General features: G+C 72.2%; 89 protein-coding genes, 1 tRNA gene and 2 pseudogenes. 23 read left to right on the top strand and 69 right to left on the bottom strand.

The window, feature by feature from the left end:
- Nucleotides 1-193: 193 nt before the first annotated feature.
- From polA to AB0I71_RS25220, 8 genes are all read right to left on the bottom strand, one after another.
- Nucleotides 194-2,893, bottom strand: coding sequence for a DNA polymerase I (polA, locus tag AB0I71_RS25255; RefSeq protein WP_357588616.1), 2,700 nt, complete (start codon nucleotides 2,891-2,893; stop codon nucleotides 194-196).
- A gap of 107 nt (nucleotides 2,894-3,000) precedes the next feature.
- Nucleotides 3,001-3,711: an ABC transporter ATP-binding protein gene (locus AB0I71_RS25250; RefSeq protein WP_099844786.1), complete on the bottom strand. Its 711-nt coding sequence runs from the start codon at nucleotides 3,709-3,711 to the stop codon at nucleotides 3,001-3,003.
- Nucleotides 3,701-4,642 (bottom strand): ABC transporter ATP-binding protein, encoded by a 942-nt coding sequence (locus AB0I71_RS25245; RefSeq protein WP_357588614.1) that lies wholly within the window; start codon nucleotides 4,640-4,642, stop codon nucleotides 3,701-3,703. Before AB0I71_RS25245 ends, AB0I71_RS25250 begins: the two co-directional genes overlap by 11 nt.
- Nucleotides 4,635-5,780, bottom strand: coding sequence for a branched-chain amino acid ABC transporter permease (locus tag AB0I71_RS25240; RefSeq protein WP_357588612.1), 1,146 nt, complete (start codon nucleotides 5,778-5,780; stop codon nucleotides 4,635-4,637). The genes AB0I71_RS25245 and AB0I71_RS25240 overlap by 8 nt, the downstream gene beginning before the upstream one ends.
- Before the next feature lie 8 nt (nucleotides 5,781-5,788).
- Nucleotides 5,789-6,772, bottom strand: a complete 984-nt coding sequence (locus AB0I71_RS25235; protein WP_204013929.1) for a branched-chain amino acid ABC transporter permease — start codon at nucleotides 6,770-6,772, stop codon at nucleotides 5,789-5,791.
- Nucleotides 6,773-6,837: 65 nt separating this feature from the next.
- On the bottom strand, nucleotides 6,838-7,992 hold the full coding sequence (locus AB0I71_RS25230; protein ID WP_357588610.1) for a branched-chain amino acid ABC transporter substrate-binding protein: 1,155 nt from the start codon (nucleotides 7,990-7,992) through the stop codon (nucleotides 6,838-6,840).
- 363 nt (nucleotides 7,993-8,355) lie between these two features.
- On the bottom strand, nucleotides 8,356-9,558 hold the full coding sequence (locus tag AB0I71_RS25225) for a hypothetical protein (RefSeq protein ID WP_357588608.1): 1,203 nt from the start codon (nucleotides 9,556-9,558) through the stop codon (nucleotides 8,356-8,358).
- Between the two features lie 163 nt (nucleotides 9,559-9,721).
- Nucleotides 9,722-10,342 (bottom strand): response regulator, encoded by a 621-nt coding sequence (locus AB0I71_RS25220; protein ID WP_099844779.1) that lies wholly within the window; start codon nucleotides 10,340-10,342, stop codon nucleotides 9,722-9,724.
- A gap of 81 nt (nucleotides 10,343-10,423) precedes the next feature.
- Here AB0I71_RS25220 and AB0I71_RS25215 point away from each other — a divergent pair.
- A tRNA-Leu gene (locus AB0I71_RS25215) sits at nucleotides 10,424-10,506 on the top strand.
- Between the two features lie 383 nt (nucleotides 10,507-10,889).
- Nucleotides 10,890-11,177 carry a hypothetical protein gene (locus AB0I71_RS25210; protein ID WP_357588605.1) on the top strand — a complete coding sequence of 96 codons (288 nt, stop codon included), beginning with the start codon at nucleotides 10,890-10,892 and terminating at the stop codon, nucleotides 11,175-11,177.
- A gap of 159 nt (nucleotides 11,178-11,336) precedes the next feature.
- Here the strand turns inward: AB0I71_RS25210 and AB0I71_RS25205 are convergent, their stop codons facing one another.
- Entirely contained in the window at nucleotides 11,337-12,512 is a 1,176-nt protein-coding gene (locus AB0I71_RS25205) for a PLP-dependent aspartate aminotransferase family protein (protein ID WP_357588603.1), read from the bottom strand.
- 83 nt (nucleotides 12,513-12,595) lie between these two features.
- On the opposite strand from AB0I71_RS25205, the gene AB0I71_RS25200 reads away from it, so the two are divergent.
- Both AB0I71_RS25200 and AB0I71_RS25195 read left to right on the top strand, forming a co-directional pair.
- Nucleotides 12,596-13,075: an Lrp/AsnC family transcriptional regulator gene (locus AB0I71_RS25200; RefSeq protein WP_357588601.1), complete on the top strand. Its 480-nt coding sequence runs from the start codon at nucleotides 12,596-12,598 to the stop codon at nucleotides 13,073-13,075.
- 43 nt (nucleotides 13,076-13,118) lie between these two features.
- Nucleotides 13,119-14,135, top strand: coding sequence for an LLM class flavin-dependent oxidoreductase (locus tag AB0I71_RS25195; protein WP_357588599.1), 1,017 nt, complete (start codon nucleotides 13,119-13,121; stop codon nucleotides 14,133-14,135).
- A 273-nt stretch (nucleotides 14,136-14,408) separates the two neighbouring features.
- Here AB0I71_RS25195 and AB0I71_RS25190 read toward each other — a convergent pair whose 3' ends face one another.
- On the bottom strand, nucleotides 14,409-16,655 hold the full coding sequence (locus tag AB0I71_RS25190; protein ID WP_357588597.1) for a cellulose binding domain-containing protein: 2,247 nt from the start codon (nucleotides 16,653-16,655) through the stop codon (nucleotides 14,409-14,411).
- A 235-nt stretch (nucleotides 16,656-16,890) separates the two neighbouring features.
- Between AB0I71_RS25190 and AB0I71_RS25185 the strand changes: the two genes are divergently transcribed.
- Nucleotides 16,891-18,321 (top strand): pyridoxal-dependent decarboxylase, encoded by a 1,431-nt coding sequence (locus AB0I71_RS25185; protein ID WP_357588594.1) that lies wholly within the window; start codon nucleotides 16,891-16,893, stop codon nucleotides 18,319-18,321.
- Between the two features lie 99 nt (nucleotides 18,322-18,420).
- Here the strand turns inward: AB0I71_RS25185 and AB0I71_RS25180 are convergent, their stop codons facing one another.
- From AB0I71_RS25180 to AB0I71_RS25160, 5 genes are all read right to left on the bottom strand, one after another.
- Complete coding sequence (locus tag AB0I71_RS25180; RefSeq protein WP_357588592.1) at nucleotides 18,421-19,419, bottom strand: sulfite exporter TauE/SafE family protein; 999 nt, start codon at nucleotides 19,417-19,419, stop codon at nucleotides 18,421-18,423.
- 179 nt (nucleotides 19,420-19,598) lie between these two features.
- On the bottom strand, nucleotides 19,599-20,060 hold the full coding sequence (locus AB0I71_RS25175; protein WP_357588590.1) for an Rrf2 family transcriptional regulator: 462 nt from the start codon (nucleotides 20,058-20,060) through the stop codon (nucleotides 19,599-19,601).
- 196 nt (nucleotides 20,061-20,256) lie between these two features.
- Nucleotides 20,257-21,138 (bottom strand): acyl-CoA thioesterase II, encoded by an 882-nt coding sequence (locus AB0I71_RS25170; protein ID WP_357588588.1) that lies wholly within the window; start codon nucleotides 21,136-21,138, stop codon nucleotides 20,257-20,259.
- Complete coding sequence (gene pyk / locus AB0I71_RS25165; protein ID WP_357588586.1) at nucleotides 21,135-22,583, bottom strand: pyruvate kinase; 1,449 nt, start codon at nucleotides 22,581-22,583, stop codon at nucleotides 21,135-21,137. The genes AB0I71_RS25170 and pyk overlap by 4 nt, the downstream gene beginning before the upstream one ends.
- A gap of 243 nt (nucleotides 22,584-22,826) precedes the next feature.
- Complete coding sequence (locus tag AB0I71_RS25160) at nucleotides 22,827-23,192, bottom strand: YciI family protein (protein ID WP_357588584.1); 366 nt, start codon at nucleotides 23,190-23,192, stop codon at nucleotides 22,827-22,829.
- 238 nt (nucleotides 23,193-23,430) lie between these two features.
- Between AB0I71_RS25160 and AB0I71_RS25155 the strand changes: the two genes are divergently transcribed.
- Together AB0I71_RS25155 and AB0I71_RS25150 are read left to right on the top strand one after the other, a co-directional pair.
- Nucleotides 23,431-23,751, top strand: a complete 321-nt coding sequence (locus AB0I71_RS25155; RefSeq protein ID WP_357588582.1) for a hypothetical protein — start codon at nucleotides 23,431-23,433, stop codon at nucleotides 23,749-23,751.
- Entirely contained in the window at nucleotides 23,748-24,209 is a 462-nt protein-coding gene (locus AB0I71_RS25150; protein WP_357588580.1) for a hypothetical protein, read from the top strand. Before AB0I71_RS25155 ends, AB0I71_RS25150 begins: the two co-directional genes overlap by 4 nt.
- A 10-nt stretch (nucleotides 24,210-24,219) precedes the next feature.
- Here the strand turns inward: AB0I71_RS25150 and AB0I71_RS25145 are convergent, their stop codons facing one another.
- Nucleotides 24,220-28,302, bottom strand: a complete 4,083-nt coding sequence (locus AB0I71_RS25145; RefSeq protein ID WP_357588578.1) for a CHAT domain-containing protein — start codon at nucleotides 28,300-28,302, stop codon at nucleotides 24,220-24,222.
- A 123-nt stretch (nucleotides 28,303-28,425) separates the two neighbouring features.
- Between AB0I71_RS25145 and AB0I71_RS25140 the strand changes: the two genes are divergently transcribed.
- Nucleotides 28,426-29,301, top strand: coding sequence for an aldo/keto reductase (locus AB0I71_RS25140; protein WP_357588576.1), 876 nt, complete (start codon nucleotides 28,426-28,428; stop codon nucleotides 29,299-29,301).
- Nucleotides 29,302-29,367: 66 nt separating this feature from the next.
- On the opposite strand, the gene AB0I71_RS25135 is transcribed toward AB0I71_RS25140, so the two are convergent.
- On the bottom strand, nucleotides 29,368-30,285 hold the full coding sequence (locus AB0I71_RS25135; RefSeq protein ID WP_357588574.1) for an alpha/beta fold hydrolase: 918 nt from the start codon (nucleotides 30,283-30,285) through the stop codon (nucleotides 29,368-29,370).
- 228 nt (nucleotides 30,286-30,513) lie between these two features.
- Nucleotides 30,514-31,317 (bottom strand): TerC family protein, encoded by an 804-nt coding sequence (locus AB0I71_RS25130; RefSeq protein WP_357588572.1) that lies wholly within the window; start codon nucleotides 31,315-31,317, stop codon nucleotides 30,514-30,516.
- A gap of 270 nt (nucleotides 31,318-31,587) precedes the next feature.
- On the opposite strand from AB0I71_RS25130, the gene AB0I71_RS25125 reads away from it, so the two are divergent.
- Nucleotides 31,588-32,952: a pentapeptide repeat-containing protein gene (locus AB0I71_RS25125; RefSeq protein WP_357588570.1), complete on the top strand. Its 1,365-nt coding sequence runs from the start codon at nucleotides 31,588-31,590 to the stop codon at nucleotides 32,950-32,952.
- Nucleotides 32,953-33,067: 115 nt separating this feature from the next.
- The gene (locus tag AB0I71_RS25120) at nucleotides 33,068-33,541 is read left to right on the top strand and encodes a hypothetical protein (RefSeq protein ID WP_357588568.1); all 474 of its coding nucleotides are present in this window, start codon (nucleotides 33,068-33,070) and stop codon (nucleotides 33,539-33,541) included.
- A gap of 95 nt (nucleotides 33,542-33,636) precedes the next feature.
- Here AB0I71_RS25120 and AB0I71_RS25115 read toward each other — a convergent pair.
- Both AB0I71_RS25115 and AB0I71_RS25110 read right to left on the bottom strand, forming a co-directional pair.
- Nucleotides 33,637-33,872, bottom strand: a pseudogene (locus AB0I71_RS25115) (DUF397 domain-containing protein).
- Nucleotides 33,860-34,255 carry a Scr1 family TA system antitoxin-like transcriptional regulator gene (locus AB0I71_RS25110; protein ID WP_357588566.1) on the bottom strand — a complete coding sequence of 132 codons (396 nt, stop codon included), beginning with the start codon at nucleotides 34,253-34,255 and terminating at the stop codon, nucleotides 33,860-33,862. Before AB0I71_RS25110 ends, AB0I71_RS25115 begins: the two are co-directional and overlap by 13 nt.
- Nucleotides 34,256-34,286: 31 nt before the next feature.
- On the opposite strand from AB0I71_RS25110, the gene AB0I71_RS25105 reads away from it, so the two are divergent.
- A complete protein-coding gene (locus AB0I71_RS25105) occupies nucleotides 34,287-34,541 on the top strand; it encodes a hypothetical protein (protein ID WP_357588564.1) in 255 nt (84 codons plus the stop codon).
- Between the two features lie 215 nt (nucleotides 34,542-34,756).
- Complete coding sequence (locus AB0I71_RS25100) at nucleotides 34,757-35,857, top strand: J domain-containing protein (protein WP_357588562.1); 1,101 nt, start codon at nucleotides 34,757-34,759, stop codon at nucleotides 35,855-35,857.
- A 28-nt stretch (nucleotides 35,858-35,885) separates the two neighbouring features.
- Here AB0I71_RS25100 and AB0I71_RS25095 read toward each other — a convergent pair whose 3' ends face one another.
- From AB0I71_RS25095 to gltB, 7 genes are all read right to left on the bottom strand, one after another.
- Nucleotides 35,886-36,323 carry a hypothetical protein gene (locus AB0I71_RS25095; protein WP_357588560.1) on the bottom strand — a complete coding sequence of 146 codons (438 nt, stop codon included), beginning with the start codon at nucleotides 36,321-36,323 and terminating at the stop codon, nucleotides 35,886-35,888.
- A gap of 34 nt (nucleotides 36,324-36,357) precedes the next feature.
- Nucleotides 36,358-36,621: a DUF6244 family protein gene (locus AB0I71_RS25090; RefSeq protein WP_204014823.1), complete on the bottom strand. Its 264-nt coding sequence runs from the start codon at nucleotides 36,619-36,621 to the stop codon at nucleotides 36,358-36,360.
- Nucleotides 36,622-36,844: 223 nt separating this feature from the next.
- A complete protein-coding gene (locus AB0I71_RS25085) occupies nucleotides 36,845-37,993 on the bottom strand; it encodes a hypothetical protein (RefSeq protein ID WP_357588557.1) in 1,149 nt (382 codons plus the stop codon).
- Nucleotides 37,994-37,996: 3 nt separating this feature from the next.
- Complete coding sequence (locus tag AB0I71_RS25080; protein ID WP_357588555.1) at nucleotides 37,997-40,642, bottom strand: FtsK/SpoIIIE domain-containing protein; 2,646 nt, start codon at nucleotides 40,640-40,642, stop codon at nucleotides 37,997-37,999.
- A gap of 240 nt (nucleotides 40,643-40,882) precedes the next feature.
- Nucleotides 40,883-41,683, bottom strand: coding sequence for an SGNH/GDSL hydrolase family protein (locus AB0I71_RS25075; RefSeq protein WP_357588553.1), 801 nt, complete (start codon nucleotides 41,681-41,683; stop codon nucleotides 40,883-40,885).
- 193 nt (nucleotides 41,684-41,876) lie between these two features.
- Nucleotides 41,877-43,379, bottom strand: a complete 1,503-nt coding sequence (locus AB0I71_RS25070) for a glutamate synthase subunit beta (RefSeq protein WP_357588551.1) — start codon at nucleotides 43,377-43,379, stop codon at nucleotides 41,877-41,879.
- Entirely contained in the window at nucleotides 43,372-48,093 is a 4,722-nt protein-coding gene (gltB, locus tag AB0I71_RS25065) for a glutamate synthase large subunit (protein ID WP_357588549.1), read from the bottom strand. Before gltB ends, AB0I71_RS25070 begins: the two co-directional genes overlap by 8 nt.
- Nucleotides 48,094-48,241: 148 nt before the next feature.
- Here gltB and AB0I71_RS25060 point away from each other — a divergent pair, with 148 nt between their 5' ends.
- Nucleotides 48,242-49,084, top strand: a complete 843-nt coding sequence (locus AB0I71_RS25060) for a GNAT family N-acetyltransferase (RefSeq protein ID WP_357588547.1) — start codon at nucleotides 48,242-48,244, stop codon at nucleotides 49,082-49,084.
- Between the two features lie 109 nt (nucleotides 49,085-49,193).
- On the opposite strand, the gene AB0I71_RS25055 is transcribed toward AB0I71_RS25060, so the two are convergent.
- The 5 genes from AB0I71_RS25055 to trpC all read right to left on the bottom strand — a co-directional run bounded on the left by AB0I71_RS25055 (nucleotide 49,194) and on the right by trpC (nucleotide 54,721).
- Nucleotides 49,194-50,375, bottom strand: a complete 1,182-nt coding sequence (locus AB0I71_RS25055) for an NAD(P)/FAD-dependent oxidoreductase (protein WP_357588545.1) — start codon at nucleotides 50,373-50,375, stop codon at nucleotides 49,194-49,196.
- A 14-nt stretch (nucleotides 50,376-50,389) separates the two neighbouring features.
- Complete coding sequence (gene lgt / locus AB0I71_RS25050) at nucleotides 50,390-51,658, bottom strand: prolipoprotein diacylglyceryl transferase (RefSeq protein ID WP_357588543.1); 1,269 nt, start codon at nucleotides 51,656-51,658, stop codon at nucleotides 50,390-50,392.
- 162 nt (nucleotides 51,659-51,820) lie between these two features.
- Nucleotides 51,821-52,636 carry a tryptophan synthase subunit alpha gene (gene trpA, locus AB0I71_RS25045; protein ID WP_357588541.1) on the bottom strand — a complete coding sequence of 272 codons (816 nt, stop codon included), beginning with the start codon at nucleotides 52,634-52,636 and terminating at the stop codon, nucleotides 51,821-51,823.
- A 4-nt stretch (nucleotides 52,637-52,640) separates the two neighbouring features.
- Nucleotides 52,641-53,879: a tryptophan synthase subunit beta gene (trpB, locus tag AB0I71_RS25040; protein WP_357588539.1), complete on the bottom strand. Its 1,239-nt coding sequence runs from the start codon at nucleotides 53,877-53,879 to the stop codon at nucleotides 52,641-52,643.
- Nucleotides 53,880-53,917: 38 nt separating this feature from the next.
- Nucleotides 53,918-54,721 (bottom strand): indole-3-glycerol phosphate synthase TrpC, encoded by an 804-nt coding sequence (trpC, locus tag AB0I71_RS25035; protein WP_170863280.1) that lies wholly within the window; start codon nucleotides 54,719-54,721, stop codon nucleotides 53,918-53,920.
- Between the two features lie 442 nt (nucleotides 54,722-55,163).
- Here trpC and AB0I71_RS25030 point away from each other — a divergent pair, with 442 nt between their 5' ends.
- Nucleotides 55,164-55,415: a hypothetical protein gene (locus AB0I71_RS25030; RefSeq protein WP_357588537.1), complete on the top strand. Its 252-nt coding sequence runs from the start codon at nucleotides 55,164-55,166 to the stop codon at nucleotides 55,413-55,415.
- 35 nt (nucleotides 55,416-55,450) lie between these two features.
- On the opposite strand, the gene AB0I71_RS25025 is transcribed toward AB0I71_RS25030, so the two are convergent.
- The 5 genes and pseudogenes from AB0I71_RS25025 to AB0I71_RS25005 form a co-directional block, all read right to left on the bottom strand.
- Nucleotides 55,451-56,032 carry a Trp biosynthesis-associated membrane protein gene (locus AB0I71_RS25025; RefSeq protein WP_357588630.1) on the bottom strand — a complete coding sequence of 194 codons (582 nt, stop codon included), beginning with the start codon at nucleotides 56,030-56,032 and terminating at the stop codon, nucleotides 55,451-55,453.
- An 80-nt stretch (nucleotides 56,033-56,112) separates the two neighbouring features.
- Nucleotides 56,113-57,696: an anthranilate synthase component I gene (locus AB0I71_RS25020; RefSeq protein ID WP_357588535.1), complete on the bottom strand. Its 1,584-nt coding sequence runs from the start codon at nucleotides 57,694-57,696 to the stop codon at nucleotides 56,113-56,115.
- Complete coding sequence (hisI, locus tag AB0I71_RS25015) at nucleotides 57,693-58,121, bottom strand: phosphoribosyl-AMP cyclohydrolase (RefSeq protein WP_357588628.1); 429 nt, start codon at nucleotides 58,119-58,121, stop codon at nucleotides 57,693-57,695. The genes AB0I71_RS25020 and hisI overlap by 4 nt, the downstream gene beginning before the upstream one ends.
- Before the next feature lie 180 nt (nucleotides 58,122-58,301).
- A pseudogene (locus tag AB0I71_RS25010) lies at nucleotides 58,302-58,625 on the bottom strand (phosphoribosyl-AMP cyclohydrolase); the annotation flags it as partial.
- 493 nt (nucleotides 58,626-59,118) lie between these two features.
- On the bottom strand, nucleotides 59,119-59,511 hold the full coding sequence (locus AB0I71_RS25005) for a MerR family transcriptional regulator (RefSeq protein ID WP_357588533.1): 393 nt from the start codon (nucleotides 59,509-59,511) through the stop codon (nucleotides 59,119-59,121).
- 116 nt (nucleotides 59,512-59,627) lie between these two features.
- Between AB0I71_RS25005 and AB0I71_RS25000 the strand changes: the two genes are divergently transcribed.
- From AB0I71_RS25000 to AB0I71_RS24990, 3 genes are all read left to right on the top strand, one after another.
- Complete coding sequence (locus tag AB0I71_RS25000; RefSeq protein WP_357588531.1) at nucleotides 59,628-60,359, top strand: ABC transporter ATP-binding protein; 732 nt, start codon at nucleotides 59,628-59,630, stop codon at nucleotides 60,357-60,359.
- Nucleotides 60,359-61,114, top strand: coding sequence for an ABC transporter permease (locus AB0I71_RS24995; protein WP_357588529.1), 756 nt, complete (start codon nucleotides 60,359-60,361; stop codon nucleotides 61,112-61,114). Before AB0I71_RS25000 ends, AB0I71_RS24995 begins: the two co-directional genes overlap by 1 nt.
- A gap of 77 nt (nucleotides 61,115-61,191) precedes the next feature.
- Nucleotides 61,192-61,788, top strand: coding sequence for a TetR family transcriptional regulator (locus AB0I71_RS24990; protein ID WP_357588527.1), 597 nt, complete (start codon nucleotides 61,192-61,194; stop codon nucleotides 61,786-61,788).
- A 27-nt stretch (nucleotides 61,789-61,815) separates the two neighbouring features.
- On the opposite strand, the gene AB0I71_RS24985 is transcribed toward AB0I71_RS24990, so the two are convergent.
- From AB0I71_RS24985 to AB0I71_RS24975, 3 genes are all read right to left on the bottom strand, one after another.
- A complete protein-coding gene (locus AB0I71_RS24985; protein WP_357588525.1) occupies nucleotides 61,816-62,547 on the bottom strand; it encodes a DUF2470 domain-containing protein in 732 nt (243 codons plus the stop codon).
- A gap of 64 nt (nucleotides 62,548-62,611) precedes the next feature.
- Nucleotides 62,612-64,387 (bottom strand): ABC transporter ATP-binding protein, encoded by a 1,776-nt coding sequence (locus AB0I71_RS24980; protein WP_357588626.1) that lies wholly within the window; start codon nucleotides 64,385-64,387, stop codon nucleotides 62,612-62,614.
- Nucleotides 64,388-64,398: 11 nt separating this feature from the next.
- Nucleotides 64,399-66,267 carry an ABC transporter ATP-binding protein gene (locus tag AB0I71_RS24975; protein WP_357588523.1) on the bottom strand — a complete coding sequence of 623 codons (1,869 nt, stop codon included), beginning with the start codon at nucleotides 66,265-66,267 and terminating at the stop codon, nucleotides 64,399-64,401.
- A gap of 162 nt (nucleotides 66,268-66,429) precedes the next feature.
- Between AB0I71_RS24975 and AB0I71_RS24970 the strand changes: the two genes are divergently transcribed.
- The 3 genes from AB0I71_RS24970 to AB0I71_RS24960 all read left to right on the top strand — a co-directional run bounded on the left by AB0I71_RS24970 (nucleotide 66,430) and on the right by AB0I71_RS24960 (nucleotide 70,081).
- Nucleotides 66,430-67,059, top strand: coding sequence for a TIGR03085 family metal-binding protein (locus AB0I71_RS24970; protein ID WP_357588521.1), 630 nt, complete (start codon nucleotides 66,430-66,432; stop codon nucleotides 67,057-67,059).
- A 122-nt stretch (nucleotides 67,060-67,181) separates the two neighbouring features.
- Nucleotides 67,182-68,120 (top strand): terpene synthase, encoded by a 939-nt coding sequence (locus tag AB0I71_RS24965; RefSeq protein WP_357588519.1) that lies wholly within the window; start codon nucleotides 67,182-67,184, stop codon nucleotides 68,118-68,120.
- A gap of 140 nt (nucleotides 68,121-68,260) precedes the next feature.
- Nucleotides 68,261-70,081: a long-chain fatty acid--CoA ligase gene (locus tag AB0I71_RS24960; RefSeq protein WP_357588517.1), complete on the top strand. Its 1,821-nt coding sequence runs from the start codon at nucleotides 68,261-68,263 to the stop codon at nucleotides 70,079-70,081.
- Nucleotides 70,082-70,164: 83 nt separating this feature from the next.
- Here AB0I71_RS24960 and AB0I71_RS24955 read toward each other — a convergent pair whose 3' ends face one another.
- The 3 genes from AB0I71_RS24955 to AB0I71_RS24945 all read right to left on the bottom strand — a co-directional run bounded on the left by AB0I71_RS24955 (nucleotide 70,165) and on the right by AB0I71_RS24945 (nucleotide 74,431).
- Entirely contained in the window at nucleotides 70,165-71,457 is a 1,293-nt protein-coding gene (locus AB0I71_RS24955) for a low temperature requirement protein A (RefSeq protein ID WP_357588515.1), read from the bottom strand.
- A 75-nt stretch (nucleotides 71,458-71,532) separates the two neighbouring features.
- Nucleotides 71,533-72,846, bottom strand: coding sequence for a low temperature requirement protein A (locus AB0I71_RS24950; protein WP_357588624.1), 1,314 nt, complete (start codon nucleotides 72,844-72,846; stop codon nucleotides 71,533-71,535).
- A gap of 127 nt (nucleotides 72,847-72,973) precedes the next feature.
- Nucleotides 72,974-74,431, bottom strand: a complete 1,458-nt coding sequence (locus AB0I71_RS24945) for a PLP-dependent aminotransferase family protein (RefSeq protein WP_357588622.1) — start codon at nucleotides 74,429-74,431, stop codon at nucleotides 72,974-72,976.
- A 58-nt stretch (nucleotides 74,432-74,489) separates the two neighbouring features.
- Here AB0I71_RS24945 and AB0I71_RS24940 point away from each other — a divergent pair, with 58 nt between their 5' ends.
- Both AB0I71_RS24940 and AB0I71_RS24935 read left to right on the top strand, forming a co-directional pair.
- The gene (locus AB0I71_RS24940; protein ID WP_357588513.1) at nucleotides 74,490-75,143 is read left to right on the top strand and encodes a hypothetical protein; all 654 of its coding nucleotides are present in this window, start codon (nucleotides 74,490-74,492) and stop codon (nucleotides 75,141-75,143) included.
- A 143-nt stretch (nucleotides 75,144-75,286) separates the two neighbouring features.
- Nucleotides 75,287-75,748, top strand: coding sequence for a hypothetical protein (locus AB0I71_RS24935; RefSeq protein ID WP_357588511.1), 462 nt, complete (start codon nucleotides 75,287-75,289; stop codon nucleotides 75,746-75,748).
- Between the two features lie 79 nt (nucleotides 75,749-75,827).
- Here AB0I71_RS24935 and hisF read toward each other — a convergent pair whose 3' ends face one another.
- Genes hisF through hisD form a run of 9 tightly spaced genes read right to left on the bottom strand, consistent with a single transcriptional unit; the run spans nucleotide 75,828 to nucleotide 82,775 of the window.
- Complete coding sequence (gene hisF / locus AB0I71_RS24930; protein ID WP_357588509.1) at nucleotides 75,828-76,595, bottom strand: imidazole glycerol phosphate synthase subunit HisF; 768 nt, start codon at nucleotides 76,593-76,595, stop codon at nucleotides 75,828-75,830.
- 58 nt (nucleotides 76,596-76,653) lie between these two features.
- Nucleotides 76,654-77,652 (bottom strand): NADP-dependent oxidoreductase, encoded by a 999-nt coding sequence (locus AB0I71_RS24925; protein WP_357588507.1) that lies wholly within the window; start codon nucleotides 77,650-77,652, stop codon nucleotides 76,654-76,656.
- A gap of 54 nt (nucleotides 77,653-77,706) precedes the next feature.
- Complete coding sequence (gene priA, locus AB0I71_RS24920; RefSeq protein WP_357588505.1) at nucleotides 77,707-78,432, bottom strand: bifunctional 1-(5-phosphoribosyl)-5-((5-phosphoribosylamino)methylideneamino)imidazole-4-carboxamide isomerase/phosphoribosylanthranilate isomerase PriA; 726 nt, start codon at nucleotides 78,430-78,432, stop codon at nucleotides 77,707-77,709.
- Nucleotides 78,433-78,454: 22 nt separating this feature from the next.
- Nucleotides 78,455-78,775, bottom strand: a complete 321-nt coding sequence (locus tag AB0I71_RS24915) for a hypothetical protein (RefSeq protein WP_357588503.1) — start codon at nucleotides 78,773-78,775, stop codon at nucleotides 78,455-78,457.
- Nucleotides 78,776-78,805: 30 nt separating this feature from the next.
- A complete protein-coding gene (gene hisH, locus AB0I71_RS24910; RefSeq protein WP_357588501.1) occupies nucleotides 78,806-79,474 on the bottom strand; it encodes an imidazole glycerol phosphate synthase subunit HisH in 669 nt (222 codons plus the stop codon).
- Nucleotides 79,471-79,653, bottom strand: coding sequence for a hypothetical protein (locus AB0I71_RS24905; RefSeq protein ID WP_357588499.1), 183 nt, complete (start codon nucleotides 79,651-79,653; stop codon nucleotides 79,471-79,473). Before AB0I71_RS24905 ends, hisH begins: the two co-directional genes overlap by 4 nt.
- 25 nt (nucleotides 79,654-79,678) lie before the next feature.
- Complete coding sequence (gene hisB / locus AB0I71_RS24900) at nucleotides 79,679-80,290, bottom strand: imidazoleglycerol-phosphate dehydratase HisB (protein WP_155219117.1); 612 nt, start codon at nucleotides 80,288-80,290, stop codon at nucleotides 79,679-79,681.
- Nucleotides 80,287-81,408 carry a histidinol-phosphate transaminase gene (locus AB0I71_RS24895; protein WP_357588497.1) on the bottom strand — a complete coding sequence of 374 codons (1,122 nt, stop codon included), beginning with the start codon at nucleotides 81,406-81,408 and terminating at the stop codon, nucleotides 80,287-80,289. Before AB0I71_RS24895 ends, hisB begins: the two co-directional genes overlap by 4 nt.
- Nucleotides 81,405-82,775, bottom strand: a complete 1,371-nt coding sequence (hisD, locus tag AB0I71_RS24890; RefSeq protein WP_357588495.1) for a histidinol dehydrogenase — start codon at nucleotides 82,773-82,775, stop codon at nucleotides 81,405-81,407. The genes AB0I71_RS24895 and hisD overlap by 4 nt, the downstream gene beginning before the upstream one ends.
- A gap of 107 nt (nucleotides 82,776-82,882) precedes the next feature.
- On the opposite strand from hisD, the gene AB0I71_RS24885 reads away from it, so the two are divergent.
- Nucleotides 82,883-83,584 carry an LON peptidase substrate-binding domain-containing protein gene (locus tag AB0I71_RS24885; protein WP_357588493.1) on the top strand — a complete coding sequence of 234 codons (702 nt, stop codon included), beginning with the start codon at nucleotides 82,883-82,885 and terminating at the stop codon, nucleotides 83,582-83,584.
- Here AB0I71_RS24885 and AB0I71_RS24880 read toward each other — a convergent pair.
- The 17 genes from AB0I71_RS24880 to AB0I71_RS24800 form a co-directional block, all read right to left on the bottom strand.
- Nucleotides 83,496-84,503: a DUF2567 domain-containing protein gene (locus AB0I71_RS24880; RefSeq protein ID WP_357588491.1), complete on the bottom strand. Its 1,008-nt coding sequence runs from the start codon at nucleotides 84,501-84,503 to the stop codon at nucleotides 83,496-83,498. The two genes, AB0I71_RS24885 and AB0I71_RS24880, sit on opposite strands and share 89 nt — an antisense overlap.
- Before the next feature lie 75 nt (nucleotides 84,504-84,578).
- Nucleotides 84,579-86,015, bottom strand: a complete 1,437-nt coding sequence (locus tag AB0I71_RS24875) for an AAA family ATPase (RefSeq protein ID WP_357588489.1) — start codon at nucleotides 86,013-86,015, stop codon at nucleotides 84,579-84,581.
- Between the two features lie 96 nt (nucleotides 86,016-86,111).
- On the bottom strand, nucleotides 86,112-87,134 hold the full coding sequence (locus tag AB0I71_RS24870) for a hypothetical protein (protein WP_357588487.1): 1,023 nt from the start codon (nucleotides 87,132-87,134) through the stop codon (nucleotides 86,112-86,114).
- Between the two features lie 40 nt (nucleotides 87,135-87,174).
- A complete protein-coding gene (locus AB0I71_RS24865) occupies nucleotides 87,175-88,119 on the bottom strand; it encodes an RluA family pseudouridine synthase (RefSeq protein WP_357588485.1) in 945 nt (314 codons plus the stop codon).
- Nucleotides 88,116-88,802: a signal peptidase II gene (gene lspA, locus AB0I71_RS24860; RefSeq protein WP_357588483.1), complete on the bottom strand. Its 687-nt coding sequence runs from the start codon at nucleotides 88,800-88,802 to the stop codon at nucleotides 88,116-88,118. The genes AB0I71_RS24865 and lspA overlap by 4 nt, the downstream gene beginning before the upstream one ends.
- Before the next feature lie 67 nt (nucleotides 88,803-88,869).
- On the bottom strand, nucleotides 88,870-89,289 hold the full coding sequence (locus AB0I71_RS24855) for a TraR/DksA C4-type zinc finger protein (protein WP_164449180.1): 420 nt from the start codon (nucleotides 89,287-89,289) through the stop codon (nucleotides 88,870-88,872).
- Nucleotides 89,290-89,520: 231 nt separating this feature from the next.
- Nucleotides 89,521-89,826, bottom strand: a complete 306-nt coding sequence (locus AB0I71_RS24850; protein WP_357588480.1) for a DUF167 domain-containing protein — start codon at nucleotides 89,824-89,826, stop codon at nucleotides 89,521-89,523.
- A gap of 10 nt (nucleotides 89,827-89,836) precedes the next feature.
- Nucleotides 89,837-90,412, bottom strand: coding sequence for a hypothetical protein (locus tag AB0I71_RS24845; protein WP_357588478.1), 576 nt, complete (start codon nucleotides 90,410-90,412; stop codon nucleotides 89,837-89,839).
- A gap of 74 nt (nucleotides 90,413-90,486) precedes the next feature.
- Entirely contained in the window at nucleotides 90,487-91,290 is an 804-nt protein-coding gene (locus AB0I71_RS24840; RefSeq protein ID WP_093401139.1) for a DivIVA domain-containing protein, read from the bottom strand.
- A 44-nt stretch (nucleotides 91,291-91,334) separates the two neighbouring features.
- A complete protein-coding gene (locus tag AB0I71_RS24835; protein WP_309223421.1) occupies nucleotides 91,335-91,640 on the bottom strand; it encodes a YggT family protein in 306 nt (101 codons plus the stop codon).
- 29 nt (nucleotides 91,641-91,669) lie between these two features.
- The gene (sepF, locus tag AB0I71_RS24830) at nucleotides 91,670-92,356 is read right to left on the bottom strand and encodes a cell division protein SepF (RefSeq protein ID WP_357588476.1); all 687 of its coding nucleotides are present in this window, start codon (nucleotides 92,354-92,356) and stop codon (nucleotides 91,670-91,672) included.
- Between the two features lie 193 nt (nucleotides 92,357-92,549).
- A complete protein-coding gene (locus AB0I71_RS24825) occupies nucleotides 92,550-93,299 on the bottom strand; it encodes a YggS family pyridoxal phosphate-dependent enzyme (RefSeq protein ID WP_357588474.1) in 750 nt (249 codons plus the stop codon).
- A 9-nt stretch (nucleotides 93,300-93,308) separates the two neighbouring features.
- Nucleotides 93,309-94,424: a cell division protein FtsZ gene (gene ftsZ / locus AB0I71_RS24820; RefSeq protein WP_357588472.1), complete on the bottom strand. Its 1,116-nt coding sequence runs from the start codon at nucleotides 94,422-94,424 to the stop codon at nucleotides 93,309-93,311.
- Between the two features lie 240 nt (nucleotides 94,425-94,664).
- Nucleotides 94,665-95,444 carry an FtsQ-type POTRA domain-containing protein gene (locus AB0I71_RS24815; protein ID WP_357588620.1) on the bottom strand — a complete coding sequence of 260 codons (780 nt, stop codon included), beginning with the start codon at nucleotides 95,442-95,444 and terminating at the stop codon, nucleotides 94,665-94,667.
- A gap of 32 nt (nucleotides 95,445-95,476) precedes the next feature.
- A complete protein-coding gene (gene murC, locus AB0I71_RS24810) occupies nucleotides 95,477-97,009 on the bottom strand; it encodes a UDP-N-acetylmuramate--L-alanine ligase (protein ID WP_357588470.1) in 1,533 nt (510 codons plus the stop codon).
- A complete protein-coding gene (murG, locus tag AB0I71_RS24805) occupies nucleotides 97,006-98,112 on the bottom strand; it encodes an undecaprenyldiphospho-muramoylpentapeptide beta-N-acetylglucosaminyltransferase (protein WP_357588468.1) in 1,107 nt (368 codons plus the stop codon). Before murG ends, murC begins: the two co-directional genes overlap by 4 nt.
- Nucleotides 98,112-99,521 carry a putative peptidoglycan glycosyltransferase FtsW gene (locus tag AB0I71_RS24800; protein WP_357588618.1) on the bottom strand — a complete coding sequence of 470 codons (1,410 nt, stop codon included), beginning with the start codon at nucleotides 99,519-99,521 and terminating at the stop codon, nucleotides 98,112-98,114. Before AB0I71_RS24800 ends, murG begins: the two co-directional genes overlap by 1 nt.
- Nucleotides 99,522-100,005 lie beyond the last annotated feature (484 nt).

Raw genomic sequence — 100,005 nt, 5'->3', positions numbered from 1 at the left:
GGTCAGGGTCGGCGTCCACAGACACATTTATAGGCAAGCGGACACTTGCCTGTCAAGCCGGCCCGCCGACCACGATCCAGCGGGCTGGCGCGCAGGGATCAAGCCTGACCGCCCGGAGCGGGTCGGGCTGCCCCGAAACCCCTCCAGGCCCGGATGTCGGCGCCCCGACACCCTCCAGGCCCCTGGTGAAGGATCAGTGGTCGGCGCTGTTCCAGTCGCGTCCGTCGCCCACCGACACCTCCAGTGGCACCGACAGCGGGTACGCCCCGCCCATCTCACGGCGTACCAGGTCCTCCAGCGCCGCCCGCTCTCCCGGCGCCACCTCGAAGACCAGCTCGTCGTGCACCTGCAACAGCATCCGGGAGCGCAGGCCGGCGTCGCGCAACGCGGTGTCCACGTGCAGCATGGCGACCTTGATGATGTCCGCCGCGGAGCCCTGGATCGGGGCGTTCAGCGCCATCCGCTCGGCCATCTCCCGGCGCTGCCGGTTGTCACTGACCAGGTCGGGCAGGTAACGCCGGCGGCCGAGGATGGTGGAGGTGTAGCCGTCCTGCCGGGCCCGGGCGACCACCTCCTGGAGGTAGTCCCGTACGCCGCCGAATCCGGCGAAGTAGTTCTCCATCAACCCGCGCGCCTCCTCGGCGCTGATGCCGAGCTGCTGGGAAAGGCCGAAGGCACTGAGTCCGTACGCCAGGCCGTAGTTCATCGCCTTGATCTTGCGCCGCTGGTCCGGGGTGACCTCGGCCAGCGGCACCGTGAAGACCGACGAGGCCGTCGCGGCATGGAAGTCGGCGCCGGAGTTGAACGCCTGGATCAACGCGTCGTCGGCCGACAGGTGCGCCATGATCCGCATCTCGATCTGGCTGTAGTCGGCGGTCAGGAGACATTCGAAGCCCTCCCCCACCACGAAGGCGCGGCGGATCCGTCGCCCCTCCTCGGTGCGGATGGGGATGTTCTGCAGGTTGGGCTCGGTGGAGGAGAGCCGGCCGGTGGCGGCCACCGTCTGGTTGAAGGTGGTGTGGATGCGCCCGTCGTCGGAGACCGACTTGAGCAGCCCGTCCACGGTCGACTTGAGCTTGGCCACGTCGCGGTGCCGCAGCAGGTGGGCCAGCACCGGGTGCGGGTTCTGCGCGTAGAGCCACTGCAACGCGTCGGCGTCGGTGGTGTAACCCGTCTTGATCCGCTTGGTCTTGGGCAGGTTCAGCTCGCCGAAGAGGATCTCCTGCAACTGCTTGGGTGAGCCCAGGTTGAACTCCCGCCCGACCGCCTCGTACGCGCCCTGCGCGGCGGCCTTCACCTCGGCGGCGAAGTGCGCCTCCAGTTCCGTCAGGTAGTCGGTGTCCGCGGCGATGCCGGTGCGCTCCAGCTGCGCCAGCACCCGCATCAGCGGCAGCTCCACCCCGGCCATCAGCCGGGCCGACTGCTCCCCGTCGCGGGACAGCTCCGCGTCGATCGCGTCGGCCAGGTCCAGCGTGGCCCGGGCGTGCAGCATGAGGTTCTGCTCGGCCTCACTGTCGCCGCCGAGCCCGTCGAGGGTCAGCTGGCCGGTCTCCGGGGCGTCGACCCGCAACTCCCGGTGCAGGTAGCGCAGCGCGAGGTCGGTCAGGTCGTAGGACCGCTGGTCGGGGCGGGCCAGGTAGGCGGCGATCTGCGTGTCGCGGGCGATGCCGGCGAGGTCCCACCCGTGGGCGGCGAAGGCGAGCACCGCCGGTTTGCTGTCGTGCAGCACCTTCGGTCGGGTCTCGTCGGCCAGCCACGCCGCCAGCGCCGCCTCGTCACCAGGCTCCAGCTGACCCGGGTCGAACCAGGCCGCCGCGCCGTCGGCGGTGGCCACGGCCATCCCGGTGACGCTTGCGGTGTGCCGGCGGTTCGGGCCGGTGTCGAGCTTGACCGCGACGCCGACGCCGGTGCCGGCCGGCGCGTGCGTCTCCAGCCAACCCACGAGCGCCCCGGGCGCGGCCAGCACCTCACCGGCCAGGTCGAAGCCCGACTCCGCCTCCGGCTCGACCGCCTCCAGGTACTGGTAGAGACGGTCCCGCAGGATGCGGAACTGAAGGGTGTCGAAGACCTGGTGCACGGCCTCGCGGTCCCATCCCTGCCAGCGGGCGTCCTCGGGACGCAGCGGCAGCTCCAGGTCGGCGACCAGTTCGTTGATCTCGTAGTTGCGGATCACGTCGGCGAGCCGTTCCCGGAGACTGTCACCCGCCTTGCCCTTGATCTCGTCGGCGCGGGCGATGACGCCCTCCACCCCGCCGTACGCGTTGATCCACTTCGCTGCGGTCTTCGGGCCGACGCCGGGAATGCCGGGCAGGTTGTCGCTGGTCTCGCCGACCAGCGCGGCCAGGTCGCGGTAACGGCCCGGGGTCACGCCGTACTTCGTCTCGACCGCCGCCGGGTCCATCCGGGCCAGGTCGGAGACGCCCTTACGCGGGTAGAGCACGGTGATCTGCTCGTCGACGAGTTGGAAGGCGTCCCGGTCGCCGGTGCAGATCAGCACCGGCATCCCCTGGTCGCGGGCCTGGCAGGCCAGGGTGGCGATGACGTCGTCGGCCTCGTAGCCCTCCTTCTCCACCACCGGCACGCGCAGCGCCGCCAGGACCTCCTTCACCAGGCTCACCTGGCCCTTGAAGTCGGTAGGGGTCTCGCTGCGGCCCGCCTTGTACTCCGCGTACTTCTCGGTGCGGAACGAGCGGCGGGAGACGTCGAAGGCGACGACGATGTGGGTCGGCTGCTCGTCACGCAACACGTTGATCAACATTGAGGTGAAGCCGTAGACCGCGTTTGTCGGCTGCCCGGTCGTGGTGGAGAAATTTTCCACTGGCAGGGCGAAGAACGCCCGGTAGGCCAGGGAGTGTCCGTCGACGAGGAGCAGGCGCGGGGTCGTAGCTGTCACGGCTGCGACTCTAGTCCGTACCGCTGACAAGGCTGGCGCGACAGCGCCGGGAACACCGCCGGCCGCCCACCCCAGCGGGATGGACGGCCGGCGCCGTACGACGCACCTCAGGCCACGCCCAGGTACGCCTCCTTGATCGACGGGTCGTGCAGGAGCTCCTGACCGGTGCCCTCCTTGACGATCCGACCGGTCTCCAGCACGTACGCCCGGTGGGCCCGGGAGAGCGCCTGCTGCGCGTTCTGCTCCACCAGCAGCACCGTGGTGCCCTGCTGGTTGATCTCCACGATGATGTCGAAGATCTGCTGGATGATCATGGGCGCGAGGCCCATCGACGGCTCGTCCAACAGCAGCAGCTTCGGCCGGCTCATCAGCGCCCGACCGACGGCGAGCATCTGCTGCTCACCGCCGGAGAGGGTGCCACCGGCCTGCTTGCGACGCTCCCGCAGCCGGGGGAACATCTCCAGCACCCGCTCCAGGTCGGCGGCGATACCGGCGTGGTCACGCCGGGTGTACGCCCCCATGTCCAGATTCTCCAGCACGGTCATGCCGGGGAAGATCTGCCGACCCTCGGGCGACTGGCACAGGCCCCGGACCACCCGCAGGTCGGCGCGGAGCTTGCTGATGTCCTCGCCGTTGAAGGTGATCCGACCGCCGGACAGCGCCCGGGTACCGGAGATCGCCCGCATGGTGGTGGTCTTGCCGGCGCCGTTGGCGCCGATCAGGGCCACCACCTCCCCCTCGTTGACGGTGAGGCTGATGCCGTGCAAGGCCTCGATCCGACCGTACGAGACGCTGACGTTGTCCAACTCAAGCAGCATCGGCGGGCTCCCCCAGGTATGCCGCGATCACCCGCGGGTCTCGGCTGACCGCCTCCGGCAGGCCATCGGCGATCTTGCTGCCGAACTCCAGCACCACGATCCGATCGGTGACACCCATCACCAGCCGCATGTCGTGCTCGATCAGCAGCACGGTCACGCCCATGTCGCGGATCCGGCGGATCAGCCCCAGCAGATCCTCCTTCTCGGCCGGGTTGAACCCGGCCGCCGGCTCGTCCAGGCAGAGCAGCTTCGGCTCGGTGCCGAGCGCCCGGGCGATCTCCAGCCGCCGCTGGTAGCCGTACGGGAGGTTGCGCGCCGCGTCGTTGGCCCGGTCGGCGATGCCGACGAAGCGCAACAGCTCCATCGCCTTGTCCTCGGCCGCCCGCTCCTCCAGGATGTGCCGGGACAGGCCGAAGGTCTTGGCGAAGGACCGCCGCACCTGCTGCCAGGTACGCACGAGGCCACCGGAAGCGGTGACCTCCGGCAACTCCTCCGGCTTGGGCCGCACCCGCCGCAACCGGAACAGCGCACCGGGCACGCTCGTCTTGTGCCGGGAGTCCGTCCCGACCATGACGTTCTCCAGCGCCGACATCTCCGGGAACAACCTGATGTTCTGGAACGTCCGGGAGATGCCCAGCCGGCTGATCTGGTGCGGCTTGCGACCGGTGACCCGCTCGCCACGGAACCGGACCGAACCCGAGGTCGGCTTGTAGACCCCCGTCATCACGTTGAAGCAGGTGGTCTTGCCGGCCCCGTTGGGCCCGATCAGACCAAGGATCTCGCCTTCCTTGATCTCGAACTTGACCTCGTTGAGCGCGACCACGCCACCGAACCGCAGCGTGACGTTGTCGACCTCCAGCAGGGTCTTGGCCGGTCCCGGCTGGGCCGGGATCTTCGGCGCCGCCGCCGGGGTGTTCGTCTCATCAGACATGAGCGGGCGCCTCCTCTGCCTCCGCCGCGCGGTCCTTCAACTCGCGGGCCCGCCGCCGGCTCGGGATCAGACCCTGCGGCCGCAGGATCATCACCAGCACCATGGCCAGTCCGAACGCCAACCAACGGTAGTCGGCGATCTCCCGGAACCGCTCCGGCAGGTACGCCAACAGCACCGCACCCACCGACACGCCGACCATGTTGCCGGACCCGCCGACCACCACCATCGCCACGAACAGGATGGAGAGGTTCACGTTGAACTGGGTCGGGTCGATGAAGGCGTACCGGCTGGCGAACAGGAAGCCGGCGAAGCCACCCAGCGCCGCGCCGATGGCGAAGGCCCAGAGCTTGAACTTGAACGGGTAGACGCCCATCACCGCGGCGGCGTCCTCGTCCTCCCGGATGGCCAGCCAGGAGCGGCCGACCCGGCTGTGCTCCAGCCGCCGCACCGCGAAGACCATGAGGAGTACCACGGTGATCGCCAGCCAGTACCACGGCTTGATGTCGATCAGGCCGAAGATCTGGTTGTCCGACGATGGCGGGCCCTCCGGCCCGGGAATCGCCGCGATGCCCTGCGGGCCCCGGGTGACACCCTCCATGTTGCGGGCCACGATCCGGATGATCTCGCCGAAGCCGAGCGTCACGATGGCCAGGTAGTCACCGCGCAGCCGCAACGTCGGCCAACCCAGGATCACCCCGGAGATCAGCGCCATCACCAGCGCGATGAAGGCACAGATCGCCCAGGTCACCGCCCAGGTCGGCGGCAGGTCGAACTCCCGCTGGAAGTACTGCACCACAGGCGAGTTCACCGAGCCGAACAACGCCACCGCGTACGCGCCGATGGCGAAGAAGCCGATGTAGCCGAGGTCGAGCAGCCCCGCCAGGCCGATCACCACGTTGAGGCCGATCGCCACCAGCACGTAGACGGCGCAGGTGAACAGCACACCGGCCCAGTTGCTGCCGCCCGAGATCGAGTCGGTACGCAACCAGGTGAGGCCGGGAATGCCGAGCAGCGGCAGGTAGTAGAGGAACACCACGAAGGCGACGAACGCCAGGGACCGCTGCCACTTCGGCAACGCCTTCCACCGGTCGGCGACCGAGTGCAGGGCGTTGACCCGGCTGCGGTCCAGCTCTCGCATCTTGTTGATCATGCTCGGGCCCTCCCCAGCGATTCGCCCAGAATGCCGGTCGGCCGGAACATCAGCACCACGACCAGCACCACGAAGGCGATGACGTCCTCCCAGTTCGACGCGAACAGGGTGGCGCCGTAGACCTCGACGATGCCGAGGAACAACCCGCCCACAAGCGCGCCGCGCAGGTTACCGATGCCACCGAGCACCGCCGCGGTGAACGCCTTGAGACCGAGCACGAAGCCGATACTGCTCTGGGTGAAGCCGAACCGCATGCTCCACAACAGCGCCGCCGCGCCGGCCATGATGCCACCCAGCACGAAGATCAGCATGATCACGCGCTCCTGGTTGACGCCCATCAGCGCCGCCGTCTCCGGGTTCTGCGCCACCGCCCGCACACCCCGGCCGTACCGGGTGCGGTTGATGAACCAGTCCAGCAGCGCCATCATCGCCACGGCCGCCACGAAGACGATCACCTGGATGTTGGTGACCGACGTGCCGAAGACCGTGAACAGCGTCTTCGACTCGATGATCGTCGGCATACCGAGGATGATCCGGGCCCGGCCGAACATCGAGGGCACCGCCTCGCCCAGCAGCTTCGGCAGCACCAGGCCGAAGATCTCCACCAGCACCAGCGACAGGCCGATGGCGGTGATCAGGAAGATCAGAGGCGGCGCGTTCTTGCGCCGCAGCGGGCGGTAGGCGATCCGTTCGATCGCCAGCGCGGTGCCGCCCGACGCCAGCCCCGCGACTATCAGACCGAGCACCAGAAGTAGCACCGCCTGGCCGATAGGCGGGTTGTTCTCCACCCCGAAAGCGGTCCACAGACCCAGCACCGCGAAGGTGCCGACCATGAACACCTCGGAGTGGGCAAAGTTGATCAGACGCAGGACGCCGTACACCAGGGTGTAGCCCAGGGCGATCAGGGCATAGATCGCCCCCTTGGACAACCCATCGACGGTGTGCTGGCCGATGTGGCCGAAGAGATCGTCGAAATTCACCAGGTCTCCTTGCATGGAGCGCGGCCGGGGCAACGAACAACCCCGGCCGCACTCGGTGCCGGTCGTCAGCTGAGCTTGAGCTCCTGCAGCGGCTCGAACGCCGTGCCCTTGATCTCGTACGACCAGATGACAACGCGGCTCGGGTCGACGTCACCGTTCTCGGCGAACTTGATGTACTTCGACACGCCCTGCTTGTCGTAGTTCTTCACGAACTCCAGGATCTCGGCGCGGGTCTTCTTGCCGTCCTTGAAGGCGTCCACGAAGATCTGCGCGGCGTCGAAGCCCTCAGCACCGTAGGAACCCGGCGCCTGGCCGTAGGCGGCCTGGTAGTCGGCGGTGAAGGTGCCGCCGGCCTTGTCGGCCGGGAGGCACGGGCAGGTGATGATGGAGCCCTCGGCACCGCCGGAGGCACCCGCCGGGAACGCCGGGTCGTAGAGACCGTCCGGACCGATGAACTTGGCCTGGACACCGGCGGAACGCATCTGGCGGACCAGCGGCGCGGCCTCACGGGTGTAGCCACCGTAGAAGACGAAGTCGGCGTTCGCCGCCTTGATCTTCGAGATCGTCGCCTCGAACTGCGACTGCCGCTCCTGGATCTTGTCGCTGGCCGCGACCGTGGCACCCAGGTTCTTGGTCAGCTCGGCGGTGATACCGGCACCGTAGGCGCTGGCGTCGTCGATCAGGAAGACCCGCTGCGCGTTCTGCGACTTCAGGTAGGTCGCCACGGCGCCCGCCTGGGTGCCGTCGTTGCCGACCACCCGGAAGAAGGACTTGTTGCCCTTCTGGGTCAGGTCGGTCCGGGTCGCCGACGGGGCGACCATCACCAGACCAGCGGCCTCGTAGACCGGCATGGTGGCGTCCGACTCGCCGGAGAAGTGACCACCGATGACACCGAGGAACGAGGTGTCACCCGCCACCTGGTTCGCGACCGGGGTGGCCTGTGCCGGGTCACCCTGCGTGTCGAACTCGACCATCTCGATCTGGCAGTCGGCGTTCGCGTCGTTGTGCTGCTTGATCGCGAGCTTCGCGCCGTTCAGCGACGGCAGCACCAGACCCGCGTTGTCGCCGGTGAACGCACCGAAGATGGCGATCTTGCCACCGCAGTCCCCGGACGCGGCGTCGTCGCCGTTGCTGCTGCCGGTGTCCTGGCAGCCCGCGGCAGCGACCAGCACCGCGGCGAGCGCGGCAGTACCCAGCGCCCTTGAATAGCTTCGCCTCACGGCTTCCTGACCTCCTCCAGAAGCAGGACAGGCACCTGACCCGGGCGGCGGCGACGGCTGTGGCGCGGCACCACCGGCCCAGCAAGGACACCCCCTGCATTACGGCTCGTGATGGCGGAGCGTACCCACACTCATACGGTCTCGGAAGAGGCTGGGGCGGGGTCTGCGAAACCGTTACGAAGACGGCCCCGAACGCCGCCAACCCCGTAACAGGTCAATCCGCTGACCGGTCGTTGAGCGGCTGGCCGTCCGCCAGTCGGGACGTCATCGATCACCGCAAACACCCCTACCGACAGCCGGAGGCTCCACCCGGACGGCGACCCCCGGCCAGCTGAAGCAACTACGGAAAGTAGCCGATCGGCTTCACTCGGACGTGGCGGAGATCTGTCCGACCCACAACGACGTCTCCGACCCGTCATCCACGGACAGCCACCACCGCTGACCATCCGCCGCCAGACCCACCGCCCGGCCCGCCCCCACCGGTGCCGCCACCGGCAGCTCGACCACCCGCCAGCGGTCACCCCGATCCACCGAGAGCCACCCGCCGTACCGCTCACCGTCCGAGACCACCGCCATGATCCGCCCGGCCGAGACAGCCAACCCGCCGATCGACGCCACCCCACCGGCAACCCCACCGAACCCTCCGGCAGCCGCCCAGCCCGCCGGCTCCTGACGCCACGCGCCGAACCCCCGACCCCGCAGACCCACAGCCACGGGCGTGCCGTCGACAAGCACCACCCGCTGCATCTCCTCGTACGCCTCAGAACCCGGCAACACGGTACGACGCCAGCCACGCCCATCCACCGACGTCCAGACCGCCGGATCCCGGTCGATCCGACCCGGCGCCAGCAACCCACCCACCGCCAGCCACCCCGACGGCCCGGCCACCGCGTCGAACACCCAGGTCACGCCCTGATCGTCGGTGGACAGCTCCGGCGCGCCCTCGATCAACGTGAACTCCGCGGCATCCGGCGACACCCAGGCCGCCGCACCACTGGCCCGGTTACCGACAATCAGCCAGCCAGCCGGACCGGCGGCCAGCCGGGACACGTTCACCGCCTTCGGCCCGCCGTACATCTCGAACGACGCCGCCACCTCGACAAGCGTGCCGTCACCCCGCTGCCACCAGGAACTCACCCGCGGATTGCCGTGCGCGCCACCGACCTTGCCCCCGACAGCGGCCGCCCGCCCGTCCCGGCAGGCGATCGAGAACAACACACTCCGCCGCCCGTAATAGGAATCGGCCACCACCGGCACCGGCGTCCACTCCGCACCGTCCCGACTGGACCACACCGCCGGTCGGGTACCGCCAGCCCCGTCGGCCACCGCACCCGCGGCATACCAGCGCCCGGCGCACACGGCCAGATCCCGCAGCACGACCCGCCCCGGCCCGTCGAGCGACGGCAGCTGAACCCGCTGCCACACCACCGACACCGGATCCGGCTCATCGGTCTCACCGTTCGATGCGGGACAACCGGCCAGCAGCACCGCGAGCACGCCGCCCACCACCGGGACGAGACGAGGACCACCGCCACGGCGGGTACCCACGAGCCACCTCATGCCCATGCGGCCAGATGCTAGGCCCTGACCGCGCTCCCCGGCGACGGCCGCGACGGGCGGGCTGGCATCGGCGGCACTGGTGGCGCACCGCTCGGTGCCGGCCACCGCACTCGCCGCGAGACGCACTCGCCACGCGGCCACCGACGAGCGGCGGCCCGGACGGCGCCGGTCAGGAGGCTGGCTCGGCGACCTCGCCGCCAGCGGTCTCGGCGAGGATCCGGTCGGAGACCTCCTTCATGGTCATCCGATGGTCCATCGCGGTGCGCTGGATCCACTTGAACGCCTGCGGCTCACTCATGTTGTAGGTGGTCATCAGCGCGCCCTTGGCCCGCTCGACGGCCTTGCGGACCTCCAGCCGGTCGGTCAGCCCGGCCACCTCGGCCTCCAGCGCGGCGATCTCCGAGTAGCGGGAGAGGGCGATCTCCACCGCCGGCACCAGGTCACTCTTCTGGAAGGGCTTGACCAGGTACGCCATCGCGCCGGCCGCGCGGGCCCGCTCCACCAGGTCACGTTGGCTGAACGCGGTCAGGATGATCACCGGGGCGATCCGGGCACCGGCGATCCGCTCGGCGGCCGCCAGCCCGTCCATGATCGGCATCTTGATGTCGAGGATCACCAGGTCGGGCTTGAGTTCCTCGGCCAGCCGGATGGCGGCCTCGCCGTCACCGGCCTCGCCGACCACCTCATAGCCTTCCTCGGCCAGCATCTCGGCCAGGTCCAGCCGGATCAGCGCCTCGTCCTCGGCGATCAGTACCCGCCTGCGCGCGGCATCCGTCTGCGTTTCGGCCACGAGCCACTCCCACCATCGTTTCCGGCACGGCTACCACCCATGCTCCCGCACGAGCGTAGTCGGGTACAGTAAGCGCCACCCGCCGGGATGGTGGAACGGCATACACGGAAGTCTCAAACACTTCTGCCCGAAAGGGCTTGCGGGTTCGAATCCCGCTCCCGGCACTCTTGTCATACACGTGTTCGACGATAGTGACGTGCATCCTCCCGAAATGCGGAAGCGCGTCCGTGCTCTACGTGCCCAGGGCCACAACATCCGCTCGGTGGCCCGCGCCCTCGCGCTCCCCTACACCACCGTGTGGCACTGGTGTGTTGACCGGCCGGAACCTGTCATGGTCGGAAGTTCGACCCGCTGCTTCCGTTGCCTCCCGGATGAGGTCGGTCCCTCCGATCCACAGGCATACGCCTATCTCCTTGGTCTCTACCTCGGTGATGGTCACCTTGTCACAAGCGCCCGAGTACCGGTCCTGCGCATCTACTGCTCCGACACCTGGCCGAACTTGATCTCCCTATGTGACAGGGCCATGCGCGCAGTGCTGGCAGCCTCCGTGCAACGCGTGCAGAAGGAGGGCTGCGTTGACGTACAGAGCTACGGCGCACACTGGCCCTGCCTGTTGCCACAACATGGGCCTGGCAAGAAGCACGAGCGGCGGATCGTTCTTGCTGACTGGCAGGAGCGCGTCGTCCGGGCGGTCCCCGGTGACTTTCTGCGCGGCCTGTTCCACTCCGACGGTTGCCGGATCGCGAACCGGGTCACCGTTCGGGGAAAGACGTACGTCTACCCGCGTTACATGTTCGTCAACGAGTCCACCGACATCATGGGGCTCTGCCAGTGAGGGCTGGACCTGCTCGGCATCGCCTGGCGGATGAACCGACCCAACAGCCTCTCGGTCGCCCGCCGCGAAGCGGTCGCCGCGCTGGACCGCCACGTCGGCCCGAAGTCGTGACCCACCCGGACAGCGCCGACGGGCACCGGAGAGCCCGCCGAAGGTCAACTAGATCGTGGCGAGCGCGGCCGCCAGGTCGGCGCGCAGGTCTTCCGGGTCCTCCAGGCCGACCGAGAGGCGCAGCAGGCCGCCGTCGGGCTTGGCTTCTCCCTCGACCGGGCGGTGGGTCAGCGATGCCGGGTGCTGGATGAGCGTGTCGACGCCACCGAGTGAGACGGCGTGGGTGATCAGTCGGCAGGCGCCGGCGACCGCTGCGGCGGCGGGCGCGCCGCCGCGTACCTCGAAGGCGAGGAGGCTGCCGGGGCCGGACATCTGGCGGCCGATGAGGCCGGCCGGGTCGTGCAGGCCGGGGTGGTGGACCCGCAGGACCGCCGGGTGGGTGGCGAGCCAGAGGGCGAGTTTCTCCGCGCCGGCCTGCTGGGCGCGGACCCGCAGCGGCAGCGTCTGGAGGCCACGGTGCAGCAGGTACGCCCCGAGCGGGTGCAGGATGGCGCCGGTGAGGGCGCGGATCTGACGCAGTCGGGTGGCCCATTCGGCGTCGCAGGCGACCACTCCGGCGAGGACGTCGCCGTGGCCGCCGATGCTCTTGGTGGCGCTGTGCAGCACCAGTTGGGCGCCGTGGCGGGTGGGCTGTTGGAGCACCGGGGTGGCGACTGTGTTGTCGATAAGCAGGGGCACCGGGCCGGCGGCGTTGGCGAGGGCGGCGATGTCAATCAGGTCGAGCGTCGGGTTGGCGGGGGTTTCGGCGATCACCAGGGCGGTGTCGGGGCGGATGGCGTTGGCGACCTCGTCGGGGCGGACCCAGGTGACTTCGGTGCCGAGCAGGCCGGTGGCGAGTACGTGGTCGGTGCCGCCGTAGAGGGGGCGGACGGCGACGAGGTGGCGTCGGCCGTCGCGGGTGGCGGCGAGCAGGGTGGCGGTGAGTGCGGCCATGCCGCTGGCGTAGGCGACGGCGTCGGTGGTGCCTTCGAGTTCGGCGAGGGCGGTTTCGAAGCGGGCGACCGTCGGGTTCCAGAGGCGTTGGTAGACGGCGCTGGCGCCGGTGGGGAGGGTGCCTCCGGTGGCGAGGGTTTCGTAGGCGTCGCCGCCGGCGTCCACCGAGGGTAGGGGGTTGGTGGTGGAGAGGTCGATCGGTGGCACGTGGACGCCGAGGGCGGTGAGGTCGTCGCGGCCGGCGTGCACGGCTCGGGTGTCCACGGTCGTCATGTCGTGAGGATCGAACATCCCGCCCATCAGGGGCAATAGTTCCGAATATTATTCGTCATATTCGCTTTCGGAGCTGGCGGTGTTCGGTGGAGGATGCTGGCATGCCCCCCGTATCGAACGATGTTCGGCCGTTCGCGGCTCTCGACGACACCGATCGCGCCATCCTGACCGAACTGGCCGGCGACGGCCGGTTGCCGAACAACGCCCTGGCCGAACGGGTGGGGCTGGCTCCGTCGACATGTCTGGCACGTACCCGGGCGTTGCGGGAGTGCGGGGCGATCCGGGGTTTCCACGCCGAGGTGCATCCGGCGGCGTTGGGGTTGCCGTTGCAGGCGCTGGTGTCGGTACGGCTGACCGAGCACGCGCGGGCGGCGGTGGACGCGTTCCGGGCCCGGTCGGTGCGCCTGCCGGGGGTGGTGTCGGTGTTTCATGTGGCCGGCGCGGAGGATTACGTGCTGCACGTGCGGGCCGCCTCGGCGGAGGCGTTGCGCGATTTCGTGCTGGACCATCTGGCGGTGGATCCGGCGGTGCAGCACACCCAGACCAGCCTGATCTTCGAGCAGGCCCGCGGGTCAGGTTGATCACGTCGACCTGCCGCCGGGAACAGAACGGGCGTACGCCGGGTTGGCCAGGCGTGTGATCGACGTTCCGTTGTCTGTCCTGGACCTCGCCCCTGTCGCCGCCGGCGCCACCGCCGGTGAGGCGTTGCGGCACACCACCGAGTTGGCTCGACGCACCGACGAGCTGGGCTATCACCGGTTCTGGGTGGCTGAGCACCACAACATGCCGGGCATCGCGTCCTCGGCGCCGGCGGTGCTGATCGCGCATCTGGCCGCGCACACCACCGACATCCGGCTCGGTTCTGGTGGGGTGATGCTGCCCAATCACGCGCCGCTTGTGGTGGCCGAGCAGTTCGGCACCCTGGAGGCGTTGCATCCGGGGCGCATCGACCTGGGCGTCGGCCGTGCTCCGGGCACCGATCAGGTCACCGCGTTGGCGCTGCGCCGGACGATGGAGGGCCTGTCGGCCGAGGGTTTTCCCCGCGAGCTGAACGATTTGATGGGCTACTTCGACGAGGCGGCGTCGGGGCGGATCACCGCGACGCCGGGGCGCGGGCAGCGGCCGGCGGTGTGGTTGCTGGGTTCCAGTGGGTTCAGTGCCCAGTTGGCCGGCGCGTTGGGTCTGCCGTTCTCCTTCGCGCATCACTTCAGCGCGCAGAACACGTTGCCGGCGTTGGCGCTGTACCGGCAGAGTTTCCGCCCGTCGCGGTGGCTGGAGCGGCCGTACGCGATGGTGGCGGTGAACGCGGTGTGTGCGGAGTCCGACGAGCGCGCGGAGTGGTTGGCCGGGCCGGCCGGGTTGTCGTTTCTGCGGTTGCGGTCGGGGCGGCCGGAGCCGCTGGCGAGTCCGGATGAGGCGGCGGCGTATCCGTACACCGAGTTCGAGCGGGAGTTCCTGGCGCAGCGCCGGCAGGGTCAGGCGAGCGGTTCTCCGGAGACGGTCCGTCGGCAGTTGGGTGAGCTGTTGGCCAGCACCGGCGCGGATGAGCTGATGCTGACGACGATGGTGTACGACGTCGCCGACCGGGTGCGCTCGTTCGAGTTGATCGCGACCGAGGTGGCCGGCGGTCTGCGGCGCTGACGCGGTCGCCGGCACCGGGGCGGGCTCCGGTGCCGGGACGGCATGGTGGGCCAGGTCACAGCGTTTCGGCGGCTGCGAAACACGATCTTCACGGCAGCGTCACCCTCGCGACGCGGAGCCCGCCTAACTTTGTATCCGGTGGTGGTACGGCACTCCCCGGTCGGGACGGGTCGGGGGTGCCGCGGTGTGGGGCACCGGGCCGCAGTTGTGCGGATTCCGCGATTGCGGCCCGGTGCCTTTTCCTCGTCTTCTACCGCTTCCTGCCTCCGCCGGTCAACGCAGGTGGATGTCGGGCGTGGGTGGTGTGGCCATTCCGTCACCGATGAAGAAGCTCGGGTGCGGGGGCTGGTTGTAGGCGGTGTTCTGCCAGGCGATGGCGACCCGGTACTGCATGTCGTGCATCAGGGTGTGGATCCGGGTGCTGGTCGGCGTCGGGGTGCTGTAGATGCGCAGTGCCCGGCTGTCGGTGGTACGCCAGACGACTTCTTCCCGCCAGTCGCCGAGCAGGTCGGCCGAGAGCGCGGGGGTCGACTTGGTGCCGTTGTTGGACGCGACGTCGCTGCCGGTGAGCAGGCGGGTGTCGCCGCCGGTGCCGTACTTGTCGATCCGGGTGGCGTCGAGCAGTTCGCGGACCGGGTCGCCGTCCCACCAGATGAGGAAGTTGGTCGAGGACGGCTTGCGGCCGATGTTCTGACCACGCGTGTTGGCCAGTCCGTTGACTGCTGCCGACCAGGATTCGGCACCAGGACTGCCGGCCCAGATGTCACCGGAGACGCCTCGGCCGTTGTCGCCGCCGGTCGGGGTGGACCAGAGGATCTGGCCGGTGCGGGCGTCGGCGAACCAGGAGCTGGGCTTGCTGCCGTCCTCGCTGACCTTGAAGTATTCGAGTCCGGGGCGGGACGGGTCGAGGTCGCCGACGTGCCCGGCGTCGCCGTGGCCGTGGCCGGTCGACCAGAGCAGGCGGCCGTTGTCGTCGATGGTGGCCGCGCCGTAGACGATCTCCTGCCGGCCGTCGCCGTCGACGTCGGCGATGGAGAGGCTGTGGTTGCCCTGCCCGGCGGCGGCACCGTTACCGGAGGCGTTGGAGTCGAAGGTCCATCGCTTGGTGAGGGTGCCGTTGCGGAAGTCCCAGGCGGCGATGACCGCGCGGGTGTAGTAGCCACGGGCCATGATCAGCGACGGGCGTTGTCCGTCGAGGTAGGCGGTGCCGGCGAGGAACCGGTCGACCCGGTTGCCGTAGGAGTCGCCCCAGGATGAGACGGTGCCGCGCGGCGGGTCGTAGTTGACGGTGGAGAGGGCGGCACCGGTGCGGCCGTCGAACATGGTCAGGTACTCGGGGCCGGCGAGGACGTAGCCGGCGGAGTTGCGGTGATCGGCGTTGGCGTCGCCGATCACCTGGCCGGTTCCGGAGCGGGTGCCGTCGGCGGTTTTCATGGCCACCTCGGCGCGGCCGTCACCGTCGTAGTCGTACACCTGGAACTGGGTGTAGTGGGCGCCGGCCCGGATGTTGCGGCCGAGGTCGATGCGCCAAAGCCGGGTGCCGGTGAGGGTGTACGCGTCGACGTAGACGTTGCCGGTGTAGCCGGACTGCGAGTTGTCCTTGGCGTTGGACGGGTCCCATTTGAGCACGAACTCGTACCGGCCGTCGCCGTCGAGGTCGCCGACGCTGGCGTCGTTCGCGGAGTAGGTGTACGCCTCGCCGCTGGGGGTGGTGCCGCCCGGCGGGATCTGCAACGGCACGTCCAGGTGCCCGGCCGGGAACTGCAGGGCCGGCGCGGAGGCGGCCTGTTCGGCGCCGCCCACCACGGCCCGCACGGTGTACGCCGTGCCGGCCGGCGCGCCGCTGTCGAGGTAGTTGGTGGCCCCGGTGATCGGGTTGGAGTTCACCCTTGTCGTACCCCGGTAGAGGTTGAATGCGACGCCTGCGGTCTCGGTGCCCAGCAGTCGCCAGGAGACCAGGTTGGCCGAGCCGGAGCGGACGCTGATCAGGCCACGGTCCAGGTTTTCCGCCTGCATCGCTCCGGCCGGTGGCGTCGTCGGTGGGGGTGTGGTGGGTGACGGCGGGGGCGTGGTCGGTGAGGGTGGCGGGGTGGTCGGGGTGGTGGCGCCGGTGCAGGTGGTGCCGTTCAACGCGAAGCTGGTCGGTGCCGGGTTGCTGCCGTTCCACGAGCCGTTGAAGCCGAAGTTGGCGCTGCCGTTGGTGCCGATGGCGGCGTTGTAGTCGACGTTGCGGGCGCTCACCTGAGCGCCGGACTGGGTGACTGTGGCGTTCCAGGCCTGGGTGACCTGTTGTCCGGCGGCATAGGACCAGGTGAGCGTCCAGCCGTTGACCGGGTCGCCGAGGTTGGTGACGGTGACGTCGGCGCCGAAGCCGCCGGTCCACTGGTTGGTGACGCGGTAGTCGACGCGACATCCAGCGGCGGCGGCCGAGGCGGTCAGGGTGGTCAGCACGCCGGCGGCAGCGACCGCGGTGGCGGTAGCCGCAGCGAGCAGCGCCGCCCGGGGGGCGGTGCGAAGCATGGTTCCTCCGGTGGAGGTCGGACGCGCGGCGTGCGGCGGCCGTCGGCCGTGCCCGGAGCCGACGAGCTGGTGGTCCGCTGGCCGTGCCCGGGCCAGCGGGCCGCGCCACGCTAGCGGATTTGATCGACGCCCATGATTGCACTCCCGCGCGTGAGTGATGCTAGGGCAAGCGCTTTCTGCACACAATCGATCCGTTGTCTTGCTCCCGGAGCTGGTCTTTTGATCCACTCGCCGGGTGGCTGCACACATGACGCCCGAGGAGTTCCGCCGGGCCGGGTACGCGGTGGTCGACTGGGTCGCCGACTACTGGGCGACGCTCCCGGACCGCCCGGTGACCTCCCAGGACCCGCCCGGCACGGTGGCCGCTGGGCTGCCGGCCGGGCCACCGGCCCGGGGCGAGCCGGTCGAGGCGGTCCTCGCCGACCTGGACAAGCTCGTCGCACCCGGGCTGACCCACTGGCAGCATCCCGGCTTCTTCGGGTTCTTCCCGGCCAACACCTCAGGCCCCAGCGTGCTGGGTGACCTGGTCAGCGCCGGGTTGGGCGTGCAGGGCATGCTCTGGGCCACCGGCCCGGCCTGCACCGAACTGGAGACGGTGCTGCTCGACTGGCTGGCGGACCTGCTGGACCTGCCGGCGAGGTTCCGCTCCGCCGGCAGCGGCGGCGGCGTCATCCAGGACTCGGCCTCCTCGGCAACCCTGGTGGCCACCCTGATCGCGGTGCACCGGGCCGCCGGTGGCCGGTGGCGCCAGGCCGGCGTCGACCGCCGCTACCGGGTGTACACCTCGACCGAGGCGCACTCGTCGGTGGAGAAGGCCGCCCGGATCGCGGGCCTCGGCGCCGAGGGGGTACGTCTGATCGAGGTGGACCCGGTGACCCGGGCGATGTCGCCGGCGGCGCTGCGCGCCGCGATCGAGGCGGACCGGGCCGCCGGGGTGGTGCCCGCCCTGGTGGTGGCGACCGTGGGCACCACCTCCACCACGGCTGTGGACCCGCTGCCGGAGATCGGGCCGATCTGCGCCGAGCACGGTGTTTTCCTGCACGTCGACGCCGCGTACGCGGGTGCGGCGGCGGTCTGCCCGGAGTTGCGTTCCGGCCACGCCGGTCTGGAGTACGCCGACTCGTACTGCTTCGACCCGCACAAGTGGCTGCTCACCGGCTTCGACTGCGACGCCTTCTGGGTGGCCGACGCCGGTGAGCTGGTGCAGGCGTTGACAGTGCTGCCGGAGTACCTGCGCAACGCGGCCACCGAGTCCGGCACGGTGATCGACTACCGGGACTGGCAGGTGCCGTTGGGCCGGCGGTTCCGGGCCTTGAAGCTGTGGTTCGTGCTGCGCTGGTACGGCGTCGAGGGCCTGCGCGACCACATCCGTCGGAGCGTAGCGCTGGCCGCCGGGTTCGCCGACCGGGTCCGCGCCGACGAACGGTTCGAACTGGTCGCCGACCACCCGTACGCCCTTGTCTGTTTCCGGCTGCGCGGCCCGGACGGGCCGAACGAGCGGCTGCTGGCGGCGGTGAACGCCTCCGGCCGGGTGTATCTGACCCACACCCGGGTCGCCGGTCGGCACACGCTGCGCCTGGCTGTCGGCGCCCCACAGACCACCCAGGCCCACGTCGACGAGGCCTGGAAGTTGATCTCCCACGCAGCGGAGTCCCTCCCGGCCTGACCCCCGGCGACCACCTCGTTGATCATGAGGTTGTTGTCGCGCCACGCCGGGCGGGACGACAACCTCATGATCAACCGGGGTCGGCGGGTGCGGGGTGGGTCAGTGTTCGGTACGAGGGCCGGTGGCCGAGCCGGCGGTGACGGGCTCGGCGGTGGCCTGGCCCGGTGCGGCGGTGGCACCCGCCTCGCCGGCGGTGCGCGGGAGTGCTTCGGTGGGGTGGGTCGCGGCGAGGGCCCGCTCGCGGCGGGTACGCAGCAGCACCCGGACGGCGAGCGTCAGGGCCGTGATCCACCCCGCGGCCAGCAGCAGGTAGACGATCACCGGCACCGGGCCACCCAGGTCGCCGGCGCGCATCAGCACGCGGGCGTTGGTCAGCACGATCACGCCACCGACCGCCGCGCCGAGCAGTTGGGCCGGCACGATGCGCACCAGCCAGGCCGCGATCGGTGCGGCGATCAGGCCACCGGCGAGCAGCGCGAGCACGATCGGCAGCAGGAAGCCCTCGGTGCCCAGGCCGATCAGGAAGCCGAGGCTGGCGGCGGAGGCCACGACGAACTCGGAGGTGTCCACCGAGCCGATCACCTTGCGGGGCTCCATCCGACCGCTGACCAGCAGCGCCGGGGTGGCCACCGGGCCCCATCCGCCGCCGCCGGTGGCGTCGACGAAGCCGGCGACGAGGCCGAGCGGGCCGAGAAAACGTCCGCGGAGCCGGCCGGCGGCCGGGTTGCGGCGCAGCGGCCGGGAAAACCGGACGAGCAGGTACGCGCCGAGAGTGAACAGGATCGCGGCCATCCACGGTGCGGCCGACTCGGTGGACAACGCGCTGAGAAAGGTGGCGCCGGCGAAGGCACCGAGCGCGCCGGGCAGCGCGATGCGGCGCACCACCCGCCAGTCGACGTTGCCGAATCGCCAGTGCGCCGTGCCGGCGGCCAGGGTGGTGCCGATCTCGGCCAGGTGCACCGAGGCGGAGGCGGCGGCCGGTGCGACACCGGCCAGCAGCAGCAACGTCGAGGAGGTCAGCCCGTACGCCATGCCGAGCGAACCATCGACAAGTTGCGCGGCGAGCCCCACCAGCGCGATGACGAGCAGCTTGCGCACGGCGCCTCCCGACTAGACGGCAACTCCTATCAACTTGGTCGACAATGCGGCATGGCCGGTCTCCGGTCAAGCCTTCGATCAGTCAGTGAGACGACACACCGTCGACGGCCGCCGCGCGGCGGCCGTCGACGGCGGCATGAGTGTGCCCGCGAGCTGCGGCCGGGCCGCCGCGCGGGTCGTCAGGTCCAGGCGCCGGGGTCGGCGACCAGTTTGGTGACCGACTCGGGCAGGGTGCCCCGGGCCACGTCGGCGATGGTGACCAGTTCGAGGATCTGCCGCTCGCTGGCCCGCAACGCGATCCAGACCTCCTGCAACGCCCGGGCCGCGCCCTGGTATCCGAGGTGCTCGGGCCGTTGGCCCCGGATGTGGGCCAGCGGCCCGTCGATCACCCGGATCACCTCGGCGAGGGAGATCTCCTCAGCCGGCCGGGCCAACCAGTAGCCGCCCTCGGGCCCGCGCTGGGCCTGCACCACGCCACCGCGGCGCAGTTGCAGCAGGATGCTCTCCAGGAACTTCGGCGGGATCTGCTGGGCCCGCGCGATCTGGTCGGCGGTGACCGGGCGACCGCGTCCAGCCCCGGTCACCGAGGCCAGTTCGGCGACCGCTCGAAGGGCGTAGTCCACCCGGGCTGAGAGACGCATGCCGGACAGGTTAACCGTCAGGTATCCAGGCATTAACCGGCGGCCCACCACCGGCGACGGAGATCCGCGCCAGTGCGGAGTCCAGGGACGGGGGGCGGTGTCGCGGCGAGGGCCAGGCGGCGATCCGGCAAGACTCCGACGCCGCCGGTCGTCTGCTGGACCCGGCGCGGCCCGGTAATCGTTCCTGGACACCGCACTACGCACCGACGCGGCGGAGCAGGCCCTCCTGCACGGCGCTGGCGATCTGGTCGCCCTCGACGGTGAACATGCGGCCGGTGGCGAGTCCGCGCGCCCCGGAGGCCGACGGGCTCCAGCAGTCGTAGAGGAACCATTCGTCGGCCCGGAACGGCCTGTGGAACCACAGGGCGTGGTCCAGGCTCGCGCCCACCACGCCGCCCGGTCCCCACACCTCGCCGTGCACCGACAGCACCGAGTCGAGCAGGGTCAGGTCGGAGGCGTACGTCAGGGCACAGGCGTGCAGCAGCGGGTCGTCGGGCAGCTTGCCGTCGATGCGCATCCACACCCGCTGGTGCGGGTCGGCCGGCCGGTCGCCGGGGCGTACCCAACCGGGTTCGCCGACGTAGCGCACGTCGATGGGTCGGGGGATCTGGCCCCAGATGCCCAGCCGCTCCGGGTACCGGGCGAGCCGGTCGGACATGGTGGGGACCGACTCGGGACCGGGCACGTCCGGCGGAAGGGGGGCGTGGTGATCCAGTCCCTCCTCGTGCCGCTGGAACGAGGCGGACATGAAGAAGATGGTCTTGCCGTGCTGGCGCGCGACCGAGCGGCGCACCGAGAACGAGCGGCCGTCGCGGATGTTCTCCACCTCGTACTCGATCGGCTCGGCCGGGTCGCCGGCGCGCACGAAGTAGCCGTGCAGCGAGTGGACCACCCGCTCCGGGTCGACGGTGCGGCCGGCGGCGACCAGGGCCTGGCCGGCGACCTGGCCGCCGTAGACCCGCTGCGGGCCGACCGGTGGGCTCATCCCCCGGAACGACATGGCGCCCGTCGAGGAGAGGTCGAGCACCTCCAGCAGCTGGTCGACGGCGGCCTGGCCGACGAGCGAGCCGTCGGTCACTGCAACGCCCGCGCGGTGGCGGCGTCAACGAGCGAGCCGAGCTGGTGCACCCGCAGGGTGTTCGTCGAGCCGGGGCTGCCGGGCGGGCTGCCCGCCACGATCACCACGTAGTCACCGGGGTTGCCCCGGTTGAGCCCGAGCAGCGCCTGGTCGACCTGGCGGAACATGTCGTCGGTGTGCTGCACGAACGGCATCAGGAAGGTTTCCACCCCCCAGGAGAGAGCGAGCTGCGCGCGCACCTCGGGCACCGGGGTGAAGGCCAGCAGCGGCAGGTCGCAGTGCAGCCGGCTGAGCCGGCGCACGGTGTCACCGGTCTGCGAGAACGCGACGAGCGCCTTCGCGCCGATGGCCCGGGCGATCGAGGAGGCGGCCACGGTGAGTGCGCCGCCGTGCGTACGCGGGTCGTGCTGGAGGCGGGGCACCAGGATGGACCCGGCCTCGGTGGTGGTGATGATCTTGGACATGGTGCTGACGGTGAGCACCGGATACTTGCCGACGCTTGTCTCGCCGGAGAGCATCACCGCGTCGGCGCCGTCGAGCACCGCGTTGGCGACGTCGGAGGCCTCGGCGCGGGTCGGCCGCGAATTCTCGATCATCGAGTCGAGCATCTGGGTGGCCACGATGACCGGCTTGGCGTTCTCCCGGCACAGCTGCACCGCGCGCTTCTGCACCAGCGGCACCTCGTCGAGCGGCAGTTCCACGCCGAGGTCGCCGCGGGCCACCATGACGCCGTCGAAGGCCAGCACGATCGCTTCGAGGTGGTCGACCGCCTCCGGCTTCTCGACCTTGGCCAGCACCGGGCGGTGCACGCCGACCTCACTCATGATCGAGTGGCAGAGCTTGATGTCGTCGGCGGAGCGGACGAACGACAGGGCGACCAGGTCGACACCGAGGCCGAGCGCGAAGCGCAGGTCGGCGGCGTCCTTCTCCGACAGGGCGGGCACGCTGACCGCCACGTTCGGCAGCGAGACACCCTTGTTGTTACTGACCGGTCCGCCCTCGGTGACCAGTACCCGGATGTCGTTGCCGGTGACGTCGGTGACCTCGACGGCGACCCGGCCGTCGTCGATCAGCAGCCGGTCACCGGGCTTGACCTCCTGGGGAAGCTTCCGGTAAGTGCAGGAGACCCGCTCCTTGCTGCCCACGACGTCGTCGCCGGTGATCACCACGGAATCGCCGGTACGCCACTCGTGCGGCCCGTCGGCGAACCGGCCCAACCGGATCTTGGGTCCCTGGAGGTCAGCCAGGATCGCCACCGGCTGGCCCGCCGCCTCCGCCGCCTCCCGGACGAGCCGGTAGACCGACTCGTGGTCGGCGTGGCTGCCGTGACTGAAGTTGAGCCTCGCCACGTTCATGCCGGCTTCGACGAGCCCGCGGATGCGCTCGGGCGACGAGGTGGCGGGGCCAAGAGTGCAGACGATCTTCGCGCGGCGTGTCACGCCCATCAGGCTAGTCTCTCCTCCGGGTCGGACCACCGGCCGACCCCTTGCGCAATGTGGAACAGTTGTCCAACGGCGCGCGGCTACCCGCACAGCCGGCGAGCGTGAACCGCTCCGGACGTCGATGGCGGGCAACGGCGACCGCGCGCCGGAATGGTACGCCCCTGGTGCCAGTACACGTGGGGGAGCTCCGGGTGGGCGACTGACGGCGAACATCAGACGACGGTGCGTGAGGGCGGTCGGATCGGCTCAGCTCTCCGTCTTGACCAGCGGAAACTCCAGCGAACCGGCCGGGCAGAGGAAGGTCATCACGTCCACCCGGTAGAGGCCCGCCTGCACCGCCGGGTCGGCTTCCATCACGCTGCGGACATCGTCGACCGAGCCGGTCCGGGCCAGACCGAACCCGAGCGGCGGGTCCGGTTCCCGGGCCTGACCGTCCACCGCCCCGGCGACGAGGATGATCCCCCGCCGCTGCATCGCCTGCATGTGACTCGCGTGCTCGGCCTGCAACCGCTGGACGGTCTCGGGCGGCAACGCCCGCCCGGCGGCGCCGGGATACAGCACGATGCACTCGTACGTGTCGAGCGCGAAGTCGACCTGCGGCTCCCCTGACATGGCTTCCCTTTCGCCCGGCCCGCCGACGCCAGGCGGTGCACGCGGCGGTACCGTCCAGCCTCCCACGGACGGTCCCGGTCGCAGGGGCGCTCCGCCGATCCCGTCGCCACGTCGAGGTCGGTCGCCCGCGCGCCGGCTGCGCCGAGAGCCGGGTCCGCCCGCGCGCCGGGTGACCGGCGGGCGGGCGGCCGCTACCGTGTGGGCGAAGGCGTGCGGCCGACGGCGGGAGGGTGCATCGGTGCGGGGTCGTGAGCCGGTGGCGGAGCCACTGCCGTACGCGGAGGTCACCGACGACGGGTACGCCACCCGGGTCGCGGAGACGTTCTCGGTGCGCCGGTACGGTCCGGCGGTGCTGCTCAGCGGGGACTGCCCCCGCTGCCAGCATCCGATCACCTGCCCGATCGTCGGCGAGGTGTACCGGCGGGAGGCCTCACAGGCACCGGTCGACCCCGGCTACCGGACCCTGCTGTGCAGCTGCGCCGCCGACCATCCGACCCGCCCGGACGGGCTGGCCGGCTGCGGCGCGTACTGGACGGTGACGTTGGAGGTCGAGTCGTGATCCGACTGCGGCCGGGGCCCCCGGCGACGCTTGCCGACCTGCGCCGGGCGCAGGAGCTGGCCGCGTTGCTGCGTGGCGAACTGGACCGGGTCCGAGCCGCCGCGCTGGCCTGGCGCAACGGGCTGGGTGGCCTGCTGGTCGCGCTTGTCGGCTTCAGCCTGATCCGGGGACGTTCCGACGTCAGCACGCTCGCCCCTGGCTGGGGTGCGCTGGTCGGCGTCCTGCTGCTGGCCGCGATCGGGGCCGGGGTCGCCGGGGCGCTGGCGTTGCTGCGGGCCGCGCACGGGCCGCTGTCGGTGACGCCGGTCGCCGAGCTGCCCCCGGCCCCGCTCGGCGAGCACCGGGAGGCCCTCGCCGCGGCCCGGGCGCTGCGCCTCGGGGTGCTGCTGGTGCTGCTCTGCACCGCCCTGCTGATCGCCGCCGTGGGCGTCACCTGGTACGCCCCCGGCCAACCCTGACCCCGGCCGGTCAGGGGCCGATGTGGGCGTAGCCGGCCCAGAGTTCCGGCAGGTCGGGCAGGGCGGCACGCACCTGCCCGACAGCGTGGTGCAAAGCGGACGCGGCCCGTTCCGGGTCGAGGCCACCGGGCACCGCCAGCGCGCCGTACAGGTCCTCGCACAGCTGCACGGTCAACGCGTCGGAGATGGCCCAGAGCGCGCCGATGACGTGCCGGAAACCCGCCAACTGGAACGCGGTGCCCAGGGTCAGCGCCTCGTCCGGCAGGGCAGCGCCGCCGCGAGCCGTGTCGCAGGCGGACAGGACCGCGAGCGTGGCTGTGGTCCCGGCCGGCCGCCACAGGTCCCGGACGTGCAGCGGACCGCCGGCCAACGCGAGCCGACCCCGGGCGGGCGCGGCCAGATCCTGGGTGCCGTGACAGCACAGGTGGACCACCGACGTTCCCGGCAGTGCGCCGAGCACCTCCGAGGGGGTGGCCGCCGGTCCGGTCAACGACGTCACGTCGGTCAGGTACCGGCGTACCACGGCCTCCTCCCCCGCCGCGCCGGGCAGGTCCGCCAGCCCCGGCGTCCGCGGCATCCCGACGACCAGGGCCGAGGTGACCGGCGCGGACCCGTCCGCCGGCCGCTGCCGGGCCCGGATGAGCGCGCGCAGTGAGGCCGTGTACGACGAGACGACCCGGTCGAGCAGCCCGGTCCCCCCGCCCAGCGGGGTGGCGGCGTGCAGCGGCAGCAGGGAGAGCACTCCGGTGGGACACCACCACAGCCGCGGCGGGGCGGCACCGGCATGCGGTGACGCGGCGGCCGGGCCCAGCGCGTCCAGCACCGGGGCGGCGACCACCCGCCACAACCAGTCCAGCGTCTCCGGGATGCGGCGTCGGAAGGCCGCCCGGCGGCGCTGCGCCTCCGGTCCCGGGTCACCGGCCGGCGCGGTGACCTCGGCGAGGCCCATCAGGAAGTACGCGGTCCGTAGGTGGAGTTCACCGAGGGTCAGCTCGGGTAGCGGCACCACCGTCACGCGTCCCCCGCTGATCACGAGCGCGTCGCAGCGCCGGGCGGCCACGTTCACCAGCACCACCGGGCCGCTCTCGGCCGCTCGGGCCAGGTCGGCGAAGGGGGGTGGGCGCAGGAAGCTTTCGAAGCCGGGTGTCCGCCGGATCTCCGCCAGCACCTCCCGCCGCTGGACGGCCAGCTCGTGGCGGCGTTCCGAGCCCGCCTCCTGCTGGTCGACGACCGACGGGACCGGCACGGGAGCGACCGGGACCGCCAGCCCGGTGACCGGCGACGGCCCGGCCGCACCGGGCCGGGGATCGAGCCGGTCGAGGGCGGCCTGCGTGGCGGCCAGCCGCTCGGCCAGCCGGGGTGCCCGCGCGCGCAGCGCCGTCAGGTCGGCACCGGCGTCGTGGGCCCGGGTGAGCAGCACCCCACGGCCGTACTCCAGCAGTTCCACCGCGCGTTCCGGCCGGCCGAGCACGATCGCCGCCGCCGCGGCGTCGCCGGCCAGGCCCGGAAACCGCCCGAGCAGCCGACCCTGGTCGTCGAGGTCCATGCCGTGCCAGGCCACCAGGTCGAGCAGCTCGATCGCCATGGTGTAGCCCGCCAGCGCCGCCGGCAGGTCGCCGACCTCGGCGGCCAGACCGGCGTACGTCCGGGCGGCGCCGGCCCGCAGCAGCGACGGCGCCGCCTCGATCGCGGCGGCCTCGCGCAGCGCGGCGATCGCCTCGGACAGGTCGACCGGCGGCAGCTCGCCGGAGACGGCCGACGCGGTGGCGGCCGACGCGATGGCGGCCGGGGACGGGGACGGTGCGTCCCGGGTGACGTGCGCTACCTCCTCGACGGCGGCGGCCAGGTTGGTCAGGCACATCGTCCGCTCCGGGTGGTCGACGGGCAGTGCCGCCACCGCCGACCGGTACACCGTGAGCATCTCGTGGGCGTCGCGGCCGTTGCGGCCGGCCCGGAACCTGATCAGCAGGGCGTTGCCGAGGTTTGTCAGCAGCCGGTACCGGTCACCGGCCGAGACGGGGGGCGCGTCGACGAGTGCCCGCAGCAGGGTGACCGCCTCGTCGAGCGCGGCGGGGTCCTCGGTGAGTTGGTGCCGCAGCAGGTGGCTGAGCGCAAGCGTGCCGACGATCCGGACGCGTTCGTCGGGCTCGGCCTCCCGTTGCGCCAGTTCCGCCGCCTCCCGCAGCAACGCGACCGCCTGATCGGCGTCGGTGAGTGCGGCGGCCCGGACCTGCTCCGGTGCGCTGGTGCCGTCGGCCGGCAGCGCCGCGTTGACGACCAGTTCGGTCCGCCGGTTCAACGCCGATCCCAGGTTGAGCAGGCCCAGCATCCGGTCCGGATTCCCGGCTGGCGCGGCGGCCACCGCCCGCCGTAGCACCGCTATCGCCTCGGTGAGGATTCCCAGATCCTGAGTTCGGCCGAAGAGTTCCTGCAGGACCAGACCCAGATTCGACAGGCGCAGCGGCAGTTTCGCGGGAACGGCCGTGGCGGCGACCGCTTCGCGCAACCTCGCCACGGCCGGTTCCAGCAGGTCCGGCTCGCCCGCCAGGTTGGCCAGTTCCCGCAGTACGTTACCCAGGTTGTTCAGCAGGTCCGGCCGATCCGGATGCTCCGCCGGCAGCAACCGCTCCGCCTCGGTCAGCACCTCGCGGGCCTGCCGCAGGCTCGGCAACCCGTCCAGGTCGGCGTGCCAGCGGCTCAGCGTGTAACCGAGTTCGCCCAGGCACCGGGCCCGCTGCCCCGGGTCGGTCGCCTCGTCGGCCGCCGCCCGCAGCAGCCGCACCGCGTCGGCGAGGTCCTCGGCACGGCGGTGCAGCGCATAGCGCGACTCCAGCAGTTTCCCCTCGGCCTGCCACAGCCCGCCCACGTCCTGCCCGTCGCGTCGCGGTCCGGCCGCCGCCGCCCGGTACGCCTCGATCGCCGCGTCCAGGTCAGCCGGGGTCTTCCGCCGCTCATGACGCTCGCCGACCAGCCCCGCCAGCGTGACCCGGGCCAGGTTCGCCAGGTCGCCGCTGAGCCCGGCGGCGAGCGCGGCACGGGTGGCGTCGATCGCGGTGTCCAGATCCTCGTCGGCGCGGTTGCCGAGGAACCGCTCGGCGACCAGCGACGCGTAGACATAGAGCAGCCTCGGGTCGACTCCGGCCGACAACGCGATCGTCAGCGCGTCGATGGCCCGGTCGAGGTCGGCGTGGTCGCCGCGGAGATTCCAGCGTTCCCGCAGCCGCTGGCCGAGGTTGAGCCGGGCCATCACGCGTATCGGCGAGTCGGTGGCGGCGACCCGGGCCGCGTCACCGAGCAGTTGGATCGACTCGTCCAGCGCCGCGAGGTCACCCGCCTGCTCGAACCGGTCACCGAGGACGTTGCCGAGGTTGAACAGCCGGGCCGGGCGCTCGGGGTCGCCGGCCGGGGTGGACTCCAGGCTCTCCCGGTGCGCGTCGATCGCCGCCGGCAGCGACAGCCGTCGGCCCAGGTGCAGGTACTGATCCCGGCGTACCCGCCCGAGCGCGGACAGGTAGTGCAGGCGCTCGGGCGCGTCGGCCGGCGTTGTGGCCAGCGCCCGTTCCAGCAGCGCCTGCGCCTGGTCGGCCACCCGGTAGTCACCGGAGCGTTCGGCACCACCCATCAGCCTGACCGCCTGACCGAACAGCGCGGCCGGCACGTCGCCGCCGGATCCGCCGGACGCGGAACGGGCTGCGGGAATCCGACCACCGGTCCCCTGGGACATGGGCGGAGCGGAACCGGCGGCGGGCGCGTGGGCGCGAAGCAGGGCCAGCAGCGACGGTGGCACCCGCTGCGGTGCCAGGTGCAGCAGCATTTCGGTTAACCCGACCGCCTGCGTGAGGTCGGCGGCGTCCTGCCCGGCCGGCAGGACCTGGTACCGGTACCAGTGCAGACAGGCCAGCAGGAACAGCGCCTCGCCCTCGTGCTCGGTGGGTGAATCGCCGCCGGCCACCCCGTCGAGCAGTTCGTAGACCGGCCGGGCCTCCTGGAGGGCCTCGGGTTCCAGCACCCACCGGGGCTCCATGGTGGCCCCGAAGCCGTCCAGCCGTTCCCGCAGCCGCCGCACCGGATCGGACCTGAACCGCCGCCACATGCCAGCCCTCCCGTCGCAGGCACCGTCCCGCTCAGGGGTAGCAGCTGCGGTGACCGGCCGCTATCCCAAAGTTGACCGGGTAGCTTGGGGCTCCGACAGGCAGCGATCGGAAAGGTGGTCCACATGGCGCTCGAAGCCGGTACCCGACCCGCGAAGGAGTCCGGCACCTACCGCATCGGCGGCGATCTTCAGGTCGACCGGCTCGGTTACGGCGCGATGCAGATCACCGGCCCGGGAGTCTGGGGTGACCCGAAGGACCCGGCCGAGGCGGTCCGGGTGCTACGCCGCGCCTACGAGCTTGGGGTGACGTTCATCGACACCGCCGACTCGTACGGTCCGTTCGTCTCCGAGCTGCTGATCCGTGAGGCGCTGCACCCGTACGCCGATGACCTGCTCATCGCGACGAAGGCCGGCCTGACCCGGAGCGGCCCGGGCGACTGGCGGCCGGTGGGCCGGCCGGAGTATCTGCGTCAGCAGTGCGAGTTGAGCCTGCGCCATCTCGGACTGGACAGCATCGGGCTCTACCAGCTGCACCGCATCGATCCGGCGGTGCCGCTGGCCGACCAGCTGGGTGAGCTGGCGCTGCTGCGGGACGAGGGAAAGATCCGGCACATCGGGCTCTCCGAGGTGACAGTCGACCAGATCGAGGCGGCCCGCCGCATCGTGCCGATCGTGTCGGTGCAGAACCTGTACAACCTGGCCAACCGCGACGCGGAGGACGTGCTCGACCACTGCGAACGTAACGACCTCGCGTTCATCCCGTGGTTCCCGATCGCGACAGGTGACCTGGCCCGGCCGGGCGGTCCGCTGGACGCCGTCGCCACCGAACACGGCGCGACGCCCGCGCAGCTGGCCCTCGCCTGGCTGTTGCGGCGCTCGCCGGTCATGCTGCCGATTCCCGGTACGTCGTCGGTGGCGCACCTGGAGGAGAACGTGGCCGCCGCCCGGGTGAAGCTGACCGACGCCGAGTACGAGGCACTCTCCGCCGTCACCGCCTGACGGCGGCGGCGGGAGTGTCGAGGGGTGCGACCCGGCGACACGTGGCGTCGCCGGGTCGCGGTGGGGTCACAGGGCGAGGCAGTTGGGTTTGATCGCGGTGTCGCGGAGGGCCTGACGGATGACGGTGTAGGTGGTGCCGTCGAACACCAGACCGAGGTGGCCCACCACGCGCAACGGGCACCGGGACTGGATCAGTACGTTTGTCGCCCCGTCGGCCAGCATCGCGTTGTCGACCGGCCGGACCAGTTCGTCCTGCCAGGTCCGCACGGTCGTCCAGCGCACCGGGTCCGGGGTGTCGTCGCCCGCGTTGAGGGCGGTGAGGAACGACGATCCGATGGTCATCTGCTGGCAGGCGATCACCCCGGCGCAGCTGCCCAGGCCGAGGAAGGCCACGATGTTGGCCACGTACGTGCCGTACTGCGGGGTACCGAGGCTGACGTAGCGTTCGACGGCGTCGCCGCCGCCGAGGTTCTTGATGTAGTAGCGGCTGACCAGACCACCTTGGGAGTGTGCGACCAGGTCGACCTTGGCCCCTCCGGCGGCGGAACGGACCTGCCCGACGTAACCGCGCAGCCCGGCGGCGGACGCGGTGATGTCGCCGAGCCCGAGGTTGGGCAGTTGGTAGATCCACACCCGGTAGCCGTCGGCGCGTAGCCGGGCGGCGAGCGGCTCGTAGACGGCGGCGATGCCACTGAGCCCACCGACCACGATTACCGGATTGGCGCCGGCCAGCGCTCGCAGGCCGTCGTCGGCTGCGGCCTCGCCGCTGGTCGCGGTACTGGCCGGTCCGGTGACACGGGTAGGTGCGTCGGACGCAGTGGGCATGCCGGCGGCAGCGGGCGTGCCGGTGGTTGCGGTGTTGGCCGGTCCGGCGACGCGGGTGGGCGCTGCCGGATCGGGTGGAGCGGCGGTGGCGACGGCGGGAGCCGCGAGGACGGCGGCGACCGTGAGAGCCAGGACGGGGACAGCCTTTCGGAGCAGCATCGCTGCACCTCCCAAGGGGATCCCGGGGTTACCGGGTGGAGGCGGTGGGATGTCCGATCGACCGTGCACTGATGATGCGGGTCACGATCCAGAAACGTCAATGAAAAGTTACGCGCGGGTAGCGATTGGCCGACCAGGCATCCCGCGAACGGAACCGGTACGACCGTCCATGGACGACGAACGCCGCACGCACCGGGTGGGTGCGTGCGGCGTCGAGTTCGGCGTGGGTCAGCCGGCCGGGGTGGCCTCCGGCTCCGGCTCGGGGCGGGCCGGACCGTTCTTCACGTACGTCGGGTGCAACTGCACCGGCTGCCGCTCCTGCTGGCGACGCTGCCGCGCCCGGACCCGCAGGTTGAGGAACTCCACGAAGATCGAGAAGGCGATCGGGCCGTACACGTAACCCTTCGGGATGTGCTGGTCGAAGCTCTCCGCGATCAGGCTCGCACCAATGATCAGCAGGAACGACAGGGCCAGCATCTTGACCGTCGGGTGCTGGTTGACGAACCTGCTGACCGCGCCGGCCGAGACCAGCATGATGATCATCGCGATGACCACGGCGGCGACCATGATGGCGAGTTCGTCGACCATGCCGACCGCGGTGATCACCGAGTCGAGTGAGAAGACCACGTCCAGCACCAGGATCTGCGCGATGACCGCGCCGAACGAGACCACCTTGCCGCGCTCACGGGCGTGGTCGGAACCTTCCAGATGCTCGTGGATCTCGTATGTCGCCTTGCCCACCAGGAATATCCCGCCGAGCAGCAGGATCAGGTCACGCCCGGATATCTCCTGCCCGAGCACGGTGAACAACGGTGCGGTCAGACCGATGATCCAGGACAACGACGCCAGCAGCAGCAGACGGGTGATCAGGGCGAGCGAGATGCCGATCGTCCGGGCCCGGGCCTGCTGATGCTCGGGCAACCGACCGGACAGGATCGAGATGAACACGACATTGTCGATGCCCAGCACGATCTCCAGCAGGAGCAGGGTCGCGAACGCGATCCACAGCTCGGGACTGGTCAAGAACTCCATGCCATCCTCGACTCTCACGACCGGCCGCCGGGTCGGCACCCGGACCATCGGCTGATCTGCATCATGATGACCTACCGGGTCACCCGCCGCTGCCCAGCCCCGGCCGCCCCCTCAACGCCTCAGGCCAGCACCCTGACCACCGCCACGAGTTGCGGCATCACGGCCCTTCCCGGAGATCAGAAGCCGCAACATGCCGCAACCCGCGACAGCGGCTCCGGCAGCCTCCGGACGGCCGAGCCGGCGCCCCCACGCCAGGCACGGATCGATGGCATGCTGTGGGCCGTGCGCGGCACCTCACCCCCCGACGAACGACTGCGGGTCATGCCGTGGTGGCTGGTGCTCGTCGGGCTGCTGCTGGCCGCCCTGCTCGGCTGGTGGGTGCTGCACTGGCTGCTCGGCGAAGCCGACCGCGCCGCCGCGCCGGACACCCGGGCCACGCTGCGCATCGACGCCATCCGCACCGGGCTGACCGTGGTCGCCGGCACCGGTGGCGGGTTGGCGCTGCTGCTCGCCGCCCGGCGACAGTGGATCAACGAGCGGGCGCAGCGGCACCAGGAGGTCGTCGCCGCCGCCGACCAGACACACCGCGACCGGGTGCAGGCGCACGCCGAGGCGGTCGCCGAAGCCGGGCAGCGGCATCAGGAACTCCAGGCCGAGGCCGCCGCGCACGATGCCGCCGAGCGCCGGCTGACCGAGTTGTACACCCGGGCTGTGGAACTGCTCGGCAACGACAACGCGGCGGTACGCCTCGGCGGGCTGCACGCCCTGGAGCGGCTCGGTCAGGACAATCCGGCGCAGCGTACGACGATCGTGGGGGTGCTCTGCGCGTACCTGCGGATGCCGTCGCCGGACGACGACGCGCGAGAGACGGAGGTACGCCGCAGCGCGCAGCGGGTGTTGACCCGGCACCTGCGCGCGGACGACGACGTCTTCTGGCCCGGTATGCGCCTGGACCTGACCGGCGCGGGACTTGACGACTTCGACGCCGCCGGCTGCACCCTCGACGACGCCGACCTGACCGGCGCGACCTGCACCGGAACCACCCGGTTCACCGGTGCCACACTGACCGGGCGGCTTTCCCTCGGGGCGAGTTTCGACACCCTCGTGCTCGACGAGGTCGGCGGTGACGCCACTATCGTCCTGGACGGTGCCCGGGTGACCGGCGGGCTCAGCGCCGACGGGGCCGAGATCGGCGGTCGCCTGTCGTGCCAGCGGGCCACCCTCGGCGAGGCGTCCTGGCGGGGCGCCACCTTCCGCCGGACGGTCACCTTCGACCACACCACAGTCACCGGCAGCGCCAGCTTCCGGGACGCCGTGTTCCATGATGGACTGTCGATGGAGCACACCACGTTCGGCGGCGACGCCGGTTTCCGGCGAGCCCACTTCGCCGACCTGGCCCTGTTCCGCTGGACCGAGTTCGGGGCGGACGCCTCGTTCGCCGACGCCCGCTTCGCCGGGGCGACGAGCTTCGGCCGCGCCCGCTTCCACGGCCCGGTCACCTTCGAGGGCGTCATCCCGGCCCGCCGTCCCCTGTTCGACCAGGCCCGCGCGACCACGTCGGCGACCCACACCTGGCCCGACGGGACGCACGTCGAACCCCTCGACACCGACTGGCTCCTGCTCACCGACCCGTAGATCGGATACCCGGGATGAGGTCGGTCCGGTCCCTTCGATCTCCTCGACCCGACATACGATGCAGCGCTCCTGACATTGATTGAGGGGACGCATGTCCACGGCTAAGCAGAACCCCATGTCGTCGGTGTTCTCGGTAGACATCGGCATGCTCCTGGCCACCCTGCTCGCCCTCGTGGGATACCTGCTGCCCTGGTTCCGTCCACGCCCCCGCGCCCAGTGGTCCTTCTCCGGCTGGGCGTACGCGTCGCTCGACGACGGGAGCGGGGGTGGCTGGACGCTGCTCACCTTCGGGTGGCTGTTGCTGGCCGCCGGGGCCGCGCTGTGGGCACGGCAGGTCATGGCGGCGGCGATGGCCGGCATGGTTGCCGCCGTGGGAACCTTGGTCACCGCCATGGCGGTGGTGGCGGCCAGCTTCGGCATGATCGGTGAAAGAAGTGCGCTGGACTACGTGACGGAGCTGCCGTTCGGAGCCGGAATCCCGATCATGGCCGCCGGCATCGGGCTCCTCCTGGCCACCTCCTGCCGGGCGATCGTGCGGTGCCACCTACTGGAAGCCTCCCTGGAACGACACGACCCACCAACCCCCTGACCCGCCCACGCCCGCGCCCACGCCCACGCCCACGCCCACGCCCACGCCGATCATGCAGTTGTGGCACCCGGAATCAACCGACTTGCCCCACTCTGTCAACGACCATAACTGCATGATCGACGCCGCGCTGAGTGGAGGGTCAGGGCCGGTCGGCGGGTGGGGAGGAACGCCTGCCAGGCGCTCCCGGGGGGGTCAGCACCGGGGCGGCGGGGTCCTTCGAGTCCCGTACGCCGACCACGCCGGGCAGGTTGTCGGCGACCTCGACGCAGACACCACCGTTTGTGGACGAGCGGAGCTAGGCGGGCCACCACGCACCTTTCACGCGGTCCATGTTGTTGCCGCCTCCTTGAGCACGTCGAGGCTCTGCTCCAACGGGAGGGCCTTACCCCGGTCACGCGCGAGCACCGCTTGCCACTCCAGCCGCGCCGCGAACCGCTGGCCCAGCTCGGCGATCGGCGTACGGGCTGCCTGGAACGTCGCGCTGGCATGCGCCTCGGTCTGGAGCAGCCCCGGCACGAAGGAGTGTTCATACCAACGGAAAGCTGTCGCCTCCCGCTCGATCTGGATCCACTCGCGCAGCCAGATCGGGGCGGCATCGCCCCTGACCAGTTCGTCCCAGAGCGTCGCGAAGTAGCCGCCCGTGTCAAGCGCCTTGTGGACGGCGGTCAGGTACGGCAGCGTCGGCGGCTTGGTGCCGGTCTCGATCGCGCTCACTGGAGTCCGAGCAGAAGACCCGCTCGCCGAGTTGAGCCTGGTTCAGCCCGGCGGTCGCCCGGCCTCGCCGCAGTTCGCCAAGCCGATCACGGTCCGGGTGATCCGCGAACGGACCGGCCGGCTCACCTACGACGGTTGGGCGTGGATCGAGGTGTACCAGCTCGACTCTCGTGGCGAGGCGATCGACCGCCGCGAGTTGTACGTACGCCCCGACGGGATGCGCCCCGCGCCGCCGTTCCCACACCGCCCGCCGGTCCGGCGTGCTGCGGCGAGGGCCGCGGGGTGAAGAGGCCATCGAACACCTCGCCGAACGCGATCCCGGTGCTCGCCTGCCGGACCTGCACCGGCGCTTCACCGACTGGGTTCCCGCCCGCGCTGCGGGCTCATGCTCCGATACCGACGATCTCCATCGGCCCGGCGGCGGCTCGAACCACCGCATCGACAAGTGCTGTTAGCATCACCGGCGGACGCGTCCAGCACCCATGAGGATCCGGCGAACAGATGTCCCCGAACGAGCAGGATCCGTACGTGCTCCTCGGCGTCAGCCGGGAGGCTTCGCTGGCGCAGATTCGCGAGCGGTACCTGATCCTCGTGCAGGTCTGGCACCCGGACAAGCATCAAGCAAGTCCGGAGAACGTTCGCGCTGAGGCGACCCGTCAGATGCAGCAGATCAACAACGCGTACAAACTGCTCACCGACGTTCGGGAACGCGAGACGCGTGAACGCCGGGCCCGCCAGGCCGAGGAACAGGAACGCGCGCAGCGCCAGCGGGCGGGCGGTGGGCAGCGGGCCCACGACTGGGCGGCCCAGCAACGCGAGGCACGCGAGCAGGAAGCCCGGGAGCAGGCGGCACGCGAACGGCGAGCCCGGGAGCACGAGGCGCGCGCGGCCCGTGAGCAGGAAGCCCGCGAACGCGTGGTGCGCGAGCGTGCGGAAGCCGAACGTCTGGCCCGGATACGCGAGCGGGAAGCACGCGAGCACCAGCATCCCCGGGCCCGGTGGACACATCCCTGGTACGAGCCGGCGAAGCTGTCCGGGCCGCTGATCATCCATCCGATCTCGATTTCGCTGTCGGATGGCGCGGAGGGTTACACGCTGCTGGCCCAATTCGAAGGCCAGGGAACTGTCGTCTTCTTTCCCGGCGCGGACGGCGAGTTGCTCCTTTTTCGCTCCACGGAGACACTGCACCGGTACCTGACCGAGACCGGCAGCCACGAGCTGGCCGCAATTCCCGGTTGGGACGATTTCATGAACTCGATCCTGAAGAGCGGAATCAGCGCCGACGACGATCGGTCGTTCGATTTCGGTCTGATTCTCTACAACATCAGGCGTCCGGTCACCGACTGGGTTCCTCGGCTCTTCATCACCAACCGCGATCTCATCATGGAGATCGCGGAGGCCTTCGAGATCACCGAGGCGCTCGGCCTGTTGAGCGCAGGCTCAGCAATCGACACAGTCGATGACCTGATGCGGGTCGTCGACCGACCTGTCGCCGGGTGGGGCGCGCGCCGCCGGCTCGAGGCCATGGATACCGGGTCTGCGAGCACCGCGTGGCGCAAGGTGATCCGGCAGGTCGAGAAGCGCGTGCGCTGGCTGCGGTGAACACCCACCCGAGGCCAGGCCAGGCTCGTCACTCCCCCGGGGCGCGATCCTCGGCCTGAACGGACCGTGCCGTCGCCAGCAGCGATCCGCTGAACTCCGGTGTGGTCAACACGTTCACCGCGACGCCGGGCTCGACGAGCCAGAACGCCTGCACGTCGTCGCTCAGGCCGGTGCTGTCACCGTGCTGGAACTCGCTGAGATCCCACTCGGCGGGGTCGCGCTCGTGATACTCGCCGAGGAAGTTCCGGAGCGCGGTCAGGTCGACCAGGCGGTCCCCGCGCAGCACGTGCACCCGTAGATCCACGCGATGGCCGTCGGGCACCTGCCGTTCCCAGACCCGGCTGGCGAAGCGTACGTCGTCCCACTCGGTGGCGAAGTCCGACACCTCGTCGCCGATGCCGGCCGGCACCTGCCCGATGTGGAAGCCGTCGAGCACTCCGCCGTCACGCGTCTCGTCGCTGCTCATCCCACCGCCTCGAACGGATCCTGCTGGTCCCCGGTCAGTTACCCAGCGCGCGTACCTTGGCGATCGTCTCCTGGACGTGCTGCCGGGCGGGCTCGTGCCCCTGAGCCGCCTGCGCGAGCGCCTGCCGGTACGAGTCGATCATGTTGATCAGCGGCCCGGCGGCGACGCCCTGCAAGGCACCGGCGACGAGTTGGCGTGCCTCGGCCGCGTCCTGCGCCGCCGCCGCTGTCTTCGCCTTCGCCTCGTCGAGCTTCTGCGCCGCCGCCGCCAGCCTGGCGATCATTTCCGCTGCGCTCACACGCCCTCCCCACGATCGCACCACACCGGCGTCACCACCTTCGCACGAGCAGCGACCACACAGGAGCGTACGAGATCCACACACCCGCCGCGACCACCCGACCGCGCCGCACCACCGAGAGTGGGTACATCTGTTGCTGCCATGGCGACAACAACTGCACCCACCCACGCCGCCTCAGACCGTCAGCCGCCCCTGCCGACGACTCGGTGGACCGGCTCCGGGGTCAACGCAGCACGCGGAAAAGCAGCAGGTAGCCACAGTAGGCGAGGGGAACCGCGAGGAAGCAGAGCAGGAACCCCAGGACCGGATAGCGCGGCGGGGTGGCGGCACCGACGGCGGGCCGCCCCCAACGGCCGAGCACCAGCCAGCCGCCGATCAGCGCCATGGCGGGCAGGCCGGCGAGCATCCAGGCGAGCAGGGTAGCCAACCCGACCACGCCGAGGCTCCAGCCGAACGTCAGGACCAGCAACAGCAGCATCGCGACGCCGGCGGCACCGGCGTAGACCGCTACCGCTCGGGCCCGCGGCGACCACGTCGGCAGCAGCGCCGGCTGCTGGGCGAGCAGTTCCGCCTGCTGCCCGTGCCGGTCGGCCTCGTCGGCCCAGCGCCGGGCCAGCTCCAGCTCCGTCGCCGGGTCGACCTCGCCGGCGCGCGGGGCCGGCACCCCCGCCGCCGTCGCGCTCACCGCCACCGGCAGCGCCGGGCCCGCCTCCCCCACACCCACCTGGGAGTACGCCCCGACATCCGGCCGCCCCGGGGCGGCGGCTGCGCCGCCGTCCGACCCCGTCCCCGGTCCCCACCCGCCGCCCGGGTACCCAGGCGGACTCAGCGGCCGACCGGGCGGGCCGGACACGGGCGCGGCGGCCGCGGGCGGACTCGACGGCCAACCAGGTCGATTCGACGGCACGCCGGCCGAGATCGGTGGGCCGGGTGGACTCAGCGGCAAGCCAGGCGGGCGGGACACCGGTGCCCCGCTCGGCGGTGGGCCGGGCGGGGCCGGTGCGCCCGACACCGGCGCTCCGGTCGCCGGCGGCCCGGGCGGGGCCGGTGGGCCCGGCACCGGCGCTCCGGTCGGCGGTGGGCCGGGCGGGGTCGGTGGGCCGGATACCGGTGGTGCACCGAAGAGGGGACCGCCGGGGATGAACCCCCCTGGCCCAGCGGCAGTCGGTGCCGGGCCGCCCGGTGCGATGCCGATGGTGCGGCCGAGGTGGTCGAGGCGCTGCCCCTGGGCGACCAGCCGCCGGTCCAGGTACTCCACGGCGGCACCGAGATCCCGCTGCCGTTCTGCCTCGGCGGCGGCGCCCTGTTCCCCGGCGCGCTGCTGCACGGCGAGGTGACGGGCCAGCGCCACGTACTCGTCGAATGTGGACACGCCTCACTCCTGCCCGTCGGAGGGGTGACCGTCGCGGGCGAACGGCACGATCAACCGGACCCGCTGGTCGTGCCGGTCGACAAGCAGCGCCCGATCCGCGCGGGGGGTGTACGCGAGGTCGTGCACGCCGAGGTGCAGGCCGAGATCCGCGCCGGGCACGTTCAGTGCGACCAGGCAGGCGACGTCGTCGCGGTTCTGCGTGCCGCCGAGGTCGTCGGCGAGCCGACGCAGGCCGCGCCACCAGCCGAGCAGGTGCACCCCGTGGCCGGGCCCCTGCCGCAGCAGCACCCGCAGGTCGTCGTGGCCGGAGCGGAACGTGGTGGGGTCGCTCTCGCCGAGCAGGCCGGCGGCGGCGTCCATTCCGAACACCACCAGGTAGGCCCGCCCCGCCGACCCGACGTCCGGGCCCGTAGGCGCGCTGTCCGTGCCGGCCGGCACGGCAGATGGCGTGCTCGGGGCGCTGTCCCCGACAGGTGGCCGCGGTGCGCCGCCGGGCCGGTGTCCGCCGGCCAGGTTGGTGGCGAGGGTGCTGATCCGGTCGCGCAGCGCGGCGGCGTCGAGGCGTGCCACGCGGTGTCCGGCGGCGGCAAGCGTCGCGGCCGTGTCCTCGGCCGCCGGGTCGGCGGCGGCCACCAGCGCGGCGAGCAGGAAGGTGGCCTCGCCCGGGTGGTGCTGACGGGCCAGGCTCAGGGTGGCTGCCCGCAGCACCTCGGCCCCGGCGGGCGAGGTGCCGACCACGGCCAGGTGCCGACCGGGCGCGGTGTCCATGATGAACAGGGCGGTGGTGCCGTCCACGTCGACAGTCCGGCCGACCAGGGCCAGAGGACGCCGGCCGCCGGGGCGCAACCCGGTGAACGTGGCGTCGTCCTCGACGCGGGCGGTGTCGTAGCCACGGAACACCGACGGCGGGCGGGCACCCGCCGGGCGGGCCTGCCACAGCTCGTGGCGCAGCCGGGTCAGCTCGTCGGTCGCGGCGTGCGCGTCGGGGAAGCGGATCACGGTGTTCGCACCGGGTGCACCGGCGGCGGTGTTCACCACCGCCGAGCCGACCGGCAGCGTCACCGCGGCGTCGTTGAGGTGGTCGAGCACTCCCCCGCCACCGGGCAACGCCACCCGCAGGGCGAACTGCCCGAAGACCGCCTCGGCGCGGCCGTAGAGCGCCTCGATCCCCGTCGTGCTCTGGCTGGCCAGCACCAGATGTACGCCGTACGAGCGGCCTTTGCGGGCCAGTTCCTCAAGCAGGTCCACCGACTCGCGGGCGAGCGGATCGTTGCCGGCGAGCAGCACGTGGAACTCGTCGATCACGGCGACGATCCGGGGTACCGAGGTGCCGGCGGGCAGGTCGGCGAGCTTGGTGACGCCGTGCCGCTTGAGCGCGGTGGACCGCCGGTGCAGTTCGCGGCGCAGTTCGCGCAGCACGGCCACGCCGTACTCCCGGTCGCTCTCGATGCCGACGGCGCGGGCGTGCGGCAGCCACGACGGGTCGCGGTCGGTGGGTACGAACTCGGTGAAGCTGACCCCCTCCTTGAAATCCAGGAGGTAGAGCTGCAACTCGGCCGGAGAGTAACGGGCGGCCAGTCCGTACAGCACGTCGAGCAGGAAGACCGTCTTGCCGGCGCCGGTACGCCCACCGACCAGCCAGTGCGGAGTGGCGTCGTCGAAGGCCATGGTGACCGGGTCGCGTCCGGCGCGGCCCACCACGGTACGCAGACCCGCGCGGGCGGAGGCGCTCCACCGCTGTCCGGGCAGCAGGTCGGCGAAGCCGACCGCCTCGCCACGCCGGGCGGCCTCGCCCAGGTGGGCGGCGAGCGCGGCGACGGAGGCCGGTGGCGGGTCGCCGTCGAGGGCCACCGGCGCGGCCAGGCCACTGCCGTCGGCACTGAACGGCGCGCCGGGCGGGTCGCCGACCCGGGCGTACCCGTCGGTCAGCCGCAGCAGCGTGGTGGCCCCCAACGGTGGGGCGGACTCGCCCGGCCCGGCCGGCGGCCAGCCGGCGAGCAGCACACAGACGGCGGCGGCCGGACCGGCGTGGGTGAGCGCGGCCAGCCGGGCTGCCTCGCGGGGAGTGGGGACGGACGCGGCGACGAGCACCAGCAGGTCCTGGTCCGGCCGGTCGGCCTGGCGCGCGGCCCGGGCGTGCCGTTCGGCGGCGTCGAGCAGGGTGGTGACCTCGGCTTCGGTGGTGGCCGGCGGGTCGACCACCCCGGCGTCGAGCAGCGGTCGCAGGGGACCGAAGGTGGCGCCGAGGGCTGCGGTGTCCAGCGCGGCGACCCGGACGCCGCCGGGCACGGCGGTGGCCAACAGCCGCAGCACCAGGGCCCGCAACAGCCCGGCGACCGCCGGCTGGCGGGCGTCGCCGTCGATCGCCAGATGGTGCCCGGCCCCCAGGGGCAGCAGCACCGGGAAGCCGCCGCCGGCGGTGACGGCCTCCCCGACGCGTACCGGGACGGGCTGGCGGGCCAGCGGGGTGCCCGGGGTCGGGGTGGCCAGCGCCGTACCGACCCGGGCCAGCCGGGTCAGCAGGTCGGTGTCGACCACAGGTGCCGATGGTGTGATGGCGGTCAGCGCGGTGCGGGCGGATTCAAGATGCGTGCGGGCGGCCCGGTGGGCGGCGACCGCCTGCTCGTACGCCGACGCGAGCCTGCCCACACCCCTGCCCCTCACCGCCGAGCGCCGCCTGGTCGCAGAAACCCTAACGGACGGCGGCGACACCGGCACAGTCCGAACCGGACGTGTCGGCCGGCGACCTCGACAGGTCATTGACTCGCGGCCCGCGGTACCGCCCGGAAGTGGAGCCCGTCGCGTGGGAGCAGGAGTCGGGCACCGTCCACGGCGACCGGAGGCACGGCGGCCGACGGCCCGAACCGGACCGTCGGCCGCACCGCGCGGTCAGCCGGTGACCGCGTTGAGCGCCGGCAGGTAGCCGTAGCGGTAGCCGTCGGCGTTCGGGTGGTACGCCTCGATGACCCCGGTGACGTCCCGGATCCACGGCTGGGCGCCGCAGACGCCGTGGCCGGCGAAGGTGGGTCGGGTGTCGGCGAAGGTGGCGCCGGCCGCGGCGGCCCGGTCGGCGGTCACGGTGGCGAGGACGTCGGCGGCCTCGTTGAGGATGGTGCGCTTGTAGGTGCTCATGGCCAGCAGTCCGCAGTAGCTGGTCTCGAACAGCCGTGGGTAGCCGAGCACGATCAGGCGGGCGTTGGGGGCCCGCTCCCGGATCGCGGCGTAGGTGCGGTCCAGCCGGGCCGGCAGCGTGCCGGTGGCGAAGGCCTTCGCGGCGTTCACCGCGTTGGTGCAGGTGGAGGTGCTGCCGAACCGGCAGTCGGTCATCACGTCGGCGAACCCGGCGTCGTTGCCACCGATGGTGATGGTGACCATGGTGGTGGTGGCGGAGAGCGAGCCGAGCTGGTTGTTGAGCACGTCGGCGGTGACCGCGCCGCCGCAGGCGGGGAACCGGAAGCTTGCCACGTTGTTGGCGGCGGCCCACAGCGGGGCGTACGACTTCTGGCTGCGCAGGCAGGTGGACAGGTCGTACGGTCCGGCACCGACGCCGGAGGAGTACGAGTCACCGAGGGCGACGTAGTGGATCGGAGCGGCGGCCTGGGCGACGCCGGGGACGGCCAGCGCGCCGACGGCGGCGGTGAAGAGGGCGACCAGCGCGGTCAGGGCGCGGGCCAGCGGACGGTGTGGCATGACGGACCTCCACAGGGGTGGTGGTGGAGCCCGAGAGCCGCGCGCGTGGCCAAGGGTTGTTACTGGTCGGTAATGCTATCGAAACAGTTGGATAAAGTGAATAGCCGTTAAGGCGCTGGACACGGCGAGGCCGCGTCCGCGCGGTCGTCCCGCGTGGACGCGGCCTCGTGCAGACCTCGTCAGCAGCTGGCGGTCAGTGCGCCGCCAGGGGCCGGCTGGCCGGGTGGACCGGGGCCGGCAGGGCGCCGACGCCGTCCAGGTACGTGTGGATCGCCGCGGCGGCGGCCCGACCCTCGGCGATCGCCCAGACGATGAGCGACGCACCCCGGTGCATGTCACCGGCGACGAAGACCCCGTCGGCCTCGGTCTGCCAGTCCGCCCGGGAGTCGACAGCACCGCGCGCGTTCCGGGCCACCCCGAGCTGCGCCAGCAACGGCTGCTCCTCGGTGCCCTCGAAGCCGATCGCCAGCAGCACCAGGTCGGCGGGCAGCTCCCGCTCGGTGCCCGGCACCACCGTGAGGATCCGCCGGCCGTCGCGCTTCTCCACACTCACCTCGGCGATCCGCACCGCCCGCACCGCACCGGTGCCGTCGTCCACGAACTCCTGCACCGCCACCGCGAAGACGCGCTCGCCGCCCTCCTCGTGGGCCGGGTACTCCCGCAGGACCCACGGCCACGTCGGCCACGGGTCGCGGCCCTCGTCCCGGGCCCGGGGCGGCTGCGGGTACAGGTCGAGCTGGTGCACACCGGCCGCGCCCTGCCGGTGAGCCACACCCAGGCAGTCCGCCGCGGTGTCGCCGCCGCCGATGATGACCACGTGCTTGCCGGCCGCGTCGATGGGCGTACCGTCCGGCAGGGTGGCCAGCGCGGGCCGGCCCTCGCCGGCCGCCGCGACCACCCGGTTGGCGGCGACCAGGTGCGCCATCGCCTGGTGTACGCCGCGCAGCTGCCGGCCCGGGGTGTCGGTGTCCCGGCCCTGCAACGCGCCGCAGGCCAACAGCACCGCGTCGTGCTCGGCGCGCAGCTGCTCGGCGGTGACGTCGACCCCGACGTTCACCCCGGCCCGGAAGACGACCCCCTCGGCGCGCAGTTGCGCCAACCGGGCGTCGATGTGCCGCTTCTCCAGCTTGAAGTCGGGGATGCCGTAGCGCAGCAGGCCACCGATCGCGTCGTCGCGCTCGTACACGGTCACCGCGTGACCCGCGCGGGCCAGCTGCTGCGCGGCGGCGAGCCCGGCCGGCCCGGAGCCGACCACGGCGACCGACCGGCCGGAGGGCGCGGACACCGGGCGCGGGGTCAGCCCCCGGGCCGCGGCCGCGTCGGCGATCTCCACCTCGACCTGCTTGATGGTCACCGGATCGCCGCCGGCGATGCCGAGCACACACGCGGCCTCGCAGGGCGCCGGGCAGAGCCGGCCGGTGAACTCGGGGAAGTTGTTCGTGGCGTGCAGCGACTCCACCGCCGCGTCCCAGTTGCCGGTACGGACCAGGTCGTTCCAGTCCGGGATGCGGTTGCCCAGCGGGCAACCGTCGTGGCAGAACGGGATGCCGCAGTCCATGCAGCGGGTGGCCTGCTCGCGGATCAGTCCCTCACCGGCCGGCGGGTAGACCTCCCGCCAGTCGCTGATGCGCACCGGCACGGGCCGGCGGACCGGCAACCGCCGGCCGTAGCGCAGGAAACCGTTCGGGTCAGGCACGAGCCACCTCCTGGGCGACCACCCGCGGCGCGGGCGGGACCGGCGCGGACGAGCCGGCGGCCGGCTGCGCCGGTGTCGCCAGTGCGCTCATCACCGCGTCGTCGACGTCCTGGCCGGCGGCTTCGGCGGCCCGCATGATCTCCATAACCCGGCGGTAGTCCCGGGGAACCACTGCGGTGAACTCCTCCACCGCCTCCGGCCAACGCTTGAGCAGCTGTTCGGCGATCGCCGAGTCGGTCTCGGCGAAGTGCCGCTGCACCAGCTCGTGCAGGCGGGTCCGTTCCGCCTCGCTCGGGGCGGACAGGTCGACCAGCTCGGTGTTGACCCGGCGTCGGTCGAGGTTCCAGACGAACGCCGTCCCGCCGGACATGCCGGCGGCGAAGTTGCGGCCGGTCCGACCGAGCACCACCACGGTGCCGCCGGTCATGTACTCGCAGCCGTGGTCGCCGACACCCTCGACGACAGTCACCGCGCCCGAGTTGCGGACCGCGAACCGTTCCCCCACCCGGCCGCGCAGGAAGACCTCACCCGCGGTGGCCCCGTACAGGATGGTGTTGCCGGCGATGATCTGGTCCTCGGCGCGACCACCCGCGTCGGCGTCGGCGGACACGAACGGTGCCGCCGCGTCCGGCCGGACGATCAGCCGGCCACCGGAGAGCCCCTTGCCGACGTAGTCGTTGGCGTCGCCGTGCAGGCGCAGGGTCACCCCACGCGGCAGGAACGCGCCGAAGGACTGCCCGGCGGTGCCGCGCAGGGTGAACTCAATGGTGTCGGCGGGCAGGCCGGCGCCGCCGTGGCGGCGGGTGACCGCACCGCCGAGCATCGCGCCGACGCTGCGGTGCTCGTTGCGGATCGCCACCTCGGCGCGCACCAGCGGGACCGACCCGTCGCGCCCGGCCGGGCCCAGGGCCGGCGCGGCGAGAGCGATGAGGTCGTTGTCCAGCGCCAGCTCAAGGCCGTGGTCCTGGGCGCGTACGCCCCGACGGGCCGCGCCCTCGGGCAGCTCCGGCAGGTGCAGCACCCGACCGAGGTCGAGCCCGCCGGCCTTCCAGTGCTCGACCGCCGGTGCGACGTCGAGCAGCTCGGTACGCCCGATCGCCTCGTCGATGCTGCGCAGGCCCAACTCGGCCAGGTAGCCGCGGATCTCCTCGGCGAGGAACAGGAAGAAGTTCTCCACGAACTCGGGCTTGCCGGTGTAGCGCTCGCGCAGCACCGGGTTCTGGGTGGCGATGCCCACCGGGCAGGTGTCCAGGTGACAGACGCGCATCATGATGCAGCCGGAGACGATGAGCGGCGCGGTGGCGAAGCCGAACTCCTCGGCACCGAGCAGCGCCGCGACGATCACGTCCCGGCCGGTCTTGAGCTGCCCGTCGACCTGCACGGTCACCCGGTCACGCAGCTTGTTGAGCAGCAGCGTCTGCTGCGCCTCGGCCAGGCCCAGCTCCCAGGGCGTACCGGCGTGCTTGAGCGAGTTCAGCGGGGACGCGCCGGTGCCGCCGTCATGACCGGAGATCAGGATGACGTCGGCCTTGAGCTTGGCCACCCCGGCGGCGACGGTGCCGACACCGACCTCGCTTACCAGCTTCACGTGCACCCGGGCGGCCGGGTTGACGCACTTGAGGTCGTGCACCAGCTGGGCGAGGTCCTCGATGGAGTAGATGTCGTGGTGCGGCGGCGGCGAGATCAGGCCGACACCGGGGGTGGCGTGCCGGGTACGGGCGATCCACGGCCAGACCTTGTTGCCGGGCAGCTGACCACCCTCGCCGGGCTTGGCCCCCTGCGCCATCTTGATCTGAAGGTCGTCGGCGTTGACGAGATATTCGCTCGTGACACCGAACCGGCCGCTGGCGATCTGCTTCACGGCGGACCGGCGGGCGGGGTCGTGCAGCCGCTCGACGTCCTCCCCGCCCTCGCCGGTGTTGGACTTGCCGCCCAGCCGGTTCATCGCGATGGCGAGGGTCTCGTGCGACTCGGCCGAGATCGACCCGTACGACATGGCGCCGGTGGCGAACCGCTTGACGATCTCGCTGGCCGGCTCCACCTCCTCGATCGGCACCGGCGGCAGCACCCCGTCCCGCAGCCGGAACAGCCCGCGCAGCGAACCCGCCCGCGCGGCCAGCTCGTCGACCTTCGCGGTGTACTCGCGGAAGACGTCGTACTGCCGGCTGCGGGTGGCGTGCTGGAGCAGGAAGACCGTCTCCGGGTTGAACAGGTGCAGCTCACCCTCGCGACGCCACTGGTACTCGCCGCCCACCGGCAGCAGCTCGACCGACTCGGCGCCGGGCGCCGGCCAGGCCAACGCGTGCCGGGCGGCCACCTCGGTGTGGATGCCGTCCAGCCCGACGCCACTGATGGTGCTCGGGGTGCCCCGGAAATACCGCTCGACCAGCCGGGTGTGCAGCCCGACCGCTTCGAAGACCTGGGCACCGCAGTACGACGACACGGTCGAGATGCCCATCTTGGACATGATCTTCAGGACGCCCTTGCCGAGCGCCTTGACGTAGTTGCGGATCGCCGCCCGCGGCTCGACCCCGACCAACGCGCCCGTGGAGATCATGTCCTCGACCGACTCGAAGGCGAGGTACGGGTTGACCGCGGCAGCGCCGTAGCCGATCAGCACGGCCGCGTGGTGCACCTCGCGGCAGTCGCCCGACTCGACGATCAGCGCGACCTGGGTCCGGGTCTGCTCCCGGACCAGGTGCTGGTGCACCGCGGCGGTGAGCAGCAGCGACGGGATCGGGGCCAGGTCGGCGTTGGAGTCCCGGTCGGAGAGCACCAGGATCCGTACGCCGTCCTCGATGGCCTCGGAGACGTGCCGGCAGATCTCGGTCAGCCGGGCCTTGATCCCGGCGCCGCCGTCGCGGATGCGGTAGAGCCCGGAGACCCGCACCGCCTTGAACCCGGGCAGGTCACCGTCCTCGTCGATACAGAGGATCTTCGCCAGCTCGTCGTTGTCGATCACCGGGTAGGGCAGCACGATCTGCCGGCAGCTCGCCGGGCCGGGATCGAGCAGGTTGCCCTCTGGGCCGATGGTGGTGGCCAGGCTGGTCACCAGCTCCTCCCGGATGGCGTCCAGCGGAGGGTTGGTGACCTGGGCGAACAGCTGATGGAAGTAGTCGTAGAGCAGCCGTGGCCGGGTGGACAGCGGGGAGATCGGGGTGTCGGTGCCCATCGAGCCGATCGGCTCCGCACCGGTCCGCGCCATCGGCGCGAGCAGGATCTTCAGCTCCTCCTCGGTGTAGCCGAAGGTCTGCTGCCGACGGCGTACCGAGTCGTGGGTGTACACGACGTGCTCGCGGGCCGGCAGGTCGTCCAGCTCGATCAGCCCGGCGTGCAGCCAGTCGGCGTACGGCTCGGCGGCGGCCAGCTCGGTCTTGATCTCGTCGTCGTGCACGATCCGGCCGGCGACGGTGTCGACCAGGAACATCTTGCCCGGCTGGAGCCGACCCTTGGCCACCACGGTGGCCGGGTCGAGGTCGAGGACGCCCGCCTCGCTGCCCAGCACCACCAGCCCGTCCACGGTCTGCCACCAGCGGCCCGGACGCAGGCCGTTTCGGTCGAGCACCGCGCCGACGATCTCGCCGTCGGTGAAGGCGACCGAGGCCGGGCCGTCCCACGGCTCCATCAGGCTGGCGTGGAAGCGGTAGAAGGCGCGCTTGTCGGCGCGCATGTCGGGGTCGTTCTCCCAGGCCTCGGGGATCATCATCAGCACCGCGTGCGGCAGGCTCCGCCCGGCCAGGTGCAGCAGTTCGAGGACCTCGTCGAAGTTGGCCGAGTCGGAGGCGGCCGGGGTGCAGACCGGGAACACCCGCCGAATGTTGCCGGGCAGGTCCGGCGTACGCAGCAGCGCCTCGCGGGCCTGCATCCAGTTCCGGTTGCCCCGGATGGTGTTGATCTCGCCGTTGTGGGCGATGAGGCGGTACGGGTGCGCCAGCGGCCAGGACGGGAAGGTGTTCGTGGAGAACCGGGAGTGCACCAGGGCGATGGCGCTGTCCACCCGCTCGTCGGTGAGGTCCGGGTAGAACGCGGGCAGCTGCTCCGGGGTGAGCATCCCCTTGTAGACCATGGTCCGGGCGGACAGCGACGGGAAGTAGGCCGTCACCCCCCGCTCGGCGGACTCGCGCTCGGCCTGCTTGCGTACGCAGAAGGCGACCCGCTCCAGCTCGAGGCCGCGCAGCGGGGCACCGGCCGGACCGGCGGGAGTGTCGGTCAGCCGCTTCGCGCCGAGGAAGACCTGGCGGACCCGGGGCATCGCCGCCAGGGCCGTCTCACCCAGGTCACTCGGGTCGACCGGGACGTCCCGCCAGCCGAACACCTCGGCACCCTCGACCAGGGCGTACTTCTCGACCACCTGCCGGGCACGGGCCTCGGCGGCGTCGTCGTCGGGCAGGAAGGCCAGGCCGGTGGCGTACTCGCCGGCCGGGGGCAGTGGAAACTCGACAACCGCGCGCAGGAACGCGTCCGGCACCTGGATCATGATGCCGGCACCGTCACCGGTGTTCGGTTCCGCGCCCCGGGCACCACGGTGGTCCAGCCGACACAGCGCACCGAGGCCGTTGGCGACCACTGTGTGCGAGCGTCGGCCGTGCAGGTCCGCCACGAAGGCCACGCCGCACGCGTCATGCTCGTACGCGGGGTCGTGGAGGCCGGCAGGGGACGCTACCTGGCCTTCTCGCGGCGCCGGCTGGGGGCGGTGTGGGTACGCAAGGGCCACCGGGCCTCCTGTCGTCGCTCAGGCATGAACATGGTCGGGACGACGTCGGCCCTTGTATCGGACTATTGAGTCTACGTTAGGGCCCGGCACGCAAGGCCAGTGCAGATTGATCACACCGTCCAGACTCTGGGACATGTAATCTCGCGGCGTGGATTCCGAGCGTACCGACCTCCTCGACCGGTTGGAACGGTTCTACGACGCGGTGCCCCGGGACGCGGCCCGTGTGGAAGATCACGGCAGTCTGGTGCTCTTCGTCCGGGAAGGCCCGGGATGGCCGTTCTACGCCCGGCCACGGCGCGACGGTAACGGATCACCGACCCTCGCCGACGTGGCGGCGGTGCGGACCCGCCAGCGGGAACTCGGCCTGCCCGAGTCCCTCGAATGGGTGCACGACACCACCCCCGCACTGCTGGCGGTGGCCCGCTCGGCAGGCCTGTGCGTCCTCGAAGCGCCGCTGATGGTGCTCGACCCGGCCGCCCTGCCGGATCCGGCGGAGCTGGGCGTACCGGTGCGGTTGCTCGACCCGGCGGATGCGGACTTCGACTCGGCGGTGGCCGCCCGGCGGGCCGTGGCGGCTGTCGGGTTCGCCGCCCCCGGCACCGGACGGGGTGCGGCCGGACCGGCCGAACGCGACACCGCCATGACCGGGCTGGACGCCGCGGCGGTCGAGGAGGAACGATCCCGCATCGCCGACGGCAGCCGGCTGTCCGCGCTGGCCGGCACCGCGACGGAGGGCCCGCTGGCCAGCGGGATGGCGATGCGGGTCGGCGACGTCGCCGAGATCGCCGGGGTGGCCACCCTGCCCACCGCCCGCCGCCGGGGGCTCGGCGCGGCGGTCACCGCCACCCTGGCCCGTACCCTGCTGGACACCGGCACCGACCTGGTGTTCCTCTCCGCCGGCAGCGAGGAGATCGCCCGGGTCTACCTGCGCGTCGGTTTCCGCCGCATCGGCACCGCCTGCATCGCCGAAGCCGCCGCGGTCACCCCCTGAACACCCACCCCCACCCGGTTGATCAAGAAGTTTTGGTCGCGCTCCCCGCTTCTGCTGACCAGAACTTCTTGATCAACGCGGAAAGCGGGCCGAAGTGGGTGGACGAGCGTCACACCGGGGGGCGCCACTGGGCGGCGATGGTGGCGGCGGTGCCGAGCAGGCGGGGGGTGATGGTGCCCAGGGCGGCGTCGCGGGCGCGCAGCGCCAGACGGCCCCGGGTGCGCAACACGGCGGACATCCGGCGGGTCTGCCGGACCACGGCCGCCGCGCGGGGTCGTCGCACCCGGTCGTACGCCACCACCGCGTCGGGCAGGGTCGACTCACGCAGCAGCGCGGCGAGCGTCGCGGCGTCCTCGAAGGCCAGGCAGGCGCCCTGCCCGAGGTGCGGCGGCATGGCGTGAGCGGCGTCGCCGAGCAGCACCACCCCGCCCGGCCCGGCCGGGTAGCCGTACGACCGGGGCAGCGGACGCAGCTCCCGGATCTCCCGCTGCACCAGGTCGGCCGGGTCGGTCGCGGCCAGCAGTTCGTCGACCGGCGCGGGCCAACCGGCGTACCACCGACGCAGCAGCGCCAACTGCGTCTCCGGCGGCTCGGGTCGAGCTGCCCCCGCAGCGGTGGCCATCCAGTAGATGCCGCCACGGCTGGAGGCACCGGAGGAACCACGCTCGCCAAGTGATGCCGCCACGAAGCGGTAACCGGCACCGAGGATCTCGCCGCCGACCGAATCGGGCAGACTGGACGCCCGGTACCAGGGAATCACCGCCCGCCAGGCGGCGCAGCCGGAGCTGACCACCCCCGATTCGGGGGCGAGCTGACGACGGATCACGCTGTCCGTGCCGTCGGCGGCGACGACCAGGTCAGCCTCGTACGTGTGCCGGCCGTCGCCGACGGCGGGCCGTTCACCAGCGGCGGCGCGCACCGTCCGCACCGTCACCCCGGTACGCAGCTCGACCCGCTCGCCCAGGCCCGCGATCAGTGCGTCGTGCAGGTCCTCACGGTGCACCACCACCGGGAGGCGCTCGGCCGGCGTCGGCCGGGGTTGCACCAGCCAGTGCCCGTCAGGCCGGCGGACACCCCCGTCGGGCAGCGCGGTGGCGATGGCGTCCAGCCCGGCGCCGAGCCCCAGGGCACGCAGCGCCCGGACCCCGTTGGGCCAGAGCACCACGGCGGCCGGCTCCGGGCGGATCCGGTCGGCGCGCTCCAGGAGGGTGACCTGCCAGCCCGAGCGGGCGAGCGCGCCGGAGACCGCCAGGCCGCCGAGCCCGCCGCCGACCACCACCGCGGTCCGCATGGCGTCCCCTGGCCTCAGCTGTCGCGGTCGGCGGGCCGCGCAGCCGCGGATTCCGTCGCCGTGCCCTCGGCGGGTGAATCCGACGCCGAGCCGGTCTCCTCGTCGTCGGCGGGCCCACCGGCCGACCCGGGACGCTCACCGGCCGCCCCGACGGGCCCACCAGCCGACCCTTGGGACGGCTCACCCAGGGTCCGGGCGGCGGTCGCCACCTCGTCGTCCGGCCGGTCCGTGCCGGGCTGGGAGCCCGCGTCCACCGGGTCCACAGCTTCGGGTGGCGCCTCGCCGGTCCGGCGCCAGTGCTCAAACTGCTCCTCGCTGACCACCCGGTAGCCCTCGGGCACCGCCGGCTCGGTGGTGGCACCCTTGGCCGACAGGTCCACCTGCGAGACGTCGGAGGTGGCCGGCCCCGTGGTGGCGACGGCCGGCAGGCCGACCGGGATCAGGAACTCCCGTGGCCCGCGTACCCGCAGGAAGTAGATGAGGGCGCCGAGGAACACCAGCGCCGCGGTCCAGACGTTGACCCGTACGCCGAGGATCGTGTTGGCCTCGTCGGTACGCATCATCTCGATCCAGAACCGGCCGGCGGTGTAACCCATCACGTAGAGGGCGAAGGCGCGTCCCCGGCCGAGCCGCAGCTTACGGTCGACGAGGTACACCATCGCGGCGACGCCGACGTTCCACAGCAACTCGTACGCGAAGGTCGGGTGGTAGAGCCCCTCCTCCAGGATCGGCTGGCCGGCCTCGTCGCGCAGCGCCTGCCCACCGTCCATCCGGTGGATCTCCAGCCCCCAGGGCAGGTCGGTCCGACCGCCGTAGAGCTCGTTGTTGAACCAGTTGCCCAGCCGTCCGATCGCCTGCGCCAGCGGCAGGCCCGGGGCCAGCGCGTCGGCGACCACGGTCAGCGGGATGCCCAGCTGCCGGGCGGCGATCCAGGCGCCGATCGCGCCACCGGCGACCGCACCCCAGATGCCCAGCCCACCCTCGTGGATGAAGAACACCCTGATCGGGTCCCCGCCGGTGCCGAAGTACTCCTGCGGCGAGGTGATCACGTGGTAGATCCGGGCGCCGATGATGCCCGCCGGCACCGCCCACACGGCGATGTCGAGCACCGCGCCGGGAGCGACGCCACGCTTGCGCAGTCGCCGCTCGGTGACCCAGCAGGCCACCACGATGCCGGCGATGATGCACAGCGCGTACGCCCGGATGGGAATCGGGCCGAGCTGCCACACGGCGTTGCTCGGGCTGGGAATGGCGGCCAGGGACGTCGGCGAGGCGAGACTCACGGGTGCACACGCTACCGCTGCGGACCCCTCCACCGTCACCCCGGTCCACCGCCCACCCCCCGCGACAACCCCCGCGATCTTGCACTTTCCGTCGCCACATAGGCGGCATTCAGCCCAAAAGGGCGACAGAAACTGCAAGATCGGCGCCGCAGGGGGGTGGGGTTACGGGGTGGGGTGGTGGACGCCTTCGGCTAGTTCGGCGCTGAGGGTGCGCAGGGCGGTCAGGGCGGCCGCCTCGTCGGGGGCGTCGAGCAGGCAGCGGATCAGGGCGCTGCCGACGATCACCGCGTCGGCGTATCCGGCGACCGTGGCGGCCTGCGCGCCGGTACCCACGCCCAGCCCGACGCCGACCGGCAGGTCGGTGACCTCCCGCACCCGGGACACCAGCACCGGTGCCGCCTGCGAGGTCTGTGACCGGGCACCGGTCACGCCCATGATCGCGGTGGCGTAGACGAAGCCCCGGCAGTGTGCGGCGGTCATCGCCAGCCGCTCGTCGGTGGAGGAGGGCGCGACCAGGAAGGTGCGGTCCAGCCCGTACGCGTCCGAGGCGGCCAGCCACTCGCCGGCCTCCTCGGGGATCAGGTCGGGGGTGATCAGCCCGGTGCCGCCGGCCGCGGCGAGGTCCCGGGCGAACGCGTCGACCCCGTACCGCTCGATCGGGTTCCAGTAGGTCATCGTCACCACCGGTGCGCCGGTGGCGGCGACCGCCTCGATGATGCGCAACGTGTCCCGGGTGCGTACCCCGCCGGCCAGGGCGATGTCGCTGGCGCGCTGGATCACCGGGCCGTCCATCACCGGGTCGGAGTACGGGATCTCCACCTCGATCACGTCGACACCCGCGGAGACCATCGCCTTCATCGCGGCGATGCTGCCCTCGACGGTGGGGAAACCGGCAGGCATGCAGCCCACCAGCAATGCCCGGCCGTCCGCCCGGGCCTTGTCGAACGCCACCCCGATCCGGCTGGTCCGCTCGCTCATGGCCTCACTCCTTGTCGAGGATGCCGAAGTACTCGCCGGCGGTGTGCACGTCCTTGTCGCCCCGGCCGGAGAGGTTGACCACGATTGTCGGCTGCCGGCCCAGCTCAGCGGCGAGCTTCGGCGCGATGGCCAGGGTGCCCGCGAGGGCGTGGGCGCTCTCGATCGCGGGGATGATCCCCTCGGTCCGGCAGAGCAGCTCGAACGCGGCCATCGCCTCGTCGTCGGTGACCGGTTGGTACGTGGCCCGGCCGGTGTCGTGCAGCCAGGCGTGCTCCGGGCCCACGCCCGGGTAGTCCAGACCCGCGGAGATCGAGTGCGACTCCTGCGTCTGGCCGTCGGCGTCCTGGAGCACGAAGGTCCGGGTGCCGTGCAGCACGCCGGTGGAGCCGCCGGTGATGCTTGCCGCGTGCCGACCGGTGTCCACCCCGTCGCCGCCGGCCTCGAAGCCGTACAGCCGCACCTGCGGGTCGTCGGTGAAGGCGTGGAAGATGCCGAGCGCGTTGGAGCCGCCACCGACACAGGCGGTCACCGCGTCCGGCAACGCGCCGGTCAGCTCCAGACACTGCGCCCGGGCCTCCTCGCCGATGCCCCGGACGAAGTCACGGACCAGCGCCGGGAAGGGGTGCGGCCCGGCTGCGGTACCGATCAGGTAGTGGGTCTCGTCGACGTTTGCGACCCAGTCCCGCATCGCCTCGTTCATCGCGTCCTTGAGGGTGCGCGAGCCGTTCGTCACCGGCACGACCGTCGCCCCGAGCATCCGCATCCGGGCCACGTTCAGCGCCTGCCGCTCGGTGTCGACCTGACCCATGTAGACCACGCACTCCAGGTCGAACAGGGCCGCGGCGGTGGCGGTGGCGACGCCGTGCTGACCGGCACCGGTCTCGGCGATCACCCGCCGCTTGCCCATCCGCCGGGTCAGCAGCGCCTGACCGAGCACGTTGCGCACCTTGTGCGCGCCGGTGTGGTTGAGGTCCTCACGCTTGAGCAGCACCCGGGCACCGGCCCGGGCGGAGAACCGGCGGGCCTCGTAGAGCAGCGACGGCGTTCCCGCGTAGTCGCGCAACAACCCGGCGAACTCGGCCCGGAAGGTCTCGTCGGCCATCGCCGCCTGGTGTGCCGACGCCAGCTCGTCGAGCGCGGCGACCAGGGCCTCCGGCACGAACCGGCCGCCGAACGTGCCGAAGTGGCCGGCGGCGTCGGGGAACCGGGCCGGCATCCCGGTGTTCGTGGCGTCAGCACTCATCGCGGGTCCTCTCGCTCACGGACGGTCAGCGGCGCAGGTCAGCGCACCGGGCGGGGCGTCGCCGGGTGGTTGCCGGCGTTCACCAGTTCGGCCACCGCCTCCCGGGGACTCTTCTGGGTGACCAGCCCCTCACCGACGAGGACGGCGTCGGCGCCGGCCGAGGCGTACCGGATCAGGTCGTGCGGGCCGCGTACACCCGACTCCGCGATCTTGACGACGTTGCTCGGCAGGCCGGGCGCGATCCGCTCGAACACCGACCTGTCGACCTGAAGGGTGCGCAGGTCACGGGCGTTGACCCCGATCACCTGAGCGCCGGCCTCCATCGCCCGGTCGGCCTCCTCCTCGTCGTGCACCTCGACGAGCGCGGTCATGCCCAGCGACTCGATCCGCTCCAGCAGGCCGACCAGCACGTTCTGCTCCAGCGCGGCGACGATCAGCAGCACCAGGTCCGCGCCGTGGGCGCGCGCCTCATGCACCTGGTAGCTGGAGACCACGAAGTCCTTGCGCAGCACCGGGATGTTCACCGCGGCCCGCACGGCGGCGAGGTCGTCGAGCGACCCGCCGAACCAGCGTCCCTCGGTGAGCACGCTTATCGCGCGGGCACCGCCGGCCGCGTACTCGCCGGCCAGGTCCGCCGGGTCGGCGATCTCGGCCAGCTTGCCCTTGGACGGCGAGGCGCGCTTCACCTCGGCGATGACCGCGACGCCGGGCCGGCGCAGGGCCGCGTACGCGTCCAGCGGCGGCGGCGCGGCGGCGGCCAGTTCACGGATCCGCTCAAGCGGAACCTGTTCCTGCCGCCGGGCCACGTCCTCCCGGACGCCGGCCAGGATCTCGTCGAGCACGCTGACGGGCGCCGCCGAACCGGCCTCGTCGCCTTCCGCGTGCGCATGCTCAGCAGTCACCAACGGACTCCCCTCTCCGGGTGTCATGGGCCGATGCTAGGGGGCCCCACCTGGACCCGACCGCTGGGGGTATGGCGCTCCTCACGAAATGGGCTGCGGCATAATGGCCGACTTGCGCGCACGGAATGTGACGCTGCGTCACGATACCATCGACGTTCGCCCATGTGCAGGCTGTCCGGCCGGCTGATCGTGGGGCATCGATCCGGCCACGTCGATGCTGTGACCAAGCTCAAGGACCAAGGTCCCTGTGCCGGTCACGCCCCCTACCGCAGAGTTGACGGTGCAGTCATCACCACGAAACCCGCGCCGAGCAACATCAGGCTCGGGCACACTCAATGACGCGCCTGCCCCACCGCCACGACGATCTCTCCCCGGGGTGATCATGAATACCTCCGCGCCGCACCAGACCATCGGACTCACCACCATCTCGCGCACCGTCGCGTCGCTCGCCGTCGGTGTCGTCCACACCCTGGAGCGGGCCGTGGTCGGGCCGGACCGGATCCGTACCGCGTCCGGCAACGCCTGGGAGGCCATCTGCGCCGACCGGGCCCGAGCCGACCAGCGGGCCGAGCTGGACCGCCTCGTCGCGGAACTCGCCGCCGCCCGGGCGCGCGCCCGGCAGCCGGTCGGCTGACCACACGCCCCAGGCAACGGCTGCCGCCCGGCCGGTCAGCGGATCGTCGGGTCCTCGCCGCGGTCCAGCGCCTCCCACGCCTCGACGGTGCCGGCGCCGCCGATCGGACCGCCGGTCCCAGCCGGCCGGGACGGCCGACGTTCGTAGCGGGCACCCATCGCCGGCCAGCGGTGACCGCGCAGCATGGTCAACGAACCACCGGCGGCGACCAGGATCCCACCCAGCAGGGTGAGCGCCGGCCACAACCAGGCAACCGGATCCCCCAGGTCACCGACGAGCCCGTAGCCGCCGAAGGCCGCCAGGGACAGACCGAGCAGGGTCAGCAGCCCGCCGAGCACCCGACGCAGCCGGCCCCTGGTGGCCAGCACCGCGCCGCCGCCGGCCAGCCCGACGAGGGCCAACGCCGGCAGCCACGGCAGCAGCTGCCCACCCGTGCGGCCCTCCTCCACCAGCAGCAACGGTTCCGACCGGCCGACCACGCCGACCGCCCAGACGCGGGTCACCGCCCACAGCGCCAGCCCCGCGCCGGCCAGGCAGAGCAGCACGGCGTACGCCAGCTCGCGCCGGCCCGGCACGGGCCGCGCGCCGCCGGTCCCCGGTTCCTCCGACGCGCTCACCGCGCCAGCCTTCCGTTCGCGACCGGGGAACTCCGCCGCGCCACCTTCCTCGCGCTCGCCGCGTCGGCTTCCGTCCGCGCTCACCGGGCCGGCCTGAGGGTTTCCGCGGCGGCGATGGCCGCCAGCACGGCCGCGGCCTTGTTCCTGGTCTCCTGGTCCTCGGCCGCCGGATCGGAGTCGGCCACCACACCGGCGCCGGCCTGCACGTACGCCCGACCGGCGCGGATCAGCGCGGTCCGGATCGCGATGGCCATGTCGAGATCGCCGGCGAAGCCGAAGTAGCCCACCGTCCCGCCGTAAAGACCCCGACGGACCGGCTCCAACTCCTCGATGATCTCCATGGCGCGCACCTTCGGCGCGCCGGAGAGGGTGCCCGCCGGAAAGGTCGCGGCCAGCGCGTCGAAGGCGGTGCGGTCCGCCCGGAGGGTGCCGACCACTGTGGAGACGATGTGCATCACGTGGCTGTACCGCTCGATGGTGGCGAACTCCGGCACCTCGACGGTGCCGGGACGGCAGACCCGGCCGAGGTCGTTGCGCCCCAGGTCGACGAGCATCACGTGCTCGGCACGCTCCTTCGGATCGGCGAGCAGCTCGGCGGCGAGCCGGGCGTCGGCCTCCGGGGTAGCGCCGCGCGGCCGGGTGCCGGCGATCGGATGCAGCAGTGCCCGCCGCTCACCGTCCACCTCACCTGTCACCTTCAGATGCGCCTCGGGCGACGACCCGACGATGTCGAAGTCGTCGAAGCGCAGCAGGTACATGTAGGGACTGGGGTTTGTGGTGCGCAGCACCCGGTAGACGTCCAACGGGTCGGCGTCGGTCTCCCGCTCGAACCGCTGGGCGAGCACGATCTGGAAGCACTCGCCGGCCCGGATCGCCTCCTTCGCCGCCTCCACCGCCTTCGGGTACCCGCCCTCCGGGGTACGGCTGCGCACCTCGCCGGCCGGTGGGCGGGCGACCGTGGCGACCATCGGCGGAATGGGCCGCGACAGCGCCGTGGTCATCGCGTCCAGCCGGCCCACCGCGTGGTGGTAGGCGGCGGTGACCCGCTCGTCGCGGCCCGGCTCGTCCAGCGGCGGCAGGATCGCGTTGGCGACCAGGATCGCCGAACCGTCGAAGTGGTCGAGCACCACCAGGTCGGTGGCGAGCATCATGCCCAGCTCGGGCAGGCGCAGGTCGTCCTCGGTGAACGCGGGCAGCCGTTCGAAGCGGCGGATCAGGTCGTAACCGAGATAGCCGACCATGCCACCGGTCAGCGGCGGCGTCCCGTCACCCGGCGCGCCGGGCGGGCCGGCCAGCGCCGTCACCGTCTCGCGCAGCACCTCGACCGGGTCTCCGGTGGTCGGCAGCCCGGCCGGCGGCACGCCGAGCCAGGCCGCGCTGCCGTCCCGCTCGACCAGGGTGGCGCTGCTGCGCACCCCGACGAAGGAGTACCGCGCCCAGGCCAGCCCGGACGAGCCGACCCCCTGCTCGGCAGACTCCAGCAGGAAGGTCCCGGGGCCACCGGCGAGCTTGCGGTAGACGCCGACCGGAGTCTCCGCGTCAGCGAGCAGCCGGCGGGTGACCGGCACCACCCGCCACCGGGCGGCCAGCTCGGTGAAGGTCGCCGCGTCCGGGCTCACCCGGCCGTCGCTGAGCCTGGTGATTCGCTCGCTTCGCTCGCTCATGAGGTCACCTCGCCGGTGACGGGGAGTTCGGTGAAGAAGCAGGTGCGCTGCCCGGTGTGGCAGGCGGCACCGACCTGGTCGACGCTCACCAGCACCGCGTCGCCGTCGCAGTCGAGTGCCACCGAGCGGACGTACTGGTGGTGGCCGGAGGTGGCGCCCTTGACCCAGTACTCGCGCCGGCTGCGCGACCAGTAGGTGGCCCGGCCGGTGGTCAGCGTGCGGTGCAGGGCCTCGTCGTCCATCCAGGCCACCATCAGCACCTCACCGCTGTCGTGTTGGCGGACCACGGCGGCCACCAGGCCGTCGGGGGTGCGCCGCAGGCGGCCGGCGATCTGCGGGTCGAGCCGCGACTGCCGCTGCGAGCCGCCCGGCGGCACCGGCTGGTCTGGGTGGGCGCCGGTCACCGGCGCGTCAGGTACGGGCACAGTGACCCATTGTCCTGCACGCGGCGCGGGTACCCCAGCGGGCTCCCGGCTGGCGGACGGCGTACCGCCGCCGGGCCGTGCCAACTGGGCGACGTAGCGGTCCAGGCGCCCGTCGAGCAGGGCGTCGGCCAGATCTGGACCAGCCGCCCGGGCCACCTCGGCGGCGTACGGGCGGATCAGCGGCAGGGTGCCGGTCACCAGACGGGCCGCTGCCGCCCACACCTGGCCGGTCGAGCCGGGACGCAGGCCGAGGCAGCGCAGCATGTCCTCGCGGTACCCGGTGGGCGCCACCGGCAGGTCGAGCGCGGCGGCGAAGGCCGACCGGCGGGAGACCACCCGCACCGACGGGTTGGCCAGCCGCAACACCGACGGGCAGAGCCGGGCCAGGTCGGCGGCGGCCAGCCGGGCACCGAGCGGGTCCTCGTCGTCCCGGGCCGAGGCCACCTTGCCGAGCGTGGCGATCAGTTCCTCCAGCCGTGGCTCGTCGGCCGGCTGGCAGAGCACCGGCAGGTCGATGCGGTGCCGCCAGTACGGGTCGGCCCAGAGCAGCCGGGTGGGGGCGGTCACCGGCAGGCCGAACGCCCAGTCGGCCGGCTCACCGAGCCGGGTCACCCAGGAACGGATGTCCCGGGCCGCGACCGACACGTGGGTCAGTCGGCCGGAGTGCTCCGCGAAGTACGCCTGGCGGGCCGCGTACGGAGCGCCACCGAGCAGCACGTCGACGTCGACGTCGCTGTGCGCGGTGGCGGCCCGGCGAGCGTGGCTGCCGCGCAGCAGGATGCCCACCACGGGCCGGTCGGCGCTCGCCCGCAGCCGTGCGGCCCAGTCGTCGAAGAACCCACTGTCCGGTGACGGAGCGTGATCCACTGCGCCATCGTGCCGCACGTCCGATCGGGGCGCAATGACCGGTGACGGACCTGGCGTCCGATCTGATGCTCAGTGACCGTGCTATAGGCGTTGCTGCCCCACAGGCCGTTTCGCCCGTTTCGATGCCGAGTCAGTCGAACTCGCCCAGCTCCGCCCGCCGGTAATGGTCGATCTTGAAGTCGAGCACCTTGAGGTCCTCCTCCAACTCGGCCATCCGGTCCAGCACCCGGACCCGATGCTCCTCGAACAGCGCCCGCCGGGCGCCGAGCGTGCCGTCACCCTGTCGGGCCAGCTCGACGTAGCGACGCATGTCGCGTACCGGCATGCCGGTACGACGCAGCCGGGTCAGCAGCAGCAACCAGTTGACGTCCTGCGGAGTGTAGCGACGCCGACCGGCCGAATCCCGGCCCACCGGCGCCACCAGGCCCTCCTGCTCGTACCAACGCAACGTGTGGGTGGTCAGGCCGACCCGGTGGGCCGCCTCGCTGACGGTGAAGGTCGGCTCCCGCGTACCGATGTCCATTCCTCGAGGGTCCCAGCACCGACCGGTTCGGCGCGACCCCGCGCCGCGCCCTTGCCGAACCGGCGGTATTTCACCTACCGTTGATTTCAACAGACGATGAATTAGGGAGGTGGACGATGGCGGACGCGATCGCCGTCCAGGACCTGGTCGTGGACCGGGGCGGACGGCGGGTGCTGCACGGGATCGACGCCACGGTGCCGCGCGGCTCGGTGACCGGTCTGCTCGGGCCGAGCGGCAGCGGCAAGACCACGCTCATGCGCGCGGTCGTCGGAGTGCAGGTGATCGCCGCCGGCACGGTGACGGTGCTCGGGGCCCCGGCCGGTTCACCGGCGCTGCGCCACCGGGTGGGTTACCTGACCCAGGCGCCCAGCGTCTACGCCGACCTGACGGTGCGGGAGAACGCCCGCTACTTCGCCGCGCTGCACGGCCGCGACCGGGCCGAGGCCGACCGCGCGGTGGCCGACGTCGGACTGGCCTCGGCGGCGGGTCAACTGGTGGGCACCCTCTCCGGCGGGCAGCGCAGCCGGGCGTCGCTGGCCTGCGCGCTTGTCGGCGAGCCCGAGCTGATCGTGCTCGACGAGCCCACCGTCGGCCAGGATCCGGTGCTGCGGGCGGACCTCTGGGCCCGCTTCCACGCCCTGGCCGCGACCGGGACGACCCTGCTGGTGTCGAGTCACGTGATGGACGAAGCCGCCCGGTGCGACCGGTTGCTGCTCATCCGCGAGGGGCGGCTGATCGCCGACGACACGCCCGACGCCATCCGGGCCACCGCAGGGGTGGACGACCTCGACGAGGCGTTCCTGCGGCTGATCAGAGCCAGTCAGCCCGACCAGTCCGGGGAGGCGTGATGAACCCGCGCATTCTGTCCGCCACCGTCGCACGGATCCTGCGTCAGCTGCGCCACGACCGACGGACCGTCGCGCTGCTGGTGGCCGTGCCCACCGTGCTGCTCACCCTGGTCTACTACATGTACGCCGACCAGCCCGCGCCGCCCGGGCAACCGTCGTCCTTCGACCGGATCGCGCTGGTCATGCTCGGCTTCTTCCCGTTCATCATCATGTTCCTGGTGACCAGCATCGCGATGCTCCGCGAGCGGACCACCGGCACGCTGGAGCGGCTGCTCACCACCCCGCTGGCCAAGACCGACCTGCTCTTCGGGTACGGGATCGCGTTCGGGCTGGCCGGTGCGGTGCAGGCGGTCATCGCCTCGGCCGTCGCGTACTGGGTCTTCGGCCTGGAGACGGCCGGCAGCAGCGCCCTGGTCATCATGATCGCCGCGCTGAACGCGGTGCTCGCCGTCGCGCTCGGGCTGCTCTGCAGCGCCTTCGCCCGCACCGAGTTCCAGGCCGTACAGTTCATGCCGGTCGTGGTCGCGCCACAACTGCTGCTCTGCGGGCTGTTCGTGCCCCGCGACGAGATGGCCGGCTGGTTGCAGGCGGTAAGTGACGTGCTGCCCCTGTCGTACGCCGTCGAGGCTCTGCAGGAGGTCGGCGCGCACGCCGAACCGACCGGGACGATGTGGCGCGACGCGGCGATCGTCGCCGCCGCGGCGGTGCTCGCGCTGGTGCTCGCCGCGGCCACCCTGCGCCGGCGCAGCGGCTGACCGCAGCGTGCCTGCCCGGCGCGCGTGGACCGCGCCGCCGGGCAGGCACGGCCGTCGGGAAGGAGCGAGGGAGAGCGATGGTACGGCGCAGCGGACGGCGGCCCGGCAACCCCGGGACCCGGGAGACGATTCTCGACGCGGCCCGGGCCACCTTCGCCGAACGCGGATTCGACGCCAGCACCATCCGGGCCATCGCCGCCTCCGCCGGGGTCGACCCGGCCCTGGTGCACCACTACTTCGGCAACAAGGAACAGCTCTTCCTGGCCGCCATGCGGTTTCCGGTGGACCCCCGGGAGCTGCTGCCGAAAGTGCTCGCCGGTGACCGCGCCGCCCTCGGTGAGCGGCTGGTACGCATGTTCGTCACGGTGTGGGACTCGCCGGCCGGCGTCGCCGGGGTGGCCCTGCTGCGCTCCGCGGTCAGCAGCGAGTGGACCGCCCGGCTGCTGCGCGAGTTCCTCACCACCCAGGTGCTGCGGCGGGTCCTCGACCAGCTCGACGTCGACCCGGCCGAGGTGCCGCTGCGCGGGTCGCTGGTGGCCAGCCAGCTCGTCGGGCTGGCCCTGATGCGCTACGTGATCCGGCTGGAGCCGGTCGCCTCCGTCGCGCCGGAAACCCTGATCGCCATGGTCGGCCCGACCGTGCAGCGCTATCTCACCGGCGACCTTCCCGGTTGACCCCGCCAGGACCGGCGGGACCGCCGCTCAGCCCGCGCAGAACACCGGGTGCAGCAGCCGGGTCAGCTCGGCCTGGTCGGCCAGCCGTCGGCCGAAGGAGAGCCGGGCCCGTCGCCGGCCGCCCGGTCGGCCGAAGGTCACAAGCATCCCGTACCTGTCGATCCGCTCGACGCGCGGTGCGTGCTCGGCCGGACCGGCGGCCAGGCCGAGCTGCTGGCGCAGGTAGTCCGTCATCCGCTGGGCGTGTTCGTCGCCCAGGTGGCTGAGCAGCCCCGCCTCGACCGGGTGCAGCGGGTCCGGCTCGGCCTCGGCGTACGCCTGAGGGTCGATCCGGCGCAGGTCGCCGGCCCGGTGCCAACGCGCCTCGGCCACCTCGAAGCGGAACAGCCGGAAGCGGGTGCCGACGTCGAGCAGGTCACCGGTGGGCTCCACCGCGGCGAAGTCCACAGCACCGGCACGCGCCTCGTCGCCGGTCAACTGGCGCGCCCAGCCGGAGACCAGGGCCCGGCCGAGTGACGGTGCTCCGGCGGCGGGCGGCAGGTCGAGCACGTCGAGCACCACCGCGACGGCACGGTCGTCGGCGCCGGGACGCAGCGCCGCCGCGAGATCGCTCACCACCGGCACCAGCAGCAGCACCCGTCCCTCGGGGTCGGTGGCGTGACGCACGTGGTGCAGACCGGGCCGGCAGGCCAGGTGGACGAGGCCGGGCAACCGACCCGCCACCAGGGTCCGGACGATCTCAGCGGGGCTGGGCCGCATGACACGACCTCCTTTCAGGTTAGGCTTACCTAACTCGGAGGGTATGGCATCGGCCCCGCGCCGTCTACCGGGTCTGCTCAAGCCACGAGGCGTAGAGCAGGCCGTACACCGAATCCGGCTCCCGGATCAGCTCATCGTGCGAGCCACGCTGCACGACCCGCCCCCGGTCCACCACGATCACCTCGTCGGCGTTCTGCGCGGTCGAGAGCCGGTGCGCGATCGCCAGGGTGGTCCGGCCCCGGGTCACCGCGTCCAACGTCCGCTGCAACCGCACCTCGGTGGCCGGGTCCACCGCACTCGTCGCCTCGTCCAGCACCAGCAGGTCCGGGTCGGCCACGTACGCCCGGGCCAACGCCACCAACTGCCGCTCCCCCACGCTCAACGCCTCGCCACGCTCACCCACCCCGGTCGCCAGCCCGGCGGGCAGCCCGTCCAGCCAGTCGGCCAGACCCAGCTCGGTGAAAGCCGCGGTGAGCTGCTCATCGGTCAGCTCCGGACGGGCGAAGCGGACGTTGTCGGCCACCGTCGCGTCGAACAGGAAACCGTCCTGCGGAACCATCACCACGCGCGAACGCAGCGAGTCGAACCGCACGTCGGTGAGCGGCACCCCCGACAACAGCACCGCTCCCGCGGTCGGATCCATCAACCGGGTCACCAGCTTCGCGAAGGTCGTCTTGCCGCTGCCGGTCTCACCGACCACCGCCACCCGACTCTTCGCCGGAATCTCCAGGCTGATGTCGTGCAGCACCGTCGGGCCGCCCGGGTAGGCGAACCGCACCCCGCCGAAGCGGATGTCCAACGGCCCGTTCGGCAGCTCGCGCCCCTGCGAACCCGGATCCGCCACATCCGGTTCGACGTCCAGCACGTCGAGCACCCGACGCCAGCCGGCGATCGCGTTCTGCGCCTCGTTGAGCACCTCGGTGGCGATCTGCACCGGCTGGATGAAGAGCGTCACCAGGAACAGGAACGCGGTGACCTCACCGATGCTCAGCGTCCGGTCGGCACCCAGGAACACCCCGAGCACCACCACACCGGCCAACGCCAGCCCGGCGGCCAGCTCACCTACCGAGCTGCCGAGGATGCTGATCCGGATCGCCTTCTGCTGGGCCCGCCGTTGCCCGTCGATCGCCTCGTCCAGCCGCCGGGCGGTGCGCCCCGAGATGCCGTACGCCCGGATCACCGGCGCGCCGACCACGCTCTCACCGACCGCCGCCAGCAGGGCGCCGGTGCGCTGCCGGACCACCCCGTACGCCGCGGCGAGCCGCCGCTGGAGCAGCCGGATCAGCAGCACCGCCGGCCCGAAGGCGGCGAAGACCACAAGCGTCAACTGCCAGGAGTACGCCAGCATGACGGCCGTGGTGACCACCAGCTGGCCCAGGTTGACAAGCAGGATCACCCCACCCCACTGGAGGAACTGGGTGATCTGGTCGACGTCGCTGGTGACCCGGGAGACAAGCGAACCCCGCCGCTCCGACTGCTGGTGCAGCATCGACAGGTCGTGCACGTGCCGGAAGGCGCGTACCCGAACCCCCGCCAGCGCCGTCTCGCTGACCGTGAACAGTCGGCGCATCATCAGGTAGCCACAGGTCGTGGTCACCACCAGCACCGCCGCGGTGACCGACACGACCACGAACAACGCGTCCAGGTTCAACCCGCCGGCGATGCCCCGGTCGATGCCCTGCTGCACCGCCACCGGCACGGCCACCCGGCCGACCATGTACACGAGCGCCAGACCGAGCGTGCCGGCCAGCCCGACCCGTAGCTCCGGGGAGAGCGCCAGCCCCCGACGCAGCGTCCGCCACGTCGACTCGGCCGGCTCCGGCGCGTCGCTGACCGTCACCGAGCCCACGCTCACCGGTCCACCTCCAGTCCGGAGGTCATCGGGGTGACCTCGTCGTACGTGCGCTGCCGGTCGTGATCGACCTCGGCCTGCTCGTAGGCGGTGACGAGATCGGCGTAGCCCGGCACGGTGGCCAGCAGCGTGCTGTGGGTGCCCCGCGCCACCACCCGCCCCTGCTCCAGGTAGATGACCTCGTCGGCGAGGGCGATGGTGGCCCGCCGGTAGGCCACCACCAGGATCGACGCGCCCGGGCCGCCGCCGGCCGAGGAGCGCAGCCCGGCCAGGATGGCGGCCTCCACCCGGGGGTCGACAGCGCTCGTCGCGTCGTCGAGCACCAGCAGGCGGGGGCGGCCCGCCAGCGCCCGGGCGAGGGTGAGGCGCTGCCGCTGGCCGCCGGAGAGCGAGGTACCCCGCTCACCGACCATGGTGTCCAGCCCGTCGGGCAGGGCGGCGACGAACCCGTCGGCCTCGGCCAGCCGCAGCGCGGCCCAGACGGCCTCGTCGTCGACGCCGGGACGGTCCAGCGAGACGTTGGCCCGGACGGTGTCGTCGAAGACGAACGGCACCTGGGCGACCAACGCGGCCGTGCCGGCGAGCACGTCTGCGGCCAGGTCCCGGACGTCCACGCCGTCGATGCTGACCGTGCCCGACTGCGGATCGACAAGCCGGACCGCCAACGCGGTGACCGTGGACTTGCCGGCGCCGGTCGGCCCGACCAGGGCCACCGTCTTTCCGGCCGGCACGGTGAAGGACACCTCGCCCAGCACCTCGGCGCCGGGCAGGTGCGCCTCGGCGGGCTCGTAGGCGAATCCCACGTCGGCGAAGGTGAGCGTGGCCGGCGTCGTCACGGCCGGGTCCGGCCGGGTCTCGCCGTACGGCATCTCGCCGGTGGCGTCGAGCACCCGGCGGATCCGGTCCCAGCCGGCGACGCTGCGCGGCAGTTCAGCCAGCACCCAGCCGATGGCCCGCACCGGGAAGGCCAGCACGGTGAAGAGGAAGGCCACGCTGACCAGCTCGGACACCTCGATGGCCCCCTGCCGCAGCCGGTACGCACCGACCACCAGCACCGCGAGGGTGCCGAGACTGGGCAGCGTCTCCAGCATCGGGTCGAAGATGCCCCGCAGCCGGCCGACCGAGATCAGCGCGTCGCGCAACTGGCCGGCCCGGGCGGCGAACCGGGCGGTCTCCTGAGCCTCGCGACCCATCGTCTTGACCACCAGGGCGCCGTCGAAGCTCTCGTGCGCGATGCCGCTGACCTCGGCGCGCAGCCGTTGCGCCAGCGCCTGACGCGGGGCCATCCGACGGGAGTACGCCACGTTGAGCGCGAACAGGGCCGGGAAGACGGCCAGCCCGACCAGCGCCAGTGCCCAGTCGACGGCGAACAGCGACGCCACGGCACCGACAAGCATCACGAGCGTGCCCACCGCGAACGGCAGCGGCGCGATCGGCTGCCAGGCGGCCTCGACGTCGGAGTTGGCGTTGGACAGCAGCGTGCCTGTCGCGTTGCGGTGGTGCCAGGACAGCGGCAGCTCCAGGTAACGCCGGGTGACCCGGCGGCGGTAGGCGGCCTGAAGGCGGAACTGCATGTAGCCGGCGCCCAGTCGCCGACCGAAGATGCCGACCACCCGCAGCACGCTCAGCCCGAGCAGCGCCGTGGCGGCCAGCGCCAGCGCGCCCACCGCCACCGACCCGCTCTCGACGGCCGGCACCACCACGTCGCCGACCACCGCGCCGACCACGAACGCGCTGGCGACCACCATCAGGCCGAACAGCACGCTGCCGGACACCGCGACCGCGAAGATCCTCGGCTGTTCCCGGATGGCCCGCCCGAGGACGGTCAGCCCGCGACCGAGCACGTCCCGACTAGTCCCGCTCGCCACATTCTCCCCCGCCGTAAGCCGCCATAATCCTCCCTCATCCTTACCGCTGCGCGCCGGGTACGCCGACCCACGGTGATATGTCCGACGTCACCCTGGGGCCCGATCGACAGGCTCGCCGCGCTCGGCACGCGACCTCGCCCGCACCGGCTTACGATCACTGTCATGTCGCGGTACGCCCGATCGGAGCGCGAGGCGCTCACCGAGCTGATGTCCACCCTGGGCCCCGACGCCCCGACCCTCAACGAGGGCTGGACGACTCGTGACCTCGCCGCGCACCTGGTGGTCCGGGAGCGCCGGCCGGACGCCGCGACGGGCATCTTCCTGCCACCGCTGAGCGGGTACGCCGAGCGGGTGCGGCGCCAGGTCGCCGCCCTCGACTGGACCGAGCTGCTCGGCCAGGTGCGACGTCCTCCGCTGTGGAGCCCGGTGAGCAACCCGCTGACCGACGAGCTGACCAACACGCTTGAGTTCTTCATCCATCACGAGGACGTACGCCGCGCCCAGCCCGGCTGGCAGCCCCGTGAGGTGCCGGCGGGGTTGGAGCGGGCGCTGTGGCGTCGGGTGTCGGCCCTCGGCCGGCTGGCCCTGCGCCGCTTCCCCGCCCAGTTGCTGGTCCAGGCGCCGGGCCACGGCGAGGTGGCCACCGGCCGTGGCGGTGAACCGTTGCGGCTGGTCGGCACGCCCGGTGAGCTGGCCTTGTTCCTGTCCGGTCGGCAACGCGCGGCGCGGGTGCAACTCGATGGCACCCCGGCCTCGGCCGATCGGCTTCGCACCGCCAACCTGGGCTTCTAACCCTCTGTGCGGAACCGGTCACGGCGAAATCCGAAACGTTACTCGACTCATCGACCGGCCGCCATCCCTGCTCCCGTACTCTGACCGCGCCGCCTCGTGGGGGGGCGGCGACAGGGAGCGCGATGCGAAGCTTTGTGGTCTCGGCCCTGCGAGAGCCACCGTTCGCCGGCCTCCGGCACGGTGACACCGAGCGCGTGGCCCGGGAGAGCGCGGACTGGGCGCAGGACTTGGGGCTGATCAGTAACGGGCAGCGGCTGCAGCGGGCGGACGCCGCCGGGCTCGCCGGTCGGGCCTGCCCGCAGGCTCCGCTGGAGCGTCTGCGCCTGCTGACCGACCTGATCTCCTGGCTGTTCGTGATGGACGACGCCTGCGACGAGGACGGACTGGGTGCCGAGCCTACCCGGCTCGCGCCGACCGTGGCCGCGCTGCTGGACGTGCTGGACCGCCAGGGCGCGCCGGGTCCGGTGCCGCCCGGCGCCGCCGGGACGCTGGCTCTCGGCCTGGCCGACCTGTGCCAGCGGGTGCGTGGGCACCGGCGCCCGGCCGTGCTGCTGCGGTTCGTCGCCGGGATGCGCGAGTACCTGCTCGCGCTGCTGTGGGAGGCGGCCAACCGGGAGCACGAGCGGGTCCCACCTGTCGACGAGTACGTCCAGATGCGCCGGCACACCGGTGCCGTCTACCCCAGCCTGACCCTGACCGACCTGGCCCTGGACGGCTTTCCGCCGGCCGTCCGCCGAGCCGACCCCGGTTGGGCCACGCTGGAGATGCTCGCCGCCGATCTGATCTGCTGGTGCAACGATGTCTTCTCCTACCGCAAGGAACACCAGGGCGGGCCGGACGCGCACAATCTGATCACGGTGCTGACCAGGGAGACCGGCGACGAGTCGGTGGCGCTGCGGGCCGCCGCCGACCGCTTCAACGATCGGCTCGGCGCCTACCTGGCGGCCGAGACCGACCTGCTGGCCAGCCACGGCGACGCGGTGCGTCCGGCGCTGGACACCCGGCGGAACTGGATCCGGGCCACCTACGACTGGTCACGGGCGGCAGCGCGCTATTCGTGAGACGACCGTTCCAATTAGCGGGAATGGGCTGGTCGATGATCGTCAGGGCTAGCCGACGCCCAGGGACAGGCAATACCCTTCGGTAACGAACACCGACCGTGACGACCGTCACGCCTCCACCCCCGAAGGCGGCTACAGCGATGGCTCTCGATGTACCGTACAGCTCCATTCCTGACATGTTCCTCAAGCGCGTGGCGGCGACCCCCGAACGCCACGCTTTCGCCCACCCCGGCCCCGACGGACCGGTCTGGCTGACCTGGGAACAGGTCTCCCAGCGGGCCAAGGCGATCGCCGCCGGCCTGCACGGGCTGGGCGTCGGTCAGGAGGACCGGGTCGCGATCCTGGCGAACACCCGCCTCGAATGGGTGATCGCCGACTTCGGCATCATGTGCGCCAGCGGCGCCACGACCACGGTCTACCCGACCACGGAGCCCGAGGACGCCACCTACATCATCTCCGACTCCGGCTCCAAGGTGCTGTTCGCGGAGAACCCGGACCAGGCGGCGAAGATCGCCGGGGCGCAACTGCCCGCGCTGACCCACGTGGTCCTCTTCGACGGTGCCACCGACCCGTCCGCTGCCGTGCCCCAGCTGACCCTCGCCCAACTGGAGGAGCAGGGTGCCCAGCGACTCGCCGAGGACCCGGAGCTGATCGAGCGCCTGGTCGCCGGTATCGGCCCGGACCACCTGGCCACCCTGATCTACACCTCCGGCACCACCGGCCGTCCCAAGGGCGTCGAGCTGCTGCACGGCGGCTGGTGCTGGGAGGGTGTGGCACAGGAGGCGGTCGGGCTGCTCCGCGAGGACGACCTGCAGTACCTCTGGCTGCCGCTGTCCCACTCGTTCGGCAAGACGCTGCTCTGCGGCGCCACCCACGTCGGCCTGCCCACGTACGTGGACGGCCGGGTCGACAAGCTCGTCGAACTGCTCTCGGTGGTCCGCCCGACGCTGATGTGCGGCGCACCCCGCGTCTACGAGAAGGTCTACAACAAGTCGGTCACCACCGCGCAGGACGCCGGCGGGGCGAAGGCCAAGATCTTCGCCTGGGCGGTCGGCGTCGGCAAGGAGAAGGTCGCCCTGGAGCAGGCCGGCAAGCCGGTGCCGGGCGGGCTGAAGCTCAAGTACACGGTGGCCGAGAAGCTGGTCTTCAGCAAGCTCCAGGCCCGGCTCGGCGGCCGGATCCGGGTGCTGGTCTCCGGTGCCGCCCCGCTCAGCCCGGAGATCGCCACCTTCTTCGCCGCGGCGAACCTGCCGATCTCCGAGGGTTACGGGCTGACCGAGACGAGCGCGGGCAACTTCGTCAACCCGCCTGACGGGCTGCGGATCGGCACCGTCGGCAAGGCCATGGGTGACCTCGAGTGCCGCATCGACACCGACGGCGAGATCCTGCTCAAGGGCCGGCCGGTGATGCGGGGCTACCACAACCTGCCCGAGGAGACCGCCGCCGCGTTCACCGAGGACGGCTTCTTCCGTACCGGTGACATCGGCAGCCTCGACGACGACGGCTACCTGCGCATCACCGACCGCAAGAAGGACCTGGTCAAGACCTCTGGTGGCAAGTACGTCGCGCCGTCGCACATCGAGGGCATGTTCAAGGCCACCTGCCCGTACACCTCGCAGGCCGTGGTCATCGGTCAGGCCCGCAACTACTGCACCATGCTTGTGACGCTGGATCCGGACGCAATCACCGGATGGGCGGCCGGCACCCCGCTGGAGGGGCGCCCGTACGCCGAGATCGTCGCCTCCCCCGAGGCCCAGGCCATGGTGGAGGAGTACGTCGCCCAGCTCAACCAGAAGCTGAACCGCTGGGAGACCATCAAGAAGGTCACCATCCTGCCGCGTGACCTGACCATCGAGGACGGCGAGATCACCCCGTCGCTGAAGATCAAGCGCCGTGGGGTGGAGAACAACTTCTCCGACGAGATCGACAAGATGTACGTCGGCACCGTCGCCGAGATCTGATCGACGGTCATCCCCCGGCCCCGTACCTGCGCCAGGTGCGGGGCCGGTGCCGGTGCCCGGTTCCCCGCGCCGCGGGGTCGGTGTCACAGCCGGCGGCGGAACACGTTCGCCTCGTCCTCCAGGGCGACCTGCTCCTCCAGGGCCAGGCACCGCACCCGTCGGCGCACCAGGCGGTCCCGCCCGACCTGCACCAGCACCAGCACGACGAAGACCGTGCCGACCAGGGTCAGGTCGGCCAGGCTCGGCAACGACAGCAGTGCCGGCGCCGAGACCGCCAGCACGCCGGCACCTACCAGCGGCCGGCGGGGCAGGCGATGGAACATGCGCCACTGCATGGCGACCAATGCCAGCAGGTAGAGCACCAGCCCGCCGTAGAGCGAGAGCAGTTCCAACCCGCCGAAGGTGTCCTGGTCGGGCAGCACGGCGGGGTCGGTGAGGCGGGCGAGCATGCGCTTGATCCCGAGGGCGAAGAAGATGATTCCGACGATCAACGGCAGGTGCAGGTAGGTGTACACGTCCCGGACCAGGGGGATCCGCTCCGGCCCCCGCACGCCGTGCAGGTGCTGCTCCATGGCGAGGGCGAGGGTGTCGAAGTAGAGCCACCACAGGGCGAAGATGATGCTGAGGGTGACACCCGCCGCGTAGATGGCCCACCAGCTGATCGGCCGTCCGGTGCGCTCCGCCGCACCCAGGCCAAGGGCGATCACCGACTCACCCAGCGCGACGAGCACGATCAGTCCGTGCCGCTCGGCCAGATGCCCGGCCGAGCGCACCTGCCAGGTGGTGCGGATCAGCAGGAGGGCAATGGTGTACTCGAACGACAACGCCACCATCCACAGCCCGAGCCGCACACCCAGCGCCACCCTTTCACCGAAGAGCATGTCGGGCAGCACGGCGGCGATCAGGATGAGCACCGCGCCGCCCGTCGCCGGTAGGGTCAGCAGCACCGCCCGGCGGCGTGACGACACGGTCACGCCCGCCCAGAAGGCCACGATCTTGATGAGCCAGGTGAGCAGGTAGGCCGTGGCGAACACCAGCGGGCCGACCAGACCGCCCGGCTCGTCGTAGAACGCCACATCGGTGGTGAGGGCCAGCACGAAGATTGACGCCATGACGCCGAAGCCGACCGCAGGCATGATCCCCTGGTCGGCACGGACGAGATTGCCGAGTGCGGCGAAGCCGGTCCAGCACGACCAGAGCAACGCCAGCACGAGGAGTATCTCGATCAGGGCCACCGCGGTCAGTTGCTCGGAGGTCAAGGTGGTGACGTTGAGGAAGGCGAAGACGAAGACCACGTCGTAGAAGAGTTCGAGCCGGGTCACCCGGGTGCCCGGCCGTCCCCAGCTGACCAGATCGGATCTGCCGCCGGTGCCCACCCCGGCAGTGTGCCAAGGATGATGACAGGCCCGGGGATGTTTGATCGAACCCCGGAAATGGGGTCCGGCCGCCAGTCACAGGTGGCGCCCCCGCCAGGTGGTCTGCTCGGCCTCGGTGGCGAGCTGTTCCGCCAGCGCCACCTCACGCACCCGGCGACGCAGCCCCGCGTCCACAGTCGTCTGCACCACCACCGTGGCCAGCACGACCACCGTCAGCAACCCCAGCGCGGCCAGTTCCGGCAACCGGGCGGCGACCGGTGACAGCGCCCCCAGCAGGACGACACAGGCGAGCGTCGGCCACCGGGACAGCCGCAGCACCCGCCAGCCCAGCACCACCAGGGTTAGCAGGTACACGCCCACCCCGCCGTACAGGACCAGCAGATCGAACCCGGGCAGGCGAGCACCGCCGAACGGGACGTCCGGCTCGGCGGTTCCGTCGAGCAGCCCCTTGAGGCCGAGGGCGAGCAGGACCGGGCCGGCGACCAACGGCAGGTGCAGATAGGTGTACGCGTCCCGGGCCAGCACCGCCCGGACCAACGGATCCCGGGTCCGGTGCAGCGCCTGCTCCAGGGCCAGTGCGAAGGTGTCGAAGTACGCCCACCACAACCCCGCCACCACCGCCACACCGCAGGTCGCCGCGATGATCACCGACCAGCTCAGCGGCAGTTCGGCGGCGAATCCGGTGCCAAGCCCCAGCGCGATGATCGTCTCGCCGAGGGCCACCAGCACGATCTGGGCGTGCCGCTCCGCCCAGTGACCGGCCGACATCACCGTCCAACCACTGCCGCGCAGCGACAGCGCGGCCGTGTAGTCGACCGCGAGCGCGGCGAGCCACAGCAGCAGCCGCAGGCCGATCTCCCCGGGCTCGCTGGCCAGCCGCTGCGGCACCAACGCGGCACCGAGGACCAGCACGCCGACGACCAGCCCACGACCCATCACTAACAGGAAGCGGCGGCGCAGCTCGCGATCACCGCGGGCCAGCCAACCGAAGACCGCCACCGGCACGGCGCGGACGATGAAGTAGCAGACGGCGAAGACAAGTGGACCGGGCAGCCCGCCGAGGCTGCCGCGGAACGCCTGCGGCATGGCGAGGATGAACACGAACGCGGCAGCCATCGTGGTGAACGCGACGAACGGCAGGACACCCTGATCGGTGCGGACCACGTTGCCGAGCGCGGCGAATCCGGCCCACGCCCACCAGAGCAGGGCCATCACGATCAGCCCCTGCGCCAGGCCGCGCGAGGTGGGGTTCGCCGCGGTGAGCGAGGTGACCTTGATGAAGGCGAAGACGAAGACCAGGTCGTAGAAGAGCTCCAGGCGGGTGGTGCGGGATCCCGGGGCACCGGGTCGCACCCCGCGTGACCACCGCACCCCGCTGACGCCCTCCACCCCGGCAGTCTGCCCGCCGTCGGCGGCCGGCCACTGCGGATCGGCGGGATCGGCCCGGTCCGCACCGGCCACCTGCCGTAGGTGTTGCTGTCGTTGTCACACGCCGGCTACCCGCTCGGGCTCCGGCTCAGGCGATGACGCTCGGCTCCCGCCAGCGGGGCTGCCCCGCCCGGTCCAGGTCGTAACGAACCGCCGCGATCCGCCCGACGGCCTCGACCAGGTCGGTGGCCGGCAGGGTGAACGGCAGCCGCAGGAAACGCTCCAGGGTGCCGTCGAGGCCGAAGCGCGGCCCGGGTGCCAGGCGTACGCCGACCTCCTCGGCGGCCCGCGCCAGGGCGCTGGAGATCGGCCCGTCCAGCTCGGCCCAGAGCGTCACCCCGCCGCGCGGCACGGTGACCCGCCACTCCGGCAGCCGGGCGGCCAGCGCGCCGAGCAACGCGTCACGTTGCACGGCCAGTTGTGCCCGCCGGGCGGCGACGATGGCCGGCGCCACGTCCAGCAGGTGCACCGCGACCAGCTGGTCCAGCACCGGGCTGGACATGTCGACACCCACCCGCGCCGCGGCCAGCCGCTGCACCTGCGGCGCCGAGGTGCGGATCCAGCCGATCCGCAGCCCGCCCCAGAACGGCTTGCTCATGCCGCCGACGCTGACCACCCGGGAGTGTCGGTCGAAGCTCGCCGTCGGCGGTGGCAGCTCGGTCCCGTCCAGCGGCAGGTCCACGAACGATTCGTCGATCACGAGATCAGTGCCGACCGCGTGCGCCGTGGCCACCAGCCGTTCCCGCAGCTCGGCCGGCATCAGGTGCCCGGTCGGGTTCTGGAAGTCGGGGATCAGGTAGCCGACCCGGGGGCGCACCTGCCGCAGCGTGCCCAGCAGCAGGTCCGCATCCCAGCCGCCCGCGTCGGTGGCCAGGCCGTAGGTGGTGATCCGGGCCCGCCGGGCGGCGAGTGCCGCGAGCGCGTTGGGGTAGCTCGGCGACTCGACAAGCACCCCGCCGCCCGGCGCGAGCGCCAACCGCAGCACCAGGTCCAGGGCATGCTGCGTGCCGTTGGTGACCATGATCTGGTCGGGCGAGGTGGGCAGGCCCCGCTCGGTGTACCGCTGGGCGACCGCCTCCCGCAGCTCGATGATCCCGATCGGGTGGTATCCGGCACCGTTGAGGTAGCGGGGCAGATCCTCCGCCGCCGCTCGGGCCGCCGGCAGCAGCTCCGGCGGGGCGGCCAACGCCGCCACCCCGAGGTCGAGCATGTCCCGGTCGTCCAGCGGGATCCAGAGCCCGTTGGGCGCCACCCGGTGCGTCCCCGGCAGCATCGTCCAGCTTCCGGCGCCCCGCCGGCTGGCCAGATGCCCGCTGTCGCGCAGCTCGCGGTACGCGGCCGTGACTGTGGTACGGCTGATCCGCAGCGCCTCGGCCAGGTCCCGTTCGGCCGGCAGACGTACGCCGAGGGGTAGCCGCCCATCGGCGAGCAGACCGCGTACCGCCCCGGCCAGCGCGGCGTAGTCGGGGCTGCGTCGCCGACCGGGCAGGGCGTGCCACTGCCCGAGCAGCCGGGCCAATTGGACCCCGCGCACCTGACTTACCATAGCCACTCTCCCAATATTGGCTCTATCGCGACGCCAATTGGCACCTACAGTGGCATGCGTGGCAATGATTGGCAACCTCCGGCACCGACCGGTCCGACGGCTGACGCACCTGTTCGTCGGGCTCGTCCTCTACGGCTTCAGCATGGCCCTGATGATCCGCTCCGGGCTGGGGCTGAACCCGTGGGACGTCTTCCACCAGGGGTTGTCCCGGCTGACCGGGCTGAGCATGGGCACCATGGTCATCGCGGTGGGCGCGCTGGTGCTGCTGGCCTGGATCCCACTGCGCCAACGCCCCGGCCTCGGCACCGTCGCCAACGTCGTGGTGATCGGCGTGGCGGTCGACGCGACCCTGGCCCTGCTGCCACCCGGGGGGCCACTCCCGCTGCGGATCGTGCTGCTGGTCGCCGGGATCGTCGGCAACGGCGCGGCCACCGCGCTCTACCTCGGCGCCCGACTCGGGCCCGGCCCCCGCGACGGGCTGATGACCGGCCTGGTCGCCCGCCATCCTGGTCGGTCGCTACGCCTGATCCGCACCGTCATCGAGGTCGGCGTGCTGGCCGTGGGAGCGGTGCTCGGCGGTACGGTCGGCATCGGCACCGTCGCCTACGCACTGGCCATCGGACCACTGGCCCAACTGTTCCTGCCCCTGTTCGACGTCGCCGAACCGAACCCACCGGCAGCGGAACGGATCGAGCCGGCTCCGGCCACCTGACGGCCACCCAGCGCCACCGCTCCATACCGGATCGGATGCGCCCCGTCCACCCGCATCGACTGTCGGCAATCATGATGCCACTCACTGTCGCAGTGCGGCGGCCGGTGTTTTCCTGAAGGCGGGTCGCCCGGCAGAATCTCCGCATGGGGGACAACGCCTGGCGTCGCACCGACGCATGGATCTTCGTCTCGCTGGTGATCGCCAGCGGCGCCGGACGCCACCGACGGTCCACGACCACCCGCCGTCCTGAGGGAGTACGCCTCGCCGACGTGCTCTCCACAGCCGACCACCTCGACCAGAGCATCCCCGAACGGCACGACATCGAGGCGGCGATCCGCCGGTTGCTCGGTGCCGGGCTGGTCGACGTCTCCGACGGCTGGTTCCGGATCACCCCGGACGGCGAGCACCTGTGGCGCTCCCGACCCAGCGCCGGACTGGCCACCACCGTCGACACGGTGCAGGGCGTGCTCGCCCGCCGGCACGCCCCGGGCACCGCGGACTGGCACCTCGACGAGCAGGAGCACACCGCCGCCGTGCAGGAGTACCTGGTGCGTTCGATCCCGATGCCCCGGCGCTCGCCGGAGGGGCACTCCGGCCGCGACTGACCGCCCAGCCATCGAGGGCGGCGGACCAGGACGCTCACCGCCGACCGGGGCGGCCGGGTCGCAGCGCCCCCGACGGGCGTCAGCGCACCGGGTGACCGGCGCCGCGCAGCACGTCCTTGACCTCCGCCACGGTCAGCTCACCGAAGTGGAACACACTGGCGGCCAGCACCGCGTCGGCGCCGGCGCCGATCGCCGGAGGGAAGTGGGCCGCTTCCCCCGCACCCCCGCTGGCCACCACCGGAACGTCGACGACCCGGCGCACCGCGCCGATGAGTTCGAGATCGAAACCGGCCTTCGTGCCGTCGGCGTCCATCGAGTTGAGCAGGATCTCACCCGCGCCCAGTTCCGCGCCGCGCCGCGCCCACTGCACGGCGTCCAGCCCGGTGCCACGCCGGCCGCCGTGGGTGGTCACCTCGAAGCCGCTTTCGGTGCCGCCCGCCGGTGCCCGCCGCACGTCGAGCGAGAGCACCAGCACCTGCCGACCGAACCGCTCCGCGATCTCGGCGAGCAGCTCCGGCCGGGCGATCGCCGCCGTGTTCACCCCGATCTTGTCGGCGCCCGCGCGCAGCAGGGTGTCCACGTCCGCCACCGTCCGCACGCCGCCGCCGACGGTCAGCGGGATGAACACCGACTCCGCCGTACGCCGGACCACGTCGAGCATGGTGCCCCGGTCGCTGGCGGAGGCGGTGACGTCGAGGAAGGTCAACTCGTCGGCACCCGCGCGGTCGTACGCGGCAGCGAGCTCGACGGGGTCGCCCGCGTCCCGCAGGTCGAGGAAGTTGACGCCCTTGACCACCCGACCCGCGTCCACGTCGAGACAGGGGATCACCCGCACCGCCACCGTCATGTGCCGAGCCTATCGCCGCCGGTACGACGCCTGCCGGCCCCACGGCGTGCGCCGCCGGTCACAGACGCACCAGCATCTTGCCGAGGTTCTCCCCCCGCAGCAGGCCGAGGAAGGCCGCCGGGGCGTTCTCCAGCCCGTCGACGATCGTCTCGTCATACGACAGCGCGCCCTCGCGCAGCCAGCCGGAGACCTCCCGCACGAACTGCTCCCGCAGGTGGTTGTGATCGCTGACCAGGAAACCGCGCAGGGTCAGCCGCTTGCCGATGACCTGGGCCAGGTTGCGTGGGGCAGCCGGCGCCTCGGTGTCGTTGTAGTGCGCGATCATGCCGCAGATCGCCGCCCGGCCGTGCAGGTTCATCGACGAGATGGCGGCCTCCAGATGCTCGCCACCGACGTTGTCGAAGTAGACGTCGACGCCGTCGGGGGCGGCGGCCCGCAGGCTGTCGCGTACCGGGCCGTCGTGGTAGTCGAACGCGGCGTCGAAGCCGAGCGCCCGCAGCCGCTCGACCTTGGCCGCCGACCCGGCGCTGCCGATCACCCGCCCGGCCCCGCTGAGCCGGGCGATCTGGCCGACCATGCTGCCGACCGCGCCGGCCGCCCCGGAGACGAAGACCGTCTCACCCGGGCGCATGGCGGCCACCTCCAGCAGCCCGGCGTACGCGGTCAGCCCGGTCATCCCGAGCACACCGAGGTACGCGGTCACGGGCGCCAGACCCGGCTCGACCTTCCGGGCGGCCTTCGCCTCGACAAGCGCGTAGTCCCGCCAGCCGAGGCCGTGCAGCACGATGTCGCCCGGGGCGAACCCGTCGGCCTCGCCGCCGACCACCTCACCCACCGCCCCGCCGTCCAGCGGTGCGTCCAGGGCGAACGGCGGTACGTAGGACCGCACGTCGTTCATCCGCCCACGCATGTACGGGTCCACCGACATGTACTGGTTGCGCACGAGCAACTGCCCCGGGCCGGGCGTGGGAACCTCGGCGGTGACGAGCCGGAAATTGTCCTCGGTGGGCCAGCCCTGCGGGCGCGAGGCCAGCTGGATCTCACGGTTGGTGGGCACGGGGGTGTCCTTCCTCTGCCGTCGGGGCGGTGGCGCGGCGGGGCCGGGGCCAGATCACGGGTTGGCGAGGACCGCCAGGGCCTGCGCCACGGTGAACGCCTCCGCGTAGAGCGCCTTGCCGGCGATGACACCCTCCACACCTACCGACTCCAGGGTCGCCAGCGCCCGCAGGTCGTCCAGGGTGGAGACGCCGCCGGACGCGATCACCGGAGCGTCGGTACGGGCGCACACCTCGCGCAGCAGGTCCAGGTTCGGCCCCCGCATGGTGCCGTCCTTGGTGATGTCGGTGACCACGTACCGCGAGGCGCCCGCCTTGTCGAGCCGCTCCAGCACTTCGTACAGGTCCCCGCCGTCCCGGGTCCAGCCCCGGGCGGCCAGGGTCCGACCCCGCACGTCCAGCCCGATCGCGACCCGGTCGCCGTACTCCGCACAGACCCGGTCGCACCACTGCGGGTCCTCCAGCGCGGCGGTGCCGATGTTCACCCGCTCGGCACCGGTGGCCAACGCGGCACGCAGGGAGGCGTCGTCCCGGATGCCGCCGGACAGTTCCACCCGTACGTCGAGACGGCGCACCACCTCGGCGAGCAGCTCGGCGTTGCTGCCCCGACCGAACGCGGCATCGAGATCGACCAGGTGGATCCATTCGGCGCCGTCCCGCTGCCACGCCAGCGCGGCCTCCAGCGGGTCGCCGTAGGTGGTCTCGCTGCCCGCGGCGCCCTGCACGAGACGGACGGCCTGGCCGTCGGCGACGTCCACGGCGGGCAACAGGGTGAGGCTCATGTGTCTTGTCCCTCTCGCATGGTCAACGGCGGTCCAGGGCGATCACCACGATCACCGGCAGTACGAGCAACAGCAGCAGGATCAGCCCGACGCGCAGCGCCAGGTCGGGTACGAGCATCCAGATGAGGGCGATCGCGGCCAGGGTGAGCGCCACGATGGCGGCCCGCTCGCCCCGGGAGTATCTCGGCAGCCGGCCCGTGCGACCCCGACGCACCGTCGGCACCACCCGGCGGACCAGCGCCCGCCGGCGGGCCCGGCGGGCGGTGGCCCGCTCGCGCAGCACCCGCTGCCGGGCCGCCTCCGCCTCACGGGCCGCCCGGCGCTGGGCCCGTTCCCTGCTCACCGCGCCTCCCGGCGGTCGCCACCCACCGGCTCAGCCACCGGCGGGCACGGTGGCCAGCCAGTTGCGCAGCAACGCGGCACCGGTGTCGGCGGACTTCTCGGGGTGGAACTGGGCAGCCGACAAGGCGCCCCGTTCCACCGCCGCGACGAAGTCACAGTCATGGTGGGCGGTGGTCACCCGGGCCCCGGAGGCGGTCAGCGCGGCGGCGTCACCGACGGCGTACGAGTGGACGAAGTAGAACCGGCTGTCGGCGGGCAGGCCGGCGAAGAGCACCGAACCGACCGGCGCCTGCACGGTGTTCCAGCCCATGTGCGGCAGCCGGGCGGCGGCGAGCCGGGTGACCGTACCCGGCAGCAGGCCCAGTCCCTTGGTGACCACCCCGTGCTCGTCGCCGGACTCGAACAGGATCTGCATACCCACGCAGATCCCCAGCACCGGGCGGCCGGCGGCGACCCGCCCGGCGATCACCGGGCCAGCGCCGATCGCCTCGATGCCGGCCACGCAGGCGGCGAAGGCACCGACTCCGGGAACCACCAGACCGTCGGCGTCGGCCGCGGCGGCGAGGTCGCCGGTGACCAGCACGTCGGCTCCGGCCGCGGCCAACGCCCGCTCGGCGGAGCGCAGGTTGCCGGAGCCGTAGTCGAGCACCACGATCCGGCGCCGCCCACCCGGGACCGCCCCGCCGGGCCGGCCGGTCATGACCCGTCCCCCGGCAGCAGCCACAGCACGCCCGCGACGGTGGCCAGCACGGCCAGCAGGGCGGTGACCACCACCGCGCCGCGGGGTGCCCCCTGCCGGTGCAGGGACAGCGCCCCGCCGACCAGCACGCCGGCCAGGATCAGCAGCAACGTGGGCAGGATGCCGCTCACCGACGACACCTCCGCTGCCCCGTACCCCGGCCCGTCACAACGCCCCCTTGGTGCTGGGAATCGCCCCGCCGGCCGTCGGATCCACAGCGGTGGCCTCGCGCAGCGCCCGGGACACCGCCTTGAACTGCGCCTCGACCACGTGGTGGGCGTCCGGATTCCCGCCCGGCCGGGCCGCCCGCAGCACGTCCACGTGCAGGGTGATCCGGGCCGCCTGACCGAAGGACTCCCAGATGTGCCGGGTCATGCTTGTCGGGTACACCGGCCCGATGTACGGCGCCAGGGGCGGCTCGTCGTGCACCACGTACGGTCGGCCGGAGAGGTCGACGGCCGCCCGGACCAGCACCTCGTCCATCGGCACGGTGGCCGAACCGTACCGGCGGATGCCCGCCTTGTCGCCCAGCGCCTGGTCGAACGCGGCACCGAGGGCCAGCGCGGTGTCCTCCATCGTGTGGTGTGCGTCGATCTCCAGGTCACCCACGGTACGCACGGTCAGGTCGAAGCCACCGTGCCGGGCGATCTGGTGCAGCATGTGGTCGTAGAAACCGACCCCGGTGCTGATCTCGGCCACTCCGGTGCCGTCGAGGTCGACCTCGACCAGGACCTTGGTCTCCTTGGTGATCCGCTCCACCCGGGCGGTCCGGCTCATGGTGTGCCTTTCGTCGATCGCGGCTGCGGGGCGATGGAATCCTCGCGCTGAGTGCTGTCCACGGCGGCGAGGAAGGCGTCGGTCTCGGCGCGGGTGCCCGCGGTGACCCGCAGCCAGCCGGGCAGGCCCACGTCGCGCACCAGCACGCCGTGCGCCAGCAGCGCCCGCCAGGCGACCGACTGGTCGCCACCCACCTCGTACAGCACGAAATTGGCGTCGCTGTCGGCGACCCGCAGGCCACGGCGGCGCAGTTCGGTGACGATGCGGTCGCGCTGTCCGGCGATCTCGGCGACCGTACCGAGCAGGGCGTCGCGGTGTGCCAGCGCGGCCCGCGCGGCGGCCTGGGTGAGCGCGGAGAGGTGGTACGGCAACCGGACCAGCTGCACCGCCGTCACCACGGCCGGATCGGCGGCCAGGTAGCCCAGCCGGCCGCCGGCGAACCCGAACGCCTTGCTCATCGTCCGGGTCACCACCAGCCGTGGCTGCCCGGGCAGCAGCGCCAGGGCGCTCACCGTGCCCGGCCGGGCGAACTCCGCGTACGCCTCGTCGACCACCACCATGCCGGGTGCCACGTCGAGCACCGCGGCGATCACCGCCGGGTCGAGCGCGGTGCCGGTGGGATTGTTCGGCGAGCAGAGGAAGACCACGTCCGGCCGGTGCTCGCGGACCTGCGCGGCCGCTTCGTCGGCGGTGAGCGCGAAGTCCACACCCCGGCGGGCCGGCACCCACCGGGTGCCCGTGCCGAGGGCCAGCAGCGGATGCATCGAGTACGCCGGGGTGAACCCGAGCGCGCTGCGTCCCGGCCCGCCGAACACCTGGAGCAGTTGCTGCTGGATCTCGTTGGAACCGTTCGCCGCCCACACCCCGTCGGCGGTGAGCCCGTGGCCGAGGTACCCGGCCAGGTCGGCCCGCAACGCCAGCGCGTCCCGGTCGGGGTAGCGGTTGAGATCGCGCAGCTCGGCCGAGAGGGCCTTGCCGATCGCCTCGGCCACCGCCTCCGGCAACGGGTGGGAGTTCTCGTTGGTGTTCAGCCGCACCGGCACGTCCAGCTGCGGCGCACCGTACGGCGACAGCCCCCGCAGATCGTCACGGATCGGCAGGTCGTCCAGTCCGGTCATGCCGTGGCCTCGGTCTGCGCGCGTGGCACCGGCTCGCTCTCCGGGCTCCCGGCAGCGCCGGGGAACCGGGCGGTGACCGCCTGGCCGTGCGCCGGCAGGTCCTCCACGTTCGCCAGCGTCACCACGTGGCCGGCGACCTCCCGCAGCGCCTCCTCGGTGTACTCCACCACGTGCACGCCGCGCAGGAACGACTGCACCGACAGCCCGGACGAGTGGCGGGCGCAGCCCCCGGTGGGCAGCACGTGGTTGGAGCCGGCGCAGTAGTCGCCGAGCGACACCGGCGAGTACGCGCCCACGAAGACCGCCCCGGCGTTGCGTACCCGCATCGCCCACTGGCGGGCGTCGACCGTCTGGATCTCCAGGTGCTCCGCGGCGTACGCGTCGACCACCCGCAGCCCCGCCGCCAGGTCGTCGACAAGCACCACGCCGCTCTGCTCGCCGCCCAACGCGGTGCCGATCCGCTCGGCGTGCTTGGTCGCCGGGACCAGTCGGGCCAGCTCCCGGTCCACCGCATCGGCCAGCGCGACCGACGGGGTGACCAGCACACTGGCCGCGAGGGGATCGTGCTCGGCCTGGCTGATCAGGTCGGCCGCGACGTGCACCGGGTCGGCGGTGTCGTCGGCCAGGATCGCGATCTCGGTCGGGCCGGCCTCCGCGTCGATGCCGACCACCCCGCGCAGCAGCCGCTTCGCGGCGGTGACCCAGATGTTGCCCGGGCCGGTGATCATGTCCACCGGGGCGCAGTGCGCGCTGCCGGCGGCGTCGACGGCACAGCCGTACGCCAGCATCGCCACGGCCTGGGCACCGCCGACGGCGTACACCTCGTCGACGCCGAGCAGCGCGCAGGCGGCGAGCACCCGAGGATCGGGCAGGCCGCCGTTGTCCTTCTGCGGCGGGCTGGCCACCACCAGCGACCGGACGCCGGCCGCCTGGGCGGGCACCACGTTCATCACCACTGTCGACGGGTACATCGCCAGCCCACCGGGGACGTAGAGACCGACCCGGTCGACCGGGATCCACCGCTCGGTGACCGTGCCGCCCGGCACGACCTGGGTGGTGTGGTCGACCCGCCGTTGATCCGCGTGCACCCGCCGGGCCCGGGCGATCGACTCCAGCAACGCCGCCCGGACCTGGCTGTCAAGCGTGCCCTCGGCCGCCGTGATGGCCGCCGCGGGCACCCGCAGCACCTCCGGGGCGACCCCGTCGAACCGCTCGCTGGCCTCGCGGACCGCCGGATACCCATGCTCGCGCACCGCCGTGACGATCGGGCGGATGCGCTCGACAGCCACCGAGACGTCGAGCTGGGCGCGAGGCAGCAGGTGGCGCGGGTCACGGGCGCCACCGCGCAGGTCGATCCGGTTCAACACGCCTGCGAGTCTAGGCGGCCGTCCGCCGGGCCGACCGGCACCGCCCGCTGTCCGGGACGGTGAGCCGGGACACGCCGCCGGCCGCCGATCGGGCTACGCTTGATCACGTGACCGCACGGCTACCGGTGTTTCCGCTCGCCACGGTGCTCTTCCCGGGGCTGGTACTGCCGCTGCACATCTTCGAGGAGCGCTACCGCGCTCTGATCCGGCACCTGGTCGCGCTGCCCGAGGGCGCACCGCGCGAGTTCGGGGTGGTGGCCATCCGCAGCGGCTGGGAGGTCGCCTCCGGCGCCGGTCAGCGGGTGTCCGGTGGCGCAGAGGTCACCCTGCACGAGGTGGGCTGCACGGCTGAGCTGCGGCAGGTCACCGAGTTGGACGACGGGGGCTTCGACATCGTCACCGTGGGGCGGCGGCGATTCCGGGTGGGCGAGGTCGACCGTGACTCCGCGCCGTACCTGACCGCCGACGTGCAGTGGCTGCCCGAACCGGACGGCCCGGACGAGACCGCCGACCTGCTGGCGGCCCGGGTGATCGCCGTCTTCCGGCAGTACCTGGGCCTGATCCGGGACGAAGCCGGTCAGCTGACCGAGCAGCTGCCCGAGGACCCGACGGTGCTGTCCCACCTGGTCGCCGCGACCGCGGCGCTGACGGTCGCCGACCGCCAGCGACTGCTCGCCATCGACGGCACGGCGGCCCGGCTGCGCGCCGAGCTGCACCTGCTCAACCGCGAGGCGGCTCTGCTGCGCCAGGTGCGGGCGGTTCCGGTGCCGCTGGCGGAGCTGGCGGCGCCCCCGCCGGCTCCGAACTGACCTCTCCCGGCCCCGGGGGCAGCGACGGATACGCGGCGAGCCAGGCCGCGTCCGGCTCCGGCCCCGCTGGCTTCGGCGCCGCTGGCGGCTGCGCGGCGAGCCATGCCAGGTCCGGCTCCGGCTCGGGCCGCAGCGACGGCCACCGGGACCAGCCGGCGAGCAGGGTGTACGTCACCGCGGCGGCGAACGCCGGCAGCAGCACGTTGCCGTAGGGCACCGGCAGCACCCCGAGGAACAGTTCGATCCCGCCGGCCCGCAGGTCGGCCGGCTTGCTGAAGCGCGTGCCGTCCGGAGCGGTCTCCAGCAGCCGCTGGTAGCCGGACAGTCCGACCCGACGCCCCAACTGCCAGGCGACCAACGCGGCGGCGAGCCCACCGGCCGCCGCGACGACCAGGCCGACAGGTCCCCGGTAGCGACGCAGCAGGAACCACACGGCGAGCGCGGCGAGCACCCCGAACACCAGCCCGAGCAGGCTGAACCACCCGTCGGCGGCGATCGGCTGCTCCGGCTGCGCCTGCCCGTACACCGCGCCGTCGCCGCTCTTGATGACCGGCGTGGCCGGCGCGATCGCCGCCCAGAGCCACCCCAGCGGCGCCCCCAGCAGGCCCATCACCAGCACTGTGGCCGCCCCGAACGCCACCACCCGGCCAGGTCCACCCGGCCGCCCGGTGGTCGGCACGGCGGCTTCGGCGGACGGCCCGGCGGGCTCGCTCCCCGACCTGCTGGTCGCCCCGGCGGCCGGCTCGGCGGTCGCGGTGGTCGGCCCGGCGGCCTCGGTGGCGGACCCGGCGGCCTCGGTGGCCGGCTCGGCGGTCTCGGCGGACGACTCGGCGGCCTTCGCCGGGTCGTCCGCCGGGTCGGTCGGGAGGGCCGCCGGGGGCCGTGCGGGCGGTTCGGCGGCGGGGGTGGTCGGGCTCACCCGATGATCCTCGCAGCTACCGTCATCGGTCGTACACCGTGTCGCGGGAGCAGGTGGCCGACAGCCCGGATGCGGTCAGCGGCCGAACGGCTCCAGCATCGCCGATGCCGCCCGCAGCCAGGCCTGTCGGGTCTCGCCCTGAAGCTGGTGGTACTCGATCGAGGAGCCGGTCTCCAACGCCGGGTCGTACGGCACCACGGTCACCGCCCGGGTCCGGGTGGCGAAGTGCCGTTCCAGGTCGTTCTGCAACGGCAACCGGCCCGGAGTGGGGCAGGAGATCAACGTCACGGCGTTGTCGGCCAGCTCACCCATCCCCTCCTCGTGCAACAGGTCGAGCATCCAGTCCGCGCTGAACGCGGCGTCCTCGCGGGGCACCGTGGTGACCACCAGCTGATCGGCGGCCTGCATGACGGTGCGCCAGTTCGGGCTCTCCACGTTGTTGCCGGTGTCCACACAGATCACGTCGTGGGTGCGGCGCAGCAGTTCCAGTACCCGCTTGACGGTGAACTGGTCCAGTCGTTGGGCGAACCGGGGGCTCTCCTCACCGGCGAGCACGTCGTACGAGCCGTCGGAGGCGTGCCGCAGGTAGTCGTCCAGGATCTCCAGCAGCTCGGCACCCTCCCGGATCTCGATCTGGACGAGATCGGTGACCAGGTGCCGGATCGTGCGGGCATGCCGGGCGCTGCCGGCGCGCAGCCCGAGCGTGCCACGCAACTCGTTGTCGTCCCAGGCCAGCACGCCTCGGCCGCGTACGCTGCCGACGGTGGCCGCGGCCAGCACGGTGGCCGTCGTCTTGTGCACCCCGCCCTTGGGGTTGGCGAAGGCGATCACCCGGGGGCTGCCCAGGTCGCGACGGAGCACGGCGGCGGCCCGTTCGAGGTCGCTGCCGGCGCTCTGCGCACGCCACTCGATGCGGCCCGGGCGGCCGGCCACGGTGGCCGGCGGCGCCGCCGGTGGTGCCACAGCCGGCGGTGCCACCGCCGGCAACGGTGCCGCCGGTGGCACCTGGACCGGTGGCGCCACGGCCGGCGGCGCCACCGCCGCCGAGGACGGCTGGTAGCCGCCGTTGTCCAGCAGGGCGTACCGGGACTCCACCGGTGGCGCGGCGTGCCGGTAGCCGTTGTCCAACAGGGTGTACCGCGACTCGACCGGCTCCGGCCGGCGCGGCTCCGGCACCGGTGCCGGGTACGGCGGCTGCCCCGGCTGTCCCCGGTACGGCTGGACGGGACGCGCCGGATCGACCCGGTAGGCGGGTTCGGCGCGGTAGGCCGGCTCCTCGCCGTACGACCGGTCCGCCGGCTGCCCGACGGCCGGCACCCGCCCCGCGTAGCCGGTGCCGGGCCCCCGTCGCGGCAACGGTTCGGGCGACGGTGACGGCGGCGGCTCCTCGGCCCGCCGCTCGGTGGCCGCCGGCTCTGCGCTGCGACCGCCGAGGCGGGCTCGGTCGAGCAGCGCCCGCCATCGCGGTGCCGGTTCGGCGGGTCGTCCCCAACCGGTCTCGCTGCCCTCCACGGATCGCCTCCCCAGCGCTTCGGTCTCCGTCTGACAGGCTACGAACGAAAGCCTATTGAGGCCACACCGGGCGGCACCCGGATGTGTCGACAACCATCATGGTGTCGGCTCTGGATCACCCTCGTCGACCATGTCTGCCGAGGTGGAAGGCGTCCGGGTGGAAGCCGAGGGCACCGGCGGGGGCAGCGGCGGTGACGGTGACGAATCCGTCACCTCCGGCGCTGCCGGCGAGCGGTTCGCCACGGTCGGCTCCGGCGTCGGCGGGCTGGCGGTGGCAGTGGCAGTGGCGCTCGCGGTCGGCTCCGGTGTGGCCGTCCGGTCAACCGGTGGCCGGACGACGTCCCGCTGCTCGGGCAGCGGCGGGGTGAAGACCGTCCGCTCCAACCGCCGGACCTCAGGAGCCGGATCCACCACCCGCACCCCGGACCGGGCCGCCACACCGCGCAGCTTCGCCGGCTCGGCGCGGACCACAAGTGCGTAGAGACAGGCGCACTCGGTCCGGTACGCGACCGCTTCCGCCGCCGCGACCTGGGCGCCGCTGAGGTACAGGTCGCGCAGCTCGCGTTCCTGCGGCCCACCGCCGCCCAACGCGGTGGCCCGGGCGCGGTAGTCGGCGGCCTCCCGCTCCTTCCGCTCGGCGAGCCTGGCCATCCCGGCCGACACGTCCTCCGGCACCCGCTGGGCCGGGATGCGGACGATCTCGGTCTGCCGCTCCGGCAGCGGCACCCGTCCGAACACCACAGCGACTCCCACGTCACCGACCACCGCGGCGAGCCGAGCCGGGGTGAGGTACTCGTTGAGCGAGACCAGCGCGTACGTGCCGTCGCCGAGCGACCGGCCGGCCAGCGCGGCCAGGTCGGCCGCCGCGTCCGCCTCGTAACGGGGGATGGAGTCGCCCTCGACCACGCCCACCCGGGTCACCTCACCGACCGTGCGGTCCTGCGCGGGCGGGCCGCCGGTGGCGAGCACCGCCGTGGCCAGCACCGCGGCGCACGACAGCATCGCCACCCACCCGAGCAGCGGGGTACGGCTCGGACCGTGGCCCAGCCGGGTCACCGTTGCCGCGAGGCGGGGCAGCAGTCGCTGGTCCAACTTCCGCAGCAGATCGCCGGCGCGCACGGGCGGTCCCCTCGTCGGTCGGTCGGAACGGGCGGACGCGTCAGTCGCGGAGGATGTCCAGCGCGCGTCCCAGATCGTCAGGGTAGTCGCTGACGAACCGGACCTCGTCCCCCGTACGGGGGTGCTCGAAGCTCAACTCTCTGGCGTGCAACCACTGCCGGTCCAGTTTGAGCCGGGCGGCGAGTGTCGGATCGGCGCCGTACGTGAGGTCACCCACGCACGGATGCCGCAGCGTCGAGAAGTGCACCCGGATCTGATGGGTCCGGCCGGTCTCCAGCCGCACGTCGACCAGGCTCGCGGACGGGAACGCCTCGATGGTGTCGTAGTGGGTGATGCTCGGCTTGCCGCCGGAGACCACCGCCCAGCGGTAGTCGTGGTGCGGGTGCCTGTCGATCGGGGCGTCGATGGTGCCGCGCAACGGGTCCAGGTGCCCCTGCACCACCGCGTGGTAGCGCTTCTCCACCTCCCGGTACTTGAAGGCCCGCTTCAGCACGCTGTACGCCTGCTCGCTCTTGGCCACCACCATGACGCCTGTGGTGCCGACGTCGAGCCGGTGCACGACGCCCTGACGCTCGGCCGCACCGCTGGTGGCGATCGTGTGCCCGATCGCGGCGAGCCCACCGATCACCGTCGGGCCGGTCCACCCCGGGCTGGGATGCGCGGCCACGCCGACCGGCTTGTCGATCACGACGATGTCGTCGTCGGCGTACACCACGCGCAGCCCGGGCACCGCCTGGGGCACCACCACGGGTGCCGTGGCCGGCGCGGGCAGCGTCACCTCCAGCCAGGAACCCGCCCGCACCTTGTGCGAGTTGGGCCGTACCGCACCGTCCACCAGTGCCTCCCCGGCGTCGACGAGCGCGGCGGCGGCGGTACGGGAGAGGCCGAACAGCCGGGCGACGGCCTGGTCCAGCCGCATTCCGTCGAGTCCGTCGGGCACCGGCAGGCTGCGCTGGTCGCCGCCGGCGGCGAAGGTGGCCGTCACGCCCGCTCCCGCCGTCCGCCGTCGCTGTCGGTGGTGCTCTGTTCGCCTGCCCCGGCGGGCTGCCGGTCGGCGGTACCGTCGGCGGCCGGTGTGTCGTCCCGATCGGCGTCGCTGCGCCGGTCGTCGGCCAGCGCCCGGGTGCCGTCACGCTGACGCCCGGTGAACTCCAGCCCGACGGCGAGCAGCACGCCACAGACCAGGGCGCTGTCGGCGACGTTAAAGATCGGGAAGACCCGACCGTACGGGTCGAAGACGCTGAACATGTCCACCACGTGCCCGACGAACCAGCCCGGCGCCCGGAAGATCCGGTCGAGCAGGTTGCCGACGACGCCGCCGACCACCAGGCCCAGCGAGATCGCCCACGGAACCGAGCGCAGCGTCCGCGCCATCCAGGCGATCCAGCCCAGCACCCCGATGGCGATGATCGGGAAGATGAAGGTGTAGTCCTTACCGAGACTCCACGCGGCCCCGCTGTTGCGGGTCAGCGACAGGTAGAGCGCCCCACCCAGCAGCCGCACCGGCTCGCGGTCGCTCAGTTCCTGGAGCGACAGGTGCTTGGTCAACAGGTCGACGGCCAGCGCGAACACCGCGAGCGAGAGAAGGATCGTGACGGACCGGCGCCGCGATCTCGTGGCGGTGCCTGACCCGGTGGTGCCGGATCCAGCGGGCGGTGCTGCGCTCATCTGCTCCCCATCGACGATCGCGGCGGTGCCGTCGCACCACCACGCACGGACGCCGGGGAGCGAGCCGTCAGCGCCGCTCCTCCAGCTGCTTGCAGGTCACGCAGAGGGTGGCGGACGGGAAGGCGGCCAGCCGCTCCACCGGGATGGGGTTGCCGCACCGCTCGCACCAGCCGTAGCCACCCTCGTCGAGCCGCTCCAGGGCGCGCTCGACCTGCGTGATCCGTTCCAGGATGCTGTTGGCGAGGGAGATCTCCTGCTCCCGCTCGAACGTCTTGGTGCCGGTGTCGGCCTGGTCGTCCCCGGCCGAGTCGGTGAGGCGGTCGCGCTGCAGCTCGGTGATCTCGCTCAGCGTCTGATCGTACTCGGCTCGCAGTTCCTCGTGCCGCGCCGCCAGCGCGGCCCGGATCTTCTCGGTCTCCGCGGCGCTGCGGGTGGACTTCGCCGCAGGCTTGCGGCCGGCGGTCCTGGTGTCGGCTGGCTTGGCCATCGTCGCTCCCTCGGCCACGGAGCCGCGGTGAGTCCGCGACGCCTCGACAGGGGCCGCCAGCATCGGCCGCCCCAGGTACAAAACGGGCGCGCGGCGACGGGGCCGCGCACTCCGGAGGTTGGCAAGGATACGGAACGTAAAGGCGTCCGACAACGTGCCGCACCGGAACGCCCGCTCCACCCCGATCACTGCCATTTCAGGGCAAAGGGAACGCTAGCAGATGACCGCGACTCACCCGGCCGGTTCCGCGCCGTCCCGTAGCCGCCTCAGCCGGCCGGCCAGATCGGGCCCGGACGGGGTGACCAGGAAGAGCTTGTCCCTGCTCGCCGCGCCGGTACGCAGCGACACGGCGGCCGGCCGGACGCCGAGCGCGGCGGCCAACGCCCGACGGGCCGCCTCGGTGGCCCGACCGTCGGCCGCTGGAGGATGCACCGCGATGACCAGAGCGGGCCCGTGCGGGCCGTCGAACCGGCCACCCACGCGGGCCCTGGAGGCGCCCGGCTTCACCCGTACGGCGACGGTGAGCGCATCGTCCATCGAGGCCAGCTCAGTGGCGTTCGGATTCCGACAGCAACACGCTGTCCGGTGTGCAGTGGGCGCAGGGGGTGAAGCCGAGTTCGACCGCCTCCGCGACGGGCAGCGGCTCGTGCTCCCGGCCGACCAGGTGCGGACACTCGGCGAGGTGGTAACGCGGTCGACCGTCGACGACCCGTACCTCGTCCGCGAGGCGGGCCACCCGGGCCGCCTGCTCAGCTGTGGTCTCCTCGGCCCCGGGCTCGTCGTCGTAGCCGTCGGCGAAGCTCAGCCGCTCGCGCGGCTCGGCCACCGGCGAGCCGGGTGGTTGCCGCCACCCGACGTCGCCGGTGTCCATGTCTGCCGAGGTCTGCTGAGTCGGTATGCCCGGCTCACGCCCGCCGCCGGCGCGACGCGCCTGGCCATCCGGGACGCCGCCGCTGGGAGCCGAGGCGCGGCCGGCCGCCTGGCGGGCGCCCGCGACAAGTGCCACGGCGGCCAGCAGGCTGGCCCCGATCGAGACGACAAGCAGCGGGCTGGAGCCACCGGCCAGGCCGAAGACCAGCAGCACCACCGCGACGAGGATGAGCGCGAGACTGATGACTATCATTGCTCACCCTCGCCGTGTCGTACCGATGAGGCAGGGCGGGTGATCGCCGCGCTGGCGGCAGTCACCGACCCGGTTCAGCGACCGGCCTCAAGCGCGCCGGAGCGGCCCCCGCCGTAGGATCCGGCGAGACCCGCCGCAGCGAGCCCGTTGCCGGCGGCCCGGGCACCCTCGCCGCGGGTCATCTCGGCCTCCAGGCCCTGACCACGGCCGTCGAGGTCACGCAGCTGGCTCTCCAGGTACGCCTTGAGCCGGGTGCGGTACTCCCGCTCGAACTGCTTGAGCTCCTCGATGTGCTTCTGCAGCGCGGTGCGCTTGGCGTCCAGGCCGCCCATGGCCTCCTGGTGCCGCTGCCGAGCGTCGCGCTCCAGCGCGTCGGCCTTGGCACGGGCCTCGCGGGTGACCTCCTCGGCCTTGGAACGGGCCTCGGAGAGCAGCTGGTCGGCCTCGCGGCGAGCGTCGGAGACGTGGTCGTCAGCGGTGCGCTGGGCCATCATCAGCACCCGCAGCGCCTGCTGCTCGCCGTCAGGGCCGGCCACGGCGCCACCGACGCCAACGGAGCGGACCTGCTCCAGCTCGGCCTGCATGGCGCGGGCGGCCTGCTCGGCGGCGGCCTTGTCGCGCTGCACCCGGTCGAGCTGGGCCTTGACGTCGTTCAGTTCGGCCGCCAGGCGGGCGTCGCCGCCGGGGCCTGCGGGGGCACCGCCCCGCCCACCGCGCTCCACCTGGGCGCGCAGTTCGTTGTTCTCCTCGATCAGACGGGCGAGTTCGCGCTCGACCTCGTCCAGGAAGGCGTCGACCTCCTCCTCGTCGTAGCCCCGCTTGCCGATCGGCGGCTTCTTGAAGGCGACGTTGTGGACGTCGGCCGGGGTCAGCGGCATCGAAACTCCTCGGGTCAGTTGCGGCCGCGATAGCGCGTCGGTCATCAGGCGGTCCTGATGATCGCCGGCTCTAACACAAACCTCATCAGCACGAACAGGATAACCAGGAGCACAAGGGAGGCCAGGTCGATGCTCACGGTACCAATTCGCAGCGGAGGGATCACACGCCTCAACGCCCGGAGCGGGGGATCAGTGACGCTCCACACGGATTCCAGTCCGGCTGACGCTCCCCGACCGGGCTGCCAGCGTCGGCCGTACTGCAACACCGCGCTCAGTACGAAACGGGCCAAAAGAACGATCAGGAAGATGTACGTGGTCAGGTAGAGAACCTGTAACAAGATCGACAACACGGTAGGCGACGTCCCTCAGGTCGGGCGGGTCAACTCAGGCTGAAGAACCCGCCCTCAGCGATCTTGGCCTTGTCCTCCGCGGTGACCTGGACATTGGCCGGTGAGAGCAGGAACACCCGGTTGGTCACGCGCTCGATCGTACCGCGCAGCCCGAAGGCCAGCCCGGCGGCGAAGTCCACCAGACGGCGGGCATCCGCCTCGTCCATCTCGGTGAGGTTGATGATCACCGGCACCCCGTCGCGGAAGTGCTCCCCGATGGTGCGCGCCTCGCGGTAGGTGGTCGGGTGCAGCGTGGTGATCTGGTAACGCTGCTCCTCCTCCGGCACCAACGCACGCTCGCGCGGCTGCACCTGCGGTGCCAGGGCGAGGTTGTCCCGGGTGTGGTACGTCAGCGCGCCCGACGGCTCGCCGGTGGACCGGGTGATCGACCGCACGCTGGACCGCTCGGCCCGTTCGGGGCGCTCGGACTCCAACCGCTCGGCCTCACCCAACCGGCCCGGCCGCTCGCTCAGCCGACCACGGTCACCCAGCCGTGGACGAGGTGCCGGCGGCTCCTCCGCCTCATCCTCCTCGTCGGCGAACTCCTCGGCGTACCGGCTCTGCCGGTAGCGCGACTCCCGGTAGCCACCCTTTTCGTAGCCACCGTCGTCGTAGGCCCGCTCGTCGTCCTCTTCGACAAGTCCGAGCCAGACCCCCGCCTTGCGCAGTGCACCCATCCCCGCGCCCTTCCCGTCCGCCGTGCGGCACACGCCCCCGCCGTGTCGCCTGTCGCGAGTGGACCATCCCTGCCCACCGGACAGGAACGGCAATCCCCCGACGCGCAATTCGCGTTGCACGTCACGCCCCCCGTCGCCGGGAAGGCCGTTCCCACAAACAACACTGATGTAATTTGCTTCCCTCGCGGCCAGGCTACCGCAGCGTGGGACGCATTCCGAGCAACGCGCTACCGACGCGGACATGTGTCGCGCCGTGACCGATCGCCGCCTCCAGGTCGCCGCTCATGCCGGCGGACAGTTCCGTGGCCTGCGGATGCTCCGCCCGCACCTGCGCCGCGACCGTGGCCAGCCGGGCGAACGCCCGCTCCGGCTCCCAGCCCAGCGGCGCCACCGCCATCAGGCCGGCCAGCCGCAGCCCACCGGCGGCGGCGACCGCCTCGGTGACCGGGCCGAGGCCGACGTCCGGATCGGCCGAGTCCGGCACGGCGCCGCCCCGTGCCGAATCACCGTCGATGCTGACCTGCACCAGCACGTCCAACGGCCGGTCCCGACCGACGGACGTGGCGGCCGCGTCCAACGCGGACGCCAACCTGACGCTGTCGACGGACTGGACCACGTCCGCGTACCGCAGCACCGACTTGACCTTGTTGCGCTGCAACCGGCCGACGAAATGCCAGCGCGGGGTGACCCCGGCGGCAGCGACCTGCGCCGCCTTGGTCGCCGCCTCCTGGTCACGGTTCTCCCCCACGTCGGTCACGCCGAGGCCGACCAACGTCACCACGTCGGCGGCCGGATAGGTCTTGGTGACCGCGATCATGGTCACCTCGGCCCGGTCCCGGCCCGCGGCGGCGCAGGCGTCGGCGATGCGGGAGCGTACGCGGGCGAGCCCGGCGGCGATCTCCGCGCGCCGGTCGGCTTCCGCCGGGGCTTGGCTGTCGGTCATCGGTGGTGTTCAGGACCCGTTCTTCAGGAAGTCGGGCACGTCCACGTCGTCGAAGAGCACCCGGCGCGGCGACTGCGGCGTGGCCGGAGCGGCCGGCGATGGCAGGACCGGCGTGCTCGGCTGCGCGGGCTGGTTCTGGTTGGTCTTGCGGGCCGGCTCGGCCGCCTTGTACGCCGGGGTGCCGCCGTCGAAGCCCGCCGCGATCACGGTGACCCGCACCTCGTCGCCGAGCGCGTCGTCGATGACCGCGCCGAAGATGATGTTCGCGTCCGGGTGCGCCGCGTCGGTGACCAGCTGGGCCGCGTCGTTGATCTCGAACAGGCCGAGATCGGAACCACCGGCGATGGAGAGCAGCACCCCACGGGCACCGTCCATGCTCTGCTCCAGCAGCGGGCTGGAGATGGCCGCCTCGGCGGCCTCGACCGCACGGTTCTCGCCGCGGGCGCTACCGATGCCCATCAGCGCGCTGCCCGCGCCGCTCATCACGCTCTTGACGTCGGCGAAGTCCAGGTTGATCAGACCCGGCGTGGTGATCAGGTCGGTGATGCCCTGCACACCGGAGAGCAGCACCTGGTCCGCCGTCCGGAACGCGTCCATCATGCTGATGTTGCGATCGCCGAGGGCCAGCAGCCGGTCGTTGGGAATGACGATCAGGGTGTCGCACTGGTTGCGCAGCTCGTCGATGCCGGCCTCGGCCTGCACCTGGCGGCGCTTGCCCTCGAAGGAGAACGGACGGGTGACCACGCCGATGGTCAACGCACCGAGCTTCCGGGCGATGTTCGCCACCACGGGCGCGCCGCCGGTGCCGGTGCCACCACCCTCACCGCAGGTCACGAAGACCATGTCGGCCCCCTTGAGGACCTCCTCGATCTCGTCGCGATGGTCCTCGGCGGCGTTCTTGCCGACGTCCGGATTGGCGCCGGCGCCCAGCCCACGGGTCAGTTCGCGGCCGACGTCGAGCTTGACGTCGGCGTCGCTCATCAGCAGCGCCTGCGCGTCCGTGTTGATCGCGATGAACTCGACGCCCTTGAGCCCAACCTCGATCATCCGGTTGACGGCGTTGACGCCGCCACCCCCGATGCCGACGACCTTGATGACCGCCAGGTAGTTGTGCGGAGGTGTCATCTCCGGTCCTTTCCCTTCGAGATCGGCTACTCCCCGACCGGCTACGGCCTGGCCGGACCGACGGTCGACGCAGCTACCACCACCGAGGTTGAGAGGTAAACCCTCACCCTCTACTAGAGGGTTAGAGTTATGTCAACCACTGATCCTCTTCGGGGCAACGTAAGCGCAGCCGAGCGATGAGCCAAGGACCTCTCCGGCGTGTCGCCGGTGTAGCGAGACGGGTCACCACTGACCGGCCGCTCACCGGAAGGTGACCACGTCCGGCGCGCTCACGTCGATCCGGGCCGCGTCCTGGTCGAGCAACGCGGTGGCCACCCGTGCCTTGTCCGCGCCACGGGTCGCGTCGCCCCAGAACACAGTACGGTCGTCCTGCAACTTCAGGCTGATCCGCGCCAGACCCTCGACACTGAGCTCGACCAGCTGGTCGAGCAGCTCCGGGGTGAGCGCACCGAGCACCTCCAGACCGGCCTGGGTGTCCGGATCCTCCGGACCCGGCGTGGCCAGCCGTACCAGCGGCAGGCCGCCCGGGCGCTGCGGAACCGTCCGGAACACCACCCCGGCGGCGTCGACCACCGCGAACTGCTCGCCGCGCGGCACCACCGCCACACCCGTACGCTCGGTCAACCGCACCACCAACGCGTCCGGCCAGTCCCGGGTCACGGTGACCCGTTCCACCGGCGGCAGCGCACCGATCCGGCCGGCCAGCGCGGCCAGGTCCACCCGGGCCAGCGGAGCACCGTCCGGCACCCCCGCCGCGTCCCGCACCTGCACCGCCGTCACCAGCTCGGCGCCTTCCACCCGCACCTCGCGTACCCCGAACAGGCCGGTGCCCAGCAACGTCCACGCCACCAGCCCGGCCACCGCGAGCAGGCCACCGGCCACCGCCCAGGGCAGCGCCGCGCGCATCCGGCGACGCCGGGCCCGGGCCATGAACCGCCGGGTGGAGGCGGGTACCGCGTCGCTGCCGGCGCGTACCAGCTGCCACCTGCGGACGGGGCGACGCCCCGCACCACCGTCCACACCGGTGCCGCGCCCCCGGGCCGGGCCGGGACTCATTCCGCGACGGGCGCCGCGCCGTCCACGCCGACGACCCCGGGGATACTGCCCCCGATGCTCGTCGACCCGCCGGCCGCCCCACCGGCGACGGTGCCGGTCAGCGTCTGCGCACCGGCGGTACGCGCCGCCAGCGCGGCCAGCAGCTCGTCGCCCATCAGCGAGATCGGCGGGGCACCCATCGTCACCACCACGTCACCGGAACGGGCCCGACGGGCCACCTCAGCCGGCGCGGCCTCCCACGTGTCGACGAAGACCTTCCGCTCCGCCGGCAACGACACCGCCTCGACAAGCGCCGTCGAGCCCTCGCCCGGGGCACGCTGCTCGCCCGGCCCGAAGACCTCCAGCAGCACCAACTCGTCGGCGATCGCCAGCGCCTCGGCGATCTCCGCCTGCAACTCCCGGGTCCGGTAGACCCGGTAGGGCTGGAAGACGACGATCAGCCGACCGTCGCCGGCCACCTCGCGCAACGTCCGCAGGGCCAGTGTCATCGAGGTCGGGTGGTAGGCGTACTCGTCGTAGACCAGCACCCCGTCGACGACACCCTTGCGCTCGAAGCGACGGCGCACCCCCGGGAAGGCCGCCAACGCGGCCTCCGCCGCCGGCAGCGGCAACTCCAGCAGGTACGCGGCCAGCACCGCCGAGGCGCTGTTCAGTCCCATGTGGCGGCCCGGCACCGGCAGCCGGAACTCGCCGAGCGAACGACCGTCGACGTGGGCGAGGTAGCGCACCCCCCGCGCCGAGGAGGCCATGTCGGTCAGCCGCAGGTCGGCGTCCTCGGCCTCCCCGTAGGTGTACACCCGACGCCCCTCGGCGCGCAGCGTCGCCGCCAGCCGCCGGCCACCCGCGTCGTCGGCACAGGTGATGACGAAGCCGTCCGGATCGGTGAGCCGGGCGAATTCGGCGAAGGCGGCCTCCAGGTTGGCCAGGTCGCCGTAGGTGTTCAGGTGGTCCGCCTCGACGTTCGTGATGATCGAGACGAACGGGCGGTAGATGAGAAAGGAGCGGTCGCTCTCGTCGGCCTCGACCACGAAGTACTCGCCGGTACCGTGGTGCGCCCCGGAGCCCCCCTCGGAGATCTCCCCACCGATCACGAAGGACGGATCCGCACCCGCCTGCTGAAGCACCATGGTGACCATGGAGGTGGTGGTGGTCTTGCCGTGGGTACCGGCGACGGCCACGGTACGGCGACCGGTCATCGCCGCCGCGAGGGCCTCCGAGCGGTGCAGCACCCGCAGCCCGCGCCGCCGCGCCTCGACCATCTCCAGATGGTCCGCGGGGATCGCCGAGGAGTACACGACCGTGTCGACCCCGTCGAGGTTCGCCGTCTCATGCGTCATGTGGATGGTCCCGCCGAGCGCCCGAAGGCCGGCCAGCGACGGCCACTCGCGCAGTTCGCTACCGGAGACCGGCAGGCCCCGGGTGAGGAAGAGCCGGGCCAGCCCGCTCATGCCGACCCCACCCACACCGATCAGGTGAATGTGGCCGAGATCCTCGGCGGTCAGCGTGCCCGCCGGGCTGAACGTGGTCATCGGGTCACCGCCTCGTAGACGAAGTTGAGCAGTGCCTCGTCGCCGTCGCGCCGCCCGTAGGCGGCCGCGGCGGTACCCATCGCGTGCAGCCGCTGCGGGTCACGGATCAGCGGGATCACCGTGCGTTCGAGCCAGTCCGGCGTCACCTCGGCGTCGTCGACGAGCAGGCCACCACCGGCCTCGACCACCGGCAGCGCGTTGCGCTTCTGTTCCTGGTTGCTGTGCGGGTACGGCACATAGATGGTCGGCAGCCCGATCGCGGCCACCTCGGCGCAGGTCATCGCCCCGCCCCGACCGAGCATCAGGTCCGCCGCCGCGTACCCGGCGTCCATGTCGGACAGGTACGGCAGCGTCACGTACGGCACCGGCAGGTCGGTCGGGACCGACACCGGCTCGTTGCGGGCACCGATCACGTGCAGCACCTGGACGCCGTTGCGCGCCAGCTCCTTCGCCGCTCCGGCGACCGCGAGGTTGATCGACCGGGCGCCCTGCGAACCACCTGCGACGAAGAGCACCGGCAGGTCGGGGCGGAGCCCGAAGTGGGCCCGCGCGGCATTGCGCATCGCCACCCGGTCGAGCCCGGCGATGCTACGCCGCAGCGGCACGCCGACCACCCGGGCATCGCGCAGCGACTCGGCCTGCGCCGGTTGATGCGGGAAGCCGACCGCGACGTGCTTTGTGAACTTCATGCCCAATCGGTTGGCCACCCCCGGGGGCACGTTGACCTCGTGGATCACGATTGGCAGTTCCCGCCGCCAGGCGGCCAGGTAGGCCGGCACCGAGACGTACCCACCGAAGCCGACCACCACGTCGGCGCGTACCTCGTCGATGACCTTGCCCGCGGCGCGGGCCGCGGTCCACATCCGGCCCGGGGTACGGACCAGGTTCATGTTTATCGACCGGGGCAACTGGTAGGCCGGGATGTTCCGCAGGTCGTAACCGGCCGGCGGAATCAGCTCGTTCTCCAGGCCCTTCGGTGTGCCGAGGCAGGTGATCCGGACGCCGGGGTCGTGCCGGCGCAGGCAGTCGGCGAAGGCGAGCAACGGGTAGATGTGCCCCCCGGTGCCACCTCCTGCGAGCACCACCGAACGCAGCGGACCCATCAACGTCTCCTCTCGTCCGCCGACCCGCCGCGACCCCGGCCGTCCCGGGTGCCACGCGGTGCGGCCTGGTCGTCCCTGCGCCGCTTGCGTGCCTGGGGCACGGAACCCCGGGCGGTCGACGGCGGCGCCACGCGGCGCCGCCGGCCGGGAAGCGGCGGCAACGGTGCCCACACTAGTCGGACCCACCGGGCCGGCGGACGGGCATGCAGGGCCCGCGCCGCATCCGGTTCCGCGCGGGCGAACGAGGCCAGCATGCCGACCGCCGCGAGGGTGACCACCAGGGCACTTCCGCCGTCGGAGATGAAGGGCAGCGGCACACCGGTCAGCGGCAGCAGCCCGATCACCCCACCGATGTTGATGAACGCCTGACCGACGAGCCACGCGGTGGCCCCCGCCGCGGCCAACCGACGGAACGGGTCCTCGACCCGCCGGGCGATGCGCAGGCCGGTGTAACCGAGCACGGCGAAGAGGGTGACCACCACCGCGCAGCCGACCACCCCGAGTTCCTCGGCGATCACCGCGAAGATGAAGTCGTTCTCCGCGGCCGGCAGCCACGCCCACTTGGTCCGCCCCTGGCCCAGCCCGGTGCCGAACCAGCCGCCGTTGGCGATGGCGTACCGGGCCTGGACCATCTGGTAGCAGAGCTGCTCCTTGCAGGCGTCCAGCGGCGGCGGACTGAAGAAGACGGTGAGCCGGGCCAGCCGGTAGTTCTCCTCACCCCGTACGCCGGAACCGGCACCGAGCGAGGCCACCGCGACCAGCAGGCCGATGCCGAGCAGCCCGATGGCGCTGAGCGCGGCGAAGACCCGCAGCCGGACCCCGGCCGCCCAGAGCAACCCGACGACCAGGGCCAGCAGGCAGAGCATGCTGCCCAGGTCGTTGTAGCCGACCAGGACGAAGAGCAGCCCCACCACCGGGAAGAGCGGCGTGGCCAGTTCCCGCCACCAGCCCAGCGCCGCGCCCTTGCGGGCGAGCACGTGCGCACCCCACAGCACCAGCGCGAACTTCGCCAGCTCCGAGGGTTGCAGACTGATCCCGCCGATGTACAGCCAGAGCAGCTCGGCCTCCAGCGGGCCGATCTTCGCGTCGCCGTTGGTCAGCCGCCCGTACGCGACAAGCAGGTTCAGCAGCACCAGCAGACCCACCGCGACCGCCAGGGTCGGCCGGCCCAGGGCCCGGTAGGTGCGCGCCGGCAGGCGTTGGCAGGCCCAGAAGGCCACGATGCCGATCACCGCGAAGATCGCCTGCTTGGTCAGCGACGCCGAGGCGTTGCCGCCCTGGGCGTAGTCCCGCACGCTGGTGGCCGAGAAGACCATCGTCAACCCGATAAGCAGCAGCAGCCCGGCGCTGGCCAGCAACAGGTGATAGGAGGCCAACGGCCGGGACAGCAGGCCCCGCAGCGCCGCCAGCGACCCCACCGCGTCCAGCCCACGCCACGGGCCGTCGGCGTCGGCGCCGGCACCCGTGGTGGAGCCACGCGGCGCGCCGGTACCGCCGGAGGACCCCTCCCGTCCGGCTCCGGATCCCGTCGTCGTCGAGCCGGCGGGACGCGCCGGATCAGCCCTGCCCGATCCGCGGGGCGTGCCGCCGTCGCCCGGCCGCGCCGTGGCGGCCCCCGCGCCTCGACCGCCGCTCAGCCGCCGCCCCGGCACCCCGCCGTCTGTTTCTCGCGCCTCCCCCACAGCGCCATCATCGCCGCTGCCGGCACCCGGCACCGCCGCTATCGCCCACTCGGCGTGTCGCCCTTGCGCCAACCACCCTCCGCTGTCCCACCATCACCCATCCCAACCACGTTGATCAAGAAGTTTGGGGGGGGGTGCAGGGGGGGGGGGGGGCCCCCGCACCAATGAGGATAAAAGGGTTTAGGTGATGGGGGGTGTGGGTGGTTTGGAG

Origin of the sequence: Micromonospora sp. NPDC049891, assembly GCF_040660295.1 — a bacterium.
Taxonomy (GTDB): domain Bacteria; phylum Actinomycetota; class Actinomycetes; order Mycobacteriales; family Micromonosporaceae; genus Micromonospora.
The sequence above is the reverse complement of the archived record's forward strand: the minus strand, read 5'-3'. Positions and strand labels throughout refer to the sequence as shown.

Bases quoted from the DNA above. Each gene is read 5' to 3' on its own strand.
- AB0I71_RS24840 (WP_093401139.1), bottom strand. From the start codon at position 91,290: ATGCCGCTGACCCCGGCCGACGTCCACAACGTCGCCTTCAAGAAGCCG.
- AB0I71_RS24825 (WP_357588474.1), bottom strand. From the start codon at position 93,299: ATGACCGACAGCCAAGCCCCGGCGGAAGCCGACCGGCGCGCGGAGATC.
- AB0I71_RS25140 (WP_357588576.1), top strand. From the start codon at position 28,426: ATGGCGCTCGAAGCCGGTACCCGACCCGCGAAGGAGTCCGGCACCTAC.
- AB0I71_RS25250 (WP_099844786.1), bottom strand. From the start codon at position 3,711: ATGCTGCTTGAGTTGGACAACGTCAGCGTCTCGTACGGTCGGATCGAG.
- AB0I71_RS25200 (WP_357588601.1), top strand. From the start codon at position 12,596: ATGCCCCCCGTATCGAACGATGTTCGGCCGTTCGCGGCTCTCGACGAC.
- AB0I71_RS25175 (WP_357588590.1), bottom strand. From the start codon at position 20,060: ATGCGTCTCTCAGCCCGGGTGGACTACGCCCTTCGAGCGGTCGCCGAA.
- AB0I71_RS25055 (WP_357588545.1), bottom strand. From the start codon at position 50,375: ATGCGGACCGCGGTGGTGGTCGGCGGCGGGCTCGGCGGCCTGGCGGTC.
- trpA (WP_357588541.1), bottom strand. From the start codon at position 52,636: ATGAGCGAGCGGACCAGCCGGATCGGGGTGGCGTTCGACAAGGCCCGG.
- AB0I71_RS25100 (WP_357588562.1), top strand. From the start codon at position 34,757: ATGTCCCCGAACGAGCAGGATCCGTACGTGCTCCTCGGCGTCAGCCGG.
- AB0I71_RS25075 (WP_357588553.1), bottom strand. From the start codon at position 41,683: ATGCCACACCGTCCGCTGGCCCGCGCCCTGACCGCGCTGGTCGCCCTC.
- AB0I71_RS25135 (WP_357588574.1), bottom strand. From the start codon at position 30,285: ATGCTGCTCCGAAAGGCTGTCCCCGTCCTGGCTCTCACGGTCGCCGCC.
- AB0I71_RS24945 (WP_357588622.1), bottom strand. From the start codon at position 74,431: ATGGTAAGTCAGGTGCGCGGGGTCCAATTGGCCCGGCTGCTCGGGCAG.
- pyk (WP_357588586.1), bottom strand. From the start codon at position 22,583: ATGGGCGTGACACGCCGCGCGAAGATCGTCTGCACTCTTGGCCCCGCC.
- AB0I71_RS25095 (WP_357588560.1), bottom strand. From the start codon at position 36,323: ATGAGCAGCGACGAGACGCGTGACGGCGGAGTGCTCGACGGCTTCCAC.
- AB0I71_RS25030 (WP_357588537.1), top strand. From the start codon at position 55,164: ATGAATACCTCCGCGCCGCACCAGACCATCGGACTCACCACCATCTCG.
- AB0I71_RS25190 (WP_357588597.1), bottom strand. From the start codon at position 16,655: ATGCTTCGCACCGCCCCCCGGGCGGCGCTGCTCGCTGCGGCTACCGCC.
- AB0I71_RS24895 (WP_357588497.1), bottom strand. From the start codon at position 81,408: ATGACCGGACTGGACGACCTGCCGATCCGTGACGATCTGCGGGGGCTG.
- AB0I71_RS25205 (WP_357588603.1), bottom strand. From the start codon at position 12,512: ATGTTCGATCCTCACGACATGACGACCGTGGACACCCGAGCCGTGCAC.
- AB0I71_RS24845 (WP_357588478.1), bottom strand. From the start codon at position 90,412: ATGATAGTCATCAGTCTCGCGCTCATCCTCGTCGCGGTGGTGCTGCTG.
- hisF (WP_357588509.1), bottom strand. From the start codon at position 76,595: ATGACGGTGGCGGTGCGGGTGATCCCCTGTCTCGACGTGGACGCGGGT.
- trpB (WP_357588539.1), bottom strand. From the start codon at position 53,879: ATGAGTGCTGACGCCACGAACACCGGGATGCCGGCCCGGTTCCCCGAC.
- AB0I71_RS24985 (WP_357588525.1), bottom strand. From the start codon at position 62,547: ATGCGGCCCAGCCCCGCTGAGATCGTCCGGACCCTGGTGGCGGGTCGG.
- AB0I71_RS24850 (WP_357588480.1), bottom strand. From the start codon at position 89,826: ATGGACGATGCGCTCACCGTCGCCGTACGGGTGAAGCCGGGCGCCTCC.
- AB0I71_RS24855 (WP_164449180.1), bottom strand. From the start codon at position 89,289: ATGGCCAAGCCAGCCGACACCAGGACCGCCGGCCGCAAGCCTGCGGCG.
- AB0I71_RS25245 (WP_357588614.1), bottom strand. From the start codon at position 4,642: ATGTCTGATGAGACGAACACCCCGGCGGCGGCGCCGAAGATCCCGGCC.
- AB0I71_RS25125 (WP_357588570.1), top strand. From the start codon at position 31,588: ATGCTGTGGGCCGTGCGCGGCACCTCACCCCCCGACGAACGACTGCGG.
- AB0I71_RS25225 (WP_357588608.1), bottom strand. From the start codon at position 9,558: ATGGGCATGAGGTGGCTCGTGGGTACCCGCCGTGGCGGTGGTCCTCGT.
- AB0I71_RS24935 (WP_357588511.1), top strand. From the start codon at position 75,287: ATGGGGGACAACGCCTGGCGTCGCACCGACGCATGGATCTTCGTCTCG.
- priA (WP_357588505.1), bottom strand. From the start codon at position 78,432: ATGAGCCTCACCCTGTTGCCCGCCGTGGACGTCGCCGACGGCCAGGCC.
- AB0I71_RS24995 (WP_357588529.1), top strand. From the start codon at position 60,359: ATGAACCCGCGCATTCTGTCCGCCACCGTCGCACGGATCCTGCGTCAG.
- sepF (WP_357588476.1), bottom strand. From the start codon at position 92,356: ATGGGTGCACTGCGCAAGGCGGGGGTCTGGCTCGGACTTGTCGAAGAG.
- hisH (WP_357588501.1), bottom strand. From the start codon at position 79,474: ATGACCGGCCGGCCCGGCGGGGCGGTCCCGGGTGGGCGGCGCCGGATC.
- AB0I71_RS24960 (WP_357588517.1), top strand. From the start codon at position 68,261: ATGGCTCTCGATGTACCGTACAGCTCCATTCCTGACATGTTCCTCAAG.
- hisB (WP_155219117.1), bottom strand. From the start codon at position 80,290: ATGAGCCGGACCGCCCGGGTGGAGCGGATCACCAAGGAGACCAAGGTC.
- AB0I71_RS25160 (WP_357588584.1), bottom strand. From the start codon at position 23,192: ATGTCAGGGGAGCCGCAGGTCGACTTCGCGCTCGACACGTACGAGTGC.
- AB0I71_RS25130 (WP_357588572.1), bottom strand. From the start codon at position 31,317: ATGGAGTTCTTGACCAGTCCCGAGCTGTGGATCGCGTTCGCGACCCTG.
- murC (WP_357588470.1), bottom strand. From the start codon at position 97,009: ATGACCACGTTCAGCCCGGCGGGCACGCTGACCGCCGAGGATCTCGGC.
- lspA (WP_357588483.1), bottom strand. From the start codon at position 88,802: ATGAGCGCAGCACCGCCCGCTGGATCCGGCACCACCGGGTCAGGCACC.
- AB0I71_RS24970 (WP_357588521.1), top strand. From the start codon at position 66,430: ATGTCGCGGTACGCCCGATCGGAGCGCGAGGCGCTCACCGAGCTGATG.
- AB0I71_RS25005 (WP_357588533.1), bottom strand. From the start codon at position 59,511: ATGGACATCGGTACGCGGGAGCCGACCTTCACCGTCAGCGAGGCGGCC.
- AB0I71_RS24965 (WP_357588519.1), top strand. From the start codon at position 67,182: ATGCGAAGCTTTGTGGTCTCGGCCCTGCGAGAGCCACCGTTCGCCGGC.
- AB0I71_RS25120 (WP_357588568.1), top strand. From the start codon at position 33,068: ATGTCGTCGGTGTTCTCGGTAGACATCGGCATGCTCCTGGCCACCCTG.
- AB0I71_RS25145 (WP_357588578.1), bottom strand. From the start codon at position 28,302: ATGTGGCGGCGGTTCAGGTCCGATCCGGTGCGGCGGCTGCGGGAACGG.
- AB0I71_RS25240 (WP_357588612.1), bottom strand. From the start codon at position 5,780: ATGCGAGAGCTGGACCGCAGCCGGGTCAACGCCCTGCACTCGGTCGCC.
- ftsZ (WP_357588472.1), bottom strand. From the start codon at position 94,424: ATGACACCTCCGCACAACTACCTGGCGGTCATCAAGGTCGTCGGCATC.
- AB0I71_RS25020 (WP_357588535.1), bottom strand. From the start codon at position 57,696: ATGAGCGAGCGAAGCGAGCGAATCACCAGGCTCAGCGACGGCCGGGTG.
- AB0I71_RS25000 (WP_357588531.1), top strand. From the start codon at position 59,628: ATGGCGGACGCGATCGCCGTCCAGGACCTGGTCGTGGACCGGGGCGGA.
- AB0I71_RS24990 (WP_357588527.1), top strand. From the start codon at position 61,192: ATGGTACGGCGCAGCGGACGGCGGCCCGGCAACCCCGGGACCCGGGAG.
- murG (WP_357588468.1), bottom strand. From the start codon at position 98,112: ATGGGTCCGCTGCGTTCGGTGGTGCTCGCAGGAGGTGGCACCGGGGGG.